At 53.8% G+C, this 115,343-nt stretch carries 89 protein-coding genes and 4 tRNA genes (2 of these 93 only partly in view); 39 read left to right on the top strand and 54 right to left on the bottom strand.

Annotated elements, in window-relative coordinates:
- The 3 genes in view from BUA44_RS08335 to BUA44_RS08325 are tightly spaced (each overlapping or abutting the next) and all read right to left on the bottom strand, a layout consistent with a single transcriptional unit that may run on beyond the window.
- On the bottom strand, positions 1 to 764 hold the 5' portion of the coding sequence (locus BUA44_RS08335) for a glycosyltransferase family 2 protein (protein WP_072810743.1). It extends 142 nt beyond the left edge of the window; the window shows 764 of its 906 coding nt (coding positions 1-764); its start codon is at positions 762 to 764; its stop codon lies beyond the left edge, outside the window.
- Positions 761 to 1,858: a glycosyltransferase WbsX family protein gene (locus BUA44_RS08330; RefSeq protein ID WP_072810741.1), complete on the bottom strand. Its 1,098-nt coding sequence runs from the start codon at positions 1,856 to 1,858 to the stop codon at positions 761 to 763. The genes BUA44_RS08335 and BUA44_RS08330 overlap by 4 nt, the downstream gene beginning before the upstream one ends.
- Positions 1,855 to 2,805, bottom strand: a complete 951-nt coding sequence (locus BUA44_RS08325; RefSeq protein WP_072810738.1) for a glycosyltransferase — start codon at positions 2,803 to 2,805, stop codon at positions 1,855 to 1,857. The genes BUA44_RS08330 and BUA44_RS08325 overlap by 4 nt, the downstream gene beginning before the upstream one ends.
- A gap of 90 nt (positions 2,806 to 2,895) precedes the next feature.
- Between BUA44_RS08325 and BUA44_RS08320 the strand changes: the two genes are divergently transcribed.
- Positions 2,896 to 4,056: a glycosyltransferase gene (locus BUA44_RS08320; protein ID WP_072810735.1), complete on the top strand. Its 1,161-nt coding sequence runs from the start codon at positions 2,896 to 2,898 to the stop codon at positions 4,054 to 4,056.
- Positions 4,057 to 4,078: 22 nt separating this feature from the next.
- On the opposite strand, the gene BUA44_RS08315 is transcribed toward BUA44_RS08320, so the two are convergent.
- Both BUA44_RS08315 and BUA44_RS08310 read right to left on the bottom strand, forming a co-directional pair.
- Positions 4,079 to 4,801, bottom strand: a complete 723-nt coding sequence (locus BUA44_RS08315) for a hypothetical protein (protein ID WP_072810733.1) — start codon at positions 4,799 to 4,801, stop codon at positions 4,079 to 4,081.
- Entirely contained in the window at positions 4,801 to 5,814 is a 1,014-nt protein-coding gene (locus tag BUA44_RS08310; RefSeq protein WP_072810731.1) for a PorV/PorQ family protein, read from the bottom strand. The genes BUA44_RS08315 and BUA44_RS08310 overlap by 1 nt, the downstream gene beginning before the upstream one ends.
- An 80-nt stretch (positions 5,815 to 5,894) precedes the next feature.
- On the opposite strand from BUA44_RS08310, the gene BUA44_RS08305 reads away from it, so the two are divergent.
- Positions 5,895 to 5,967, top strand: a tRNA-Lys gene (locus BUA44_RS08305).
- A gap of 70 nt (positions 5,968 to 6,037) precedes the next feature.
- On the opposite strand, the gene BUA44_RS08300 is transcribed toward BUA44_RS08305, so the two are convergent.
- The 4 genes from BUA44_RS08300 to BUA44_RS08285 form a co-directional block, all read right to left on the bottom strand.
- Positions 6,038 to 7,060, bottom strand: coding sequence for an agmatine deiminase family protein (locus BUA44_RS08300; RefSeq protein WP_072810729.1), 1,023 nt, complete (start codon positions 7,058 to 7,060; stop codon positions 6,038 to 6,040).
- A 12-nt stretch (positions 7,061 to 7,072) separates the two neighbouring features.
- A complete protein-coding gene (locus BUA44_RS08295) occupies positions 7,073 to 7,939 on the bottom strand; it encodes a carbon-nitrogen hydrolase (RefSeq protein WP_072810727.1) in 867 nt (288 codons plus the stop codon).
- 67 nt (positions 7,940 to 8,006) lie between these two features.
- Entirely contained in the window at positions 8,007 to 9,701 is a 1,695-nt protein-coding gene (locus BUA44_RS08290) for a proline--tRNA ligase (protein ID WP_072810724.1), read from the bottom strand.
- A 58-nt stretch (positions 9,702 to 9,759) separates the two neighbouring features.
- Positions 9,760 to 10,548, bottom strand: coding sequence for a polymorphic toxin type 50 domain-containing protein (locus tag BUA44_RS08285; protein WP_072810721.1), 789 nt, complete (start codon positions 10,546 to 10,548; stop codon positions 9,760 to 9,762).
- A 442-nt stretch (positions 10,549 to 10,990) separates the two neighbouring features.
- On the opposite strand from BUA44_RS08285, the gene BUA44_RS08280 reads away from it, so the two are divergent.
- Positions 10,991 to 12,700 carry a transglutaminase-like domain-containing protein gene (locus tag BUA44_RS08280; RefSeq protein WP_143151915.1) on the top strand — a complete coding sequence of 570 codons (1,710 nt, stop codon included), beginning with the start codon at positions 10,991 to 10,993 and terminating at the stop codon, positions 12,698 to 12,700.
- Positions 12,701 to 12,799: 99 nt separating this feature from the next.
- Here the strand turns inward: BUA44_RS08280 and BUA44_RS08275 are convergent, their stop codons facing one another.
- The gene (locus tag BUA44_RS08275; RefSeq protein WP_072810716.1) at positions 12,800 to 13,819 is read right to left on the bottom strand and encodes an Rpn family recombination-promoting nuclease/putative transposase; all 1,020 of its coding nucleotides are present in this window, start codon (positions 13,817 to 13,819) and stop codon (positions 12,800 to 12,802) included.
- A gap of 366 nt (positions 13,820 to 14,185) precedes the next feature.
- Between BUA44_RS08275 and lysS the strand changes: the two genes are divergently transcribed.
- From lysS to hisD, 9 genes are all read left to right on the top strand, one after another.
- Positions 14,186 to 15,691 carry a lysine--tRNA ligase gene (lysS, locus tag BUA44_RS08270; RefSeq protein ID WP_072810714.1) on the top strand — a complete coding sequence of 502 codons (1,506 nt, stop codon included), beginning with the start codon at positions 14,186 to 14,188 and terminating at the stop codon, positions 15,689 to 15,691.
- 6 nt (positions 15,692 to 15,697) lie between these two features.
- On the top strand, positions 15,698 to 16,942 hold the full coding sequence (locus tag BUA44_RS08265; RefSeq protein WP_072810712.1) for an FtsX-like permease family protein: 1,245 nt from the start codon (positions 15,698 to 15,700) through the stop codon (positions 16,940 to 16,942).
- Complete coding sequence (locus tag BUA44_RS08260; protein ID WP_072810710.1) at positions 16,935 to 17,615, top strand: ABC transporter ATP-binding protein; 681 nt, start codon at positions 16,935 to 16,937, stop codon at positions 17,613 to 17,615. Before BUA44_RS08265 ends, BUA44_RS08260 begins: the two co-directional genes overlap by 8 nt.
- 10 nt (positions 17,616 to 17,625) lie before the next feature.
- Complete coding sequence (locus BUA44_RS08255; RefSeq protein WP_072810708.1) at positions 17,626 to 20,136, top strand: ATP-dependent Clp protease ATP-binding subunit; 2,511 nt, start codon at positions 17,626 to 17,628, stop codon at positions 20,134 to 20,136.
- 97 nt (positions 20,137 to 20,233) lie between these two features.
- A complete protein-coding gene (locus BUA44_RS08250; RefSeq protein WP_083535519.1) occupies positions 20,234 to 20,887 on the top strand; it encodes an adenylate kinase family protein in 654 nt (217 codons plus the stop codon).
- Positions 20,888 to 21,126: 239 nt separating this feature from the next.
- Positions 21,127 to 21,969 (top strand): TIGR02147 family protein, encoded by an 843-nt coding sequence (locus BUA44_RS08245; protein ID WP_072811046.1) that lies wholly within the window; start codon positions 21,127 to 21,129, stop codon positions 21,967 to 21,969.
- Positions 21,962 to 24,334: a hypothetical protein gene (locus BUA44_RS08240; protein ID WP_143151914.1), complete on the top strand. Its 2,373-nt coding sequence runs from the start codon at positions 21,962 to 21,964 to the stop codon at positions 24,332 to 24,334. Before BUA44_RS08245 ends, BUA44_RS08240 begins: the two co-directional genes overlap by 8 nt.
- Positions 24,335 to 24,357: 23 nt before the next feature.
- On the top strand, positions 24,358 to 26,079 hold the full coding sequence (gene cimA, locus BUA44_RS08235; RefSeq protein ID WP_083579543.1) for a citramalate synthase: 1,722 nt from the start codon (positions 24,358 to 24,360) through the stop codon (positions 26,077 to 26,079).
- A 118-nt stretch (positions 26,080 to 26,197) separates the two neighbouring features.
- Entirely contained in the window at positions 26,198 to 27,487 is a 1,290-nt protein-coding gene (hisD, locus tag BUA44_RS08230; protein ID WP_072810704.1) for a histidinol dehydrogenase, read from the top strand.
- Between the two features lie 180 nt (positions 27,488 to 27,667).
- Here hisD and alr read toward each other — a convergent pair whose 3' ends face one another.
- A complete protein-coding gene (gene alr, locus BUA44_RS08225) occupies positions 27,668 to 28,891 on the bottom strand; it encodes an alanine racemase (protein WP_072810702.1) in 1,224 nt (407 codons plus the stop codon).
- A gap of 580 nt (positions 28,892 to 29,471) precedes the next feature.
- Between alr and BUA44_RS08220 the strand changes: the two genes are divergently transcribed.
- The 5 genes from BUA44_RS08220 (at position 29,472) to BUA44_RS08200 (ending at position 34,446) form a co-directional block, all read left to right on the top strand.
- The gene (locus tag BUA44_RS08220; protein WP_072810700.1) at positions 29,472 to 30,419 is read left to right on the top strand and encodes an AgmX/PglI C-terminal domain-containing protein; all 948 of its coding nucleotides are present in this window, start codon (positions 29,472 to 29,474) and stop codon (positions 30,417 to 30,419) included.
- Positions 30,420 to 30,567: 148 nt separating this feature from the next.
- Positions 30,568 to 32,127 (top strand): fibrobacter succinogenes major paralogous domain-containing protein, encoded by a 1,560-nt coding sequence (locus tag BUA44_RS08215; RefSeq protein ID WP_083579542.1) that lies wholly within the window; start codon positions 30,568 to 30,570, stop codon positions 32,125 to 32,127.
- 181 nt (positions 32,128 to 32,308) lie between these two features.
- Positions 32,309 to 32,491, top strand: a complete 183-nt coding sequence (locus BUA44_RS08210; RefSeq protein ID WP_143151913.1) for a hypothetical protein — start codon at positions 32,309 to 32,311, stop codon at positions 32,489 to 32,491.
- 94 nt (positions 32,492 to 32,585) lie between these two features.
- On the top strand, positions 32,586 to 33,704 hold the full coding sequence (locus BUA44_RS08205; RefSeq protein ID WP_072810695.1) for an aminopeptidase: 1,119 nt from the start codon (positions 32,586 to 32,588) through the stop codon (positions 33,702 to 33,704).
- Positions 33,705 to 33,756: 52 nt separating this feature from the next.
- A complete protein-coding gene (locus BUA44_RS08200; protein ID WP_178348773.1) occupies positions 33,757 to 34,446 on the top strand; it encodes an FISUMP domain-containing protein in 690 nt (229 codons plus the stop codon).
- Between the two features lie 97 nt (positions 34,447 to 34,543).
- Here BUA44_RS08200 and BUA44_RS08195 read toward each other — a convergent pair whose 3' ends face one another.
- Genes BUA44_RS08195 through BUA44_RS08185 form a run of 3 tightly spaced genes read right to left on the bottom strand, consistent with a single transcriptional unit; the run spans position 34,544 to position 37,027 of the window.
- Positions 34,544 to 35,566, bottom strand: a complete 1,023-nt coding sequence (locus BUA44_RS08195; protein ID WP_072810690.1) for an aspartate-semialdehyde dehydrogenase — start codon at positions 35,564 to 35,566, stop codon at positions 34,544 to 34,546.
- 9 nt (positions 35,567 to 35,575) lie between these two features.
- Positions 35,576 to 36,547, bottom strand: coding sequence for an NADH dehydrogenase subunit 6 (locus BUA44_RS08190; RefSeq protein ID WP_072810688.1), 972 nt, complete (start codon positions 36,545 to 36,547; stop codon positions 35,576 to 35,578).
- 12 nt (positions 36,548 to 36,559) lie between these two features.
- Positions 36,560 to 37,027 carry a single-stranded DNA-binding protein gene (locus BUA44_RS08185; protein ID WP_072810685.1) on the bottom strand — a complete coding sequence of 156 codons (468 nt, stop codon included), beginning with the start codon at positions 37,025 to 37,027 and terminating at the stop codon, positions 36,560 to 36,562.
- 175 nt (positions 37,028 to 37,202) lie between these two features.
- Here BUA44_RS08185 and BUA44_RS08180 point away from each other — a divergent pair, with 175 nt between their 5' ends.
- The 3 genes from BUA44_RS08180 to BUA44_RS08170 all read left to right on the top strand — a co-directional run bounded on the left by BUA44_RS08180 (position 37,203) and on the right by BUA44_RS08170 (position 39,722).
- Positions 37,203 to 38,300 carry an exo-beta-N-acetylmuramidase NamZ family protein gene (locus tag BUA44_RS08180; RefSeq protein ID WP_072810683.1) on the top strand — a complete coding sequence of 366 codons (1,098 nt, stop codon included), beginning with the start codon at positions 37,203 to 37,205 and terminating at the stop codon, positions 38,298 to 38,300.
- 102 nt (positions 38,301 to 38,402) lie between these two features.
- A complete protein-coding gene (locus BUA44_RS08175) occupies positions 38,403 to 39,002 on the top strand; it encodes a superoxide dismutase (protein ID WP_072810681.1) in 600 nt (199 codons plus the stop codon).
- Positions 39,003 to 39,089: 87 nt separating this feature from the next.
- Positions 39,090 to 39,722, top strand: coding sequence for a PH domain-containing protein (locus tag BUA44_RS08170; protein WP_072810678.1), 633 nt, complete (start codon positions 39,090 to 39,092; stop codon positions 39,720 to 39,722).
- Here BUA44_RS08170 and BUA44_RS15950 read toward each other — a convergent pair whose 3' ends face one another.
- The 5 genes from BUA44_RS15950 to BUA44_RS08145 form a co-directional block, all read right to left on the bottom strand.
- Positions 39,723 to 40,691: a hypothetical protein gene (locus BUA44_RS15950; protein WP_255370495.1), complete on the bottom strand. Its 969-nt coding sequence runs from the start codon at positions 40,689 to 40,691 to the stop codon at positions 39,723 to 39,725.
- A 4-nt stretch (positions 40,692 to 40,695) separates the two neighbouring features.
- Positions 40,696 to 41,136, bottom strand: a complete 441-nt coding sequence (locus BUA44_RS08160; protein WP_083579541.1) for a L,D-transpeptidase family protein — start codon at positions 41,134 to 41,136, stop codon at positions 40,696 to 40,698.
- A gap of 103 nt (positions 41,137 to 41,239) precedes the next feature.
- Positions 41,240 to 41,491 (bottom strand): prevent-host-death protein, encoded by a 252-nt coding sequence (locus BUA44_RS08155; protein WP_072810673.1) that lies wholly within the window; start codon positions 41,489 to 41,491, stop codon positions 41,240 to 41,242.
- 83 nt (positions 41,492 to 41,574) lie between these two features.
- Positions 41,575 to 41,697 carry a L,D-transpeptidase gene (locus BUA44_RS15335; protein ID WP_255370494.1) on the bottom strand — a complete coding sequence of 41 codons (123 nt, stop codon included), beginning with the start codon at positions 41,695 to 41,697 and terminating at the stop codon, positions 41,575 to 41,577.
- Positions 41,698 to 42,395: 698 nt separating this feature from the next.
- Positions 42,396 to 42,773 carry a 3-isopropylmalate dehydratase small subunit gene (locus BUA44_RS08145; protein WP_255370493.1) on the bottom strand — a complete coding sequence of 126 codons (378 nt, stop codon included), beginning with the start codon at positions 42,771 to 42,773 and terminating at the stop codon, positions 42,396 to 42,398.
- A 268-nt stretch (positions 42,774 to 43,041) separates the two neighbouring features.
- Here BUA44_RS08145 and BUA44_RS08140 point away from each other — a divergent pair, with 268 nt between their 5' ends.
- Positions 43,042 to 43,836, top strand: coding sequence for an Rpn family recombination-promoting nuclease/putative transposase (locus BUA44_RS08140; RefSeq protein WP_072810669.1), 795 nt, complete (start codon positions 43,042 to 43,044; stop codon positions 43,834 to 43,836).
- Between the two features lie 235 nt (positions 43,837 to 44,071).
- Here BUA44_RS08140 and BUA44_RS08135 read toward each other — a convergent pair whose 3' ends face one another.
- From BUA44_RS08135 to BUA44_RS08105, 7 genes are all read right to left on the bottom strand, one after another.
- Positions 44,072 to 44,641, bottom strand: a complete 570-nt coding sequence (locus BUA44_RS08135) for a hypothetical protein (protein ID WP_072810667.1) — start codon at positions 44,639 to 44,641, stop codon at positions 44,072 to 44,074.
- 236 nt (positions 44,642 to 44,877) lie between these two features.
- Complete coding sequence (locus BUA44_RS08130) at positions 44,878 to 45,480, bottom strand: 3-isopropylmalate dehydratase small subunit (protein ID WP_072810665.1); 603 nt, start codon at positions 45,478 to 45,480, stop codon at positions 44,878 to 44,880.
- 18 nt (positions 45,481 to 45,498) lie between these two features.
- Positions 45,499 to 46,908: a 3-isopropylmalate dehydratase large subunit gene (gene leuC / locus BUA44_RS08125; RefSeq protein WP_072810663.1), complete on the bottom strand. Its 1,410-nt coding sequence runs from the start codon at positions 46,906 to 46,908 to the stop codon at positions 45,499 to 45,501.
- Positions 46,909 to 47,061: 153 nt separating this feature from the next.
- Positions 47,062 to 49,416, bottom strand: coding sequence for a glycoside hydrolase family 5 protein (locus BUA44_RS08120; RefSeq protein ID WP_072810661.1), 2,355 nt, complete (start codon positions 49,414 to 49,416; stop codon positions 47,062 to 47,064).
- 626 nt (positions 49,417 to 50,042) lie between these two features.
- Positions 50,043 to 50,477: a hypothetical protein gene (locus BUA44_RS08115; RefSeq protein WP_072810659.1), complete on the bottom strand. Its 435-nt coding sequence runs from the start codon at positions 50,475 to 50,477 to the stop codon at positions 50,043 to 50,045.
- Between the two features lie 227 nt (positions 50,478 to 50,704).
- The gene (locus BUA44_RS08110; protein ID WP_072810657.1) at positions 50,705 to 52,216 is read right to left on the bottom strand and encodes a M23 family metallopeptidase; all 1,512 of its coding nucleotides are present in this window, start codon (positions 52,214 to 52,216) and stop codon (positions 50,705 to 50,707) included.
- 6 nt (positions 52,217 to 52,222) lie between these two features.
- Positions 52,223 to 52,642 (bottom strand): hypothetical protein, encoded by a 420-nt coding sequence (locus BUA44_RS08105; RefSeq protein WP_072810655.1) that lies wholly within the window; start codon positions 52,640 to 52,642, stop codon positions 52,223 to 52,225.
- A 398-nt stretch (positions 52,643 to 53,040) separates the two neighbouring features.
- Between BUA44_RS08105 and BUA44_RS08095 the strand changes: the two genes are divergently transcribed.
- The gene (locus tag BUA44_RS08095; RefSeq protein WP_255370492.1) at positions 53,041 to 60,384 is read left to right on the top strand and encodes a tandem-95 repeat protein; all 7,344 of its coding nucleotides are present in this window, start codon (positions 53,041 to 53,043) and stop codon (positions 60,382 to 60,384) included.
- Positions 60,385 to 60,565: 181 nt separating this feature from the next.
- Here the strand turns inward: BUA44_RS08095 and BUA44_RS08090 are convergent.
- From BUA44_RS08090 to BUA44_RS08075, 4 genes are all read right to left on the bottom strand, one after another.
- Positions 60,566 to 60,641 (bottom strand) — tRNA-Asp (locus BUA44_RS08090).
- A gap of 528 nt (positions 60,642 to 61,169) precedes the next feature.
- Positions 61,170 to 63,455 (bottom strand): HD family phosphohydrolase, encoded by a 2,286-nt coding sequence (locus tag BUA44_RS08085; RefSeq protein WP_072810649.1) that lies wholly within the window; start codon positions 63,453 to 63,455, stop codon positions 61,170 to 61,172.
- Entirely contained in the window at positions 63,452 to 64,366 is a 915-nt protein-coding gene (locus tag BUA44_RS08080; RefSeq protein ID WP_083579540.1) for a PhoH family protein, read from the bottom strand. Before BUA44_RS08080 ends, BUA44_RS08085 begins: the two co-directional genes overlap by 4 nt.
- Before the next feature lie 41 nt (positions 64,367 to 64,407).
- Positions 64,408 to 64,716 (bottom strand): hypothetical protein, encoded by a 309-nt coding sequence (locus BUA44_RS08075; protein ID WP_072810647.1) that lies wholly within the window; start codon positions 64,714 to 64,716, stop codon positions 64,408 to 64,410.
- A gap of 84 nt (positions 64,717 to 64,800) precedes the next feature.
- On the opposite strand from BUA44_RS08075, the gene BUA44_RS08070 reads away from it, so the two are divergent.
- The 4 genes from BUA44_RS08070 (at position 64,801) to BUA44_RS08055 (ending at position 73,099) form a co-directional block, all read left to right on the top strand.
- The gene (locus tag BUA44_RS08070) at positions 64,801 to 66,165 is read left to right on the top strand and encodes an aminopeptidase P family protein (protein ID WP_072810645.1); all 1,365 of its coding nucleotides are present in this window, start codon (positions 64,801 to 64,803) and stop codon (positions 66,163 to 66,165) included.
- 91 nt (positions 66,166 to 66,256) lie between these two features.
- On the top strand, positions 66,257 to 69,685 hold the full coding sequence (locus BUA44_RS08065; RefSeq protein WP_072810643.1) for an MFS transporter: 3,429 nt from the start codon (positions 66,257 to 66,259) through the stop codon (positions 69,683 to 69,685).
- A gap of 143 nt (positions 69,686 to 69,828) precedes the next feature.
- Positions 69,829 to 70,719, top strand: coding sequence for a hypothetical protein (locus tag BUA44_RS08060; RefSeq protein ID WP_072810641.1), 891 nt, complete (start codon positions 69,829 to 69,831; stop codon positions 70,717 to 70,719).
- A 136-nt stretch (positions 70,720 to 70,855) separates the two neighbouring features.
- A complete protein-coding gene (locus BUA44_RS08055) occupies positions 70,856 to 73,099 on the top strand; it encodes a DUF6055 domain-containing protein (RefSeq protein WP_255370491.1) in 2,244 nt (747 codons plus the stop codon).
- Between the two features lie 2 nt (positions 73,100 to 73,101).
- Here BUA44_RS08055 and BUA44_RS08050 read toward each other — a convergent pair whose 3' ends face one another.
- The 5 genes from BUA44_RS08050 to dnaA form a co-directional block, all read right to left on the bottom strand.
- Positions 73,102 to 73,812 (bottom strand): N-formylglutamate amidohydrolase, encoded by a 711-nt coding sequence (locus tag BUA44_RS08050; RefSeq protein ID WP_178348772.1) that lies wholly within the window; start codon positions 73,810 to 73,812, stop codon positions 73,102 to 73,104.
- Positions 73,809 to 75,041: a glutamate-cysteine ligase family protein gene (locus BUA44_RS08045; protein ID WP_072810639.1), complete on the bottom strand. Its 1,233-nt coding sequence runs from the start codon at positions 75,039 to 75,041 to the stop codon at positions 73,809 to 73,811. Before BUA44_RS08045 ends, BUA44_RS08050 begins: the two co-directional genes overlap by 4 nt.
- 109 nt (positions 75,042 to 75,150) lie before the next feature.
- A complete protein-coding gene (locus BUA44_RS08040; protein ID WP_072810637.1) occupies positions 75,151 to 76,656 on the bottom strand; it encodes a RimK family protein in 1,506 nt (501 codons plus the stop codon).
- Positions 76,657 to 76,660: 4 nt separating this feature from the next.
- Positions 76,661 to 77,359, bottom strand: coding sequence for a cysteine peptidase family C39 domain-containing protein (locus BUA44_RS08035; RefSeq protein ID WP_072810635.1), 699 nt, complete (start codon positions 77,357 to 77,359; stop codon positions 76,661 to 76,663).
- A gap of 104 nt (positions 77,360 to 77,463) precedes the next feature.
- Positions 77,464 to 78,789, bottom strand: coding sequence for a chromosomal replication initiator protein DnaA (gene dnaA / locus BUA44_RS08030; RefSeq protein WP_072810633.1), 1,326 nt, complete (start codon positions 78,787 to 78,789; stop codon positions 77,464 to 77,466).
- A 351-nt stretch (positions 78,790 to 79,140) separates the two neighbouring features.
- Here dnaA and BUA44_RS08025 point away from each other — a divergent pair, with 351 nt between their 5' ends.
- From BUA44_RS08025 to lspA, 3 genes are all read left to right on the top strand, one after another.
- Positions 79,141 to 79,719 (top strand): hypothetical protein, encoded by a 579-nt coding sequence (locus tag BUA44_RS08025; protein ID WP_072810631.1) that lies wholly within the window; start codon positions 79,141 to 79,143, stop codon positions 79,717 to 79,719.
- Positions 79,720 to 79,882: 163 nt separating this feature from the next.
- On the top strand, positions 79,883 to 81,007 hold the full coding sequence (locus tag BUA44_RS08020) for a squalene/phytoene synthase family protein (RefSeq protein ID WP_072810629.1): 1,125 nt from the start codon (positions 79,883 to 79,885) through the stop codon (positions 81,005 to 81,007).
- Between the two features lie 61 nt (positions 81,008 to 81,068).
- Positions 81,069 to 81,650: a signal peptidase II gene (lspA, locus tag BUA44_RS08015; RefSeq protein ID WP_072810627.1), complete on the top strand. Its 582-nt coding sequence runs from the start codon at positions 81,069 to 81,071 to the stop codon at positions 81,648 to 81,650.
- A gap of 23 nt (positions 81,651 to 81,673) precedes the next feature.
- Here the strand turns inward: lspA and BUA44_RS08010 are convergent, their stop codons facing one another.
- The 6 genes from BUA44_RS08010 to BUA44_RS07985 all read right to left on the bottom strand — a co-directional run bounded on the left by BUA44_RS08010 (position 81,674) and on the right by BUA44_RS07985 (position 85,957).
- Entirely contained in the window at positions 81,674 to 82,555 is an 882-nt protein-coding gene (locus BUA44_RS08010) for a DNA-methyltransferase (protein WP_072811036.1), read from the bottom strand.
- 21 nt (positions 82,556 to 82,576) lie between these two features.
- Entirely contained in the window at positions 82,577 to 83,158 is a 582-nt protein-coding gene (locus BUA44_RS08005; RefSeq protein WP_072810624.1) for a hypothetical protein, read from the bottom strand.
- Positions 83,155 to 84,018 (bottom strand): type II restriction endonuclease, encoded by an 864-nt coding sequence (locus tag BUA44_RS08000; protein ID WP_072810622.1) that lies wholly within the window; start codon positions 84,016 to 84,018, stop codon positions 83,155 to 83,157. The genes BUA44_RS08005 and BUA44_RS08000 overlap by 4 nt, the downstream gene beginning before the upstream one ends.
- Positions 84,011 to 84,922: a DNA adenine methylase gene (locus BUA44_RS07995; protein ID WP_072810619.1), complete on the bottom strand. Its 912-nt coding sequence runs from the start codon at positions 84,920 to 84,922 to the stop codon at positions 84,011 to 84,013. The genes BUA44_RS08000 and BUA44_RS07995 overlap by 8 nt, the downstream gene beginning before the upstream one ends.
- A 118-nt stretch (positions 84,923 to 85,040) precedes the next feature.
- Positions 85,041 to 85,562, bottom strand: coding sequence for a flavin reductase family protein (locus BUA44_RS07990; protein ID WP_072810617.1), 522 nt, complete (start codon positions 85,560 to 85,562; stop codon positions 85,041 to 85,043).
- On the bottom strand, positions 85,559 to 85,957 hold the full coding sequence (locus BUA44_RS07985; protein WP_072810615.1) for a hypothetical protein: 399 nt from the start codon (positions 85,955 to 85,957) through the stop codon (positions 85,559 to 85,561). Before BUA44_RS07985 ends, BUA44_RS07990 begins: the two co-directional genes overlap by 4 nt.
- Positions 85,958 to 86,014: 57 nt before the next feature.
- Here BUA44_RS07985 and BUA44_RS07980 point away from each other — a divergent pair, with 57 nt between their 5' ends.
- A complete protein-coding gene (locus tag BUA44_RS07980) occupies positions 86,015 to 86,227 on the top strand; it encodes a hypothetical protein (RefSeq protein ID WP_139258695.1) in 213 nt (70 codons plus the stop codon).
- A 19-nt stretch (positions 86,228 to 86,246) separates the two neighbouring features.
- Here BUA44_RS07980 and BUA44_RS07975 read toward each other — a convergent pair whose 3' ends face one another.
- The 5 genes from BUA44_RS07975 to BUA44_RS07955 all read right to left on the bottom strand — a co-directional run bounded on the left by BUA44_RS07975 (position 86,247) and on the right by BUA44_RS07955 (position 94,793).
- On the bottom strand, positions 86,247 to 86,747 hold the full coding sequence (locus BUA44_RS07975; protein ID WP_072810611.1) for a RidA family protein: 501 nt from the start codon (positions 86,745 to 86,747) through the stop codon (positions 86,247 to 86,249).
- A 153-nt stretch (positions 86,748 to 86,900) separates the two neighbouring features.
- Positions 86,901 to 88,595, bottom strand: a complete 1,695-nt coding sequence (locus tag BUA44_RS07970) for a sodium-dependent transporter (protein WP_072810608.1) — start codon at positions 88,593 to 88,595, stop codon at positions 86,901 to 86,903.
- 89 nt (positions 88,596 to 88,684) lie between these two features.
- On the bottom strand, positions 88,685 to 89,305 hold the full coding sequence (locus BUA44_RS07965; protein WP_072810607.1) for an FISUMP domain-containing protein: 621 nt from the start codon (positions 89,303 to 89,305) through the stop codon (positions 88,685 to 88,687).
- Positions 89,306 to 89,319: 14 nt separating this feature from the next.
- On the bottom strand, positions 89,320 to 91,593 hold the full coding sequence (locus tag BUA44_RS07960) for an aconitate hydratase (protein ID WP_072810605.1): 2,274 nt from the start codon (positions 91,591 to 91,593) through the stop codon (positions 89,320 to 89,322).
- Between the two features lie 47 nt (positions 91,594 to 91,640).
- Entirely contained in the window at positions 91,641 to 94,793 is a 3,153-nt protein-coding gene (locus BUA44_RS07955) for a cellulase family glycosylhydrolase (protein WP_218587600.1), read from the bottom strand.
- Positions 94,794 to 94,861: 68 nt separating this feature from the next.
- Between BUA44_RS07955 and BUA44_RS07950 the strand changes: the two genes are divergently transcribed.
- On the top strand, positions 94,862 to 96,142 hold the full coding sequence (locus tag BUA44_RS07950) for an RluA family pseudouridine synthase (RefSeq protein WP_072810603.1): 1,281 nt from the start codon (positions 94,862 to 94,864) through the stop codon (positions 96,140 to 96,142).
- Positions 96,143 to 96,280: 138 nt separating this feature from the next.
- A complete protein-coding gene (murC, locus tag BUA44_RS07945; RefSeq protein ID WP_072810601.1) occupies positions 96,281 to 97,708 on the top strand; it encodes a UDP-N-acetylmuramate--L-alanine ligase in 1,428 nt (475 codons plus the stop codon).
- Positions 97,709 to 97,721: 13 nt separating this feature from the next.
- On the opposite strand, the gene BUA44_RS07940 is transcribed toward murC, so the two are convergent.
- The gene (locus BUA44_RS07940; RefSeq protein ID WP_072810598.1) at positions 97,722 to 98,729 is read right to left on the bottom strand and encodes a GGDEF domain-containing protein; all 1,008 of its coding nucleotides are present in this window, start codon (positions 98,727 to 98,729) and stop codon (positions 97,722 to 97,724) included.
- Between the two features lie 132 nt (positions 98,730 to 98,861).
- Here BUA44_RS07940 and BUA44_RS07935 point away from each other — a divergent pair, with 132 nt between their 5' ends.
- A complete protein-coding gene (locus tag BUA44_RS07935) occupies positions 98,862 to 100,127 on the top strand; it encodes an amidohydrolase (protein ID WP_072810596.1) in 1,266 nt (421 codons plus the stop codon).
- Positions 100,128 to 100,158: 31 nt separating this feature from the next.
- Here the strand turns inward: BUA44_RS07935 and BUA44_RS07930 are convergent, their stop codons facing one another.
- The 3 genes from BUA44_RS07930 to nadB form a co-directional block, all read right to left on the bottom strand.
- A complete protein-coding gene (locus tag BUA44_RS07930; protein ID WP_072810594.1) occupies positions 100,159 to 100,917 on the bottom strand; it encodes a CvpA family protein in 759 nt (252 codons plus the stop codon).
- A gap of 9 nt (positions 100,918 to 100,926) precedes the next feature.
- Entirely contained in the window at positions 100,927 to 101,955 is a 1,029-nt protein-coding gene (locus BUA44_RS07925) for a serine/threonine protein kinase (RefSeq protein ID WP_072810592.1), read from the bottom strand.
- A 63-nt stretch (positions 101,956 to 102,018) separates the two neighbouring features.
- On the bottom strand, positions 102,019 to 103,605 hold the full coding sequence (nadB, locus tag BUA44_RS07920) for an L-aspartate oxidase (protein WP_072810590.1): 1,587 nt from the start codon (positions 103,603 to 103,605) through the stop codon (positions 102,019 to 102,021).
- 236 nt (positions 103,606 to 103,841) lie between these two features.
- Here nadB and BUA44_RS07915 point away from each other — a divergent pair, with 236 nt between their 5' ends.
- The 6 genes from BUA44_RS07915 (at position 103,842) to BUA44_RS07895 (ending at position 111,154) form a co-directional block, all read left to right on the top strand.
- Positions 103,842 to 104,678 (top strand): TIGR02147 family protein, encoded by an 837-nt coding sequence (locus BUA44_RS07915; RefSeq protein ID WP_072810588.1) that lies wholly within the window; start codon positions 103,842 to 103,844, stop codon positions 104,676 to 104,678.
- Complete coding sequence (locus BUA44_RS07910) at positions 104,665 to 106,218, top strand: FISUMP domain-containing protein (RefSeq protein WP_072810586.1); 1,554 nt, start codon at positions 104,665 to 104,667, stop codon at positions 106,216 to 106,218. The genes BUA44_RS07915 and BUA44_RS07910 overlap by 14 nt, the downstream gene beginning before the upstream one ends.
- 9 nt (positions 106,219 to 106,227) lie before the next feature.
- Complete coding sequence (locus BUA44_RS15330) at positions 106,228 to 106,584, top strand: hypothetical protein (protein ID WP_178348771.1); 357 nt, start codon at positions 106,228 to 106,230, stop codon at positions 106,582 to 106,584.
- A gap of 222 nt (positions 106,585 to 106,806) precedes the next feature.
- The gene (locus tag BUA44_RS16080; RefSeq protein WP_072810584.1) at positions 106,807 to 108,756 is read left to right on the top strand and encodes a peptidylprolyl isomerase; all 1,950 of its coding nucleotides are present in this window, start codon (positions 106,807 to 106,809) and stop codon (positions 108,754 to 108,756) included.
- Positions 108,757 to 108,829: 73 nt separating this feature from the next.
- Positions 108,830 to 108,902 (top strand) — tRNA-Glu (locus tag BUA44_RS07900).
- A gap of 194 nt (positions 108,903 to 109,096) precedes the next feature.
- Positions 109,097 to 111,154 carry an FISUMP domain-containing protein gene (locus BUA44_RS07895; RefSeq protein WP_072810582.1) on the top strand — a complete coding sequence of 686 codons (2,058 nt, stop codon included), beginning with the start codon at positions 109,097 to 109,099 and terminating at the stop codon, positions 111,152 to 111,154.
- A gap of 280 nt (positions 111,155 to 111,434) precedes the next feature.
- Here BUA44_RS07895 and ligA read toward each other — a convergent pair whose 3' ends face one another.
- From ligA to BUA44_RS07875, 4 genes are all read right to left on the bottom strand, one after another.
- Positions 111,435 to 113,645, bottom strand: a complete 2,211-nt coding sequence (ligA, locus tag BUA44_RS07890) for an NAD-dependent DNA ligase LigA (RefSeq protein WP_072810580.1) — start codon at positions 113,643 to 113,645, stop codon at positions 111,435 to 111,437.
- 68 nt (positions 113,646 to 113,713) lie between these two features.
- Positions 113,714 to 114,664, bottom strand: coding sequence for a geranylgeranylglycerol-phosphate geranylgeranyltransferase (locus BUA44_RS07885; protein ID WP_072810577.1), 951 nt, complete (start codon positions 114,662 to 114,664; stop codon positions 113,714 to 113,716).
- Positions 114,665 to 114,715: 51 nt separating this feature from the next.
- Positions 114,716 to 114,789, bottom strand: a tRNA-Met gene (locus BUA44_RS07880).
- A 131-nt stretch (positions 114,790 to 114,920) separates the two neighbouring features.
- A protein-coding gene (locus tag BUA44_RS07875; RefSeq protein WP_072810575.1) for a CDP-alcohol phosphatidyltransferase family protein crosses the window boundary here: on the bottom strand, positions 114,921 to 115,343 show its 3' end. It continues 732 nt past the right edge of the window; the window shows 423 of its 1,155 coding nt (coding positions 733-1,155); its start codon lies beyond the right edge, outside the window — the gene reads right to left on this strand; the stop codon is at positions 114,921 to 114,923.

The raw sequence follows: 115,343 nt of genomic DNA, 5'->3' as shown, positions 1-115,343 counted from the left end.
TGGAATTCGGGGAACATGTATTTGCGGGCAAAGAGGATGCGGTTCCTTATCATGAGGCAGTCGATGAAGAAGGGGACCTTGCCCTTGCCTTCTTCGCTGCCGGTAGAACTCCCGATATCGTGCCGTACGATGCTCCGGGTTGCCCATGCGATGTCGAACCCAGCGAGGCGCGCTCTGTAGCAGTAGTCGCTCTCTTCGAAATACAGGAAGTATTCTTCGGGAAGTTCTCCTGCCTTCTGCAGGCAGTCGGGCGATATCAGGAACGATGAGCCTTCGACGTAGTGGAACCCGCGTTCTTCGGGCGATGCGGCCCGGCGTACCGTCGCGTAGTTCGAGTTGACGAACCCGACTCCGCCTGCGAAATTCCCCTGCATGTCTACGATCTGCGAGCCGGTTATGCCCGCGTGCGTGTTTACGGCGACATTGAGAAGTTCCTTGAGGGCGTCCGGTTCGGGAAGCGTGTCGTTGTTCAATAGCCAGAGGAACCCTTCGAACCCGCTCTGTTTTGCGGCGCGGATGCCCTGGTTGCAGGCGGCGGCGAACCCGATATTGTTCTCGTTCCAGAAACATTCGATTTCGAATGATTCCGAGCGACCTTGCGGGAAGGCCTTCTTGAAGGTGCTGCGCGATTCCTCGGTCGAAGCGTTGTCGACAAGGTACACGCGTTCGGGCTTTACGCTCATGCGTGCGAGCGCGCGTATACAGGCGATGGTCTTTTCCATGTTCCTGTAGTTTACGAGGACTGTCCGTACCGGAAGGCTCATTTGCTTATACCTTCCTTGAAGGCTTTCAGGAATGCGTCGCCGTACTTGCGCTCCGGTTCAAGATGCGCGCTTTCTGCCCACTCGTTCCAGGCGTTCACGAACAGGAACTGGTTGCGTTCGGGGCGTTTGCGCACGATACTTGCGGCTTCGCTTACCCAGCGGGCGAAATCTTCCGGGTTGTCGTTCTGGATGACGGTTGCGGCCTTGCGCCTCGGGGAGTTGTCCCAGTTCGGGAAAACCGTCGGGTAGTGGTTCTGCCCCAGCGTGCCGTAAAGGGCGAGCGCATTGCGGGCGACATCGTTGTACTTGAGGCGCAGTACGGAATTGACCTGCGGGAGCCCCGCCTTCCTGGCAAGAGAGTTCCAGCAGCGCTGCAGGAAACGTACCCCCTTCCCGAACAGGGAACGGCGCGGGTATTCCGTGTTGTTGGGCTGGAAATCCACGATGTCTTCGATGCCGTAAGAATGCAGCGTGTTGTCGTCGACGTCGCAGGCGAAGTTCCTGACGGCGAAAACGCGCACTCCAGGAAAACCTTCGGAGCGGGCCGCCTCGTCTAATATTTGCACGAATCTTGCGGGGTCGTCCATCTTGCCCACGCGGTAGATGATGAATACCGGCTTGCCTTCCGATTTCAGGTAGCGGCTATCCTTGAAAATCTGCACGAGGTATTCTGCGTGTTTGCGGTCGTCCTCTTCGCTGTAGGCCTGCTGGATAAGGACTTCGCTCTCCTTGCCGTCCCAGGCGCGGGACCAGGTTTCATTTGCCCAGCAGAGGCAGAACGGCATGTCGCAGCCCTTGTCGTCGAGCATCTTGTTTAGCGGGGTCTCTAGCAGTTGTTTGCCGCCGAACCAGTAGTGGTAATAGCAGAACGCGTCGATGCCGGAACTTTTTGCAAGTTCGGCCTGTTCATGGCGGGTTTCGTCGCAGCGCAGGTCGTAGTACCCGAGCGCTCCCGGAACTTGCGGTTGCCTGTGCCCGCGGAACATCGGCCTTGCGGCGCTCACGTTGTGCCATTCGGTAAAGCCTGCACCCCACCAGAGGTTGTTCTCCGGTATCGGGTGGAATTGCGGCAGGTAGAAAGCGATAGTCTTCATTTGTCTTTTCCGAATAGCAGGTGGACTGCGGGTGCGCCCAGCATTGAAAATAGAACCTTTTTGAGCCTTCCGTCTTTTTGCGGGAACAGAAACTCTCTGTTGCGGGCAAGAAACGCTAGTGAGCAGGGGAGGAAGGGGTATTTTGCACGTTTTTTCCAGTAGAGGTGTAGTGCGCGGGCGAAGCGCTTTTCGTCGGGCGTGAGGCCGAGCGAATCGGACTTCTCGCAAATGAGGGCGCTCCACGCGATTTGCTTTTTGCAGGTCTCGTCGAAAGTGTAGCGGTTGCCTAGCCCGACGGCGTTGGAGTTGTGAAGCCTGTATTGTATGACAGGCGTATCGATGCAGGCGATGCCCCCGTTCTTTGCCGCAAGTAGCCCTATCCAGGCGTCATGAACGCCCACGGCCTCTGGAATGGGCAGAATCTTATCGAGAAGCGATGCGCGGAAAAGGGATAGGCACCCTGTCACGTTGTTCGTGCCCGCGATGCGCGTCTTGAACGGCTCGCTTGTCGCGATGTGGGCCACTTTCCGCCAGGAGGGGTAAATCAGCTTGCCTTCGCCGTCGATTACTTCGGCATCGCCCAGGATGAGCGATGGCTTGTTCGGGCTGTTCTCGATGGCGTTTTCGAGCAGGCGTAATTTCTGCGGAAGCCAAATGTCGTCCTGGTCGGCAAGCGCGATAAGGTCATCGGGGGAAAGTTCCTTCCGTGCAATTTCGAGTGCCGCGGAGAATGCTGCCCGGTGGCCCGTATTATGGGGTAGCGCTTCCAGGCAGATGGGCAGTTTGGAGGCGTAATTGCGCAATATTTCGGGAGTGGAATCGCTTGAACCGTCGTCGATGGCAAAGACGATGTCGGCCCTGCGCTCTTGCGAGACGAGGGAATCGAGCATCTGTGGGAGATACCGTGCGCCGTTGTATGTCGCGAGGACGATTGCGATTCTTGCCATATCGAGAATATAGCAATATGAGGCGCGAAAACATACTGGCGGTTGTTTTGCTTTGCAGGCAATGACAAAAAAAATCTATTTTTCGGGAATATGGCGCAGAAGCGCAAAATACTTTTTGTTTGTGACAAGAACGAACGCACGAGTTTTGGCCGTTTGACCATGAACTTGCTTGACGCCGTGCACGATTCGTTCGAAACGCATGTTCTCTGGCTTAAGACTCCGAAGTTTTTCGCAGGCGAGGCGGCAAGGATGTCTGCCTCGGAGCCGGTCGCGGATGCCCGTGGCTTCACGGCGCACGAAATTTGGGCGAAGTCGCTCTATACGGGATTTTTCGCCTTCCGGGCGCCATTGAAAAAGGCATTGCGAGAGATTGCTCCGGATATCGTGTTCTTTATTCGCCCCGAGCTCGGGTTCCTTGTGCCGGTCGCTAAGTCCGCATGCCCTTCGGCCCGCGAGGTAATGTTCGTGCACGATACGTTCGCCGAGACGCTCTACCCGCACAGCATAAAGTTCAAGCTTTTGAACATGTTCTTTGTACGCGGGACGCTCTGTGCGGACGGCTACGTTTACAATTCGAATTGGACGCGGGGCGAGGCGGCCAAGTATTTTGGCAAGAAGATGGCCGATGCGCCGGGGAAGGTGATTGGCTGCCCGATTGATTCAGCGTTGTTCAAGGCCCCGGAAACTCCCGTGACACAGGAGGAACGTGCCGCGTTCCGCAGGAAGCACGGTATGCGTAATTTTCAGGGCATGTGCCTGAATGTGAGCCTGGACGAGCCGCGCAAGAATATCGATACGTATTTCGAGATGGCGCGTCTGCGGCCCGATGTAGCATTTGTGCGCGTGGGCAAGTTCTCGGAGCGCTTGCGCGCGATAGTGAACGAGAAGAAACTCTGTAACGTGTTCCACTTCAATGAATTCAGCGCGCAGGAATTGCGGGAATTCTACCGCCACGCCGACCTGATGGTTTACCCGAGCTTTCTGGAAGGCTTCGGGCTTCCGCCTATCGAGGCGATAGCTTGCGGCACACCGGCGGTGTGCGCAAGGGCGTCGGCGGTCGCTGAAAACCTGGACGGAGTGTGTCCGCTGATAGCGCCCGCCGACGATGCGGAAGCCTATGCCCGCGTGCTGGACCGCGTACTTGCGGGCGAGAACGTCGTTAATGCAGATGCCGCCCGCAAGCTTCTGGATTACTGCTCCATGAAGGGCTTTGCGGAGCGCGTGCTCGAGTTCCTGGAAACTCCGGGTTGATAAGGCGCATTTCAAATCGCGCCTAGTACAGCTCCGCGATATCTTGCTTATTGAACTTGCTTAAAAGCGTCGCCTTGTCGCGCTTCTCGAAAAGTTCCTTGCGTTTTTTCCATATAAAGTAAATCGCCTTCGGGTTCCTTGCAAGGAAGCGGATGTTCTGCGGAATCCCGAATGATTTTACGAGCGCGTAGGCGAGGTCGTTCGCATGCCAGGCGACATCCGCCGGTTCCTGCGTGTTTGCAACCAGGTACGGCACGGAGAACATCTTCCCGCCGGCATGGAGCATGCGGAACGCATAGTCCGCCAGCTGGACGCTCGGGGCTAGCGCGTCGTCGAGCCTGCCGGTGCGTTGCACTATCCGGCGCGAGAATGCGGCAATATACGGGTGCGGGGCTGCGACAAATCGCATTTTGGCGTTCTCGTCAAGCATGGAGAGCCCTGCCTTCTTGTCGAGCGCGTAGCCCGAAAGGAACTTGCCCGATTGCACGTCATGGATGCGCGGGGCGAACGCGTCGACCATCGGGTAACCCGCGATGCATTCGGCGAGGTCGTTCAGGAACTGCCTGTCAATCGCGATGGACCTGTGCACGAAAACGAGCCATTCCGCCTCGCTATTTTCGACATTCGAGTTCAGGTCGTTGCCGTAGAACCAGCCGAGCGCCTTGTCGGTGAAAGGCGGCGTGAATGGTTCCGGACTATTTGCGGAATCATTTCCACCCCATACGAGAACGTCGAATTGGCGCATTAAAGACCTACGCGGAGCCCGATGCGGTGTTCAAACCCGAGCCCCTGTGCGAGGTACGAGAATGCGTAGTCTAGCGAGAACAGCTTGCTGTTGTAACCGAGGCCTGCGCTCAGCATGCGCGCAGTTTGTGCTTCGTCAGGGCGGCTATCGGCAGAAATGAGCTGCTTCATGTCGCGGGTGAGGTCGAGCCATGCACGCGTGAAGCCTGCGCGGATATAGAAACTCTGCCCGAGGGCGTATTCGCCGGCCAGGTTCAGTTTTGGCTCTGCGTAGCGCGGAAAGTCGCTTTCGGCCATGAGCGTGAGTCTCGGGGCGATAACCGGTCTGTAGTAGCCCGCGATGCCGAAGGTTTGCGACATCGGGTAGAACGCCTCTTCTCCGTCGTCGACGTAGTCGCGTAGCAGGCATCCGAAGTCGCGCGCAATGACGGCGAGTCCGAATATCTTGCTGGATGACTGCCACGAAATGCCCCAGTCGAAGGCTGCACCCCATGCAGTGCGGTCGGTTGCATCGTCGGCGAGGTGCTCGCTTGCGAATTTAGCCGTTACACCCACATGGATATGCTTCATCGGGAACGAAACGGTTGCCGTTGCCATCTGGCTTAGGGGGTTGTAGTCCTTGCCTGTTTCGTTGCCGTATTCGTCATAGCCCGTGAGCGAGCCGTAGTCGAGCCAGTTGTACGAAATCTGGTAAAGGAACCACTTGTAACTCGACGTGTACGATATGGAACCCTGGTTTTCGGCCATGTCGCCCGTTTGCCAGTGAATTTCGGCGATGCGCTTTGTCCCTTCCGGTAGTCGCAGTGCGGCCGGGTTCAGCTGCACGATGGTCGGGTCTGTCGAGGGGAGTGCCGATGCCGCTTTTTCGAGGGCGGCGTTACGCGGACTGTCGAAGGTGCTCAGGAACGAGAACACTTCTTCGCCCTGGTCATTCTGCGAAAAGTATGCGTTCGCGCCCGTCGGGAGTAGTAGGCTCCAGAAGGCGAGCAGTGCAACTTTTCTCTTTAAATCCATGCGCTAAATTTACAAAAAAAACAAAAATGAGACCTGTAACCTTTACAAAAATGCGATTTTTTCGTATATTTGGCTTGCTCGGGCTATTAGCTCAGTTGGTAGAGCAACGCCCTTTTAAGGCGTGGGTCGAAGGTTCGAGCCCTTCATAGCTCAGTGAAAATCCGGTTCCGAATTCTCGGGATCGGATTTTTCTTTTTGATTCATGGTATCGTGCGCGGAGTTCTTAGCGGCTCTCGTGCTTGCTCATGCAGTGCAGGCTGCCGCCTTCCTCGATTACGGTACGGCTGTCGATTCCTATCACGATTCGGTCGGGGAAAGCCTTCTCGAAGAACTTCTGCGCGACAGCATCGTTCTTGCACTTGTATTTCGGGTAAATTAACCCGCCGTTCACGAAAATGAAGTTCATGTAGCTTGCCGGGAGAATCTGCCCGTCGCTGAGCTTGCGCTGCGGTGGGAGCGGGAGAGTCTCAACGACGGCGTTCTTGGCGTAGAAGGCCTTGAGCCAGGTTTCGATGAGGTATTTTGCCTCGGAAAGTACCTGCGCGTTCTTCGATTTCATGCCCTTGTCCCAGGCGATGACGACCTTGTCCTTAGCGATGAATCGGGCCACGTTGTCGATGTGGCCGTCGGTGTGGTCGCCGTTGAGGCCGTGGGGGAGAATCAGCAGGCTCTTGAGGCCAAGCATCTCGCATATCGCCTTGATGATTTTCGACATGTCCTCGGGCTTGTTGCGGTTTTTGCCCACGAGGCAGTCTAGTGTCGTGATGCCGAGCCCGTCTCCGTTCACCTCGATTGCGCCGCCTTCAAAAATAAACGGGACGCTTGCACCTTTGCCGTAGCCGGTGGCCTTCATGATTCTTGCCGGAATCTGGTTGTCGTTTTTCCACGGCGGGAACTTTGCGCCCCAGGCGTTGAACTGCGTCTCGGAAACGATTGTTCTCTTGCCCTGCTTCACGAAGAACGGCCCGTAGTCGCGAATCCAGATGTCGTCGGTCTTGATGTTCAAAAGCGTGACGGGGAAACCCGGGCTCTGGAGCATTTCCATTTCTGCGTCGGTAAGGAATTTCTTGCTTGGCACGAGAAGGTTCACCGGCTGGAAGTCGCTGATGGTGCGGATGAGGTCGATGTAGAACTTGCGGATTTTTACACCGCGTTCACCGTACCAGTTCTGCTCGTTGTGCGGGAAGGCGAGCCATGTGGCCTTCTGGTCTTCCCATTCGGCGGGATATCGGACTGCTTTTGTCATAGTTTTATTCTTCTATTTTTCGCACCAGATCTTGAGAATGTCGCCATAGAGGTCGATGCGGCGGTCGCGGAAGTGCGGCCACCAGCGGCGGTTTTCCTCGGTTTCGGCGAGGTCGATTTCTACGGTAGAGACTCCGAGAAAATCGGGCGAGCATTTCTCGATGAAGTATCCATCGGGAGCGGCAACGAAGCTTGTGCCCCAGAACGTGAGGTGTCCTTCGGTGCCGATGCGGTTAGCCGCCACCACGAACGTGCGGTTGGCAATCGCGTGCCCGCGCATGACGGTTGTCCAGCTGTCCTGCTGGCGCGGGTAGATTTCCTCGGGCTCGCTATCCATCCAGCCAATGGCCGTGGGGTAGATGAGTACGTCTGCGCCCTTGAGGCTCATGATGCGGGCGGCTTCCGGGAACCACTGGTCCCAGCAGATGAGCACGCCGAGCGTACCTGCAGATGTCTTGATGGGCTCGAAACCCGTATCACCCGGGATGAAGTAGTATTTCTCGTAGAAGGCGGGATCGTCGGGAATGTGGCTCTTGCGGTAGAGGCCGGCGATGCTGCCGTCGCGTTCGAACACGAAGGCGGAATTGTGGTAGATGCCGCGGGCGCGCTTTTCGAAGAACGGGAACACCACCACGGCGTTCAGTTCTTTGGCGATGGACTGCCATTGGCCCACAATCGGGTGGTCCTTTTCGATAGCGAGGTCAAAGAAGTCCGCGTTTTCCTCGAAGGGGAAGTAGGGCGTGTGGAAGAGTTCCGGCAGAACCACCAGGTCGTAGCCCTTGCCCTTGAGGGCGCGGGCCTGTTCCACATACCAGGCGTTGTTGCTGTCGAAATCGCCTGTCCACTTGCCTTGCAAAGTTGCGACCTTAATCTTGCTCATAAGTCATCCTCGCGATTCTTGTTGTCATCCCCGCGTTTTTGTCATCCTCGCGCAGGCGAGGATCTACTTACTTTTCGAAATACTCCTTCGCCTTGGCGACAACGTCTTCCACCTTGACCATGGAGAATTCCTTCTCGTTGCGGAACTTCCATTCGACTTCGCCGTTGGCGAGGCCCTTCTTGCCGATGGCGATGCGCACCGGAGAACCCCACAAGTCGGCGTCCTTGAATTTGACGCCCGGGCGTTCGTCGCGGTCGTCCACGAGCACGTCGATGCCGGCGGCTTCGAGTTCCTTTTCGAACTTTTCAGCGAGTTCCAAGAGTTCAGCTTCCTTGCCGATGGGGACGATTTCCACCTGGAACGGGGCGATGGACTTGGGCCAAATCGGTCCGAAGTCATCGTGGCTGTTTTCCACGACGGATGCCATCAGGCGGCCTACGCCGATACCGTAGCAGCCCATGATGGCGGGAGCGGTGGTCTTTTCGGCGGTGAGGAACTTCGCGCCCATGGATTCGGAGAACTTGGTGCCGAGCTTGAAGATGTTGCCCATTTCGATACCGCGGGTCTCGGTGAGGAGTTCGCCGCAGCAGGGGCACTTGCAGACTTCGGAAGCTTCGGCAATGTCCGCCACTTCGAACTTCGGGAAGTCGCGCTTCGGGTTGCAATGCTTGAAGTGGAAGCCTTCTTCGTTGGCACCCGTCACGAGGTCGAAGGAATCGGCAATCGCTTCATCGACAATGATGCGAGTGTCGTGAGAATTAATCGGGGATGCAAAGCCCGGAACCATGCCGCAGGCTTTGATGAGGCTGTCTTCGGCAGGGTAAAGTTCTTTGGCCTTCAGCAAGTTGTGAAGCTTGATTTCGGAAACGTCGAGGTTGCCCGGAACAACCACCGTGATGAGCTTGCCTTCGAAGTCGAAGAACACGCACTTGGCGGTAGATTCGGCAGGCACGTTCAGGAACTTGGTGATTTCTTCGATGCTTTCGCTGTTCGGCGTGGCGACCTTTTCAAGCGTTGCGTTTTCATCGCCCTTGAACGGCACGCGCTGGAACTTCGCGATTTCGCGGTTTGCCTGGTAGCCGCACTTCTTACAAAGAATCAAGTAGTCTTCGCCGTTCGGAGTATCGAGCATGAATTCATGAGCGACCTTACCGCCCATAATGCCCGTATCGCTCTGCACCACCACCGGTTCAATGCCCACGCGACGGTAGATGCGCAGGTAGGCGTCGTATTCTTCCTGGTAGTGACGGTCGAGGTCTTCCTGGCTGGTATGGAAGCTGTAGGCATCCTTCATCAGGAATTCGCGGACGCGGATAAGGCCGCCGCGGGCACGGGCTTCGTCACGGTACTTGGTCTTGAACTGGTAGAGCATCACCGGGAGCTGCTTGTAGCTGTTGAGCACGTAGCGCACGAGGTCGGTCATGGCTTCTTCGTGGGTCATGGCGAGCACCATGTTGTGGTTGTTGCGGTCCTTGAAGCGCAGGAGTTCTTCGCCGATGGCCTGGTAACGGCCCGATTCGCTCCAGAGTTCAGCGGTCTGCACCACCGGCAGGTCCACTTCGATACCGCCAATCTTGTTCATTTCTTCGCGGATGATGTTCACGATCTTCTGGATCACGCGGAAGCCCATCGGCATCATGGAATAGATACCGGTAGAAACGGGCTTGATGTAGCCGCCGCGCATCAAGAAGATGTGGGAGGGCATGGTGGCGTCGCTCGGCGTTTCGCGGAGCGTCACATAGAAGTACTTCGAGAGTTTCATTTTTAGTCCTTTTTGGCGGGCCTGCCGCCGTATAATTTCGGAGGTAAATGTAGAAATTTTACGATGTTGTCTCGCTATCTTCCACGGACTGTGGGCTCTTTTTGCGTTTTTTGAGTTTTTTCAGGAGTATCTTGACTTTTCGGAGAAAAGATTGTATATTAGTGTAAAAGCATCGGAAAACACGCACCGGCTGGTGATGCCGGACTGCAGGAAGGTTACCGATGTTTTTTCTTTTTTGGTCGTTAATGAGTATTTCCCGTTTTTTTAGAAAATTAATAGTGTCTTTGTATTTTGACGGATGAACGGGAGTTGCGTGAATGCCTTTGTTTGCATACCGAATTGATAGAACATTTGTTCTTACGAATTTTTCGCTTCCCGCGTAGCCGATTTCTTTATCAAATTGAACTAATTCTTCTTTTACAAATTCAGCCTTGCTAAAAACAACCAAGCCTGTTCCGATAGATTGGTTTACAAGGCCATAAACATCAATGTCAGAATTGAAATATGCAGCACCGGCAAATCCTTTTTCTTTTGAACTTTTGTCGTAATTTTCAAATGTTTTTGTGCCCGTGATATGTTTTTTCTGACATTCAGAGTTGATACGCTTGGATGCTTTTTCTGTTAAAAACTTTGGCCATAGCACGTTAAGTTCATGATCGGTATATAGACCTCTAGCGCGGGCTCGTTCTATCCGGTTGTCTATTGCCATGAATTCTCCTATAAACAAAAAAGAGCCGGCCGAATTTACATAAAACCCGACGAATTTCTCGCCATCGGGAATCACATAATAATCGGTCGGCTCTTCGGGCAGGTTCTCTGCCGTTGGCGCGATGGGAGAAATATACAAAAATGTATTTTAACTTGGAGTATGGGTATCCCCTCTAAAAAAGAGTGATTTTCCGCAAAAAAGGACAGAAATAGGCCGTTCTTTGTAAATTTTTTGTACTCAACAGTATTTTTTATGTTATTTTTTTGAGTGAAATAGAGTTTTTGCTCTTGTCTTCTGTGTGAAATCTCGACAATTTCCTTAAGCGTAGACAAGGCGAACGCTCACGTAAATGCGTTTGTCAGACCGCTTTTTGCGGTTTGTTTTTGCGTATTTCGGCAAAACTGTGTTTTTACAGTATTGTCGCCCGTTTGGGGCGTGGGTCGTTTGCGTTTATCGCTTAAAGGCAGTCGAGAGCCCCACGCAGGTAAATGCAACGATCTGCGCCTTTTTTTGTTTTTCAAATGGCATGGCTTGTTGCCGACAGGGGCAAACTCCATAAGCTTAAACAATGGAGGCTGTCATGGCTGCGGAAAAACATTACTTCCAGTTCTTCAATAAACTCCTAGTTTTGATTGCGGTGGCTCTAAGCTTTTGTATGGTCGCCTGTTCGGGTGCCGATGGCAAGGATGGAATTGCTGGTGCCGACGGTCGCGATGGAAGAGACGGACTAGCAGGTACAAATGGTAAGGATGGAACACCGGGTGTTGATGGTAAAGATGGTGCCCCTGGTGCAAACGGAAAAGATGCTGTTGTGAATATTGATTCTCTCGCCGACGCAATTCGAAAAGAAATCTCTGGTTCTCTTTGGGACAGTGTGAAAACAGCTCCCAATATCGATACAGTCTACAAAAATCTTTTCGACCAGGCTTTCGGCGAGGCCTGGATGGATTCGACCCGACAGGCGATTATTGACAGCCTTTATGCTGAATCCTATATGGATTCGGTCAATGGCGACCTTTTTGGAAAGGCCTTTGGTAAAGAATGGATGGACTCTGTTCGCCAGACTCTCATTGACAGTCTTTATGCGGAATCTTATGTTGACTCGGTTTATAAAAATAGTTTTGACAGTGCGTTTAGCGAAGCATGGATTGATTCTGCGCGTCAGGCATTGATTGATAGCCTTAAAGAAGCGGACTATGATTCGCTTTATAATAAACTCTATGACAGTGTTTATAGTGATATTTACAGACAAAGTGTAATTAGGACTTTGTATGCTAAAGATGATGGCATGGATGAAATCTATGGTGCATACGCAAATCAGTATTCGCTAATGTATAAGGATTTTCCTATTGCTGATGAAAATGGTGACTCAATAATAATTCAATCACCATTTCCTATTTTCATCTATGATTCGTGTGATGTTTTATCAGAGAGTTGTAACCAAAAGAAAATAATGGTAAAGACATGGATTTCTGGTTATACTGATACGATAACTGCGACAGGTGTTGTTAAACCTCATTCTAGGCTAATTCTTTCTCCGTCGTTTAAATTTAATGATAATGCATTGTATGCTTTGTCTGCACCAAAACAGACTTTACGACATATAGAAGCTTATGCCCTTGAAAATAATTGTAAGATGCTGTTCTATACAGAGTCTAAGCCTGTGACTATACACCCGATGCAGATCTTTTCGACCAAAGCAATACCTGATAAAAGATTGTGGATAGGAGCTTGGGTAACTCCGATGGCGGATTCTATAACGAAGATTGTTGATGAAGTTGCAAAAAAACTACCCAATGGTGAACTCAAGGTTTATCAAAAATACGGACAAGATGAATCAATTGAGATGAGTACTTATCGTGTGGTTAAAGCTGTTTTTGAAGTCCTTCAGTCACGAAATATTAAGTATGTCGAAAATAATGGCGCAGCAAGTCTAGGTCAAAGAGTTAATTATCCTGTTGAAACGCTCCGAAAAAGACAAGGAATATGTATTGAAACCGCTGTGCTCTTTGCATCAGTATTAGAACGTCTGGGACTTCTTGCATATGTTATATTCATTCCTTCGCACGCTTTTGTTGGGTGGATTGAAAATCCTCTTGGTGATGATTTAAGTTTCGTTGAAACAACAATGATTGGTAATACAAGTTGGACATTTTATGATGCAGTTCAAGAAGGAATAAGGCATTATTACGATCCATTGGGGGATGAAAGTTATGAAATGGATTCAACTTTTAGCGTTCCCATTTATCGTCTTCGTGAATTAGGCTTGATGCCCAATAACATCCCATAAAAGAGTGTTGAATGGATAATCTAAGTCGCGCATGACAAGAAAAATCAAGGGACGGAGCATGTCTCCGTCCTTTTTGTATCTAATGCATTTTAAGCGAACTTATTTGGGTAATTCATTTTTCTTTGCCGAAAGCATGGCTTTGGCTTCGGCGATTTTTTCCGGAGGAACGCCCAGTTTTTCAAACACGCTGAGAGCGTCTGCGTGGCCTTCCGTTTTGCCTTCTGCCTTGCCTTCAGCAATGCCTTCAGCCAAGCCTTCGGCCTTGCCCTCCGCACGGGCGCGGACCTTCAGCGAGGCCAGATAGTCCAGTTCTTCTTCCGTCATCACCATGTTCTTTGCCTGTTCCTTCAGGAGTTTTTCCGATGCTGTTCCCACAAGGAGGCGCTTGATCGCTTTCGCGATAACACCGTCGTCGAAATCGGGGAGGTCGTCGGACGAACCTGCGTTCTTGAGCAGGTAGAGCCAGCGGTCCTCGGCGGTGTTGATTTCTTCGCGTTTCTTGCTGAACTGCGTCAGGTCGTACAAAATATACTTAACCTTTTCAGAAAGCGTCAAGCCCTGCTCGTTGCGGATTGCCCAGGTGCCGCGGTATCCGGACTGCTTTTCCAGGTAAAAATCGCAAATCCAGATGGCGAAGGTGGGCGGAATTTCGTACCGGGAGGCTTCGCGCAGAGCGCGCTCCTCGTCGGTGAGTTCCCTCGCGGGTTCCTTGAAGAATTCCTGGTCCCATTCGTGCTTGCTCTGGAGCATGAATGCGCTGTGCTGCAAAAGGATGCGTTCGATGAAGCGGCTGTGCTTCGCCTTCTGCATTTCCACATTGATGCTGAATCCGGTCGAAGTCGTGGCGCGAATGTCGAGCCTGAACGTCTTGACCTGCGGAAAGAGGATGTTCACTTCCGTATTCTTGATGGTGACGGCGGTGATACGGTTGTCGCCTTCCAGCTGGAACACTCCGTTCAAGAAACTGATAAGCGCCTGCTCGTCGCTCAGAAAAGCCTTGAATGCGGCGTCGTAGAGCGGGTCGAGATAGGTGCGCTTCTTGATTTCTTCGTAGGTCTGCTGGATCCAGATATCACGGGAAATCTGTGCGTAGTCGGGAACAAAGTCTTCCTGTTCCATAGGTATTCCTTTGCCGTATAGACGTTTACGGTACGCGAAAGGGACGCGTAAACATACGGCGGTTAAAGTGCTGTGTTTTTTTGGAAATGCACCCGCATTTTTGCGGGTGGAACTCTACGTTGCTCGCCATGGGGCCGGCTTCCCCACAGGGTTCCTGTCCTCGAGCCGCAGGCTAGTTGCACCATGCGGAGGGAGAACGGCGTCAAGCAGATAGTTAAACTTCCTGCCCGGATTGAATACGCTGTCAGCAGGATTAATGCAATCTACGGGGTATAATATACATAATTTGATGGGCCGCGTGCAAGCTTTTTTCTATCTTTACCACGTTCAAAATTTCAAGTGACTAGGTCACAGGATTAGATTAACATGGCAATGCAAGACATGAATGACCAGGTGCAGGCTCGTTTGGCGAAGCTTGCGAAGTTCAAGGAAATGGGCATCGAGGCCTATCCGCACAAGTTCAACCGCACGCACGATTCCAAGATGCTCAAGGAAAACAAGGAAGCCCTGATGGCATCGGGCGAGGAAGTCGCCTTCGCTGGTCGCGTGGTCCGTTTCAACCGCAAGGGAAAGATGTGCTTTATGCACCTGAAGGACCGCTATGGCCGCCTGCAGGTGGTTTGCGCCCGCGACGAGGTGGGCGAGGAGAACTACGAAGTCGTCAAGATGACCGACCTTGGTGACTTTATCGGCGTGAACGGCTTCATGTTCGAGACGCAGACGGGCGAGTACTCCGTGCACGTGAAGAAGGTGACGATGCTCAGTAAGGCAGTCCGCCCGCTTCCGGTCGCGAAGGAAAAGGTGGACGAGAACGGCAACAAGGTCGTGTTCAACGAATTTGCCGACGTGGATACCCGCTACCGCCAGCGTTACATCGACATGGCCTTGAACGACGACGTGAAGGACGTGTTCATCAAGCGCTTCAAGATTCTGCAGGCTATCCGCGAATACCTCATCGAGAAGGGCTTTATCGAGGTCGAGACCCCGACGCTCCAGCCGATTTACGGTGGCGCGAACGCCCGCCCGTTTACCACGCACCACAACGCCTGCGACATGACGCTCTACTTGCGCGTGGCCCCGGAACTCTACCTGAAGCGCTGCATCGTGGGCGGCATGGAAAAGGTTTTCGAGTTCAGCAAGAATTTCCGTAACGAAGGCATGGACCGCACGCACAGCCCGGAATTCACCGGCCTCGAGTTCTACGAAGCCTACGCCGACTACAACGACATGATGGTGCACTTCGAGAACATCTACGAACGCGCCTGCATTGCGGCGAACGGCACCACCAAGATTGACTACCAGGGGAAGGTTATCGACTTCAAGGCCCCGTGGCCTCGTTACAGCATGATCGAAGCTATCGAGAAGTTCGGCGGCCTGAAGGTCAATGAAATGAGCGACGACGAAATCAAGGCCAAGATGGAAGAGCTGGGCGGCCACCTGGACGGCGAATTCAGCCGCGGCCGCGGGATTCTCGAACTGTTCGAGCTCACCGTGGAAGACAAGCTCATCCAGCCGACCATCATCAAGGACATGCCGACCGAGAGCACCCCGCTCTGCAAGAAGCACCGTACCATCGATGGGCTCATCGAACAGTTCGAGCCGTACGCTAACGGATGGGAGCTGGGCAACGCCTATACCGAACTTAACGACCCCATCCGTCAGCGTGAGCTCCTGGAAGACCAGGTGCGCCGCGGCCGCGGTGGCGAAGGCGAAACGCACCCGATGGACGAGAACTTCATGCATGCCATCGAAAGTGGCCTGCCTCCTACGGGCGGCGTTGGCTTCGGTATCGACCGCATGGTCATGCTCCTCACGAACCAGCAGACCATCCGCGACGTTCAACTCTTCCCGCTGATGAAGCCGGAGACCTAATTATCGATGAATAAACTGGAATGGCTCATCGCCTGGCGTTACCTGGGGGCTCAGCGTAAGAGTCTCTTCGTTTCGCTTATCGGCATCTTCAGTATGCTCGGTGTGAGTATCGGCGTGTTCGCGCTGGTGGTCGCGCTTGCTGCGGTCAACGGCTTCGAGGAAGAGGTCACCGCCCAGATGATAGGGAAGGACGCCCACCTCGAAATCATGTCGTACAACGGCGAGCCTATCGAAAGTTACGACAGTCTTACCCGCGAGGCGAAGAACCGCGATTCGAACATCGTGGCCTCGTCGCCGTTCATCATCTACAAGGTGGGCATCAGCTCCAAGAAGGTGAACGACGGCATAGTGATTTACGGCATCGATGCCGAAAGCGCGAAGGGCGTGACCGACATCTACAAGTACATCAAGTGGGGCGAGTATTCCGTCGATAGCCTGGAAGACCTCACGGGCAAGATGCGCCCGGGAATCATCCTCGGTTCGGGACTTGCGAACCGCCTGCGCGTGGTCGTGGGCGACAAGCTCGTGCTGCAACTGTTCCAGAGCCCGGACGAGGCGCTCGGCTCGGGCCCCAAGATGATGATGTGCGTGGTAAGCGGCATCTTCGAGACGGGCACTTACGAGTACGACGGCAACCTTGCCTACATCGGGCTCAAGGAAATGCAGAAACTGCTCGGCATGGGTGACGCCGTGATGGGTATCCAGTTCCGCATCAAGGACCACTGGAAGGCAGGCGAGGCGGCCTACGACATGAGCCAGTGGCTTACCTACCCGTACTACTCGATGGACTGGAAGGCGAAGAACATCACGCTCCTCAAGTGGATGAACTATGAGAAGTTCATCGTGGCGGCGGTCATCTGCCTCATCATCCTCGTGGCGGCGTTCAACATCATCAGTTCCCTCATCATGGTCGTCATCGACAAGACGAAGGAAATCGGCATCCTCCGCAGCATGGGCTTCAGCAAGGCGGGCATCATGCGCGTGTTCATGCTCATGGGCAGCTTCATTGGCGTGGGCGGCACCATCGTGGGTGGTACCATCGGGCTTGTGCTCTGCAAGTTGCAGGAGGCCTACCACTTCATCACGCTCCCGGGCGATGTCTACGTGATTCCGTACTTCCCGATTTCTGTGCACCTGATTGACGTGGTCCTTATTTTCGTGATTGGCATTGCGCTTTGTGTACTTGCGACCTTGCTCCCGGCATGGAAGGCGAGCAGGCTTGACCCCGTAGGAGCGATTAGGCATGAGTAGTTTATTGCGGACAGTCGACCTCAGGCGCGTGTTCTCCGAGACGGGCGAACAGCTCGAAATCTTGAAGGGCGTGAACTTCTCGATGGAAGAGGGCGAACTCGTGGCGCTCACGGGTTCTTCCGGCTCGGGCAAGTCTACGTTCCTGAACCTCGTGGGCATGCTCGACACGCCGACCTCGGGCGAAATTCTTTTCAAGGGCAAGCCGCTCAGCAAGTTCAACAGCGACGAGCGCGACGCGTACCACCGCTTCAAGGTGGGGTTCGTGTTCCAGTTCCACCACCTGCTCAGCGAGTTTACCGCCATCGAGAACGTGTGCGTTCCGGGCCGCATTGTGGGCCAGTCCGAGAAGGAATGCCGCGAACGTGGCGAGATGCTGTTGGAAACGGTGGGCCTCAAGGACCGCCTCAGGCACTTGCCGCGCGAACTCAGTGGCGGCGAGCGCCAGCGTATTGCGATTGCGCGTGCGCTCATGAATCACCCGGACCTGGTGCTGGCCGACGAACCGAGCGGCAACCTGGACGAGGCGAACTCCGCGAAGCTGAACGAACTCTTTGGCGAACTCAACGAGACGTTCAAGCAGGCCTTCTTGATTGTGACGCACGACGAGAAGTTGGCGAGTTTTGCGAAGCGCCGTGTGGTGATGCATAACGGATTGATTCAGGATATCGGATAGGAGATTTGGTATGGCTGATAATAACGGTATTTTTTCTGCGAAGGCGAAGGCCGTGCTCCAGGCCGCCCGCATGGCGGCGCGCAACCTCGGGAGCGACTGCGTTTCGACCGAGCACCTGCTCCTGGGCCTCGTGCGCGAGGATTCGGGCTTTGCGGTAGAGACCCTCAAGGCGCTCCGGATTAACCTCGTGGACCTGAGCGAGGATATCCAGCGTTCGCTCTCCTCGAACGGCGGGCTCATGACCATCGGCGGCAACCCGCGCGATGGCCTGTTGCAGTTTACGGTTCGCGCGAAGGCGGTGCTTTTCAATGCTGCAAAAATCGCGAAGGAAGAAGGCGACCAGTATATCGGCCCCGAACACCTGATGCTCGCGATTCTCCAGCAGGTAGATTCCCCTGCGGTTGGAATCCTTTCCACATACAACATAACGTACGAAAATTTCCAGCAGACGCTCGACCAGCTCAAGCATAGCGGCGACGGCAACGCCCCGCAGGATATCCCCGAAGAGGGACCGCGCCAGCAGCAGGGCGGGCGCGAGATGCGCGGCGGTTCCAAGTCCAAGACCCCGATTCTCGACCACTTCGGGCGCGACCTCACCGCGATGGCGCGTGCGGGCAAGCTCGACCCGATTATCGGGCGCGAATCCGAAATCGAGCGCCTCATCCAGATTCTCTGCCGCCGCAAGAAGAACAACCCGGCGCTCATTGGCGAACCCGGCGTGGGCAAGACCGCGATTATCGAGGGCCTCGCGCAGAAGATTGTGCAGAAGAAGATTCCCGACCTGCTCGTGAACAAGCGCGTCGTGACGCTCGACGTGGCGGCGATGGTCGCCGGTACCAAGTACCGCGGCCAGTTCGAGGAACGCATGAAGGGCCTCATCATGGAACTCCAGCGCGTGAGCAACTCCGTGATTCTTTTCATCGACGAACTCCACACCATCGTGGGTGCAGGCGGTGCGGAAGGCAGCCTCGATGCGAGCAATATTTTCAAACCCGCGCTTGCGCGTGGTGAACTGCAGTGCATAGGTGCGACGACGATTGACGAATACCGCAAGTACATCGAGAAGGATGCTGCACTCGAGCGCCGCTTCCAGACGATTCTCGTGAATCCGCCTAATTCTGAAGATTCCATCCAGATTCTTGAGGGGCTGCGCCCGAAGTACGAGCAGCACCACAAGGTGCACTACACGCCCGAGGCCATCCGTGCCGCGGTGACGCTTGCCGAACGCTACATCAGCGAGCGTTTTTTGCCGGATAAGGCAATCGACGTGCTCGACGAGACGGGCGCGCGCGTGAAGCTCAATTCCATCAAGGTCCCGCAGGACCTGCTCGACATGGAATCTGAACTTGCCGAAGTCCTTTCGAAGAAGGAAGAGGCGGTCGCGAACCAGGATTACGAGAATGCGGCCAAGTGCCGTGCCCGCGAGGAGGAACTCCAGAGTTCCATCGCGGAACGCAGGAAGCAGCTGCAGGAAGAAGGGCAGGAGACCCCTGTCGTGGACGAGAGCGACATCCGCGACTGCATCAGCAAGATGACGGGCATTCCCGTGAGCCGCCTCGGCGGCGAAGAGACGCAGAAACTCCTGCACCTCGGCGAAGAAATCAAGCAGCGCATTATCGGGCAGGACGCCGCGGTCGATGCGATTGTCAAGTCCATCCGCCGTACGCGTGCGGGCATCCGCAGCAGCAAGCGCCCGATGGGCAGTTTCCTCTTCCTCGGGCCTACCGGCGTGGGCAAGACGGAACTTGCGAAGGTGCTGAGCCTCTCGCTGTTCGGGAGCGAGGAATCCATGATCCGCATCGACATGAGCGAGTACATGGAAAAGCACAGCGTTTCCCGCCTTATCGGTGCTCCTCCGGGATACGTGGGCTTCGAGGAAGGCGGCGGACAGCTCACCGAGAAGGTGCGCAAGAAACCCTATTCCGTGGTGCTCCTCGACGAAATCGAGAAGGCGCATCCGGATATCTACAACATCCTGCTCCAGATTCTCGACGACGGCATCCTTACCGACAGTTACGGCCGCAAGATCAACTTCAAGAACACCATCATCATTATGACGAGTAACGCGGGTGCGCGCGAAGTGCGCCACAGCGGCGGCATGGGGTTCACCAAGGAAGGGGAGACCGATGACTACGAGCGCATGGAAAACGCCATCCGCGAAGAGGTCAAGCGCGTGTTCTCTCCGGAATTCCTGAACCGCATCGACGAGCAGATAGTGTTCCGTGCCTTGAGCAAGAAGGACCTCGTCTCCGTCGTGGACATCCAGATGGGGTTCCTCCAGAAGAACATTTCCGATCGCGGAATCCTGCTGGAAATCAGCCAGGAGGCGAAGGAATTTATCGTGAACAACAATTACGATTCCACCCTGGGGGCGCGACCCATCCGCCGTTCCATCCAGAACCTCGTGGAAGACGCGATTGCCGAAGGGCTCCTGCTCGGTACCCTCACGGACTTCTCCACGATAAGCATCGGCGTCGAAAACGGCAAGCTCAGTTTCAAGTGCGAGAAGATTCAGTCATAATCATCTATAATTCTTTCGTCTTTCGTCTATCGTCTTTCGTCTAAAAAGCTATCTTTGACCGCGAAAAATTTCAACAATCAAACCCAAGAGGTTAACAATGGCTAAAATTCCTGCAGTTCTTATCTTCGGCGCACCGGGTTCCGGCAAGGGTACCGTCGGCGCGAAGCTCGCTGCTACCACTTCCCTCAAGCACATTTCCACGGGCGACATCTTCCGTGGCATTGCTCCTTCCAGCGAATCCGGCAAGCTCCTCGCTTCTTACTCCAGCAAGGGCCTCTTGGTTCCGGACGAAGCCACTGTCGAAATTTTCGGCCGCTTCATCGAAGGCCTCATCAATACGAACAAGGTAAACCCGGATAAGGATACCCTCCTCCTCGACGGTATTCCCCGCACGGTTGCCCAGGTCAAGCTCATCGAATCCGTCGTCGACGTGAAGCACATTTTTGTGCTCGACATCAAGGACGAGAAGACCATCGTGGCCCGCCTCCTGAACCGCGCCAAGATCGAAGGCCGCAAGGACGACGCCGACGAAGCCGTTATCAAGAACCGCCTCAAGGTGTACAAGGAATCCACCGCCAAGGTGCTCGGCAAGTACAGCAAGTCCATCATCAGCCGCATCAACGGCGACAACACCCCGGACGAAGTGTTCTGCGACACCCTCGCTGCCTACGTGAAGTTCTGCAAGGCTTCTGCCAAGAAGCCCGCTGCCAAGAAGTGCGGCTGCAAGAAGGCTTGCAAGAAAGCCAAGTAAGGCGAGCGTTGCAACGACGAGCATGCTTGGCGTTGCGAGTCCAGCCCGAAAGAATTGAAAAAAATGCCACGGCTATTGAGCCGGGGCATTTTTTTTTGTAAGCCTTTATGACATGGGTTGGGTCATATAGAAAAATAATTTTTAAAATTTAAATAAAAATTGTGTTTTTTATTTAAAAATTATAGATTTTGGGTCATTTGATATTGACATCATGTTTTTTTGAATATATATTTCAGGACATGAAACCGATTGTTGAGTATCAGGATTATCATCTCCTTATTAAGGATTTTTACAAAGAGCGCAAGCGCTGTTCTGCCTTTTCCTGGCGTGAATTCGCTCGAACCGCCGGTTTCTCGTCTTCCACTTATTTGAGATTGGTAAGTGAATCTAAGAGCAATTTGAGTCGTGTGACAATTGAGCGCGTAGCATCCGCGATGGGGCTTGCCGGTTATGAAGTTACGTATTTTCGCGCTCTTGTCAATTTCAATAATGCGAAGACCGATGCATCCAAATTGTATTTTCTGAAAGAGATGCAGTCGATTGCCACGGAGCACAAGGTGCGTATAGTAGACAAGGATGCCATCGAATTCTATGACGGGTGGAAAAATTCGGTGATTCGCGAACTTGCTCCATTGATGCCCGGTGCGACTCCGGGAAAAATAGCCTCGGCTTGCTGCAACAAGATCTCTGCGGCAGATGTGTTGCAATCTCTTTCGTTCCTAATGCGGTGTGACTTTCTAAAGAGAACGGATGTTGGAAATTATGTCCAAACGAAAACGTCAGTTTCTGCATCCAGGGAAGGTCTCGCGCTTGCAGTGCGTTCTATGCAGCGGGAGATGCTTGGGCTTGCCGCAGAATCTATTGACCGCTTTTCTCCGGAAGAACGAAGTATATCGGGCGTTACGCTGGGCGTAAACAGGGAATGTTATGAACGCATTGCTCAGGAAATTGATTTATGTCGCCGGAAGGTTATTGCGATTGCTGCGGAGTGTGAAGAAATTGACCAAATCTACCGGTTGAATTTACAGTTTTTTCCGTTGACGTGGAACTTGAAAAGATTAAAGGAGACCAAAGATGAATAAACTTCTAGCTTGTATAGCGTTTGTATGGACAATGTCCTTCTTTGCTTCGTGCTCTTCGGAGTCGGATAATGGCAGGATTTCGGGTTCCAGTGAAGAACCGAACATGTTCACCGCCGATGGTGATACGTCGGTCGGAGAGCCAACCCCGAGTGTCTTTTGTCGAAGATATGCTGCACAAGGCGCATTGCCTTCAGAGTACGAAGGTTGCTACTGGACTGGTGAAATGTGGAATCCTACTTCGGGATACCGCGTAAGGACCGGGTATGATAACGGGACAAATACGTCGGGTATATGGTACTGGTCAGTTGAACCGCATGACGACCGTGATGTTTATTTTAATTGGGGTGTTCCCGTCAATGAAGAATATGATTCACTTTCTCTTGCACCAGTCGTTGACCGGTGCAAGGGGAGCATGTGCGGTAATGTTATTTTTGAAGAATTCGAAGTTGACGCCGATTCGCTCGGCTTGCGTCCTTTTTACGTAGAATCGAGCCATGGCTACTTGGAATTTTCTTTTGCGGGAAAAAACGCTAATGGCGAATTCGAAAGTGTTGATGCGACTGACATGCAAGGCATTTGTATTGAGTACCTTGGCAGCCCGATGAGAATGGAACTTGATGCCGGGCAGCCTGAAGGGGAGCCCTTGTATGGGGTTCTTTTGACCAATGTTGATAATCAAGGCGCAGGCAATGGAAAAGGAGTATGTTACCCGTGGAATAAATTTTGGGCACGTTCGTCGTTCGACGAAAATTTAGTCCCTTCTATGTCGCTAGAGGATGTGCTAGCGCACCTGAAAGGTTTACGATTCTCGTTTGAGTCGAATTCGCGGAATTGGGACTCAAAGAACTTTAATATCGTTGCGTTGGGAAAAATATCCGGAAATGTCGCCGCGGCGCTGAATACGGTTGACGAAGACTGCAGGGCAGAATCGGTAAAGGAATACTATTGCGAATGTTCCTATACAGAAGAAAGAATCTCGCGTGAAGGACGTGTAAGTGCCGATCGCCTATTGTTCGAAAAGGCCAATTCTACGGAAGTGTATTCATCTGCGTCAAGAAAATGTTTTTCCAATGCGGCTGGCGCTCTTATGATGTTTATGAATCCCATTTCTTCATTGGAAGCGCCTTGTGATAATCCTGTTCCAAAGACGATTCTTTGCAGTGATGGCTCGGAAAAACTCTCTCGGGAATATGCCGAAACGCTTGAAACATTCGAGGCTAAGGTTGATTCTGTAAGCAATTACATAAGGGATTCCGTTTTTGCTCTTTGCGAAAATCTTCCAGATGTCCTTACAAATGGAGACACACTTCCGGATACCTGTGAAATAATGGAACGTATTGTGGATTTCGGAAGTATAACTCTTTTTTCCCTTCAGGACTCGAATTTTACAAACGGATCTGCTAAAGGTCGCAACGACTACAAGGACGTTATTGACTCGCTGTATGGTCTGGATACCTTGGACGAGATAACGAAAGGCTGCCTTAGGAATCAGTTGCCATATCAATCACGTCTTCAGAGTCGACGCTTTGCCATGCCGCCTACTCCCGTCATTATGACAAAATCCTATAGGTGCCAAAGTGGAACGCTGTATTATACGGAAGAATTTAAACAACTTTTGAAGGATAACGGGTTTGACGAGTATCCTGATTCCGCGGCCCTATATCAAAAAGGATATGAGTCTGGTGTACACATGGAAAAGAGTCAGTTAGAAATGTGTATAGACTATAAAAAAGGAGTGGACTTGGAGTGGGATGGTTCCATGACAAGGGTTATTACTCCTTTCGACAACGGAAGAGGTTCTGCGGGTCTCTGGTTCTTGCACACAGATTCTATTTATGGAGGACATTCCCGTTTTGCTTTGAACCGTGATGGTGACGAGTATAAGGTCGTGGACTGGGGCGCGCCAGATGCACTTGATAATTACCTCACTATGGAACGTCGTTTGTACGGGACAGCCTATTTTTCGGATGATACTCTCGAAAACGGATGGAAACCTTTTGTAGAACTCGGTTTTTGGCTGGCCGACGAGAACGAAAACGGTGAACATAAGGCCGTAGACCTTTCAGAGAGAGAGGGAATTTGTTTTGAACACGCAAGTTCAGATGCAATTTATATTGTCCTTGACATGGGTGATTCTCTTAAATCTGCACTTGATGATGATTTCTTCCAAGTTCATGCGATTCCGTCTTCTACGCTTATGAGTGATTGTTATTCATGGAATAAGTTTAAACAAGGTGGTTGGGGGGCCAAGATGGATCTTTCCGAAGCCTTAAAGCATGTCGTTGCAATAAAAATCTTATTTTACAAAGCGCACAAAGATGAAATATCTTATGATTTGCAGAGGGTATATTTCAAAAAGGAATAGCATTATTTTCTATCTTTGTGCGCATGAAAGTTTTTTTATACGATACAACCCTCCGCGACGGTAACCAAGACCGCAAGATAAGCCTTTCTCTCGCCGACAAGCTGCAGATTGCGCGAATTCTTGACCATTTCGGTTTTGACTACATTGAAGGGGGCTGGCCCAATCCGAGCAACCCGACCGACGAGGAATTCTTCCAGAAGATCAAGGAAGTCAAGCTGAAGCACGCGAAGATTGCCGCATTCGGTTCTACGCGCCGCCCGAAGGTGCTGCCCGAGAAGGACCCGCTGCTGCAGGCGCTCGTGAAGTCGGACGCCCCGGTCAAGACGATTTTTGGAAAGAGCTGGGATTTGCATGTCACGGACGTTATCCGCACGACGCTCGAGGAGAACCTCGACATGATCGAGTCTACCATCGACTACCTCAAGGACCATTCCGAGGAGGTGATTTACGATGCGGAACATTTCTTTGACGGCTACAAGGCGAACCCGCAGTATGCTCTCGAGACGTTGAAGGCTGCTGAGCGCGGCCGCGCGGACTGTATTGTACTTTGTGATACCAACGGTGGCACCATGCCGTGGGAAATCGAAGAGATTATCAAGGAAGTCAAGAAGAGCATATCGACTCCGATAGGAATCCATGTCCATGACGATTCTGGCCTGGGCGTGTGCAACAGCCTGTTTGCCGTGAAGAGCGGCGCTACGATGGTGCAGGGCGTGGTGAACGGTTACGGCGAGCGTTGCGGAAACGCGAACCTCACGACCATCGCTGCAGACCTCCATTTCAAGATGGGCGCGAAGTTCTTTGCCGCGAAAAAGATTGCAAGGCTGCGCCAGTTGAGCAGCAACGTGGACCAGATTGTGAACCTGCCGAGCGACGTGCACGCCCCGTACGTGGGCGATGCGGCGTTTGCGCACAAGGGCGGTGCCCACATTGACGGCGTGATGAAGGTGAGCCGCAGTTTCGAGCATATCGACCCGCATGCCGTGGGCAACGACCGCGTGTTCGTCACGAGCGACCAGGCGGGTGGTTCCCTCGTGGTGGAAAAGCTCAGGGCCATCAAGCCGGGCATCGACAAGAAGGACCCGGTGGTGGGCAAGCTGCTCACGCTCATCAAGGAACGCGAGAACGCGGGCTGGCATTTCGACAGCGCCGAGGCGAGCTTCAAGCTGCTCGTGTACCGCCACTTGGGCATGGTGCAGGAGCCGTTCAAGGTTCTGGGTTACCGCGTCATCGAAGACAAGACCACTCAGGGCGTTTCCGTTTCGCAGGCGACTGTCAAGCTCCAGATTGGCGACAAGATAAGCCATCAGGTGAGCGAGGGCGATGGCCCGGTGAACGCTCTCGACGCGGCTCTCCGCAAGGCCTTGCTCCCGTTCTTCCCGAACATGGCGAAGGTCAAACTCGACGACTACAAGGTGCGCGTGCTCGGGAGCAAGGTGGCATCTGACGCTACCGTGCGCGTGTGGACGACGTTTGGCGACGAGAAGGGCTACTGGAACGTGGTCGGCGTCTCGAGCAATATCATCGAGGCCTCCTGGATGGCGTTCGTGGACGGGCTCACGTACAAGATTCTCGTGGACAACAAGGTCATCGAGAGCGCGTACAAGCATATCGACGTGAAGTCGGTTGCGGTTGCGGGGCAGGCAAGCGCCGCGAAGGAAGAGGAACCCGCTCCGGCGAAGGCCAAGAAGTTGAGTGCCCGCAAGGTGAGGAACCTCGCCGATATCACGAGACGTAAAAGATGATTGAAGCGTCATCCTGAGCGACCCTGGAGCGTAGCGATAGGGGCGTCGAAGGATCTAGATTCTTCGACTACGAACCTTCGGTTCTTCGCTCAGAATGACACAGCAGGAAAGAAAGACTATGAAAATTGTAAAGGTTACACCAAAGTCTCAAGAAATTGAACGCATCTGCGGGCGCGAAGTCGCCCCGAGCAAGGAAATTCACGACAAGGTAATGCAGATCCTTGCCGACATCAAGAAGGGTGGCATCGCGAAGGCGACGGAATACGCCCAGAAGTTCGACGGCCTGAAGGGCAAGAACATCCGCGTGCCGGTTTCGGCCATCGCGAAGTCTGCCGCCAAGTGCCCGAAGGAACTGCAGAAGGCGCTGAAGCAGGCCATCAAGAACGTGCGCGACTTCCACAAGAACCAGATGGAAGAATCCTGGCTCATGCAGGGTGCCGACGGCGTCGTGCTCGGCCAGCGTATCCGCCCGATGAAGCGCGTGGGCCTCTATGTGCCGGGTGGTGCGGGCATCTACCCGAGCACCGTCATCATGAACGCGGTCCCGGCTCTCGTTGCCGGCGTGGAAGACATCGTGGTCGTCACTCCTATCAAGGGCGAAATCAACCGCGCAGTCGCATTCGTGCTGCAGGAACTCGGCATTACCGAAGTTTACCACATCGGCGGTGCTCAGGCGATTGGCCTGCTTGCCTATGGCGCGAAGGATGCGAAGGGCAAGACTGTCGTGGAACGTGTCGACAAGATTGTGGGCCCGGGCAACGTGTTTGCGGCAATCGCCAAGAAGGAAGTTTTTGGCGTCGTGGATATCGACATGGTGGCTGGCCCCAGCGAAGTGCTCGTGATGGCCGACAACACCTGCGATCCGGACTTCGTGGCTGCGGACTTGCTTAGCCAGGCGGAACACGGTTCCGGCTTCGAGGCGGCCATCTGCATTACTGACAACATGGAAACCGCCCAGATGATTAGCGCCTGCGTGGATATCCAGGTGGAAAATTCCCCGAAGCGCGAACTCCTCGAGAAGGTGCTCGGCAACTTCGGGCGCATCCTCGTGGTGAAGGACTGGTTCGACGGCGTGGAAATCGCAAACCGCATCGCTCCGGAACACTTGGAAGTCATGACCGCTGAAGCGGAATCCATGGCGGCGCAAATTGAAAATGCGGGTGCCGTGTTTATCGGCCCGTGGTCCAGCGAGCCGGTGGGCGACTACTTCGCGGGCCCGAACCACGTGCTGCCGACAAACGGCACGGGCCGCTTCTTCAGCCCGCTCGGCGTGTACGACTTCCTGAAGCGCATGAGCATCATCCGCTACAGCGAGAAGGCCATCAAGAAGAACGCGAAGGCCATTGCCGCCGTCGCTACCGAAGAAGGCTTTATCCACCACGCCGCCGCGGTGCTCAAGCGCCTCTAAGGTCCTGTTTTGCAAACAAATTAAAAGGCTCCCTCGGGAGCCTTTTTTATATGCGATAAACGCGAACTTAGCGCGAACGGTTATCGCTGTGAGCAACAAAGCCCTCGGGTGTTAACCGAGGGCGGTTGCGAGAGTGAGCGCATACCGGAGTAATTTAAAATCCGAGTGTAGCGCGAACGGTTATCGTAACGGGTACTCTTTATAATCCTGCACGCCGAATTCCTGCTTCAGGTAATCCCAGCGCACCAGGCGGTTCTTCCAGAAGTACTTGCGGTACAGGCGGCGCGCCACGCGGCTTGTTAGTTCGTACGGAATCGTGTGGTGGTCGTCGGCGACACTTTCCATCGAAATGCGGAAGTCGAGCTCGCCGTTTACCACGTCGACAGTTTCGCCGACCTGCACGTCGGGAATGTGGCTCACGTCGACCATCGTCGCGTCCATGCAGACGCGCCCGAGAATCGGGCACAGCTGCCCGCGGATAAAGACAAATCCCTTGTTGTATTCGCCGCGCAGGTAGCCGTCGCCGTAACCGATGGCGATGGTCGCGATGCGGGTGGGCTGCTGTGCCATCCAGTAGCCGCCGTAGCTCACCGTCTCGCCGGGCTTCACGTCGTGAATGTGGCGGATGGTGCTCTTGATTTTCATGACGGGCTTGATGGGCCACGGGGAGGGTGCTGCCCCCATGCAGTTGTAGCCGTAGAGCGCAAGGCCCGGGCGTACCATGTCGAAGTGGCTTTCGGGGCGCGTGAGCGTGCCTGCGGAACTGCTGCAGTGGCAGATTTCGGGGCGGAGTCCTTCGGCTTCCAGCACGTCCACGAGTCGCGTGAATCGCTGTATCTGGATATCCGTCTTCGGGTTCCCCGGCATGTCGGCCGTGGCGAGGTGCGTGAACATCCCCTCGAATTTCAGACTCTTGAGGCTCAGTGCCGCGCGGATGTTGTTGAAGTCCTCGGCATCGAAACCGTAGCGGTTCATGCCCGTATCGATGGCGAGGTGCGCCTTGCAGGTCGTACCCGTTTCGCTCAGGAACTGGTCGAACGCCATTGCGGTACGGATGTCCGTGATGGCAGCAGTAAGCTGGAACTCCACGAAGTAGGCGAAGTCTGCTGGAGTGCAGGGGCCGAGCACCAGGATAGGCAAGTCCATACCGTACTGGCGGAGCAGCATGCCCTCGCTGATGTGGGCGACGCCCAGGTAGTCCGCGCCGCCGAACTTTGCGGCAAACGAGCAGGCGAGGCTCCCGTGCCCGTAGGAGTCGGCCTTCACGGGCAACAGAATCTTCGTGTTTGCCGGAATCTGGCTGCGGATGAATTGAATGTTGTTGCAGAGTGCGTCAAGATTGATTTCAATCCAGTTCGGGCGCGCGATACGGTTCAAGTCGGGTGGGGTCGGTAAAAGCTTCATAGTGCGTAAAATATAACAAACGGCCATGCCTGCGGCCCGCGACAGGCCTGGTTGTGCGCTCTAGAGCCGTTTAAAACACTAGAACGTAAACAAAATATGCCTACAAGGTGGAATAAATCTGTTTGCAATAACTTTTTGTAAAGTTGCAGGACTTCACCGTATCAGCAAAAACGCGCACAGCCCTTGTACTTATTGGTACTGCCACTTTTTGTCGGAATTTACAATTCAAATGTTGAAAATTTGTTTACCCGTTCGGGTGAATCCGTTCCGATTTTTCTTTATAGTTTAAAATCAGAGAGAACAATTTGTCTTGAATCTGAGTGAAGGAACGGAGTTGAGACTGGTGTTGTGGATAAAGTAATTCCTTCGATGATTGTCGTCTAAATCCCCCGTACATCGTTACGTTGTGTGCAAGGCTTGACCGTTAAGCCCTGTTCACGAAAATTGCTTTTTTGCAAAATTGAAGCCTTGACCGCAAGGCGATAGGCCCCCTTTTACCTTGAAAAATTACCCCCAGAAAATCACCCCCAAAACAAAACGTAAACCATCAATTCCCTCGCAAGAGGGGGAGGATAAAATCATGAAACCGAAAAAACAGACCACGGAAGAATTCGTGGCTTCGCTCATGCCTGATTCCGACAAGCGGCTCGGACGCATCTCCGGCGTCTCGCTTCTTGTCGCGCTCGCTCTGAGTTTCTGGGCCACGACATACGAGGTTATTATCGACGATATGATGTTCGAGAAAACCTCCAGTTTGGAAATCGAAACGAAAATCGACATCGCCGATAAGAAAGAAGAAAAAAAGCAGGAAAAGAAACAGGATAAGAAACCGAAAGACATCGCAAAAAAGAACAACAGGCCCGGCGGTGGCAAGCCCAAGAATCAGGGGAAACCGAACGCGCCCAAGACAAGGGGCGTCCTCAAGGAACTCGCGTCAATGACCAAGAACGCGTCAGCTTCGGCATACAACCTCATGAACGACCAGAAGTTCGCGAGAGACATAGATAAAATCCTCAAGAACACGAACGGCTTGCAGACTACGGGAAAAACGCATATTGGCGTGAGGGCCGGAAAGGTCGATGGAGCCTTTAACGAGGCTGTCGCTTCTGGGGGTGGCGGCGGAATCGATGGGGCGCTCGGAAACCTGTTCGGCGGTTCGGGTGGTGGAATCAATACGAAGTCCATGAAGGGAAATATGAAGACCCCTTCCGTGCGCGATATCGACCTGGGTGCAGGGAACTCCTCGCGATCTGCCTCCGATATCATGAAGGTCGTTCGCACACGTACACCCGGACTACGCCATATCTACAATAAGTACCTGAAGAAAAAACCGGGCTTGGAAGGCAAGGTGACGCTCAAGTTCACGATTGCCCCGGGCGGCGAGGTGATCAGCATCGCGGTTGTCTCGTCCACTACGGGTATCGGCGAATTCGATGGCGAAATCAAGAATGCTGTCGGTCGCTGGACATTCAGCAAGGTCAAATCTGGAAACACCACGGTGACCATTCCGTTCACGTTCACCGAATAAGACTCTAAAATCCTGTAAATGATACCATTCCGGTGGCTGGCGGCTGCCGGAATTCCTTTTTTTCCTTGTGGAATAGGCCTCTGCATTTGTGGATGTCGAAAAATTATATAGATTATCTGAAACAAAACTATCTGGTAGAGGTTAGGTTATGCTAAAAGCGAAACATGGATTTTCTTTTGTTGCTGCGGCAGTTTCCGTTCTGCTGCTTGTCGCCTGCGGCGATGACGACAGCGATTTTGCGACTCGCCCGTCGGATGGTTCGTCATCTAGCGTCACACCGCAGTCGAGCGATAGCGAGACAAGTGTGTCTAGCAGCAGTGAAGCAAAATCGTCGTCATCCAGCGTCACACCGCAGTCGAGCGATAGCGAGACAAGTGTGTCCACCGGAACTATGACCGACTCCCGCGACGGCCAGACGTACAAGACTGTCACCATCGGCACGCAAACATGGATGGCCCAGAACCTCAACTACGAAACTGCGAACAGCTACTGCTACAAAGACAGTGCAAGCTACTGCACCAAGTACGGCCGCCTTTACACATGGGAGGCTGCGACGACGGCTTGCCCTGATGGCTGGCACCTGCCAACAAAAGCGGAATTCGAAACTTTGTTCACTGCAGTCGGCGGCCAATCAACCGCAGGCAAGGTGCTCAAGTCCACATCCGGATGGAGTGGCAATGGCTCGGATGCCTTCGCCTTCTCCGCGCTCCCTGCCGGCTTCAGGTACGGCGACGGGCTTTACTACCACGAGGGCTACTATGCGTACTTCTGGAGTTCTACAGAGTACTATAGCGATTCCGCGTATAATATGTACTTGTACCACAACTACGAGAGTGCGAACGTGATCAACGACAAGTACTACGGGTTTTCTGTCCGTTGCCTCAAGGACGAAGGCGAGACTGTACAATCCTCTTCTAGCGTCACACCGCAGTCGAGCGATAGCGAGACAAGTGTGTCCAGCAGCAGTGTAAAATCAAGTAGTTCTGTCGCGTTTAGCAGTTCGACAAAGTCGAGCAGTTCAGAAAAAGCAGAATCATCTTCTAGCAAGGTCACAGAGCCTGCCGAAGTGACATCTGGAACTATGACCGACTCCCGCGACGGTCAGACTTACAAGACGGTTACCATCGGCACTCAGACTTGGATGGCCCAGAACCTCAACTACACCTATACTGATGTTCCTTATAAAAATGGAGACTATACCTCTGATTCCACCAGTTGGTGCTACAATGACGACGCAAGCAACTGCTCCAAGTACGGCCGCCTTTATACATGGGCAGCCGCGATGGACAGCGTGGGCACATGGAGCACGAACGGCAAGGGTTGCGGCTATAATAAGACATGCTCTCCGACTTATCCTGTTCGCGGTGTTTGCCCAAAGGGCTGGCACTTGCCAACAGAAGAGGAATTCGAAACATTGTTCACAGCAGTCGGTGGTCAATCAACCGTAGGCAAGGTGCTCAAGTCCACATCCGGATGGAATAGTAGTGGCAATGGCACGGATGCCTTCGCCTTCTCCGCGCTCCCTGCCGGCTTCAGGGGCAGCAACGGGATTTACCTCTACGAGGGCTACGGCGCGTACTTCTGGAGTTCTACAGAGGACGGTAGCTATTACGCGTATAATATGGCCTTGCGCTACGGCAACGACGATGCGTACCTGGACGGCACCAACGCGCTCAAAGGGTTTTCTGTTCGTTGCCTCAAGGACTAGGGTCGGCGATAACATCGGTCGCCAAGTTTACTTGAGCGACCATTTCCGAGGCGAAAGACGAATACTGGGACGAATGGGCTCTCTACAGCAGGCACGCCATCAGGAACGGGATGGCGGTACCGCTTTCAAAGAAAAATAAGTATATTTTCCTTGCAAACTTTTGGAAGCACAGGAGCACGACATGACGACGAAAGAAGATTACGAATGCTGGGCTGCCGGAAAGGAACTTGCAGCAGAAGCTCGTGGTGAATCTAAAGGCGAAGCTAATGCTATCAGTGTATTCGAAAAACTGGGCGCATCTCCAGAAATGATTGCCCAGGCGAAGGCCATGCTCGCTGCAGAGGACTCTAATACGTTTAAATAGATTGAGGCTCGGCCTTTACGCAAGAAAATATTGACATTGCGTTTGTTTCTCCTTTTTGCTATATTCTCATGCGGAATAAAATGGAGAATTTAAAATGACTGATCCGCGCATTACAAAACTTGCCGAAAACTTGATTAACAACGCGCTTGCCCTCAAGGCGGGCGAGAATATCCTTATTGAAACCACCGACACGCCCGACGAAGTCTCTACCGAGCTCATTAAGGCTGTCGAGAAGGTGGGGGGCAACGCCTTCGTGCGCAACTCCAAGAGCCGCGTGCGCCGTCAGATGCTCCTTTCTGCAAGCGAAGCCCAGATGAAGGTCGAGGCGGAACTTGCCCTTGCCGAAATGAAGAAGATGCAGGCCTATATCGCCATCCGCGGGGCCGACAACTTTATGGAAAATTGCGACGTGAGCGACGAGAAGATGCTCATGTACCGCAAGATGACTAAGGAAACGCTCGACTACCGCGTGAACAAGACGCGCTGGTGCGTACTCCGCTGGCCGAACGCCTCCATGGCGCAGGGCGCGAAGATGAGTACCGAGGCGTTCGAGGACTTCTACTTCCAGGCATGCCTCGCGGACTACCCGCGCATGGGCCGCGCCGCGCAGAATCTCGTGAACCTCATGAACAAGACGGACAAGGTGCGCCTCGTGGCAAACGGCACCGATATCACGTTCAGCATCAAGGATATCCCCGCGATTCCGTGCTGCGGCAACATGAACATCCCGGACGGCGAAGTCTATACCGCACCGGTGCGTAACAGCATCAACGGCGTAATCCACTACAATACGCCCACGCTCTACGAGGGCAAGCAGTTCAGCAACATCCGCCTGGAATTCAAGGACGGGAAGATTGTGGACGCCACCTGCGAAACGGGCGACAACGCGCAACTCAACGCCATCCTCGATACCGACGAGGGCGCACGCTACGTGGGCGAGTTCGCCATCGGTTTCAACCCGTTCGTGAACGCGCCGATGTGCGACATCCTCTTCGACGAGAAGATTGCGGGCAGCATCCACTTTACGCCCGGCATGTGCTACGAGGAAGCCCCGAACGGCAACAATTCCGCCATCCACTGGGACCTGGTGCTCATCATGCGCCCGGAATATGGCGGCGGCGAAATCTGGTTCGATGACAAGCTCATCCGCAAGGACGGCCTGTTCGTGGTCGATGAACTTAAGTGCTTGAATCCCGACCAGCTGGAGAAATAGCGCTATGAAAAACCTGAGGACATTTTTTTCTGGCTTGCCGCTGGGAAAAATCATGCCTTTGTTTGTTGCGGGCCTGTTTCTTGCGGCTTGCGGGGATGATTCTTCCGGCCCGTATCTTACGATGGACGAAAGTTCGTCTAGCATTCAATCTTCTGGCAGTGTTGCGTCTAGTTCGTCCGTGCGCTTGCAGCCTTGCAGGACAGAGACGGAGGACAATTGTGAGTATGGAACCATCACTGACGAACGCGATGGGAAGACTTACAAGACGGTCAAGATCGGGAACTGGATATGGATGGCGGAAAACTTGAACTACGATGCGGGTGAGGGCAGCTACTGCTACGACGACAAGGAAGAAAACTGCGAAAAGTACGGACGTCTATATACGTTTGATGTCGCGAATACCGTTTGTCCCAAGGATTTCTATCTGGCGAGCAGCTATCAGTACAGGATTCTCTTCGATCAAGTGGGTGCGGACAGTTCTGCTGTTGCCCTTAAGTCAGATCATGGTTGGAAAGAAGACGGGAATGGTCTGGACCAGTTCGGTTTTTCGGCTCTTCCCGGAGGGTCCCGCTACTATGAAGGTTCCTACCTGAGTGAGGGGGAAGTAGCGAAGTTCATGACTTGCGACAAAGACATTATGGGCGAGGTTACTGTGGGACTTGCCTATAATCAGGTTAAAGGCAATATGCAGGGCGGTTACGCGGGCCGTGCGGCCTATGTCCGCTGTTATAGATTGCCTTAGCCTCTTGCTTTATTGCATGCAAAAAAGTCGCCCCGTAGGGCGACTTTTCTAATAGTCATTCTGGAGGTCCCCGCCTTCGCGGGGATGACATCTTTAATTACACACCCTTGGCCAAGATCTCGCCAATCTGCACGGCGTTGAGAGCAGCGCCCTTGCGGATCTGGTCACCGGTGAGCCACAGCGTGTTGCTGTTCTCGTCGGCGAGGTCCTTGCGGATACGGCCAACGAACACGTTGTCCTTGCCGGCGCTTTCGAGCGGCATCGGGTAGACGTAGTTCTGCGGGTCGTCCTTGAGGGTCACGCCCGGGGCATTCTTGAGGGCGTTGCGGATTTCTTCGACAGAAACCGGACGCTCGGTCTCGAACCACACGGATTCGGAGTGAGAACGCAGCGAGCTCACGCGCACGCAGGTAGCGCTCGTACGCACGTCGGAGTGCATGATCTTGCGCGTTTCGTTGAACATCTTCATTTCTTCCTTCGTGTAGTCGTTTTCCGTCATCTTGTCGATCTGCGGAATCACGTTGTACGCGAGCTGGAACGGGAACTTGTTGATGTGCGTGGTGGTGCCCGTCTCGATGATGTCCTTGTACTGCTGCTTGAGTTCTTCCATGGCGATGGCACCTGCGCCGCTCGCGCTCTGGTAAGAGGAAATGTGAATCTTCTTGATGTGAGAAATCTTCTCGATCGGGTTCAAGACCACAACCATCATGATGGTCGTGCAGTTCGGGTTCGCGATGATGCCCTTACCACCGAGTTCGGCCTTGTAGAGCTTGATGTCTTCGGGGTTCACTTCGGGCACGACCAGCGGGACCTTCGGGTCCATGCGGAAGAAGCTGGTGTTGTCCACCACCACGGCGCCGTTCTCGACGGCGATGGGGGCGAATTCCTGGGAAATCGCGGCACCGGCGGAGCTGAGCACCAGGTCAATACCCTTGAAGGAATCCTTGTTCAGGACTTCGCACTTGAGGGTTTCGCCCTTGAACTTGAATTCCTTGCCCGCGCTGCGCTCGGAGGCGAGGAGCTTGAGGCTCTGCAGCGGGAAGTTGCGTTCCTCGAGGATGGAGAGGATTTCTTGGCCCACGGCGCCGGTTGCGCCCATGATGGCAACGTTGCGAATCATAATTAACCTTTAGTTATCTTCTTGTTGAGGTTGGTTGTTTGATTTTAAGTTCTGTATGTCGATCCAGAAACGCTCCAGGGAAGCCCTGGCCTGCGCAATCTGGTTGCGGCATTGCCTGTACTGGTTCGCCTGCTCTTCTGCGTTTTCTTGCAGGGCGTAGGTGTACAGCGAATAGGCGGCAAGGCGAACGCTTTCGCTCGCCTGTATAATTTCGGAATGCGCCTCGCTTGATTCGTGCGGGTGGAAAAGCCCGAGAGTCTTCTTGTTGAGCGCGGTCGCGTTGTTGTTGATGGCGAGCGCCTGCTGGCTCTTCTTTTCGCGTTCGGATTCGCTCACGTTTGCAGGGAGCGTGCCGAAGTTCTCGATGCTCGCCATGATGGCGTTCATGCGGTCAATGACCTTCGTACATTCAGTGATGTACTTCTCGAGCCTGGAGAGCGAAGCCTCGGACATCTGCGTTTTTTGCGCCGGAGAGTTCGCTTGGGCGTTGGCTCCACCGTTCCTTGCGGCAGGTGCCTTCGGGGCCTCTTGCCACTTGCCGCCTTCACCGTTCTGGAACGATGCGATGTAGTCCTGGTACTTCGCGTTCTGCGCGGCGAGTTCTGCCGGCGTATATTCCGAAGTGACCAGGAGCGTCGGGCGTTCCCAGTAAGCGATGCCGACAAATGCGGCGAGCATGAATGCGGTAAAGAGCCCGTTCGCGAATTTCGCGGGCATATCTTCGCTGCGTACCGTGTAGAGCACGCCGAAGAGCATGAGGCTTGCGAATGCAAGGAGAAGCCCTCCATCGGCATTGTAGCTGATGAAGGAATTCTTCGAGAAATAGAACAGGCAGTCCATCACGACGATGAACAGCGAGAGGATTGCCCCTATAATCTTGTGCGTATTGCGTTCGGCAGCCGCTGACTGGAGTATGGTAATAAACGTCACTCCGAGCGGGAGCACGAACATCAATGCAATATTGGCTACGTCCTGGTTCATAGGACTGCGCTACTAGAACGGCAGGTCGTCGCCGTCGCCATCCATCGGGGCGTCGTACGCGGGAGCCGAGTTCTGGGCGGGGGAGTAGCTGTTCTGCTGGTTGTACGAACTTGCGGGTGCGGCACCGGGAGCGCCACCCTGGCCACGGGGTCCGAGAAGCTGGAAGGTGTCCATGTTCACTTCGGTCACGTAGCGCTTCTGGCCGTTCTGGTCGGTCCAGCTGCGGTTGGTGAGGGTGCCTTCCACGTAGAGGCTCATGCCCTTGTGGATGCCGAGCTGCTCGACGATGTCGGCGATCTTGCCCCAGCCCACGATGTTGTGCCAGTCCGTCTGTTCCTTCTGTTCACCGTTGTTGTCGCGGTAGCGGCGGCTGGTGGCGAGCGAGAACGAGACGCGCTTGCGTCCGCCGTTCTGGCCCATACGAATTTCAGGGTCCTTACCGATATTGCCAATGAGCATCACTTTGTTCAGATATGCCATAATACTATCCTGTTTGTTTTTGTTTCTGTCCCAAAAATAAAAAATTCATTTTGTCATTTTGTGCCATTTTTGAAAAAATTTTTCGTTTTGGAATAATGTTTGGCAAAATATTTATATTTTCGTTAATAACTAACAACTAACTCCTAATTCCTAACTCCGAATTCCGAATTAAAAAATGGTTTCTCTCGCACTTACACGTTTTGAAAAGGCTTTCCCCGCTAACCTCAAGGGCAAGCGCCTCGGCGCCGTCCTCCACCCGGCTTCGGTACTCCCGGACCTGCACTACACCCTCGACCTCCTGAAGGAATACGACGGCAAGCTGTTCAAGCTTTCGGCGCTCTTTGGCCCGCAGCACGGCATCAAGGGCCACACACAAGACAACATGATCGAATGGGAGGGCTACACCGACCCCGAACTGGGCTTTCCCGTCTATAGCCTGTACGGCGAACACCGCGAACCCACGCCCGAGATGCTCAGCCACGTGGACATGATGCTTGTAGACCTGCAGGACGTTGGCGCCCGCTACTACACGTTCATCTGGACGCTGTTCCTTTGTATGAAAGCCTGCGAGAAGGCGGGAATCCCCGTGATTGTTGTCGACCGCCCGAATCCCATCAACTGTATCGATGAAGAAGGCCCGGTGCTGGACCTCGACTACACGAGTTTCGTGGGCCTGCACAGCATCCGCACGCGCCACGCGAAGACCATTGGCGAATTGGCCGTCCAGTTTAAGGAAGAACGCTTCCTCAAGTGTGAACTCTACGTGCTGGGCATGGAAGGCTACGACAAAAAGATGTGGTACGACCAGACGGGGCTCCCGTGGATTTTACCGAGCCCGAACATGCCTACCCTCGATACCGCAATCGTTTACCCCGGCATGTGCCTGTTCGAGGCGACCAACGTGAGCGAAGGCCGCGGTACCACGCGCCCGTTCGAGATTTTCGGTGCGCCGTTTATCGATGCGGTCAAACTTTGCAAGTACATGAACGGATTGAAATTGCCCGGCGTGTATTTCCGCGAGAACTACTTCCAGCCCACGTTCCACAAGGGCGCAGGCCAGATTTGCGGGGGCGCGCAGATTCACGTGCTCGACCGCGACAAGTTCCGCAGTTTCGATATGGCGGTGAAGCTCTTGCAGTACATCTTCAACGAGTACCCGAACGATTTCGCCTGGAAGCTGCCGCCCTACGAATATGAATTCAAGAAGTTGCCCATCGACATTTTGCTCGGCAACGGCACTTTTAGACGAGACTATATAGAGACAAGCATTTAATTGATGTGTAATGTGGAGTGTGTAATGTGAAATTAAAATTACTCACTACACATCTCACATTTCACACCTCACACCGCGGCGTAGCCGCGAAAAGGAGACACAATGACAGAACAGAAAAACGGAAAATTTGAAATGCCCGCCCTCCCGTATGCGGCGGCGGACCTGGCCCCGGCCCTCAGCGCCGAAACCATCGAGTTCCACTACGGCAAGCACCTGCAGACCTACCTGAACAACCTGAACGCGGCGCTTCCGGGCAGCGCCTTCGAAGGCAAGTCCCTCGAAGACATCGTGAAAACCTCCGAAGGCGGCGTTTTCAACAACGCGGGCCAGTTCCTGAACCACTCCATGTATTTTATGCAGTTTGCCGCCCCGAAGGCCGGCAACGCCCCCTCGGGCAAGATCGCGGAAGCCATCGCCCGCGATTTCGGCTCCTTCGAAAAATTCCAGGAAGAATTCCAGGCGAAGGGCGCAGGCCTCTTTGGTTCCGGCTGGGTCTGGCTCTCTGCCGATGCAAGCGGCAAGCTCGTGATTACGCAGGAAGGCAACGCCCAGAACCCGCTCACCAAGGGGCTCAAGCCGCTCCTCACCTTCGACGTGTGGGAACATGCCTACTACATCGACTACCGCAATCGCCGTCCGGATTACCTCAAGGCGCTCTGGAGCATCGTCAACTGGGACGAAGTCAACAAGCGCCTCGGGTAAGAAATTCAAATTTTATGATAGAAGGTCGCCTATTTGGGCGACCTTTGTTTATATTAATGGAGAGTGATTTTTTGAGGAGCGAAAATTATGGACAACGAACTTTCACTTTTGATCGGGAAAGATGAAAAAATTCTCTATGCCGGCAAGCCCGACAAGAGGTGCTTCGTTTTTGAATGCATTTTCAATCCGATGCTCCCGTTCGCGCTCGTCTGGGGATTTTTCGACATGTTTTTTATCGGGACTGCCTTTTCTTCGGACCAGTCGGACCAAGTGGCCTACTTTATTGTCCCCTTCATGGCTCTCCACCTGATGCCCGTATGGATTTACCTGGGCGGGGCGCTGCTCTCGTTCAGGCGGTATCGCAATACGGCCTATATCGTCACGGACAAGGCCATCTATGCTTCCGGCGGAATCTTCGCAAGAACATACAAGTCAAAACCCTTCGCGGAACTTTCGCACGTAGATTTGCACCGCGGCATTTTTGACCAGTGGTTTGGCGTGGGCGATATCATCACGACCTCGGCCCAGGCGAACCCCGCGACGCTGAACGGGCGAAGAAGGTCGACTAACGCAGGCATTTCCATCGACAGCATCGCCAATTACGCTGAAGTGTACAAGCTCGTGAAGCAACTGCAGGAGGACATCTACACCGACGTGATGTACCCGAACGACTTGCGCCCCAAGGAAAATCACGGGTATAAATCAAGGTATCGCGGGTAATCAATCCAGCTTGTCGAAGAAAATCTCGCCGTTTTGCTGGACGATAGTGATGGTGTGCGAGCCTATGTTGCCCATGTCGTTGTAATGGACAAGGTATTTGCCATCGCCAAGAGGTTCGATTTTCTCGACTTCCTGGATGTCTGAGCCATCCTGAGCGTTGCTGCGGAACTTCCAGACGGCGTAGCCGCCACCATCGCTGAATTCGTTGTCGTAATCGTCGCGGAGTTTTTGGGCAAGTTCCTTTGTGCAATACTTCGCGATGACAGAATCGCTTGCGAACTCGTTTCCGAAAATATGCCTACTGTAAAACGTCTGGATTTTTTCAATGGCTTTGGAGTCTGTGTCGATGCTTGTGTTCTTTTTGGGATTTTCTGGTAAAAAGTCATGTGTCTGGAAAATATTGAGGATCTTGGCGTAACGTTCGTCATTATGCTTGCCGGGAGTAATGGAAAATCGATTCAGTCGTTTTTCATCTGAAACTTCGATGGATAAGTTTGAACAAAGGTAGGCAATATTATAAATTTCTAAATAAACACCTAGGGGCTTTGTTTCGATGGACTTTAAATCAAAAATGTCCAATTCGATAAATTCATTGTAAATGTTTTTTGCTTCTTGTTGTTCCGTGCTTTTTACTGTTTTATGAATGTTATTTCCATCATCTTCATAAATGGTCTTGGTGCATTTAGAAAAATCGGCTGTTTTGCATGTAAATTCTCGAACGAGTCCGCCCATATCATCGTTGGAAAACGCATATCGTAAAGAGAAAAAGTTGCCTGCTGAAATAGGCTCTAAATCGTATTTGCTTAAAATGTCTTTTAGGTTTTGTTTGTCATCTGCGTTGAATTCGTGAAAATCATCAATGCGAAAAACATCAGCGTCGTCTAATTTATGGATGATATCTTGATGAAAGTATATCAGCGCAATTACACATGTTGCCACAGCAATCCAAATAAACTTTTTCTTTGACATAATTCTAAGGCTTGATGGTTATCGGCGTTCCGTCTTTTACCGCATCGTAAATTTCTTCGATTTCGTCGTTTGTGACGGCGATGCATCCGGCAGTCCAGTCTTTCCACCTGTGCCAGAATTTAAAGAGGAAAGCGGGAACTTTATTCGGATAGCCGTGAATCATGATGTCGCCGCCGGTCTCGTAGTTGCCAACTTTTGCAGCCTCGATTTGCTCCGCGTTCGGGTACGAAATTCGGAGCGATAAATGGAACTTGCTTTTGGGGTTGTGAAGTACGATGGTGTAGTCGCCTTCGGGCGTCTTGTTGTCGCCGGACTTGACCTTCGCTCCCACAGGATTCTTGCCCAGCGAAATTCTGTACGTCTTGAAGATAATCTCGCCGCTTCGCAAGTGCATCTGACGTTTCGCCTTTTCTACGAGAATATTGTCGATGGGTGAGGTGAGCATGGGTTTCTGAATCCTATCCGCCCTAAAACTTGGAGTAATCCCGACTGACCTTTTTTTTTGTAGATGTCGTTATCGAATTAATGAAATGATATTGGCTAATGAGTTAATGTCGGAAATTTAGGATTTCTTCTGAAGTATATCTTTTGGTGGATTCCTGTGCTTGCAGTTCGGCCTCGTGCAACTTGGCGTAGATTTCATTTTCAATTTGAAAATGGGCGAACGCTTCCATGCTCATAAGAACCATGTCGCCATAGCCGTCTTTAGTCAAGAACACAGGCTGTCCAGATTCGTGGACGGTCTTGGAAATGTCTTCGAGACAATCTTGCAAGTCTGACACGGGTCTTATGGCATTCATATAAACCTCACCGGTATAAGCATAATATATAAAATTTTGCGAGAAAGGGTAGGGGGAAGTCTCCCCCTCGCTACGGCCCCGCCTTAAAACCCAACATTCTTGCCCAAAGAAATTCTGTAGGTCTTGACAACGTTCTCTCCGTTGCACAACTGCATCTGACGTTTCGCTTTTTCTACGAGAATGTTGTCGATGGGTGAGGTGAGCATGAGTTGAAATGTAGTGATAAAGGTCTTTCTTTATTGGATTTGATTTATTCTAATTTGTTCGGCAACGATTTGTTTTTAAAAGGCCAGTCGAAAAGTAGGTCTTGCAGGTTTTTTGACTTTTTCCATCGCCGAAATGATTTTATGCATAAAAGAGTAAATGCTCCAATTGTAAACCAACTTAATAAAACGCTTATAGAAAGTATTTTGGTATCAATGTCGGGTTTTGCGATGCTGATTATACAATGAAAGAATAGCGCTATTTGGAATATAATAATACTCCAAAAAAGAGAGTCTTCTTCAGGCTTGTCTATTCCACGAAAACGAAAGGGCTTTGTAATTATAAGTGGATTGTCTTTTATTGATTTTGATTTCAGAATCGCAAACGTAAGCCAAGAAAAGGGAACGATGCTGATCAGCAGAAAAATTACCACCCATTTATCGCCCATGTATATTAAATCGACAATAATCGTTTCAATGAAGACGATTATGCTAGCCACTGTAAACAAAAATCTTTTTTTTATATCGCTAGTCATCAAAAATGCCTTGTGAATTATGGGTAATTATAAAAAGAATATAAAAAAAACGCCCAGGCTTTTAAACCGGACGCTTTTTTCTTTAGACGAAAGAACGCTTCGCTTTAGACGATAGACGAAAGATCTTTGAGAAAAATCTATCGTCTTTCGTCTTTAGTCTTTAGTCTATTTAAGGAACTGCATATACGGCAGCTTGCTTGCGAGTTCCTGCACCTTGTCGGCGTTGGCCATGAGGGCGGAACGTGCGTGCCAGGAGCCGTCGAGGAACTGACCGCGGGGGCCGTCGGCAAGCGTGAGCTCGATGGTTTCGTCACCCATCTTGAGCGTGCGGCTTTCGGTGCTGGTGACGAGTTCTTCGCTCGGGTGTGCTTCGATCCAGGCGAGAATCTTGTCAGCCACTTCGTGGCTCACCTTGTAGCAGGGAACGCCGATAGCCACGCAGTTACCGAAGAAGATTTCGGAGTAGCTTTCGGCGATGATGGCGCGGATACCCCAGCGCTTCAGGGCCTGCGGAGCGTGTTCGCGGCTGGAGATAGAATTCATTTTCAATTATGGGAGAGGGGAAAGCCTTCCCCTGGTTCACACTTCGTAGCTCACCACCCCTTCTAGTGGGCGCTCAATCGCCGCGCCCGCAACGCCCGGGCTTCCCCCACCCACCCGCCCATTATTGTGTCAATTAAAATAGTTCTCGAAAAAAACGACAAATGTCATCTTTTGACATTCGAGTGATTGTATATTTGTCTTGCTCACATGAGCGAAGAAAAACAACCTAAGCCCCGCCTTTTTTGCATGTAGGTGGGAGGAGTGAAAAATGAATACGAACCATGTTCCGTTTGAACAGTTGCCCATCACGAACCGTTTCATGTTCGCGCTGGTGTTCAGCCATAAGCACATCGCAAAGCCCTTTCTGGAGGCTCTTCTCGGTGTCAAAATTTTTGACTTGCATGAACCGGAGCCGGAGAAAGCGACCGAAAGCAGCCCCTTTAACAAGGGGGTCCGCTACGATGTATTTGTAAAGGAGCAGGGACCCAAGGGCGAAATCCTCCGCACCTTTGACATCGAGATGCAGATCGAGGACACCCACGAACTGCCGAAGCGCGCCCGTTACTACCAGGCGCTGTGTGACTCAGAAGCATTGAACAAGGGAGAATCCTACCGCAACCTCAAGGAACAGTATATCATGTTCATTTGCCCCGACGACATTTTCGGGTGGGGTAGGGCTGTTTACAAGTTCATGAACTTGGAAAAAGAGCACCCTGAGCATGAATTGGGAGACCTATGCTTCAAAAATTTTTATATATTCAATAAATACAGGGATGTTGCCGAGCAGTCAATCAAGGAGTATCTTGAATATTTCGCGACCAACAAGGCCACATCCCAGGAAACAAAGGACATCGAACGCCAGCGGCAATGGTATCTGTCGGACAACGAAACAAGGAAACGCTATATGACTTGGCAACAGGAAATCGATGATGCAGTGTATGTGGAGCGTGAACGCGCCAATGCGGCGGAACGCCGTGCTGATGAAGAGAAATCTCGCGCCGATGAGGCGGAATCCCGTGCTGACAGGTACGAGAAAATGCTCAAGGAACACGGACTTCTTTAACCAGGGCCTTGGCACGCATTTTTTAGTCAAAAACCGGTCCGCAGGGGCTGGTTTTTGCAAATAGAGTCTTAATGGCCGTCCCTTGGTGGGAACTTTAATAGAAGATTTGCGAAGCGGGCCGCAAAGCTCAAGGCCGAAATGGTGTAGGGTGGGGTTGCGTGCTAAAAGCATCTGCTCATAAAGAGTCCCTATAAGACTGTGACACAGTTTAGTTTACAGCTTCGAAACACCCTCGTCAATCCCAATAAGGTGTTCCTCTCATAGCCTTTAAGGGAATACCCTTGTTTTCGGCACACGAGCGCAACTTTTCTATAAAATCCTTTTCACAGCGAAATTCGTCACAAAAAGGATCTACTGCAAAAGGTTTTCCTTTTTCTAAATATAAATCGAAACCTTCTATTTGGCGGAATATCAACATTCCCGGCTCTTCAACTTCTTTCTCCACCCTTGATGCAGCATCATCCCGTACTTCTTTGGGTCCCAAGAACAATTCCAAAGAGTCGTTTAAAGATTTACCAACATCCGAAACATAAATATGGAGGGTGTCGTTTAACGATAAAGGATTTACCGCCCGTACCACATGTTTTTTCCCATAATAAATACACGAAACCAATTCATCATAAAAGGCCCTGTTCAATGCATAGAGCGAATCCCATTCGCCATCGGCATCCTCATAAGGGATAACTTCGGGAGTCGGCAACCTTGTTACATCATTATTTTGCCGGACACGCAAATTATCTTCTTGTTTAGCACATCCACAAATCAGCAAAATAACCGGCAAATACATCGCAAACCTTTTTACCATTTAAAATACCCCTTATGTTTTATCTCTGCTCATAAAGAGTCCCTATAAGACCTATTTTTGAATATACCTTTATTTATGCAGGTTCACAAGCGTTTTGTCGCTGAAAAAAACAGAAATTTTAGATAAAAGAACTGTAGCTTTGGGTGTTTTTGCTCGTAATACAAAAAAATGCCCAGGCTTTTAACCTGGACGTTTTGTAAGGGAGATCCCCGCCTTCGCGGGGATGACATCCTGAATTACTTCAGAAAGTTCATATACGGCAGCTTGCTGGCGAGTTCCTGCACCTTGTCGGCGTTGGCCATGAGGGCGGAGCGTGCGTGCCAGGAGCCGTCGAGGAACTGGCCGCGGGGGCCGTCGGCGAGCGTGAGCTCGATGGTTTCGTCACCCATCTTGAGCGTGCGGCTTTCGGTGCTCGTGACGAGTTCTTCGCTCGGGTGTGCTTCGATCCAAGCGAGAATCTTGTCGGCCACTTCGTGGCTCACCTTGTAGCAAGGCACGCCAATGGCCACGCAGTTACCGAAGAAGATTTCGGAGTAGCTTTCGGCGATGATGGCGCGGATGCCCCAGCGCTTCAGAGCCTGCGGAGCGTGTTCGCGGCTGGAACCGCAACCGAAGTTCTGGTTCGAGACGAGAATGGAGCCGTTCTTGTAGGCCGGATCGCGGAACGGGTGAACCTTGCCCTGAGCGGCGAGGCCTGCGATATCGTCGGCAAAGGCGTTGTCGCCGAGGCCTTCGAACGTGACGCACTTGAGGAAGCGTGCCGGGATGATACGGTCAGTGTCGATGTCGTTGCCGCGTACAGGAACGCCGGAACCTTTAACAATGTCGATAGAATTCATTTTTTAAATCTCCTTGCGTTACTTGATGTACTTGCGGACGTCGGTGACACAGCCTTCGATGGCGGCGGCGGCCACCATGGCGGGGCTCATGAGGATGGTGCGGCCCGTGGGGCTGCCCTGACGGCCCTTGAAGTTACGGTTACTGGAGGAGGCACTCACCTGGCGGCCCTTGAGCTTGTCCGGGTTCATGGCGAGGCAGAGCGAGCAGCCCGCTTCGCGCCATTCGGCACCGGCTTCCTTGAAAATCTTGTCGAGACCAAGAGCTTCGGCTTCCACCTTGATCTTCATGGAGCCAGGCACCACCCACATCTTGACGGTCGGGGCGACCTTGTGGCCCTTGATGATTTCGGCGGCGGCCTGCAAGTCGCTGAGGCGGCCGTTGGTGCAGCTACCCACGAAGGCGATGTCGATGGGGCGGCCAATCATCTTGGAACCTTCTTCCCAGCCCATGTATTCGTAGGCTTCGGAGATGACCTTCTTTTCGCTGCCGGTAAATTCGTCGATCTTCGGCATGTTGCCGTTCAGCGGAATGGCCTGGGCCGGAGTGATACCCCAGGTAACCATCGGTTCGAGGTTGTCGCAGTTGATTTCGACTTCGTCGTCAAACTGAGCGTCGGCGTCGGTAGCCACGGACTTCCAGTAAGCGACGGCTTCGTCCCACTTGTCGGCCTTCGGGGCGTACGGACGGCCCTTGAGGTATTCGAAAGTCTTTTCGTCGGGGTTGCAGTAACCGACGCGGGCGCCGCCTTCGATAGCCATGTTGCAGACCGTCATACGGCCTTCCATGCCCATTTCTTCGATGACCGGACCGGCAAATTCGTAAGCGTAGCCAACGCCACCGTTCACGCCGAGCTTCGCGATGTAGGCAAGAGCCACGTCCTTGGCGGTCACACCCGGCTTGAGCTTGCCGGTGAACTTGATGCGGCGAGTCTTGAGCGGGCTCATGGCGAGCGTCTGGGTGGCGAGAACGTCTGCCACCTGGCTCGTGCCGATACCGAATGCGATAGCGCCGAAGGCACCGTGCGTTGCCGTGTGAGAGTCGCCGCAGGCAACGGTCATGCCCGGCTGGGTCACGCCTTCTTCGGGGCCCACGATGTGGATAACGCCCTGTTCGGCGGTAGCGGGGCCAAAGAACTTGATGCCGTTGTTCTTGGTGTTGTTTTCGATATGGGAGAACATCTCTTCGGAAATGCCGTCCTTGAGCGGGCGGTTACGTTCCGGGAACGTGGTCGGAATGATGTGGTCCACCGTGGCGAAAGTGCGTTCCGGGAATAGCACCTTCTGGCCTTCTTCGCGGAGCTGCGCAAAAGCCTGCGGGCTCGTGACTTCGTGGCAGAGGTGGAGCCCGATAAAGAGCTGGCACTGGCCGCTCGGGAGCTTAGCTACCGTGTGGCTTTCAAAAATCTTCTGATAGAGTGATTTTCCCATGATTTTGTCTCTTTTTATTCCCGCTGTCATTCTGGAGGGCCGAAGGCCCGATAGAATCCATCAGGATTGTTTTTGGCGTTTTATTGCGGGCACAAATATAGAAAAAAGGGGCTGCGCTGTCTTGCGCCGCCCCCGTCAATCCAAGGAGAAATCCTAGAGGTACTTCTTGAACACGTTCAGGAGGTTGCTGTTCCAGCTTCCCGAGTAGGCTTCGAAGCCGCCCACGCCCGTGAGTCCCCAGTAATGCCAGGACATGTCGTAGCTTTCTGCTGCCTTGATGGCAGCGTCGGTCCACTTTGCACGTTCTTCGCTCGTGGGGCCGTTGCCGCTGCATGTCGATACACCGAATTCACCCATGTTCATCGGGATGTGCCCGCCGTTAATGTCGGGGTAGTGCACGAGGGCGGAATCCACGTATGCCTTGAACTGGTTCGGCATCTTGGAAATGTCGCTATCCTTCAGCCTCGTTCCGCAGTCGTAACCATGACCCTGATGCGTGAAGGAGAACGGTTCGTAGTAGTGGCCCGTGAAGATGATGTTGCCGTCGGCAGGGAGCTGCACGTTGGAAATCTGTGCGAACTTGGAATATCCGTTGCCTTCGAACATAATGGTCTTGCCCGGGGCGTTCTTGCGGATGACCTCGTAGGCGGACATCATCAGGTCGTCAACCTGCTTGTTCTTCATGTCGTGCGGTTCGTTCAAGATTTCGAGAACCACCTGGTCGTCGGCATAGGCGTTCATTGCCTTCGCCACCTGTTCCCACATGCCGAGGAAGCGCTTCTTCTCGTTTTCGTAGCCGCTCGGGTTCCTGTCGTAGTTGACGGCGTAGTTGTTCAGTTCTTCGTAATGGTGGAAGTTCACGATGACGACGAGGCCTTGGGCAAGAGCGAGGTCGATATCGGCCTTCACTCCAGAGAGTCGCCCGTTATCCAGCGTGTAGGGTGAGTTCTGTTCGGCATCGTAGTTCCAGCGCACCGGGAGGCGTACAGACTGGAAACCGGCATCCTTGATAATCTTGAAATATTCGTCCTTGATGCAGTTGCCCCAGCCGCAGTCGGCGCTAGAGCCCTTCTGGCCCTTGGATTCCCAGGCGTTACCGAGGTTGATGCCTGCACCGAGCTTCTTGTTCATGGCGCGGCCCTTGGAGTAGTCAACCGGAGTGGCGTTCAGTTTTTTCCAAGTGGAATTCTGGCATAGGGCATATCCGGATTCGTGCTTGACAATGCTTCCGTTGTTTGCGCTTGTGCACGCTCCGTTCGCCGCTGTAACGGCGATGTCCAGGAGTTCCGCGTCGCTTGCGTATTTCCAGCTGGATTTCTTGCAGATAAACTTCTTTCCGTCCGCTTCCTTGACGGTACCTTCGAGTGCGTCGGTGCATTCGCCAAAGAGTGCGGTGCCTTCGCGGTTCTGGAGGGCAGATGCGGAAGCTATGCGCCAGGTGGTGTCGGCACATACAAATGTATTGCCGTGGTATGCGCTAAGCTGGTTGCTGTTCTCGACAAGCTTCCCCTGGATGGTGGAGTCGCAAACGCCCAGACCGAATTCCTGGAACCAGAAGGTACGGAATTTCTGGTCGAAGCTCGGGAGGGCAGGGGAGATGTTCTCGAGGTAGTAGGAGAGTTCGTCCATCTTCTGCAGGTAGGCCCAGTCGGCAATCTTCGCGCGGATGGTGGCGTCGTCCCAGGAGCCGTCCTTCTCGATGTCGGCGGCGACGTAATCGAGAACGGTCTGCATTTCGGCGGAGGCGTACTCGGACTGGAGCAGGAGAGACATGGCGAGTAGGTTTCCGTCTGCCTCGGTGGCGCCGAGCACGGAGAGGTTACGTGCAGAGACCGTGAAGTTCTTCATGTGGAAGGCCTTCAGCACTTCGCTTTCGGCCTTGCCCTGTGCTTCGGCGTAGCTCATGCCGTTTTCCTTCATGAGGTAGGCGATGCGCGGGGCCTCGAGGTGGGTCATCACGTTCACGTTGGCGGTCTCGCCGTCAATGGCGCGAATCAGGGACTTGAGTGTAATCGATGCGCTTGCATCGCCCATGATGTCGTTGAGGAATGCGCCCGTAGCCTCGAGCATGGCGTACGATGTCATTCCGGTGTATTGCAAGGTGTATTTCCCGTAATCGTCTGCGACCTTGGCGGAGACGCTCTTGCCTGTGGGGGAGAGAGCGTCGTCAAGGAAGGTGAGTTTCACGTCGGAACCCGCCTTGAGGGGCCCTTTTTCGCAAACGCCCGTGAGCGTTCCCGTGTAGCCGCCTTCGGGGGCGGGTTCATCGGGAGCGAGGAACGTGGTATCCTTGGCTTCGGGCACTTCGATAATCTGGCCGTCGCCAATATCGGGGTTGCTGGGAATAACGGTGCCGTCGTCGATGTCGGGGTTGCCGGGGATATCGCCGATGGGTTCGTTGACGGCGCTCGAATTGCTGGAGTCGTCGGAACAGGCAACAAGCGCGCTCATCGGGAGCAGTGCTGCAGAAAGGATTGCCGCGGGGAGTGAAAATTTGCGAATATTCATTGATACCTCACTTACATTCAGAAAAATAGATTCAGAACCGTGCGAAAGGTGATTTTTAAGGGGATAAAACGTTTACTGCTGTTACCAATGTGTCGCGGCTCACACATAATACCGCACGTTCATCGTCTGGGGTATTTAAACCTGCGTTTTTTCACGCGCTCTCGCCTCCGATGGCTCGTCAATACGAGCCACCTACGTCTCACGATACGCCCGCGCGCTCATCGTCTGGGGTATTGAAACCTGCGTTTTAACCCCCAATTTCCCCTAAAAACGCATTTTTGCGCGTGCTTAAACCGCGAGCGGCTTGCAGTGGGGTGAGTGCTCGGTCTACCGTGAGCAACAAAGCCCCTGTTCTTAAACAGGAGCGGTTGCGACCTTTGGACACTTGCGCTTTTATACGATACTTGGTGCTTTAGCACCTTAGTAGAGTTATCCTCTTTGGGGAAGCGCTTAGTGTACATGGCCACCTTTAGGTGGGAGTGAGTGCATACCGGAGAAATTTAAACCCCGGGTGTAGCGCGAGCGGTCTTCATGTGAACGGAAAAGGCCCGTATCAACGGGCCTTTGCAGTGAGAGCGAGTGAGTAACCGGAGGTCTCGACTCCCGAAACGTCGAACGAGCGGTATCTAATTCGTTTGGAACTTATACGCTTCGCGGTAGTATGCCATCATCTCGTTGGTGCTACCGAAAGCCCTGCGGGCCGCATTGCCGACTTCACGGTCCTTTCTCAAGAGTTCGGTGATTTTCGTGTTCACGTCCTTGAAGAACAGGTCGTTGCTTGCCATGTCGACATGGTTCTGTGTGTAGTTCATGTGGTAGCGGCGTTCCAGCATCTGGAAAAGTTCCGTCTGGCAGGCGTTAATGGGAGGATCCCTCTTGATGACGGGCATGTAGCAGGCCTGGATGTAATCCTGCTTCATTTCGACAATCATCTGGTCGATTGCAGGGATGTCGTGACGTGCGTCGTGACTTGCAAGATCTGCCTTAGGGGTTTTGATGCCAGAGCAGCCGGCCAACAGTGCTGCTGCGAGAATGAGAGAGGCCACATATCCATACTTCATTTTTAATGTTTCTCCGTGTTGTTTTTCACGTACATTCCCATTTCCCTAAACCATGGGTAAAGTTATTTAATTGTTGATTAGTTGGCGATAGTGAATTTGTAATTATTTCCTTACCAACGCCCCAAAACAGCAAAATAAAAGTTTCGTTGTGACACGTGTCACTCCGATTTTCGGAACGATTTGTGACGGTGCGCACAAATTGCTTTTTGGGGGTGCTGAAACGCCTTTTAGGGGTTGTTCGGCTTGAACTTGTAGTACCACGCGATGGGGTCGATTACTTTGTACTTAACGTTGCCGATGCGGTTGTTCCCGCGCCTGTCAATCACGCCTGTAACCACGTGTGCGTGCGGCCCGGTGGTGTGTCCGGTCATGCCGACTGTCGCAATCGGGTCGCCCTGCATAACCTCTTGCCCGTCAAGATAAAGTAACTGGTCGCAGTGCATAAAGAGCATTACGTCCTTTTCGCGTACAAGCCCGATAACTACGCCGCCGCGCTCGTCCCTGCTGGTGTATGCCTTCGCGGAGAACGGGGCCAGAATGCGTGCGCCCTTGCGTGATGCGAGGTCGATGCCGTTGTGCTTTCGCCCGCCGATTCCCCTCTCGTTGTAGAACTCGGTTATGTAGGCGATGCTATCGGAGAGAATGGAGGTCCAGTATTTCCATGCGGCGCCTATGGAATCGGCTGCGGTCTTGCCCAGGTTGTCGGGGCGCGAGAACTTGATGACCGTCCCTTGCGGCGGCACGGCGAGCGCGTTAGATTCCCAGCCCTGGCCCTTGTAGCCGTTTTCGCTTATCGTTTCTTCCAGGTACTGGCGAATCATCTTGTCGTCCGAAATCACTGCGTTGAATCGCCCGATGGCGTAGCGTGCGATGCGCCTCAGGTTTTCCTTGCCGTCGAACGTGTAGTCGAACGAGGGGGCGACCGAGAGCTTGTTCCTTTCGGGAATGCGGTCGCGCATGTTGGAATGCGTGGTCTCGATGCTCGTGGGGTAGATGAACGGCACGAGGAGCGCCACCAGCAGGAACAGCGGGAAGAGGTTGCGGAACAGCCTCGAGAGCCCTTCCATCGGGTTCTTCTTGAGGATTTCTTCCTTCAAGATCCACTGCACGCATTCGGCGAGCGCTTCGGCCGCACCTTCGATGCCGCCCTTGACCTTCTTGCGGATATCCTTGCTCGATCCCTTCCTGATGGCCTTTACGCACTTGGGGAAGCGCTTCTTTTCGGGCATTTTTTCGAGGAGCCACAGAATGTTCATCTTGCGAAGTGGCGCGCAGTCCTCGATAAACGCCGCCGCCTCGTCGGTACTGTTGCCGCCCACGAGCACTATTTTGGCGATGTCGAGAATCTTTTCGTCGAGGGCGGTGGGGTCGTCGCCCGGGAGGATTCCGACCGTGTGCGGCACCATCTTCTTGATGAGCTGCAGGTTGTGGTAGAACGTGCGGAAGTGTTCTTCGGTTATGTCGAGCGTGCCGAAGCCCGCGAACACGAGCCCCGCCTGCTTTGCGCCTTCGAGCGATTGCAGCTCGTCGTTGTTTAGAATTCGCGTGAAGAGGTCCTTCAGCGGGATTCCCGTATTGCCCTCGCGTTTTTGCGAGAAGTCGAATACTACAAAAGACGCGCCAGCGTTAAGTGCCAGCGCGAATTTTTCTAAGGCCTCGCAGGGTGCCGGGCTTCCTGGGAAAACCGCGAACACCAGTTCGCCTTGAGCATACAGGTAGTCAAGAACCTGACGCTGCATGCGCGATTAGACCTTGGCTGCTCCTCTCGGGCCCCTCGGGTAAGAGAATCCGGAAGGGGGAGCGGGGACGAACTTGTCTACCTGCATGTAGAGTTCTTCGGGGCTTGCGGAGGGGTTGAAGTAGATTTCCTGGTTCCTGTTCTGGCTACGGCCCTTGAGGGGTTCGCCGCGACGGCCGCGGGAAACGACGCCGAGCGGGAGCACTTCGAGCATCGGGAGCAGGCCGAAGTAGCGGAAAAGGCTGAAGTTCTTCTGCCAGGTGGCGCGTTCGGCGAGGATGGCGAAGGTGCCTTCCATGACGGACTTGGACTGCAGCAGGTCATCGGAGGTCATGGTGACGAGTTCGTGGTTCGTCGGGAAGTTGTTGACGAAGTTGACGAGGTCGCCCTTGAGGTAGTTGGCGTCGCAGAGGAATACGAATTTCATAGTTTGTCCTGGATTGATTTATTTGTTTTTTACAAAAATAATTTTTTGGTCCTTTTCTGTCACGTTCAAAAAGGCACGAATTGTGAATTTTCGGAACTTTTTGTTCCGTTTCCGTGTAAACTTTTTGTAAAAACACGAAGTTTGCGTTTTTCTGTCATTTTTCTGCGTTTTGCCGTTTATTCCAACTTGGAACATTCCATGTGTTTTTTGCGCTAAGTCGTTGACAGTCAACGACTTACGTGTTATTTTAGCCGCAAACCCTTTGGAAATTGCCGTTTTTTTGCGAAAAAAGGCGTTTTTTTGTGAAATAAATACATTATATTTGGACACCGAGATCATGTTATGATTTACAAGCGTCATTTGGAGATGCTTGTGGTATGTTTAATGGGAGATAGTAAATGAAGAAAAGAATGAATTGGCCTGTAACTGCGCTTTTGGCATCGGCTGGAGTGTTAGCCTCTGTCGTTATCGCGCAGGAAAATTCTGATAGTGCACCGGCGGTAGAAAACAATGCCCCGTCGGTAAACGGGATTCCTGGCGAATCGATTAACGAGGGTGGCAAGTTTGCGCCGATCAAGCTCGACAACTACGTGTCCGACGATATGGATAAGCCCGCGCAGCTCAAGTGGTCTGTTTCGGGCAACAAGAGCATCAAGGTGACTATTTCTGCCGACCGCGTGGCGAACCTGCAGGTGCCCGACCAGTACTGGAACGGTTCCGAAGACATCACCTTCGAGGCGAAGGACACGAAGGGTGCGGTTGGTTCCGAGACGGTGAATTTCTCTGTCGAGTCCGTGAACAATCCGCCGGTGATGAAGGATATCCCGGAACAGACGATTGACGAAGGCAAGCAGTTCGCGAAGATTAAGCTCGACGACTTCGTGACCGACCCCGACCACCCGAAGGACCAGATTCTTTGGGAATTCGACATTCAACCGGCAGGTAAGGATCAAGCCGACGGCGACTTGAATGTCGAAATTGACCCGAAGCGCGTGGCGACCATCATTATCCCCGATACCAACTGGTACGGTGCTGCAAAGATTACGTTTACGGCGACTGACGGCGAGTATGCGAGCGACAAGAAGACGGCCCTCTTTACGGTGAAGGCCATCAACGACGCCCCGATAATCCAGAAGATTCCTGACCAGACCATCGACGAGAAGAACGAGTTTGAGTCCATCTCCCTGACCGATTTCGTTTCCGATGTCGATGATGACGTGTCGAAACTCAAGTGGACCATCGCAGGCAACAAGGACCTCAAGTTCGATATCGACAAGTACGGTACTGCGAACATTAAGATTCCGAACGAATTCTGGAACGGTTCCGAAACAGTGACCTTCACGGCGACCGACCCCGCTGGTGCGGCCGTTAGCACGAAGGCCACCTTCACGGTGAAGTCCATCAACGACCCTCCGGAGTTCACGAAGGACGTGCCTGAACAGACGATTGAAGAAAAGCAGGAATTCAAGCCGGTTGAACTTTCGCAGCTCGTGAAGGACCCGGACCACAAGATGGAGCAGCTCAAGTGGGAAGTCTCCGGCAACAAGGACCTGAAGGTGAAGATTGCCGGTGGCGTTGCAACCATCAGTATTCCGAACAAGTTCTGGAACGGTTCCGAGACGCTCAAGTTCAAGGTGTGCGACCCGGCGAATGCCTGTGCCGAATCTGAGGCTAGCTTCACGGTGAACTCCGTGAACGACAAGCCTGAATTTGCAAAGCAGATTCCGAACCAGACTATTGACGAGAAGAAGCAGTTCCAGAAGATCAAGCTGGACGAATTCGTGAAGGATGCCGACCACAAGAATTCCGAACTCTCCTGGGATGTGGACGTGAAGCACCAGGGCAAGGAACCGGAATCCGGCACGCTCAACGTGAATATCGACGAGAGCCGCGTTGCCTCCATCGAGATTCCGGACCAGTACTGGAACGGTACCGCAATCGCGACCTTCACCTGCACCGACCCGGAAGGCGCTTCTATCAAGCAGGCTGTTACCCTCACTGTTACTTCTATAAACGACAAGCCGGTGTTCACGAAGATTCCGGACCAGGAAGTCGAAGAGAAGTCCGAACTTTCTTCCATCGTGCTTGACGAGTTCCTCTCTGACCCGGACCACGACATCTCGAAGCTGAAGGTCGAGGTTTCCGGCAACAAGGATATCAAGGTCAACATCAACCAGAAGACCCGCGAGGTCACGTTCAAGACCCCGAACGAACTCTGGAACGGTTCCGAGACCGTGACGTTCACGGCGACCGACCCGGATGGGGGAGTCGCGAAGACCTCGATGAAGCTTTCCGTGAAGTCCATCAACGACCCGCCGGTCATGAAGGATATCCCGGAACAGACCGTGAAGGAAAAGCAGCAGTTCAAGCCTGTTGAACTCGACAAGTATGTCGATGACCTCGACCACGGTAAGGATAAACTCAAGTGGACCATCACGGGCAACCGCGAACTCAAGGTTTCTGTCGATGGCAACCGCGTGATGAAGGTGACGCCGCCGAGCCCGCAGTGGAACGGCTCCGAGACGCTCACCATCAAGGTGACTGACCCGGAAGGCGCAACCGACGAGCGCTCCATCGCCTACACGGTTGAATCCGTGAACGACGTTCCTGAATTTGTAAAGCAGGTGCAGCCGCAGACCATCAAGGAAAAGGAACAGTTCCAGCCCATCAAGCTTGGCGAAATGGTGCGAGACCTCGACAACAAGTCTTCTGAACTTACCTGGGCGTTCGAAATCAAGCCCGCTGCCGGTTCCAAGAAGAAGGAAACTGGCCTGAACGTTGAAATTGACGCCCAGATGGTGGCGAAGATTTCTATCCCGGACAAGTACTGGAACGGTGCCGAAGAAATCACGTTTACCGTGTCTGACCCGGAAGGCGCGAAGGCTTCTTCGAAGGCCGTGTTCACCGTGACCTCCGTGAACGACGTGCCGACTCTCAAGAAGATTCCGGACCAGATGATTGAAGAAAAGCAGCAGTTCAATTCCGTGAACCTTGCTGAACTTGTAAGTGACGCTGACCACGATTTCAAGGACCTGAAGTGGACGGTCGCTGGCAACAAGCAGTTGAAGATTGATATCGACAAGAACGGTACGGCGACCATCAAGACTCCGGATGCCAAGTGGAACGGCTCCGAGAAGGTGACCTTTACCGTGACTGACCCGGAAGGCGCTTCTGCCAAGAGCGACGCCGTGTTCACCGTGAAGTCCATCAACGACGTGCCGGTGATGAAGGATATCCCGAGCCAGAAGATCAAGGAGAAGGAACAGTTCAAGACCATCGCCCTCGACGACTTCGTGAAGGACGAGGACCACGACAACTCCAAGCTCAAGTGGACGTTCTCCGGCAACAAGGATTTGAAGGTCCAGATGGATAGCAAGCGCGTGGTAACCGTTACCGCCCCGAACAAGTTCTGGCATGGCGAAGAGACGGTCAAGTTCACCGTGACCGACCCGGAAGGCGCTGCTGACAGCCGCTCCGTGAAGTTCACCGTGGAATCCGTGAACGACCTGCCGGTGTTCGCGAAGCCCATCAAGGACCAGACCATTCCCGAAAAGCGCGAGTTTGCGATTATCAACCTCGCGGACATCGTGAGCGACCCGGACCACAAGCCCGAACAGCTCACCTGGAGCTTTGACGTGAAGGGTGCAAAGGGTGCTGCTAAGGGCTATACCCCGAAGCTCTCCGTGAAGGTCGAGAACCGCATGGCGCGCATCGTGATTCCGGACAAGAACTGGAACGGTGCGGAAGAGATTACGTTCAAGGTGGAAGATCCGGAAGGCGGCAAGGCTACCTGCACGGCCCTCTTTACCGTGACCTCCGTGAACGACGCCCCGACCATCGGCAAGATTGACGACCAGACCATCGAAGAAAAGCAGGAATTCGCTCCGATTGACCTCGCTTCCATCATCAAGGACCCGGACCATCCGTTCGAGAAGCTGAAGATTGAAGTGACCGGCACCAAGGAACTGAAGATTGATATCAGCAAGGATGGCAAGGCTACCGTCAAGACCCCGAACAAGATGTGGAACGGTACCGAGAAGGTGACGTTCGCCGTGACCGACCCGGAAGGCGCTTCTGCCAAGACTCAGGTGGCCTTTACCGTGAAGTCCATCAACGACGTGCCGGTGATGAAGGATATCGCCGACCAGACCATCAAGGAAAAGGGCCAGTTCAAGCCTATCGAACTTGACAACTTTGTGGAAGACCTCGACCACCCGAAGAACAAGCTCAAGTGGAAGATCGAAGGCGCCAAGGAACTCAAGGTGCAGATGGACGGCAGCCACAAGGTGACCGTCACCCAGCCGAACCCGAACTGGCACGGTTCCGAGAAGGTCAAGTTCACTGTGACTGACCCGGAAGGCGCAACCGACAGCCGTACCGTTACCTTCACCGTGGAATCCGTGAACGACGCTCCTGAATTTGTGCGCGAACTCAAGGACCAGACCATTGACGAGAAGAAGCAGTTCCAGCCCATCAAGCTGGCTGACCTCGTGAAGGACCCGGACCACAAGGCTTCCGAAATCAAGTGGAGCTTCGACGTGAAGCCTGCGAAGGCTGGCGCCGCTGAACCCGCGAAGAAGGGCAAGAAGGGCGCGAAGGAAGAAGAAAAGGTGCCTGCAGGCGATATGCTGAAGGTGAAGATTGATGCCCAGCAGGTGGCCACCATCGAAATCCCGAACAAGTACTGGAACGGTGCGGCAAACATCACGTTCACCGCTACCGACCCGGAAGGTGCGAAGGTTTCGAAGACCGCCCGCTTCGAGGTGCGTTCTATCAACGACTCTCCGAAGATTTCGGACAAGGCCCCGCAGGGTGAAACTATCCGCGAGGGTGGCCGCTTCAAGACCATCGACCTTTCTAACCTCGCTCATGACCCGGACCACGCCGCATCCAAGCTCAAGTGGACTGTTTCCGGCAACAAGCAGCTGAAGGTCGATATGCGTAAGGATAACACCGTGATTGTGTCCGTGCCTGACCCGCAGTGGTCTGGCCGCGAGATGCTCACCTTCACGGTGACCGACCCGGAAGGTGCATCTGCCAACCACAAGATGACCTTCGAGGTGACCCGCGTGAACGACCCGCCGACGCTCGCGAAGAAGATTCCTGACCAGAAGATCAAGGAAAAGGAACAGTTCAAGCAGATCAAGCTCGACGAATACGTGAAGGACCCGGACAACAAGCCGAACGAACTCGTGTGGAAGGTTACGGGCAACAAGCAGCTCAAGGCTGAAATTTCCCCGAGCCGCATCCTTACCGTTTCTGCTCCGGATAAGTACTTCTGGTGCGCACCCGAGACGATGGTGCTTATCGTGAAGGACCCGGACGGCGCAGAAACGTCGCAGACGGTGACCTTCGAGATTACCTCCGTGAACGACTCTCCCGAAATGAAGGACATTCCGGACCAGAAAATCAAGGAGAAGGGCCAGTTCAAGGATATCGACCTGAACAAGTTCGTGCGTGACCCGGACCACAAGCCCGAACAGCTTACTTGGACCGCTACGGTCGCGAAGGTTGGTGGTGCTGCTCCGGCCCCGAAGAAGCAGGAGAAGAAGAAGCATGCGAAGAAGGGCAAGAAGGGCGCCAAGGAAGAGAAGGAAGAAGAAGCCGCTCCGGCACCCGCCCCGGCTGATGACTTCCAGGTAGAAATCGACAACAGGAACATCGCCCACATCAAGATTGCCGACAAGTACTGGCATGGTGAACGCAACGTGACCTTCACGGTCACCGACCCGGAAGGCGCTAAGGCCTCGAAGACTGCGAACTTCCTCGTGGAATCCGTGAACGACGCTCCGGTCATCAAGTCGATTCCTATCCAGTCTATCCAGGAGAAGGAACACTTCAAGCCCATTGAACTCTCGCAGTATGTTTCTGACCCGGACCATGCGTTTGGCGCCCTCAAGTTTGAGGTGGGTTCTACCCGCTCGCTGAAGACATCCGTGAACAGCAAGAAGGAACTTGTGGTCACGACTCCGGACAAGTTCTGGAGCGGTACCGAGAAGGTGAAGGTCGATGTGATTGACCCGGAAGGCGCGAAGGCATCCGTGCAGATTACCTTCGAGGTGACTCCGGTGAACGACCCGCCGGTCGTGCATGCCATCCCGAGCCAGAAAATCAAGGAAAAGGAAAAGTTCGATCCGGTCGACCTCTCGAAGGCCGCTACCGACCCGGACAACAAGCCTGCCGAACTCCGCTGGTCTGTTTCGGGCAACAAGGACCTGAAGGTTGATATCAAGGGCAGCCGCGCCATGGTGGTGACCCCGAACCCGAACTGGTTCGGCAAGGAAACCCTCACGTTCACCGTGAAGGACCCGTCTGGTGCTAGCGCTTCCAAGACCGCCACCTTCGAGGTGACTCCGGTCAACGACCCGCCGACCCTCAAGCCGGTGCAGCCGTTCGTCATCGAAGAAAAGAAGCAGTTCCAGCCGTTCGACTTCAGCAAGGTGGTGAACGACCCGGATAACAAGCTCAGCGAACTCAAGTGGACGCTCGATAACGACAAGCCGGGTGCAAAGGAAGCCCCTGCCAAGAAGGGCAAGAAGGGCAAGCATGCCGAACCCGAGGCCGCTCCTGTGAAGCATGAACTCATCTTCAACATCAGCGACAAGGGCGTGTTGACCTGCGAAACCCCGAACAAGTACTGGTACGGTACTGAAACCGTGACGGTGAACGTGTTCGACCCGTCGGGCGAGAAGGCCTCCGTGAACGTGAAGTACACGGTGAAGCCGGTGAACGACCCGCCGGTCGTGAAGGAAATCCCCGACCAGGAAACGCTCGAAGGCAAGTCCTTCAAGGCTATTAAGCTTGACCAGTACGTGACTGACCCCGACCACAAGCCGCACGAAATCAAGTGGAAGGTGACGGGTGCCAAGATGCTCGACGTGATGATTTCCGGTGGCCGTGAAGCCGTCGTGAAGCCCAAGAAGCAGGATTGGTTCGGCGAAGAAACGCTCGTGTTCATGGCTCAGGACCCGGCCGGCGGCATGGACAAGACTGTGGTGAAGTTCGTGGTGAAGCACGTGAACGCCGCTCCGGTGATGCGCGATATGCCCGACTACACTATCAAGGAAGACGACAACCACGGCGTGCTCGCGGTTATCAAGACCGATCAGTATGCCCGCGACAAGGACCACAGGCCTGAAGAACTCAAGTGGAGCTGGACCGGCAACAAGTTCCTTGACGTGAAGCACGACAGGTTCAAGAGGACGATTACGGTTGCCCAGCCGCACGAAAACTGGAACGGCAAGCCGGAACGCATTACCTTCACGGTCACTGACCCCGAAGGCGCGAAGGCCTCGAAGACCGCCACCTTCACGGTGATTGCCGTGAACGACCCGCCGGTTGCGAAGTCCCAGACGTACATGACCCAGGAAGGCGAAGTGCTCAAGGTGCCTGCTTCTGAAGGCCTGTTCGCCGGTGTGCTTGATCCGGATGGCGAAAAGCCCGTGTCTGCCCAGCTGGTGCAGCGCCCGCGCAACGGTAAGATTGACCTGAACGAACGTGACGGTAGCTTCACCTACACGCCGAACAAGGGATTCTCCGGCCTCGACGAGTTCACCTTCAAGGTGAAGGACCCGGGTGGAGTCTACTCGAAGGTCGAAACTGCCGAAATCAACGTGACCTTCAAGATGAAGGACCTGCGCGGAAATGCTCCGAAGCCGGCTCCGAAGGTTGAAGAGCCGAAGGAAGAGGAAAAGCCCGCCAAGGCCGACAAGAAGGGCAAGAAGAAAAAGAAAAAAAGGTAGCCTCTAGGCAGTAATTCAAATTTGAAACCCGCGCCATAAGCGCGGGTTTTTCTGTATTTTGCCAGCGTTCCTGAAGTGCTTGCAGAGCGTGCACGGATCGTATAGCGTAGGATTATGTGTGGGGGAGATGACGGGAATGGGGAATAAACGAAAAACCCTCTCTTTCGAGAGGGTTTTATCGCGGGATAGACGAGGCTTGAACTCGCAACCTCCGGCGTGACAGGCCGGTGCTCTAACCAAAATTGAGCTACCACCCCAGAGTGGTTTTGACCGATAAATCAGTCAACGAGCCAAATATACAAATGATATTGCTTCTTGTCAAGTGGATTTTTGTCTTTTTCTAAAAAATAAATGGAATTTTGGCTAATGTGCCATTGGGATATCCAAAATAGTACGTAACCCGTGCCGATACTGGGCTTTGGCAATAATCTTTAAAAATGGGTACCAAATGGGGGTGTTTTGTTCGTTTTGGTACCCATTTTTTAGAACAAAGTAATTGTTTAGGAACGCAGAGAAGGGTAAAATGTGTGCAAAATGGCTCCGGATGGGTACTAAAATGTGTTTTTTGTCTGTTTTGGTACCCACTTGCGGTCGAATTATGCTCAAATGCAATTGAATATCGTATGACGGGTTGTGTATAAACTAAAATTTTGGGTACCAAATGGTTCGATTAGAGGTAATTTGGTACCCATTTTGGACTGATTTCTGTTTTTTTTGGTCTGGATCCTTCGCCCTGTCGTCCTAATGGTCTCCAGGGTTCAGGATGACACAGCCTAACGACTGTGTCACTTCTGGCCGGGGTACTTGACACGCGTATGGAACGTGCCGTCCAGGCTGTGCAGGAATTCCTTTTCGAGCTTGAAGAGTTCCCTGATGGAGAGGTCGCACTCGCTGAACTGCCCCTCGTCGAACCTGCCGTGGATGGTCTTGTGGATCATGTCGGCAATGGCCTCGGGGCTCTGGTCGGTCATGGAGCGGCTTGTCGCCTCGATGATGTCGGCGAGCATGAGGATTGCCGTTTCCTTGGTCTGCGGCTTGGGCCCGTTGTAGCGGAACTTGGATTCGTCGACGGTCTTGCCTTCGGCCTTGGCCTGTTCGACAGCCTTGTAGTAGAAGTACTGTATGAGCGTTGTACCGTGGTGTTCGCGGATGCCCGCGGTAACGATATCGGGCAGTTTGTATTCCTTCGCGAGCATCGCGCCGTTCTCCACGTGCCCGACGATGATGGAGGCTGAGTATTCCGGCCTGTTGTCGTCGTGCGGGTTGATTCCCTGCTTCTGGTTTTCGGTAAAGTACTCGGGGCGCGTCGTCTTGCCTATATCGTGGTAGAGCGCCATGACGCGCACTAGGAGCGCGTCGGCGCCGATGCTTTCGGCAACCTTCTCGGCGAGGTTAGAAACCTGGATGCTGTGGTGGAACGTGCCCGGCGCAAGTTCGGAGATGCGCTTGAGCGCAGGCCTGTTGAAGTCGGACATTTCCATGAGCGTGAGGACGGTGGTGATGCCGAAGATGCGCTCGATGAGGTGGATAAAGAACACCGAGGCGATTGCCGTGCAAATCATGATGTTCACGGAGCCCGCGATAAGCGTCTGGTAGAAGGGGATGAGACCCATGCGGTTACGCAGCAGGAACATGACGCATATTGCGCCTGCAAGCCCCACGATACCCGCGATGATGGACCAGATGAACTGGATGCGGTAACGGATGCGTATGAGCGGGGCGGTGAGGATGGAAAGCACGCAGAACACGGCGACCGTCGCGGCGAGGTCGTAGCCGTTCAGGATGCCGAAGATGATGGACGAGAAAGCACTGAAGGCGATACCCACGCGCTGTTCGTAAAGCACCATCGCTATAACGGGCGTGAGGGCGAACGGGTACATCCACATGAAGTCAATGCCCTCGGGGAGCGGCATCATTTCGAGCTTGTTGAGGTTGCCCGAGAAGTTGTGCATGAGCCAGTAGACGGCGAGCTGGAGGGCGATGAGCGCCATAAGGCTCCAGAGTTGGCGCGGGGTGCGCAGCGACTTGGTGGCCGTGGAGAACGCGAAGAAGCAGAACAGCACGGTAATGATGATGAAGAATACGAGCATCTGGCCATAGGGGGCCGTAAGCGTGCGTGCGTTTTCTTCTTTCTGCTGGGCCTGCTGGAACGCCTCGAGCTTTTCGAGGACTTCCTTGGTGACGGGGGTACCCTGCGTGACGATTTCAACTCCGCGCGGGACCATGCCCTTGATGAGCGTGACCTTGTTGCGGGCCTCCTGTTTGCGGGCGAGCGTCTCCTTTTCGAGGTAGAACACGTTGGGGAGCGTAAACACGTACAAGACTTCGTAGAATGCGCTCTGCAGGCCCTGTTCGGTGGGGAAGGCGCGTTGCAGCTGGCTGAACGCCTCTTCGATGCGGCGCTGGATGGGCTGGATTTCGCTCACTTCGAGCGTGTTCTCTTCGCTGTCCTTGATGAGCGATACCGTGGGCTTGTTGTAGATGAGCGCCTTGGTGTTCTGCAGGTTGTAGTTGTTGCTGAAAAGCTGGACTTCGGTTTCGGTCTTTGCGATGAGCGTGTTGGAAACGCCCTTTTCGAGCATGCGGTTGAAAATGGCGAGGAGCGAGTCGCGCGCCTTCGCGTTCTGGCTGAGCGGGCGGATCGCGGTGACGGACACGCGCTGCTTGAGGGTTTCGTAGATGCGGCTAGCCTGCTGCACCTTCCTCTGCAGGGAGTCTCCGTTCTCGCTGTTTGCGCCGTTCGCGCTAATCTGGGCCTGCAGGTTGCCGTACTGGGCGAGCTTCTGCAGGTACTGCTTGAGGTCTTCGCTGATGCGGTTCGTCTCGTCGGTGTTGTACCCGAAGATGGCGCTCACCTTCTCTTCGGCGCGCTGGCGCTCGGCTTCGATTTCCTGCTTGGACTTGGGAATGTCGAACTTGAGCGTCGAGACGATGGTGCGCGTGCTCAGCTGGCCGAGGTGCGGGTGTTCTGCCTGCAGGGCGATGTTCTTGTCGGGGAAAAGGAAGATGGCGAGCGCCGTTATGAGCACCCACCCGATAACGAGGTGTAACCTTTTCTGCTTCTTTTTCATTTTCTCTTTTCCTTTTGTTCGTAGGCGAGGAGAATGTCTTTCACGAGCGGGTGGCGCAGCACGTCGGTCGCGCCAAAGGTAATCTGCGCGATTCCGTGTATGCCCGAAAGTATGCGCATGGCGTGCTTGAGGCCGGATTCTTCGCCCTTCGCGAGGTCGACCTGCGAGGTGTCGCCCGTTATGATTGCCTTGCTGTGCGGCCCGAGGCGTGTGAGGAACATCTTCATCTGCGCGACGGTCGTGTTCTGCGCCTCGTCGAGGATGATGAATGCCCGCTTGAGCGTGCGCCCGCGCATGTAGGCGAGCGGGGCCACTTCAATTGCGCCAGATTCCTCGTAGCGGCGGAGTTTTTCTGCCGGCAGGAGTTCGGAGAGGCTGTCCTGGATGGGGCGGAGGTAGGGGGCAATCTTTTCCTTGAGGTCGCCGGGCAGGAACCCGAGAGTCTCGCCCGCCTCGACTGCCGGGCGGACCAGGCAGATGCGTTCGGCTTCGCGGTTCTCGAGGCTTGCGACAGCGAGCGCCACCGCAAGGAACGTCTTGCCGGTACCGGCGGGCCCCTTCGCGAAGATGACGTCGTTTTTCGCGACCGCCTTCACCAGTTCGACCTGCGAGCGGGTCTTGGGCGCAATCGCGACACCGAACCGGTTGCGGATGATGGGTTCGGTCGGGATGCCGTCCAGTTCGTGCACGTTCTGGGGCTGGGGGCCGCCTAAGAGGCGCTCCACCTCGGCTGCGGTATGGATATCTCCGTTGCGTGCGCTCACCTTGAGCTGGTCGAGAACGGCAAATAGGCCCTGGATATCGGCATCCTTGCCCCCGACAACGGTGAGTCCGGGAAGCCTGCTCTGTATTTCAACGCAAAAACGGCTCTCCAGTAACCGGAAAACCGCTTCGTTTTCACCTGAAATCATTCGCTTCAGGTTATCTGATATGGAATAATGTTCCAAGTTGCCTACTCGGCGTCGGGACGTTCCACAGGAATACCGAGCTTGTTCTTGGCGTCGAAGATTTCCTTGCGGAGCTTATGGTTTTCTTCGGTAGCGGCCATGGCTTCGTCTTCGGTCTTCTTCAGCTTGTTTTCGTCAATGACTTCCTTGGGGGCTGCAGCCTTCTTGCTGCTGCTGCCGCCTTCGACTGCGGCGGCATCGTCACCGTCATCGTAGCTGCTATCGTCGCTACCACCGGAAGAACCGGCACAGGCGGTCAAGAGTGCAAAAGAAAGAGAGGCAAGGATAAGTTTCCATTTTTTTGTAAGAGACATTTGTTCAGGCTCCATTCTAGTCTGTGATGCCTAAAATGTATATAATTTATGGAGAAAAAAGTGTAAAAAAGGTAAATTTTATACATGCAAACGCTCAAAAACCTCAAAAAAACTTATTCCCAGGTGTTTATTTCGTCGCCGGACTATGATTCCAGGGCCGTTTATGCCCGCAGGCGGCAGTTTATGCTCAAAAATCTCGATTCCTTCTGCATTTTTGCGGGTATGCCCCGCGATCCGGGGAGCGAGGAGGCTTTTACCGAGACATGGACCCGCTTTGTGCAGGAACCTTCGTTCCTCTACCTTACGGGTATAAACCAGGCGGGCTGTTACCTGGTGCTGGACCCGAAAAGCAAGTCGGAAACCCTGTTTGTGCCGCGCAAGGACCCGTTCAAGGAATTCTGGGTGGGCAAGCGCCTCGGATACTTGGAAAAGGACAGCGATGTCGCGAGGTTGACGGGAATCAGGGACGTGCGGCCGGTCGAGGAATTCGATGCCGTACTCGAGAAACTGTGCAAGAAGTATGCGAAGACGGGCTTTGCCTACGCGCTCTATTTCGATACGCTCCAGGGCGACCATAATGACAGGTTCTACCGCAAGTACAGGCGTTTCATGTCGAGGTTTTCGATGAAGTTGCGGTCCGTTGCCGAACTGCACTGGAAAGACAGGCTCGTGCTCGGGCCGGAACGCATCGCGGATGCCCGCGTGGCGCAGGTGGCGACGGATGCTGCCTTCCGGGCGGTACTCCCGAAGGTAAAACGCATGCAGAACGAACGGGAACTGTACCTGACGCTCAACTACGAGATGCAGATGCGCGGTGACGGTGACCTTGCCTTCCCGACGATATGTGCGGGTGGCGCGAACGCCTGTTGCTTGCATTACGTGAAGAACGACGAACAAATTAACAGGAACGACCTGATTCTCCTGGATTTCGGCGTGCGGTACGGTACCCTCCATAGCGATATATCCCGCACGATTCCTGCATCGGGCAGGTTTGACCCGCTGCAGGCGATGCTCTACCAGATTGTGCTCGATTCCGCCCGCGAGTACCAGAAGGCGGTACGGCCCGGCGTAAGCCTGCGGGAAATCGGCGGAATCCCGTGGGAATACATTATGCGCGAACTTGATACCCGCCTGGTGAAGGGAGCCAGGGGCAAGTTCAAGCTGCTCTACGACAAGCGCCCGCATGGAGTGAGCCACTTTATTGGCGAGCAGATTCACGAGGGGGCTCCGGGGTCGCGTTCGCTGGATAGCGTCCTCGAGCCGGGCATGCTCATTTCGTGCGAGCCGGGGCTTTATGGCGAATTCGAGGCTACGATAGGCGGGAAGCGCTATCGCGAGAAGATTGGCATCCGCATCGAGGACGACCTGCTCATCACGAAGAACGGCTTCGAGAACATCTCTACCGCGATTCCCAGGGAAATCAAGGAAATTGAACGTTTGATGAAGTGAGCAGGGGGGGGCTTTCCCGCGATGTCGGTACCCCATTTTTCTAGATTTGGGGCAGTCTTAATTAATAAGGCTGACATACAGGGAATTAAAAATGTGGAAAGCTAAAGGCTCCGTCCGTTATTTTTTATCAATTCTAGCAACGGCGTTTGTGCAGATGGGCGTGTTCATCTATGCCCAGAAAATCCTCTCGGGTTCATTTTCCAATGTGGAGAGCGGCCAGACCTGGCAGACGTTCATGCTCCAGATATTCTTCGTTGCGCCCTTCGTGCTGATGATCTGGCCGGCGGGGTTCTTCACGAGCCGGTTCTCCAAGAACAAGGTGCTTGCGTGGTCATCGCTCCTTATGACCCTGTTTGTGACGGCGCAGGCGGTGCTTGTGACCTGCGACTGCCCGCGTGTCGCCTTCTGGCTTGCCATTGGCCTGTCTTCGGGTTTTGCCGTCCACAGTGCCGCTAAGTACGCCATTATCCGCGAGATGTTCGGCGTCCATAACCTGAGTTACGCGAACGCTTTCCTGCAGATTTTCTCCCTGATTGGCATAATCGCCTCGAGCTGGCTTGCCATCGTTGGCGTGAACCTTATCGACCTTCAGGCGCTTGTGCGCTACGAGGCTGTCGGGGTCATTATTTCGAAGTCTGTCGTGATTCCCTGGATTCTCGTTACGGTGAGCGTGCTCGGTACGGTCGCTAGTTTCCTTATCCCGAAGGTCAAGTACAACGACAAGAACATCAAGTTCTCCGTTGCCCGCCGCCGCCTGAGCTTTGGCTGGCGTCACCGCACGCTCCGTGCCTCCATTATCGCTCTCTCGATGTTCTGGGCTCTTGCCCAGGTGTTCCTGCTTGTGTTCCAGGATGTTTCGGGTTCGCAGACGGTCAACACCATGCAGAACTACCTCGCGTTTGCCGTCGTGGGCCTCGTGGTGGGGTCCATCATTGCGGCGCATAACTCGAAGGATTTTATCGAGACGGGCTTTGTGCCGCTCGGCATGATTGGCGCATCGCTCTGTATGTTCCTTATCCCGTTCTTCGTGCATCCGGTGGCGCTCTCTATCCTCTACACGGCAATCGGTATCTTCGGCGGCATGTTCCTCGTTCCGGTGAATGCGCTCTTGCAGTACAACACCCGCCCCAACAATTCGGGCTGGGTCATTGCGCTCGCGAACATGATACAGGCCCTTGTGCTCGTGGTGTTCCTGTTCATCTATTCCTCGCTGGTCCGCTACACGTCTCTTGAACCGCCGTATTACTTTATCGGCCTCGCGCTCATTTCGGTGGGCGTGTTCTACTGGTCCATTCTGAACCTTCCGCAGGCGCTTGTCCGCTCGCTGTTGCGCCTGGTGTTTAGCCGTTACAAGATTCGCGTGCTCAACGTGGGCAATATCCCGAACGACGGTCCGGTGCTCCTGGTCGGTAACCACCACAGCTTTATTGACTGGGCTATGGTGCAGATGGCCTGCCCGCGCCCGCTGTGCATCGCTAGCAACAAGGACCATTTCGAGAAGTGGTACCTGCGCTCCATGCTCAAGCGCTTGGGGAGCATCCGTATCGATAACCGCCACCCCGAAGACGCCATGAAGAAGATTCACGAGAAGCTCATGGCGGGCCACGCGGTGGTGATTTTCCCGACGGGCGAGGTGGCCCGTTCCCCGCACGTTGAACCGTTCAGCATCGACTACTCGAAGGCGGTAGAGGGCACCGACGCTCAGGTCGTGCCGTTCTACATCCAGGGCCTGTGGGGCTCCAACTACAGTTATAGCGGTTCCGACATGTACGGCGCTTCTGCGGAACGTACCGTGACCGTCGCATTTGGCGAGTCCATTCCCGCAACTACACCGGCAAACGAGGTCCGCACCATCATCCGCAACATTTCCATAAGCGCCTGGAACTATGCGGTCTCGTTCGTGAAGCCTATCGGCGACAGCTGGATTCGCACCTACAAGAAGTACGTGAAGCACGGCCCTGCCATATACAATCCCGATGGAGGGCACTTCTCCGGCTTCAAGCTGATGGGCGCGGTTATCGCGTTCAGCAGGCACCTGAAGAAGATTCTTGGCCCCGACGAGAAGAACGTGGGCATCATGTTGCCGCCTTCTCCGGCAGGCGTCATCGTGAACCTCGCTCTCTGGCTCCTGGGCAAGACGAACGTGAACCTGAACTACACCTCCTCTGTGGACAACGTAAAGTTCTGCGCCGCCCGCGCCGACGTGAAGACGGTGATTACGAGCAGGCAGTTCGTGGAAAAGCTCAAGATGCGCGGTAACGACTACTCGCAGATTGCAAGCGACAAGCTCCGCATTTTCTATGCGGAAGACTTCATGAAGGTTATCCCGAAGGCGAAGATTGCGTTCTACCTGGTCTTCTGCATTATTGCACCGTGCTGGCTTATCAAGTTCTGCTTCCGCAAGCGCATGAAGCTCGACGATATCGCCGCTATCATGTTCAGCTCGGGTTCCGAGGGAACCCCGAAGGGAGTGATGCTGAGCCACAGGAACCTCATGGGTAACATCCAGCAACTTGCGTGCATTTTCAATGTGACCCGCGCCGACGTGATGCTTTCGGAACTCCCGCTGTTCCATAGCTTTGGCCTTACGGTGACAACGCTCTTGAACCTCACGGAAGGCTGCCCGATTGTAACCGTGGCCGACCCGACCGACGTGAAGACGATGGCGCGAGTTTGTGCGGAATTCCGCGTGACTGCGTTTGTTGCAACCCCGACGTTCTTGCGTGCATTTACGATTAGCCGCTACGTGCACCCGATGGCGCTCAAGTACGTGCGCCTGATTATCGCGGGTGCCGAAGCCCTGCGCCCCGAACTTGCGACCGCGTTCCGCCTCAAGTTCGGTAAGGAAATCTACGAGGGCTACGGCTGTACCGAGACCGCCCCGGTGGCAAGTATCAATACCGAGAACAACCTGCATAGCGACTACATGACCATGCAGGTGAACAACAAGCCCGGTACGGTGGGCATGGCGCTCCCGGGCTCGCAGTTCCTGATTGTGGACCCCGATACGAACGAGCCCTTGCCTACGGGCGAGGCGGGTATGATCCTTATCGGTGGCTGCCAGGTGATGGTGGGCTACCTCAAGGACGAGGAACGCACCAAGAGCGTGATTACGATGATTAACGGCAAGCGCTACTACCGTACGGGCGACAAGGGCTACCTCGACGAAGATGGCTTCCTCACGATTGTGGACCGCTACAGCCGATTTGCCAAGCTCGGTGGCGAGATGGTGAGCCTCGGTGCAGTGGAAAAGAAAATCCAGGATACGCCGGTGCTCGAGGGGTGCGACTACGTGGTGACCTCCATTCCGGATTCCGCGAAGGGCGAGAAGATTGTGCTCCTTTACCAGGGTGATAAGGACCCGAAGGACGTGCTTTCGGAACTGCGCGCAAGCGGATTCCCCCCGATTATGCTGCCTGCGGTGGCGTATGCGGTGGAGAAGGTTCCGAAGCTCGGTACCGGAAAGGCTGACTTTACCACAGCTAAGAAACTCGCGAAAGAACTGGCGGGAGCAAAGTGACCAATGTGTAGTGTGTAATGAGGAATGACTAATTACTAATTACACACCTCACACTCCACACTCCACACTCCACACTCCACACCTCACACCTCACACCTCACACCTCACACCTCACACCTCACACCTCACACAAGTAATAGCCTATGACTGAAGGACAGAAAAATACGGGTTTGACTCCGGTACGGACGGCGCGGCTTATTGCCTGCGTGATTGCGCTTGTGGGCATGGTGTTCCTCTTTTTGGAACGCCTGCTTTCGGCAGTCCTCGTGATGGCTTCTGACGGAGTGAAACTGGGACTTGCCCGCTACAACAATTTTACGGGCCGGTTCGCCTCGCAGAACTTTGCGGAAGATCGCCAGTTGCTCAAGCTCCTCAAGGAGGTCCAGGACCTTCTGCCGAATGCCGAAAGCGCCCTGGCCGTATTCATGGTGATAGCGATTGTCCTGCTTGTAATCGCGGCGCTGGGGCTTGCCCTGCCCAAGCAGTTCGTGCATGTCCTTGTGGCGCTCAGGCTGCTCAAGTGGGAAACGGGCGAGGCCGCCCCGGAAGAGTCGGGCGAATCCCTGCGCGAAGTCATTGCGAAGGTGGGGAATGTCCCGCTCAAGAAGATTGCCCTGCCGGTTGCTGTCGTGGTGGCGGTTGTGGTTGCCTTTTTTGCAGTGCGTAGTTGCCACGAGACGGTGAAGGCCGCGTCGGTTTCCGATTCTATCGCGGAAATGCAGCAGAAGGCTGTCGAGTACATGGAAGCCCAGAAGGCGTTTTACGCGAAGAGCAAGGCGGTTGGCAATGCGGCGGCCCTGCAGATTCCCGACTCGCTATCGACAAGCGCATTTGACTACAAGGTAACGGGCGGTCGCTTTACTGCGGTTTCGAAGGTCCTGCTGGAAAATTGCCCCGCGGGGAGCAAGTGGAGCGTGAGCGCCTCTACGAAGGGGTTCTTCGAGAAGGAACTCGTGCTGTACCGCAGCGCCCCGAAGGACAGCGCCTGCGCGAAACTCACGCCCGACTTCAAGAAACTGGGGCGCAACCAGTAGTTTCTGCACGGATTTTACACGCTTTTGGGCCCGGAATATTCCGGAGCCCTTCTTTTTTTGCGCAAAAAAGGATAAATTCAGTATTAACCGGCGCGGGTGTGTCGGAATTTTTGTGCGGTATTAATTGGAGTACGCAATGAAATTGAACAGGATGTTGGTTGGGTTTGCCGTGGCAGGGTTGGTTTCGAACGCCGCGGCCATCGAGTGGGTAAACCAGTGCGCAAGCAACGGCTTTACGTTGATTGCCGAATCGGAGCATTTTGAGGTCTGCAAGAAGCCCAAGACGGATGACGGGCAGGCGAACAACGTGTCTATCCCTACGGCGGATGCGCAGGGCGTGCTTCAGTCGCTCGAGAAGGTTTTCTCGTTCTACATCGATTCGCTCGGATGGATGCTCCCGTTCCCGAGTAGCCCCGATAGGAAGCTCAAGAGCAACATCTACGTATTCGACAACTCCGTGATGGCGGCGCTCTACGGCGGGCAGGACTACGTGAAGGGCCTGAATGGCGAATACGGGCCCGGTATGTGGATTGGCGTGGGATCCCTCAAGGATTACTGGGGTACATCGCACGAGTTTGCGCACGGCCTGCAGGGAGTGGCGGGCTGGATGGGCAACAACAGCCATTCGGGCTGGTTTGCGGAATGCCATGCGAACTGGATGGCGCACCAGTACAACCCGAATGACGCCCACTGCGCGGAATACCTTATCAACTACCCGTTCCTCTACTACGGCTCTACGCGTGACCGTTACTGCAACTGGCAGTTCTTCGAACACCTCAAGGAGGAATTCGGCGGCGGCAATAAGGGCGCGCACGAGGTGAACCGTATATGGATGGAATCCATCCGCGATGGGGAAACCGGCCGCATGGAACAGACTCCGTTTACGGCCATGATGAAGGTTTACGGCTGGTCGCTCGATAGTTTGAACCAGCAGTTCGGCAAGTTCGCGATGAAGAACGCGACGCTCGAATATGCGCCCGCGAAAAAGGCGTTGTACAAGAAGTCCTGGGGCGATTACGAATTTGCGACGAGGCGCGAGGCTTCGGGCTGGGGCGACAATTACCGCAGGCACCCGCGCGTGACCATGCTGAACAAGATGGAATGTGCGGCGGGCGAGGCTGCTGGCGGGAATGCTGGCGAGGCGTGCGCGGACCGTTACATTTCGCCAAGCTATTGGGCTCCGCAGCGTTGGGGCTACAACCTGGTGCGCATCTACCCCGAAAAGGCGGGAAAGGTGACGGTCAAGTTCCGCGGAATCGTGCAGGACAAGCCGACCGTGAACGGTTACACCTGTTTTGGCGACAATACGGATTACTACATGGGCAAGACGTACAGGTGGTGCAACTACGCGCCGGATAAGCTGCCGGATCCGGCTTCGGGCTGGACGGTAGGCCTTGTGGCGGAAGGCAGCGATGGCACGCCGCGCTATAGCGAGATGAAGCATGGCACGGGATTCAATCTGGAAATCGAGACGAAGGCAAACGACAAGGCCTTATGGCTGGCCGTAACTGCAACGCCGACCGAGATGCAGACGATTCTCTGGGACCAGTTCTACTACAGTATTTACCGCTACCCGTACATGATCGAAGTCGTAAACGGCGCTCCCGAGGGTTACAACAAGGATTTCTGGAAGCCTTCGAATGCGAACGGCTACAAGCAGCATAGTAACGGCGGCGGCCTCGTGAGCAGCAAGGCGAAGGTCGATGCGAGCGTGTACGTGGGCCCCGACGCGGTCGTTAACGGCGGGACGATTAGTGGAAACGCGCGAATCGAGGATTTCGCGGTCGTTAACGGCGGGACAATTAGCGGGAATGCGACTGTCCGCGGGCGTGCGCTCGTAACCGCAGGTACAATTTCCGACGATGCCGTGCTCGAAGAAGATGCCTGGCTCGTGAGCGGTACCATCAGCGGGCACGCAAAGGTGGGGGCGATTTCGATTATCGTGAACACCACCGTGACGGACTACGCGCAGGTCTATGGCGTGATGTGGGCGGTAAACGGCAAGAAACTTTCCGGCACGGCACAGCTGCGCGGCGACCTCGAGAACAACTTCACGAAAGAACTTACGAAGGGCGTGTTCTACGGCATGGTCGACGACGGCATGCTGAACAATGCGAACTACGGCGCGAACCTCACGACGCCCCCGACCGACGCGACCGCAAGTATCGAGAATGCGCAGTGGTACACCGTAGCCGACGATTCTACGTCGGTAGGCCCCGGGGACGATTCGACGACGGTTAACCCGGTTCTTACGGGCAAGCGTGCTGTGGATTCGCAGAAACCGCGACTCTACTTCGATTCGAAGGAACAGTCCCTGTTTGTCCGCGTCAAGAAAAACGGACGCGAATACCGCTACCGCGTGAGCGGCAGCAAGCGGTAGGATTACAGGAAAAACTTCTGGTTGATTTCAATTTCAAGGCCTGCGTATTGCGGGCCGAATTTTTTGCGCAGCGTGGTGGTGAGCCCGTCGGAGGTGCCCTTGTACGGGTAGTTGAAACGCACCTTCATCTGCGGGTAAAGTCGCTTGATTTCGTCCTTGATGATTCGCGCGAGCTTGCATTCTGCGGGGCGGCTCGGGTCGTACAGGATTCCGATATCGGCATTGCGGGTCTTGCCGTTCAGTACGGGCGTAAAGCTGTGGATGCCGAGGTGAACGATGGCCGCTTCAGGTCGCTGAGCCTGTCGAAGCGACCCTATGTTTTTAGAGACAAACTTTTCGATGTTCTCGCGGTATTCCGTCCAGTAGGCGGTGGCTTGGGCCTTCATTTTTGCGGCGGTCGCGGGGTCGCGTTTTTCGAGTTGTTTATAGTAATCGCTGAATGCGCTCTTGTTCGTGATGGTGCGGTTCAGGTCGACGAACAGACGCGAAAATTTCCCTTCGCAGTGGAATTCGGGCTTTGCGAACTTCACCAGCTTGCTGAATACTGCGCACGCTCCGATGTCGTAGGCGCGGTGCGTTTCCAGGACTTTTGCGGGAACAGCTTTCTTGAACGCTGCGGGCAACTTGTTGCTGGCATGCTCGCAAGTGAGGATCAGAACGGACTTGGACGCGATTTTCTTTCGTCTTTCGTCTTTCGTCTTTCGTCTAATCACTCTTCCACTCCGTACAGTCTGTTCTCCGCAAGGCAGTGGGCGAGGCGGCCGTATTCGTACACGAAGTCGTCCCGGTCGGGGTCTGCACCGACGTTCTTCACGAGGGCGCTGGCGAGCGTTCCGCGTTTGAGCATGCTGGCGAGCAGTGCCTGCGAGTGGTCGGAAATCTTGCTGCGGACTTTCTCCGTGATGCGTTGTACGAGTTCGCCTGCGGTGATTTCGCTCGCGTCAATGTTCCAGACATTCAGGAAATCACGGTCGTTTATTACCGTCTTTTCGGCAAAACGCGTGGTGGCGAGCAGAATTTTCGCGAGGGCGTCCGTATCGAGTGCGCGGATTTGCGACTCATTCGCAAATTTGCCTTCCACAAGACCTTTCAATACGGCGACTTCCCATTCGGCAATCGCGATGTCTGCATCGGGGCATTCCTGGATGTCGACCAGGCGGATTTCTATGGCCCCGCGGTCAAAGCGCGCGATGGCTCCGCGGCTATTCAAGAAGAAGTGGTTCAGCAGGTGGTCGGGATCGTACGGTGCGATATCCGCCTTTACTTTGTTAAAAATCTGTTCCTCGTAATCCTTGTAGGTAAAGACCGCTTCGGGAATCACTTTGCCCGTGATGCTCGGGATTTTCTCCTGGTTGTGGCGGTAGGTCTCGATTCTCCCGTCCAGGTAACCGCAGTATTTGCTGTCCAAAAACGGGCTAGAGGCCGCTACGGCGGGAATCAGCGGGAGCAATGCGCGGATGGCTGCGTGCAATTTGCCGAATTCCTCATCGCCGTGGAAAGAGAGGTTGATGTGGGTGGATTGCAGGTTCGCCCAGCCGTGCCCCTTGCAGTTGAAAATGCGGTCGTATGCCTGGTAGATGTCGAGGCAGTCGTAGGGCCAGAGCTGCATTACGGCGGGGTCCATGAAGGGGTGCGCTGCCGTGGGCAAAAGCATCGCGTTGATGCTCTTGAGCGTTTCGTTCGCCTTCACGATTTCGTGATGGAAGGTCTTGCCCAAATGCTTGAGGCTGTCGACAGGTTCTGCGCACTTGAATTCCAGCACGTGGCTCACGAGTTCGTTTGAAAGCCCGATGGGGCCGTGTTCCACGTCAGAGAGCTGCTCGCCGTTCTTGTCTTTTCCGAGGGCCACGTCGGCACGCGGGAGCACGTCGAGCGTGTTTCTGTCCACGATCATGTACTCCATCTCGATGCCGTAACGTTGCCAAAGTTTGTAATTAGTCATTAGTCATTAGTTGTTAGTTAAAGTTAGGCGGCGAAGCCGCGATTATAAAAAGCCAATGACCATTGACTAATGACTATTGACCTTTTATATGATTTTTTTATCCGGAATTTTAGAACCATTCCTTCTCGTGCATTTGCAGTTTGTGTTGTGCGGCGTTCATGCGTTCCTCGATGCGGTGACGCAGCGACCTCATGACGGCAAGGTAAACTTTGCTCTTGCCTACGCCATCTTCGATGCCCGCGTCGATACTCGGGTTGTCGTTCACTTCAATCACAATCGGGTGGCCGTGCCATTCCTTCAGGTCGACACCATAGAGCCCGTTGCCAATCAGGCTGCAAATCTTGAGGGCGGTCTTCACGATTCCGTGCGGCACCATCTCTATAGGGATGCTTTCGCACTTACCCGAAAATTCTTCGCTTTGCTTGTCATTGCTTTCCCAGTTGTAGATTTGCCAGTGGCCCTTCGCCATGTGGTACTTGCAGGCGTAAAGCGGCTTGCCGTCGAGCACTCCCACGCGCCAGTCGAATTCCGTCGGGGTGAACTCCTGCGCAATAAGCAGGTCGCTGTGCTCGAACATCTCGTCGAGAATCTGCTCGAGTTCTTCCTTGTTGGTCGCCTTCTTCACGCCCATCGAAAAACTCGAATCCGGCGACTTGATGACCATCGGGAACCCGATTTCCTTGGCGAGCGTGTGGCGGTTTTCGGCGTGCGCGATAATCGTCTTGGGTGAGTGTATTTTTGCCGCCTGCATCAGTTCTTGCAGGTACACCTTGTTGGAGCAGCGCAATATGCTGTCCGGGTCGTCGATGACGGCGATGCCCAGCGACTGTGCACGGCGTGCAAAACTGTAGGTGTAGTGGTTCACGTTTGTCGTCTCGCGGATAAACAGCGCGTCGAATTCGCCCACTCGCGGGTAATCCTTGCGGGTAATCATCTCCACGCGGAATCCCGTATCTTCCGCCGCCTTCACAAAGTGCTGTATGGCTTCCGCGTTGCTCGGCGGCTCCACTTCATCCGGGTTCGTGAGGATGGCGAGGTCGTACAGGTAATCCTCTTCCTTGCTGGAGGCATAGCGGGTTTTTTCGAAGTATTCCTGCGCAAACTTGTCCACGAATTCCATGTGCGATTCGGGAATCTCGTCCACGCAAATCGGGCGGATGCTCTGGATGAACCACTTCTGCTTGAACACGAATTTCGCGCGAAGCAGCGGCGCCTGGAACAGGCGGTAGAGTTCCTGCGAAAGTTCCAGGTATTGCGGGCTCACGTTCTGCCCAAAGTAAATCGAGAGCACGAATTCTGTGCCGGTAAGCTTGTGCAGGCTCTTCTGAATCAGGTTATCGATTTCGTCGGAGATGTGCTTGATTACGGCCGGGGCCTTGAAGTCGCGCATGTTCTTGACGCCCGGGATAACCTTGTGCCCGCGGGCCTCGGCCAAAAGCGACACGTAGTAGCCCTTGCTCTGGTAACTGTAATCGCGGCAGAGGTTGAATACGCGCAGGTTGCGCTCGTTCGTGTACTTGCTCGAAATCAGGTAGTCCTGCGCCGAGATGATGTCTATGCCCGGAACGTGTAACTTCCAGTGCTTGGGATTGTTTACAACGATTAACTTTTTCATGATCCTATTTCTTATTCTCTATAACAAGCACGTTGCCGTCGTAGGTCATGACGCCGAGCAGTATGCTGTGGAGCAGGCGGAACTTGTCCACCTTGTAGTAAGGCGTCTTGTGCAACGGATTGGTGCCGTCGGGGTCGGCCACCATGAACTGTTTCTTTTCGTCGATGCCGTACACCACGACGAAATGCCCCATGGGCTCGCCGTGAATGTCGTCGAATACGGACTTGTCGTCTTTGCCGGTGAACTCGCGCATGCTGCGGTACAGGTAGGTGGCCGAAAGCCCGCAGAGCACGGGTACGCCCTTCTTGAAGTATTTTTCGAACATGGCGACGCGCAGGTCGGAAAAAGCAACGGTTCCGCCCAAATCGATAAAGCGGATGTACGCCTCGATGGCCTTGCGGAGCTTGGGAGCGTGTTTTGCCTTGTGCAAAAGTTCCAGCTTCGCCTTCAGTTCCGGCATGCTGAGAGTGCTCCACGTGGGGTCCAGGAGCGTGAGGTTGTACGAATGTAGCGTGACCTTGAACCCGCGCTTCAGGGCATCGATGCCGAGGAACACGCCGAGCGTTCCGCCGTCTTCCAAAAATTCAATTTCAGAAATGAGCTGCTTTAAAGAAATCTTGTAGCCGAGGTGGTTGTAGACCGCCTGGAGGCTTGTTGGCCCGCATGTCACATCGTCGGGCTGCTGCAGAATCTTGATGTCCATCGTATTGCCTTTTTATGCCTTTTAAGCCGGAGGTTTATCCGTTCTCGTCTAGCGGCTGTCGGGATGTTTTCCCGGGTCGTCAATGGGTATGTCAAATATAAAAATTAGTCGTGGATGGCGTTCTTGAGGCCTTCGATAAGGCGTGCGAATGCGGCGTCCGTCTCCATTTCCTTCTTGACGCTCTTGATGGCGTGAACCACGGTGGAGTGGTCCTTGCCGCCGAAGCGAGAGCCGATGCTCTGCAGGCTGATGGAGGAACATTCGCGCATGAGGTACATCGCGACTTGGCGGGCCTTGGAAATTTCCTTGGTGCCGCGGCCGGGTTCTGTGAGTTTGGCCTCGGGAACCTCGTAGTGCTGCGATACCGTGTGGAGAACGGCATCGAGGCTTACGCGGCGGCGGAGAGTCGGGGCGATTTCTGCTGCGACCTTCTGCGCGATGCTCATGTCGATATCGTGGTTCATCAGGCTCGACTGCAGCGTGAGCTTGATGATGGCGCTTTCGAGGCAGCGCACGTTGCTTGCAATCTTTTCGGCGAGGAAGTGCAGCACCTCGTCGCTAATCTCGAGGTGGCGTTCTTCGGCCTTCTTGTGGAGAATGGCTTCGCGGGTTTCCACGTCGGGCGGCTGGATGTCCACAGTAAGGCCCCAGGAGAAGCGGCTCACGAGGCGGTCGGAGAGGTTCTTCACTTCGCCCGCGGGCGCATCGGAGGTAAGCACGATCTGCTTGCCGGCCTGGTGCAGCGCGTTGAATATGAGGAAGAACTCGTTCTGCGTCTCGTATTTGCCGGTCCAGTTCTGGATATCGTCGATGAGGAGGATGTCGACTTCGTTACGGTAGAAGTCGCTCATCTCGGTCACGCGACCGTCGCGCAGGCACTTCATGTACTGCTGCGAAAAGTCTTCGCTGGTAAGGTAGCACACACGCTTGTTCGGGTCTTCTTCGAGCACGTAGTTGCCGATGGCCTGCAGCAGGTGAGTCTTGCCGAGGCCCGAGGAACCGTAGATGAACAGCGGGTTGTACTGCGTGCCGTCGGGATTCTTTGCGACAGCGATTGCCGCATTGAACGCGAGCTGCGCCTTGTCGCCGGGCACAAAATTCTCGAAGCGGAAACTGGGGGAGAGAGGCACGCTCGGCTTGAGGAAATCCCTGAAGCTGTTGTCGGTCTCGGTATTTGCCTTCGGGGCAACTTCCTGCGGCTGGAACTCGAATTCCATGGGGGTCTCGCTGTGCGTGGCCTCTTTCCAGCCGAGCTTGATGAGTTCCTTGTAGGCGGCATAGACCTTAGTATCCAGTCCGGGCTGCACCGAAATGACGGCGTGACCGGTGGTCTGGTTTACCATCTTGGTCTGGGCGAAATAAGTCTTATAGACGGAATCGGAGAGCATTCCGCGCAGGTAGTTCAGACATCTTTCCCATTCGACTTGCATAACGCGTTCTATCCCTTGTCCGGCAGTTTCCGGGACACGAAAATCTATCAACAGTTGGACTCTAAATTTATAAAAAATATGCTTTGATGTTGATAAGTCTAGCGAGGTGACCCTGAAAAAGGCCTTTTTCGAGGTCGAACCGGCACCGTAAGTCCTTGATACACCGTAAGTTATGAATTCCGGCGTGCGGTGGGCTGCTCAACCCACCTTCCGGGCCTGGAAGCTCCCCGAAAGACGGTATTTTGTACAAACTAACAGGCTGCTTTGGCACGCGCCGGCGGTTTTGGCCCGGTTCTCTGCCAGCCTGTTTTGGGCCTTGTTTTTTGCCGAAATTTCTATATTTGAGCCCGTATGGAATACCTTGATAAACTTGATTACGTGATATGGCTGCCCCTTTTGCTGTGGGTGGCTCTCTATTTTTGGTTCTGGCGTTTCTCGTACCCGCTTTTTATGCATAAGATGGTCAAGAAGGGGCAAAGATGGGCGTATGTCTCGGGCTCGTCCGCCGAAATCCATTCCCGTAAGGCGAAACTTCGCCTGCTGAATTTCGTGTTCTCGCTCGTTGCCTCGGTCGCGCTCTCGGTGAGCGTATGCTGGCTGTTCCGCAGGTTCGGCATTTGCGAGCCGGTCTACGGCCTTGTGGCGATTGCCCCGGCGATGATTCTGGCCGCAGTGCTCTACAGTATTGCGATGGGCAGGATTGCCGCGATGTTCACCTCCGCATATTTCTTGGAATACCGCAAGGTGCGCTACGAGACGGAAAGCAAGGGCACGTTCATGAGCGAGCCCGATATCCACAACCGTACTATCTGGAGTTACAACAAGAAGCTCCGCCACGCGCAGGAACACAGGCGTTTTTGGAAGTACGTGAGGGCGATGGCGAAGACGAAGAAGATTCCGCCCGATGTCTACGCCGAGACGATGTACTAGTTTTGGCGCGAATGTCGAAGGGTGACGGACAAAAGGGTGATTAGGATTTTATAACTTTATGTACAAGGTCATTAGTCAATGGTCATTAGTTTTTTTTTGCGGTAATGCCGCCTGACTTCAACTAATAACTAATGACTAACAACTAATAACTAGTAACTAGAAAATGGCGAATATACTTGATTCACTTGGAATGGGCGAGGATGTGCTCGAAGGCAAGAAGGCGTGGCTTTACGCCGAGGAAATCCTGCTGCACGTTTCGCGTACGTTCGCGCTCAATATCAATGTGCTCAAGGGACGGCTCCACAGGAGCATCCTGCTTGCGTACCTGTACCTGCGCATAGCCGATACGGTGGAAGACGACCCCGACATGAAGGCCTCCGAGAAGGAGGTGCTGCTCGGGAAATTCGCCGACATTTTTAGGACCGCCGATTTGCCCGATGGGGCGATTGCCGCGTTCGAGGATGCCCTGCCCGAAAACTGGCGCAAGTCCGATCACCCGTACATGAACCTGTGCCTGCATACGCACGTGGTAGTGCCGCTCCTGAAGGAACTGCCCGAGGTCTATGCCGCCCCGGTGCGCGCCGTGACTATCGAGATGTGCCATGGCATGGCGAAGTTTGCGCTTAGGCAGGAGGCCGCGCTCTCTTCCGGCTGGTTTACGCTCGAGAGTATCGCCGACCTGGACGAGTACTGCTATTACGTTGCGGGCATTGTCGGGAAGCTGCTCACGAATCTGTTTGCGGCCGATACCTGCCTGATTGGCGATGCGCGCAAGGCCGAGATGCAAAAACTTGACGTGAGTTTCGGGCTTGCGCTCCAGGTGGCGAACATCGTGAAGGACTGCATGGAGGATTCGACCCGCAGGGTGTGCTTTGTGCCCGAGGAAATCTGCCGCCGCCACGGCTTCGAGCATTCCTACGACATGTTCAACCTGCCGGTAGGGGTAGCGGACGAGGTGCGGGCCGATTTCGAGGCACGCCGTGCCGCCGTGATGGAAGAACTCGTGAAGAAGGCGTGGGGGCACCTGGACGATGCCATCGCGTACACGAAGCTCGTGCCGAACGTGAAGATGCGTACCCGACTCTTCTGCCTGTGGCCGCTCTTTATGGCAGCAGAGAACATGAAGCTTATCGGCGACGGCTCGGGCCTGTTTGCCGCCGACAAGAAGATGAAGATTACCCGCGATACGGTGAAGCGCATCGTGAAGTCCACGTCGATGCATTTCTATTCCGACCGCTGGATTGAGAAAACCTATTTGCAATTGAAAAAAGGGGTGATGTCATCCTGAGCGGAGTGCGTAGCACGAAGTCGAAGGATCTCCCTGTGAAATTAAGAGTATAAGGCAACGTATGAAGTTCTACAACAAATGGCCGTTCCATATTGCCGTAATCGTTTTTAGCATTGTGGCAGACCAGCTCACGAAACTGTGGGCGCTTGCCCGGTTCACGAACGAGACCGGCGCGCCGAACCATGACGTGATAAACATCCTCGGCGAATTCCTGCGCTTTCAGCTGGTGTTCAACAAGGGTGCCGCGTTCAGCAGCCGCCCGCAAGACCTGATGCCGTTCCTTTCGCCGACCGTATTCTTTATATTGATATCGCTTGTCGCCGTCGTAGTGATGGGCTGGTTCTACAAAAATATCGACAAGCGCGACTGGATGAGCCGCCTTGGCGTGGTGATGATTCTCGGCGGTGCGATTGGCAACTTCATTGACCGCATGCGCCTCCAGATGGTCGTGGACTTTATCGACTGCGACTTGCCCGACTTTATCATGACGCGCTTCCCGACGTTCAACGTCGCGGATTCCTTCGTCACGGTAGGTGTCGCCATCGTGATTCTTTCACCGTTTATCCTGAAAGAGATTCACAAACAAATTAAGGAAGAAAAGGAACAGGCTAAGGAAAAAACCTCCGGAGAGCAGGAGGGATAGCGCTTATTTTCATTTCTTTTGTGTTATTTTAAGGGCAAATCGACCCCGTAATAGAGCGTATTTTCGTGCAGTTCTAAAATTTGTTGTAGCTCTGCATTTGCTGCTTTACAAATGCGTTCGCGAAAGTTTGTACGAATAACGGCGTTGTCTATCTCTTTGCGGCGTTTTTTTGACATATTAAGGAATTGTAATTCTTGGTCTATACCTAGAAAACGTCTATTTAAAAGATTTGCTGCAATTCCTGTAGTAGAGCTTCCGCAGAACGGGTCAAGAATCCACGCATTTTCTTTTGTAGATGCTTGTATTATGCGGGCCAAAAGCGGCAAAGGCTTTTGCGTAGGGTGTTTACCACAAGTTTTTTCCCAGCGTCCAATGGCTGGCATCTGCCATACATCGCGCATTTGCGTCCCGCCATTAATTTGCTTCATTAACTCGTAATTATAGTAGTGCGGAGTCTTCTTGTTTTTTCTTGCCCACAGAATGAATTCGGTAGAATGAGTGAAGAACTTGCAACTTAGATTAGGTGGCGGATTAGTCTTTGCCCAAGTGATGCAGTTGAGAATTCTAAAATTTAATTCATTTAACATCTGGGCGACAGAGAAAATATTATGATATGTGCCGGAGATCCAGATTGTTCCGTTTTCTTTTAAATGTTCTCGGCATGCTGATAGCCACCGGCGATTAAATTCGTTATCTTTTTCAAATCCTTGTGATTTATCCCAATCCCCTTTATTCACACTGACTTGCTTTCCACTTTGAACAGAGATTCCTCCATTAGATAGAAAATAAGGTGGATCTGCAAAAATCATATCAAATTGGAAATCAAGTTCAGAAAGAACCTTGATGCAATCCCCCTTAACAAGATTGAAATCATGCTTTTTTGATTTATAGAAGGCCTTAAGCATTGTTACGAACAAATTTATTACTTACCGATTTAATGGCATTGAAGCTTTTATCACGTTCATATAATCCGCAGTTCCGTCAACATAATCTTTTAGTATATGCAAAATATTTCTAAACATATATGCACCTTCGTTTCGCTTCTCGCATAAACAGAATAATTCAATAACAAGCGCGATATAATCCATCGGCAAAGTGTGAAAAGCATTCAAATTACCAAATTTTTCCATTATATAAGATAACGATTGCGGTTCATATGCATTTCGTTCTTCAACTGTATCAAAAGGTCTGCATTTGTCATAAAAATCAATATAATAGTTAAGAACCTCTTTAATTTCATTTGGGTAAATGTGCGATTTAATCATTAAATCAACTACCCAATATGTGTGAATTGGTGGTTCCGGTCTTTGATCTTTGCCTTTGCGAAGTATTTTTACGACAAAATCTAATTCAGGATGCGCGCCACGATTTCCTTGAAACATTGCTACAATTATGCCATTAGACAAAACAAATGTCTTTATAGCTTTTTTTGCTGGTCTTAACTGAAAGAGAGATCCGTCATGATAATAATTTGTATTATAAGCATTGTCCATAGTTGAGGTTGTCATCTAAAAATCTCCTTCATTATTCCATTTTCTATATCATGAATGCAGTAGATATGCTCCAGTACATCAAAAGTTTCTTCCAAATTATTTTTTGCGGAACCCCAGCCTAGACCGTCTGTAAACCAAACAAATTCAAAATTTGGAATCGTCTTGGCTTCGTTCGCAATCGTCTTATAGCTTCTTGCGGTCTCATTTAATTTAGAACCACTGCTGCCATAGAAATTTGTTTCAATGGCGTAAATCTTTTCCCCTGTCTTTACTACGAAATCGAACCGCTTTTCCATTTTTCCTTGGTTTGATATGGCGGATAAATTTATATTCCATTTCTTCGAAATGTCTGAAATATACATCTCTTTAAAATAGTTCTTATCCTTTATAAATCCCGCTCTCCTAATGAATACTTCTACAAGGTCCTCCATTAAATGACCGCCACGATTTTTGCGACCATTAGAATCTAAACCAGTTTCAACTCCTGTTACATAATCAACTAGATTGCCAATCAAATGATTTTGCATTAAATCGAATAATCCGGATTTTTCCATAAATTCTGAATAAGCAGCAATGTCATATATCATGCCGCCAAATTCATAAACAAACATTCCGTTTTCATCGCTTATAGGGATTTCTGTACTACGGACTGCCAAAAGAATGGGAATGCATTTAATTACTTCTGGATATTTAGCAAGAATCGACTCAAAATCCTGCTTGATGTTTTTTGAGCCAATTAATGAATTCAAAATGTTTAGCTCAATTTTTATTGAGTCTACATTTCGGAATACTTTGTTGAAATCAACATAGTATGAATAAGTTGCAATACTTTCACGAAAAGTCTCCAACCATTTAGTGAAATTTCGTTTAACCATAGACACTCCTAGAACATTCTGCTACATTACTAATTAGTAGCTCGTTTATTGCTCCACGTTTTTTTGCGTTAGAATTAATCATTCTAGATGCTGAAACTCGCTTGATTGTGAATTTTTTATAGAGGTTGTCAAAAAATGTATCTTCTTCACAAATGTTTTTTGGGTCGGAATTACTTGTAACAACGATAGCTTTTCTATTCGAAATCTCTTCAATGAATTTGGCTAGTTTGATTTGTTCTTTATCACCAAAAGCGTTTTCATTGTATGATGTAAATGCCGCAGTTTGTGTTAAAGGCCTATATGGAGGATCTAAATATACGAATGTTTTATTATCTATAAAATCGTTGCATTGACTATAACTGCCAACAGTCATTTTAACATTTTTTAGAAGTGTTGAACAGGCCTTCAGGTTTTCTTCATCACAAAGAAGAGGTCTCTTCGCATTATTGAACGGAACGTTGAATAATCCTTTTGAATTAACGCGGAATAAACCGTTGAAGCATGTTTTGTTAAGAAATATAAAAAGTACTGCTTTTTCAAGATTCTCTTTTTTATTTCCATTAACTTTTAGTGTGTTAAAGCGGTCTCTCTTCTCGAAATAAAGGGATTTATTGTCTTCAGGGGAGGAACTCCAATATTTCTCTTGCATTTTTGCTAGTTCATCAATCATCCCTGAACAATTTTCTTTTATCTGCTTGTATGTGTTAATGAGTTCTGCATTAATGTCATTAATTAACACTTCATTCGGAAGAGCCTTAGATAGTACGTCGAAAAGAACTGCACCACCACCCACGAATGGTTCACAGTATTTTTCTATATGCGATGGGTAATATTTGCGGATTTCCTCCAAAAGTTGAGTTTTCCCGCCCACCCACTTAATAAAAGGTTTGGCATCTTGCTTCATATTTGGGAAAATAGTAAAATAAAATGGCAGAAAATGTCAAAAATGGAAAAAAGTGATTACGCACATCAAATAACTATATATCACTAAGAATTCTTTCGCTTGGTGGCTTGCAGAGAATCTATTCCAGAATATATGCTTTTGTGATTTCTGCGGTATATGCCATGTGGATGTCTCGTTTACCATTGCTACTCTTCGGGTAGAATTTCTCAAGATCATCGGGAAAGATTGCCTTTTCGTCCTGTAACTGTTTGTAGACCACCTTGCATTCAAGTACGAGCGGATATTCCTTGACGGCAGGAACGCTCACTGTTTCTCCGTCTACATAGCTGAAACCGAACTCCTTTGCCTTGTCTATGTCGCGACCGCTGTTGGACCCGCACTGGGCGATGAGTTTTTTTGGGGAGCTTTCTCGCGGAATACTTATGGTAAATTCACCGTTTTTTTCGAGGAATTCAAAAGTATAACGGCTCGTTCGCACGAATGTTGTAAAGAGGACTCGGTTCCATTCGATGCCGACCGAGCCCCACGAGATGCTCATCGTGTTTGCTTTACCGTCGGCGGATGCCGTCAATAGTACTCCACTCTTAACGGCGTTGATAATTTCGTTTGTGTACTCGAGAACGTTGATTTCTTTTTTCATAGCAGATCTTCGATCTTATACCCGAATTTCACGATTGCTCCGGATTCCCTGATCCGGAGATTTTTTTTGTGGGCGAGGCCTTCGAGAATGGCGTCGTCGATGCGCCCCTGTATCTGGTCGGGTGAGCCTTCGAAGGAAATTTCTGCGGGTTCCTGTGCGCCGTCGGGCAGCCACTCGCGGGCGGGGATTCCGGCTGCTTCCTTGATGATGGCTGCAACCCGGTAGTCGGGGTCGATTTCGAAGATTTGCTCGTAGATAAAGGTGTCGTCGTCGGGAGTGTTCGCCTTGCAGGTAAATGCGGGTTCAGTCGAAAGCCTGAGCGCCTTCGGATCGCAAACCGATATGGAGCCCTTGTAGCCTTGAGCGTTAAACCATTCCCAGACCTTGTTAATCATAATACCTTTTTCCGCAGATTGTTCTTCTTGTCCCATATTTATAATTAAATTTTGGACATGACAAGGTTAAATGTTATTTTATTGGCAATTATCGCGACCTTTTTGTGTTTCGCCTGCTCTAATCCCGAAGTGGAGAACGAAATCCGCCTGCTCGAATCGAAGAAAGTAGAACTTGAGGGCCAGATACAGGCTCTGCAGGTCCAGGTCGATTCTCTCCAGAAAGAAAACAAGAAAATGCAGGATAAGCTATCCGCGCTCGACATGAACTAGGCGCGGATAGCGGGCAAGCCTAGCCAATCCAGTTCATGCGCCCGGTAAAGCGAACCTCTTCGGGGACGACCTCGAATGTGCAGCTGATTTCGACAGCGGCGTTTTTCGGGAGTGCGCTCACGCCGACGGCGGTACGGGCGTGCTTCCCGTTTTCACCGAGAATCTGGACTGCGAGTTCGCTTGCGCCGTTGAGGATAGCGGGCTGCTCGTGGAAGTCCGCGGCGGACTGCACAAAGCCCTGCATCTGCACGAGCTTGAGGGTTTCGCCGTGTTCGAGTTTTGTCATGGCGGCGGCGATGTTGTTCAGGAGGCAGATGCGGGCGGCTTCGGTAGCCTTTTCAATGGAAAGTTCGTTCGGGACTGTGCCGCAATAGGCAGAAAAATCCCCCTTCACGGAAGGGAGCTGGCCCGATACTGCAATCACGTTGCCGAAGCGCGTCGCGGGTACGTATGCGGCAAGCGGTGCGGGGCATTCGGGTAGGGTGAGCGCCAGTTCTTCGACTTTCTTCTTGATATCCATAAAGTTCTCCTGTTATTCGTGTACAAGATAACAAAAAATATTGCCTACTTGTTCTTGAACACCTTGACAAAGCAGAATACGCATAGTCCGATAATTGCCGCCCAGGACGAGAGCATAAAAACGAGTCCGCTGGTGGTGAATTCTGCATCCATGTTATGCCTCCTTCTGTGTTTCGGTTTCGTCGGAATTGCCCATGGGCATCTTCTGTATGTCCGCGTTACGGCCCTGTTCTGCGGTGCCGCCCTTGCGCCATGCGTATGCGATGGCGACGTTCAGGAGCACGATGACGAGCAGCAGGAACCCGCGGAACGCCCAGGTGAAGCCCTTCTGCGGGAATTCCATACCGAGGAAGGTGACCTTCGCCGTGTCGGCGATGTTGCTGAGCGTGATAATCGGGAGGCCGTCTGTAAACGTGAACGAGATGAGCAGGATGATGAGGTATGCCGGGCAAACGTACTGGATGATGGGCCTGAAGAAGCGGGGGAGCTTTAGCTTTGCACCCACGTTCATGAGACCGAAGGCGACGTTCTCGTTCGGGTCGCCGATGGTGTCTTCGCCCTGGTAGAACGATTCGTTCGAGATGACCGCCTTGCGGCGCCCGAGCACGAAACTGAACATGATGGCCTGGATGGCCCCGAACACCACGAGCAGGAAGGTGCCGCCCCAGAAGTCGAGTTCGTCGACCGTACCTGCGGCAAGCCCGAAGATGGCGGTGAGGCTACCGATAAACGTGATGGTGCTGATGGTCGCCACGGACTTTTTGCGGGAGAACTTGAGGTCGTCTTCGCAGAAGCTGATGAGCGGCTGGATGATTGAAATCGCACTCGTGATGCCCGCAAAGAATAGCATCGCGAACCAGATGGTCTGCAACAGGCCCCCGAGCGGGAGCGTGCCGAACACGTAGGGCATGGTCTGGAAGCCGAGGCCGAAGGTGCCGAGCTTTGCGCACTGCTCGATGTTCGCGCCCGCGATAAGCACGGCTATCGGGATGACGACCGTACCGCCGATGATGATTTCGGCAAAACCGTTCGTGGCGCTAGCGGTAAGCGAAGAAAGCGTGAGGTCTTCCTTGGGCTTGAGGTAGCTTGCGTAGCAGAAGATGATGCCCATGCCGAGGCTCATGGTGAAGAACACCTGGCCTGCTGCCGCCATCCACACCTTGGGGCTGGCGAGTTCGGAAAGGTTCGGGTTCCACATGAAGGCGAGACCCTTGCCGATACCGTCGAGTGTGAGCACACGTGCTACGAGAATAAGGCCCATGATAAGGAGGATCGGCATGCATATCTTGTTCGCGCGCTCGATGCCCTTGCGCACGCCGAACGAGAGCACTCCCATGTTGCAGGCGAACGTGATGAGGAAGAATATGAGGGCTACGGGAACGGGGCCCACGCAGGTCTTGAGCATGATGAAGTCGCTGAAGAACTGGGTGACCGCCTCGGGCCCGAGGGCGACCTTCTCCATGAGGGTGCCGTTGAGCGAATAGAATGCGAACGCGAGAATCCACGACTGGATGAACACGTAGTAGAACACGATGAAGATGGGCGGCAAAAGCCCGATGGACCCGAGATGCTTGGCCCAACCCTTCTTCTTGTGGAAAATGATGTGGAACGTGCTCGGGGCGGTGCCGTAGTTGTGGCTGCCCGCATAGCGCCCGAGGCTCCATTCCATCCACGCGAGGGGAATCCCGAGAAACACGAAAGCGATGAGGTAGGGGATGATAAAGGCGCCGCCACCGTTGGTGGCCGCCTGCACCGGGAAGCGCAAGAAGTTGCCAAGCCCGACGGCGGAACCTGCGACAGCGAGGATTACGCCCAGCTTGGAACCCCAGTTTTCACGATTGCCTTGCATTGCGATACACTCCGTTTAGTAATCAAGACAAATTTAATTATTTGTCACGGAGTTGCAACTGCGTTGCAAGTTATTTTATCTGAGCGCGCTTAGCGGTCCTTTACCAGACGGAGCGCGAGGGCCTGCGCCTTGTACGTCCTGAAACCGGTGAAGTCTTCGCCTGCATACGTGCCGCCCCAGCGGATGGCGTAAACCTTGTCGACTTCGGTAGATGTCCAGAAGTGCGCGCCCTTGCCGCCGTAGAGGTATTCCCCGTTGGGCATGTGGCGGCCCGACGGGAGGGCGTTGAACCCGACCTCGTCGGCACCTGCGGGGCAGCCGTCCGGGTCCTTTTTCCAGCCCTTCCTGGACTTGAGCGCGGTCCCGAATTCGGTATCGGCGATGCTATCGACATACGCCTTGAGTTCCTTCCATTCGGCATCGCTCGGAATGTGCCAGCCCTCGGGTGCGATGCCCCTGTAGGTGGCATTGCGTTCCTCGTCGGTTGTGAAAGCGACATTGTCGTTCATCTTGCCGTCGAACCCCATCAGTTCCGCCCAGGTGTATAGCCTGCCGTACCGAGTCTCGTTTTCGGTCTTGTTCTCGTAAACGACACTGCCCGGGCAGTCATAGTCGAAGTTCTCGGCGAACCATTCCTGGTTGCCAATCTTTACAGTACGGTACGTGCGGCCGTCCCTGGGGTCTGTAAAGGTGCTGAATTCCGGCTCCATAGGCGTGCCCTTGCTTACTTGTTGTTCGCGCGGATCAGGTTGAGGGCCGAACCTGCCTTGAACCATGCCCACTGCTGTTCGTTGTAGGTGTGGCTGAGGGCGATGTTATCGACGGAGCCATCCTTGTGGTGGGCGACGAGGGTGAACTCGGAACCCGGGGCGAACTTGGTGAGGCCCACGATGTCAAACACGTCTTGTTCCTGGATCTTGTCGTAGTCGGCGGCGTTCTTGAAGGTGAGGGCGAGCATGCCCTGCTTCTTGAGGTTCGTCTCGTGGATGCGGGCGAAGCTCTTCACGATTACGGCCTTCACGCCGAGGAAGCGCGGTTCCATGGCGGCGTGTTCGCGGCTGGAGCCTTCGCCGTAGTTTTCGTCACCGATGACGATGGAGCCCGTGCCCTTGGCCTTGTAAATCTTGGCGAGTTCGGGGACTTCCTTGTACTGCCCGCACTGGCAGAGGACCTTGTTCGTTTCGCCGTTGAAGGCGTTCACGGCGCCGATGAGCATGTTGTTCGAAATGTTTTCGAGGTGACCGCGGTAGTTGAGCCACGGACCGGCCATGGAGATGTGGTCGGTGGTGCACTTGCCCTTGGCCTTGATGAGGAGCGGGGCACCGGCGATGTCCTTGCCGTCCCAGGCGGCGAACGGGGCGAGGGCCTGGAGGCGCTTGCTTTCGGGGTTGATGGAAACGGTAATCATGGAACCGTCTTCGGCAGGAGCCTGGTAGCCGGCGTCCTTGACTTCGAAGCCCTTCGGCGGGAGTTCGCACTGCTCTGGCGGGTCGAGCTTCACGGCCTTGCCTTCGTTGTTCACGAGGGTGTCGGTCATCGGGTTGAAGCGGATGTCGCCGCTGAGGGCTGCAATCACGGCCATGAGCGGGGAGGCGACGAAGGCGTGCGTGTTCGGGTTGCCGTCGGCGCGTTTCGCGAAGTTGCGGTTGAAACTGTGGACGATGGTGTTGAGTTCCTTCTTGTCGGCACCGGCGCGGTCCCAGCGGCCAATGCAAGGACCGCAGGCGTTCGTCATGATTGTGGCGCCGAACTGCTTGAACAGGTCGATGAGACCGTCGCGTTCGGCGGTGTAGCGCACCTGTTCGGAACCCGGGTTGATGAGGAGCGGGCACTTCGGGCTGAGACCCTTCGCGAGGGCCTGCTTGATCATGTTCGCTGCCATGAACAAATCTTCGTAGCTGGAGTTCGTGCAGCTGCCGATGAGTGCGGCGCTTACGACCGGCGTAGATTCCGGCTTGGTTTCGGTGGCCTTGAGGCTTTCTGCCATGTCGGTCACGGCGTAGGCGCGGTCCGGGCTGAACGGGCCGTTGAAGTGCGGCACGAGCGTGTTCAAGTCGATTTCGACGACGCGGTCAAAGTACTTTTCTGGATTTGCTTCGACTTCGGGGTCGGCCTTGAGGTGTTCTGCAATCTTGTCGGCGGCGGCGGCAACGTCGGCACGGCCTGTAGCGCGGAGGTAGCGGCTCATGGAGTCGTCGTAGCTGAAGGTGGAGCAGGTAGCGCCCACTTCGGCACCCATGTTCGCAATCGTTGCCTTGCCTGTGGCGGAGAGGCTACGAGCGCCTTCGCCGAAGTATTCGATAATGGCGTTGGTGCCGCCCTTCACGGTCAGGATGCCAGCGAGCTTCAGGATGATGTCTTTGGCGGTTGCGAAGCCCTGGAGTTTGCCGGTGAGCTTCACGCCAATCATCTTCGGGTACTTGAGTTCCCACGGGAGGCCCACCATGGCATCCACGGCGTCTGCACCGCCCACGCCAATGGCGAGCATGCCGAGGCCGCCAGCGTTCACGGTGTGGGAGTCGGTACCGATCATCATTCCACCCGGGAAGGCGTAGTTTTCGAGCACCACCTGGTGGATGATGCCTGCACCCGGGAGCCAGCAGTCAATGCCGTACTTGGCAGACACGGACTGGAGAAAATCGTAAACTTCCTTGCTTTCTTCCTTCGCGCGGGGGAGGTCCTTTTCGACACCTTCGCGGGCGATAATCAGGTGGTCGCAGTGCACGGAGCTCGGCACTGCCACGCGGGCCTTGCCGGCGGTGGTGAACTGCAAAAGGGCCATCTGGGCGGTTGCATCCTGCATGGCCACGCGGTCGGGGTGGAATTCGGCAAAATCCTTGCCGCGCTCGTAAGTCCTGTTCTCGGCGCCATCGATCAGGTGGCTGTAGATAATCTTTTCGGCGAGGGTGAGCGGACGGCCCAACTGCTTGCGGGCAGCTTCAACGCGGGCGGGAATGCGGGCATACACGCCCTGGATCATGTCGAAATTGAAAAGCATAGTCTCTTTGGGTTATAGGTTGAATTTTCGGGCGTAAAGATAGAAAATTATCGGGTCACAATGCGGTGGGCGATGTTGTTCCACAGGTTGTCGATGTGGCCTTCGCCGAGCCGCAAGCGTTGCGGGAGCGTTGGCGTGCGGTCGTAGAGCATCTGGATGTATTCGTCCTTCTGCCCGCCAAAATCAAGAATCTCGACGGTATAGACGCTTGGGATGCGCGGGCTTCGTGTATTGCGGATGGCAACGACAGTTCCCGTAACCTGCAAGGTGTACATCTTCTTCGATATGGTGAGGCTGATGGGCTCGCCTAGGTTCAGGATGTTCAGTTCGTCGGTAAAGATGTCCACTCCGTGTTCCGTCAACTTCGTGGTAATGCCCTCGATTTCGTGTCCGTCCTGCTTTTTCACCATCACGTTCTCGGCGGCAAGGACCTTCACGGGTTCGCTGTCGGAGTCGCGGCCCATCCCGAGGAATAAGCACATGGTGAGGTAGTAGGCGTTGCGGAAAAGCCAGAAGAGAACGGCGAGAATTTCGATGTATCCGAGTGCGATAATCATGTAGCCCATGTGGACGATACCCGCGAGAGTGAGTACGAGCAATACGGCAAACGGGGCGATAGTCTTCCCGTCGGCCTGCGGTCGGACTGCGCGCTTGTCTTTCTGGGTCACCTTGAACTTGGAAAGCGTCATACCCAGAGTCTCTTTGACGATGGGCAAAAGCAGGAACGGCATGACGGATGTCTCGTAGATGCCGCTCCAGCGGGCGCTGATCTTCCCGTGGCTTGTGAAGCGGAGGGCCCACATCGACATCAGGTGCATCGGGAGCCAGAAGAGGGCGAGGTCGATAAGTGTACACTTGAAAATCGGGATGCAGAATACGGCGAACATCAGGGGCGAAAGCAGGTAGATCAGGTTCTTGACAGGGGAGAACCAGTAAAGTACGGAACTCAGGTAACTCAGTTTTTGCGAGATGTTCAACTTGCGGTTGAACATAAACTTGAGCTGCTTTGTGGTCGCAATGACGCCGCGTCCCCAGCGGGTGCGCTGCTGGATGTGTTCCTTGAATGTCGAGGGCGCAATGCCCGATGCGAGCGGTTGCGAAAGACCGAGGCTCACAAAGCCTGCCGATTCGATCAGCATGCCTGTCGCAAAGTCTTCCGTGATGGATTTCGTGTAGAATCCGCCGATGGCGTCAAGTGCCTTGCGCGAAATAATCGTGTTCGACCCGCCGTAAATCACGCTGTTTGTTGATGTCTTTGCCGCCTCGATGACGCAGTAGAAGTAGTCCTGCTCATTAGGGACCTTCGTTTCGGCGTAGAGGTTGTGCTGGAACACGTCGGGCGTGTAGAAACTTTGCGGTGTCTGGATAAACCCGAGCGGGCGGCGCGTTTCTTCGGGGAGGCTTTCGTTGATGCGTTCGGCGTCTACAAAATAGGGGATAGTCTTGAGCAGGAACTTCCTCTGCGGAATCATGTCCGCGTCAAAAGTCACCACGTAGGGCGAACTCGTGCGGGCGAGTGCCGCGTTCAGGTTACCCGCCTTCGCGCCCTCGTTATTCGGGCGGTCGAAGTAGTTTATCTCCAGTTCCTCGGCGAGTTTGCGCATTTCGCTACGGCGGTTGTCGTCGCACAGGTAGATATGCACCTTCGACCTGTCGGGGTAATCCATGTGCTTGCAGCCGATAATCGTCTTGCGCAAAAGTTCGGGCGGTTCGTTATAAGTCGAAATGAAAACATCCACGTCGGGGTAATCCGCGTCGGCAATTTCGGGCAGGGGATGTTCCCGTAGCTTGAGCATTCCGCCGTAGTGTATGAGCGATTCGATAAAGCCGAGGACTTCTATGGCGAGCAGGATGCAGCTTCCGATGATGGCAATCCAGCCGTAGGCATACGGAATGGAACATGTAAAACGCCAGCATAGATAAATTAACGTGAAGAAAGTGCTCAGGAAGAGAAACAGGTCGCCGAGTAATTGCTTTGCTGGCCTGGAGTTGAATTTTTTCGCGCTTTCGTTCTTGCTGAATTTAAGCAGGTCGTCGTACGTGCGAACCTTGCTGTAGCGGAAACGCTTCCTGATTTTCTGGATAAGGAAAGCGACAAGGATTACGATAAAGACGGGAATGGCGAAAATCCCCCACACAATATAGGGCTTCGTGCGGGCGAGAATCTTGAAACTCGATACGGGCTCATAGATGAGCGGAATCTTGTTCAGGTCCTTGCCCTGGAAAAGAGCCCGCGCATAGAGGCCCGAAAGGCTCAGGTCGCTTTCGGCAAGGGAATCCACTGCACGTGAATCGGCACGCACCATGGCGGATTCCTCTTCCTTGTTGGACATGCTCCAGATGGTGTAGCTCAGGTGCAGGGAATCTAGGGTGGCGTACCACTGCTTGACGCTTTCCAGATCAATCTTTCCGTCGCCGCTCGCTTCGCAGAGTCCGCTTTCGGTAATGAAGATGGGGGTGCCGCCGCCTACGACTTCCTTGAGGAGTGCAAGCGATTCGCCCTTGTGGGAAGTGGCGTAGAAGTGAAACGAATACATCACGTTGTCGAAGGCCACCGGGTCCTTTGCCGGCTCCTGGATTTCGCGGTCGTAATTCGGGGTGCCGATGAGAATCAGGGCGTCGGGCTTGTGCCTGCGGATAACGGGAATGATGATGTTCGCGTATTCCTTGATGTCTTCCCAGGTGCAGTCTCCGTTGGGTTCGTTGCAGATTTCGAAAATCACGTTTGGGACGTTCGCGTATTCCTTTGCCATCATGTTGAAGAAATTGATGGCTTCGGCAAGGTTCTCGTTCGGGTTGTTGTCGATGAGAATATGCCAGTCCACCATCACGTACATGTCGTTCTCGATGGCGTACTGCACGCCCTTCCGCAGAATCTCGAGGTTCTTTTCGCGGTCGCCGTGCACGTAGTCGTACGAATACATGGCTAGGCGAATCAGGTTTGTGTTCCATTCCCTGCTGAGTTGGCGGAAAAGGTTGGTGTTTACGTATTGCGGGAACCAGGTGAGCCCGTGGGTACTCGCGCCCTTGATGACAACCTGGTTGCCATGTTCGTCGAAGAGGTTCGTGCCTTCTACATGGAGCTTCCCGTTTATGGAGGGGCGGGCATTTATGACGCTGGTTGTGTCGGCGCTGGCCATTGCGGCAAGGAACAGCGTGCAGATGGCGAATATGCGAATAATTCTCTGGAATGAAGTCATGCTAGAAAGATACGAAAAAAAGAAGGGCAGTCCACGCGGGCATACTTTTTTTTTGTAAGTTTGGCAACATGAATTTTCCTGTAAAAGATGAACACTCCGGTGAACGCATCGACAAGTTCCTTGTCGGCGCGATGGAGAACGTGTCCCGCACTGACGTACAGAAACTTATAGTTGCAGGCGAAGTGAAGGTGGGCGGTGTTGCCGTTTCCAAGAATTTTCGCGTGGAGAGCGGTATGGTCGTGGTGGTGGAGAAGGTCCCCGAGAAGCAGGCGAGTACGCTTGAACCCGAGGAAATCCCGCTCGACATCGTGTACGAGGACGATGACATTGTCGTATTGAACAAGCCGCGCAACCTGGTGGTGCATCCGGGTAACGGCGTGCAGAACGGAACGCTGGCGGCAGGCCTGCTGCACCATTTCAAGGAAAATCTCTCAACTGTAAATGGTCCGCTTCGCCCGGGTATCGTGCACCGCCTGGACAAGGATACGCCGGGTCTCATGGTGGTGGCGAAAAACGATGCGGCGCACAGGCATTTGGCGCACCAGCTGGAAACCCGCACATTGCACCGCACCTACAATGCGCTCGTGTGGGGCTGCCCGCGCGATTTGGAGGGCTGCATCGATGCCCCCATCGGCCGTAACCCCAAGAACCGCCTAAAGATGGCGGTGGTGAAGGGCGGGAAGGAAAGCCGCACGCACTTTGTGGCGAAGGAATTCTTCGCGATTGCGACCTTGCTCGAACTGCAACTGGAATCGGGCCGTACGCACCAGATTCGCGTACATACCCGCTATACGGGCCACCCGGTGGTGGGCGACCCGCTGTACGATGGCCGCGAAGAGAGCTTGAACCGCGTGCCGCCTCTGATGAAGGAGATTGCGGAGAAGGTGCTCGAGATTGCCCCGGCGCAACTTTTGCAGGCGGTGAAGATTGAACTCATCCACCCGCGCACGGGCAAGAAGATGAAGTTCAAGGTCCCGCTGGAAGAACCGTTCGCGAAGGTGCTGAAACTCCTGAAGAAGGAATGCCCGGCAGACGCCCCGGTGTTCGACGAGGAAGAAGGCTTCCGCGACTTTGATGCCGACATTCGTTTTGACGAAGGCTTCGACGAGGACTTCGAAGGCGATATGCCCGAAGAAGAGCAGGAATGCGTGTTCCCGGAACTGAAGGAGCGTAAGACCCGTGCCCAGCGCCATGCCGAGAAGGCGGCTACGGCTGCGCACCGCAAGGCGAAAGCGGCCGAACGCAAGCTTATCAAGCAGATGAAGGCGGCGCGCAAGAAGGGTGTCGCGACCGAGGACTTCGTGGAACCCGGTTACGAACCGACTATCGATCCAGATTTGCTAGATTAGAAAATGTCATCCTGGAGGGAGCCAAAGGCGACCGATAGGATCCATAAAAAATTGCATGGACTCTATCGCATCTTCGATGCTCCAGAGTGACAGTTCCTGATGTATGACCAATAACTATTGACTAATAACTAATGACCAATGACTGAATCTTACTTCTTTATCGGTGTTGCGGGCGTGGGCATGAGTGCTATCGCCCAGTACCTGGCGGGCAAGGGCGTCGCGGTGAGCGGGTCCGACCGTCAGTTCGGTGAATTCCTTGCGGGCAAGTGCGAAAAGCCGCTCGTGATGGGCCAGCTCGAAGATTGCGGAATCAAGTGCTTTGCGCAGGATGGCTCGGGCATTGTCGCGGGCCTCTCTGCCGTGGTGGTGAGTACCGCCATCGAGGATACGAACCCCGATTTGAAGCGCGCGAAGGAACTCGGCGTTCCCGTGATGCACCGTAGTGAAATGCTCGCGAAGATTTCGAAGGAAGCCCGCACGATTGCGGTGAGCGGTACAAGCGGCAAAAGCACCGTGACCGCGATGATTTACCACATCCTGGAATACGCCGGACTCCAGCCCTCCGTGATGACGGGGGCCGGCCTCGTGAACCTGCAGAAGCAGGGTAAGATTGGTAACGCGGTGAGCGGTAAGGGCGAATGGCTCGTTGTCGAAGCCGACGAGAGCGATGGAACCCTCGTGCGCTACGAACCGGAAATTGGGCTCATCCTCAATGTGGACAAGGACCACAAGGAGATGGACGAACTGCAGGAAATCTTCCTCAAGTTCAGTCACAACATTTTGGACAACGGCAAGATCCTCATCGTGAACGATGCGCACCCGCTGGCAAAGAAGTTCAGCGCGGGCCGCGAATTCGATTTCGGGTTCGAGAACTACGTGGGCGTGCAGGGTACGGACTTCAAGACCGCGGGTACGCATATCAAGTTCCGCGTGCGCCATAAGGCGGAACTCGTGAATTTCGAGGTGCCGCTCCCGGGCAAGCACAACATGGAAAATGCGCTTGCGGCGACTGCGGCGGCGCTCTTTGCGGGCGTTTCGCTCCATACGTGTGCCGACGCGCTGGCAACTTTCCCGGGCGTGTTCCGCCGCCATCAGATTTTGGGAACGTTCAATGGCGTCACCCTCGTGGACGATTTTGCGCATAACCCGGCAAAGATTGCGGCAAGCATCAGGAGTGTGCAGGACTTTACCGAGGGCCGCGTGATTGCCTGGTTCCAACCGCATGGCTTTGGGCCCACGCGTTTTTTGCGGCATGACCTCGTGGAATTCATCGCGAAGACGCTCCGCCCGAAGGACTTCGACGACGATCGCGACAACGACATGATGTTCTTCAGCGAAATCTACTATGCGGGCGGTACCGTCACGCGCGATATAAGTGCGGGCGACCTTGCCGACGACCTCCTGCTGAAGGGCTGCGAGGCCATCTACATCGAGAACCGCGACGAGTGCGCGAAAAAGATGGTGGAATGCGCCCAGCCCGGCGATACCATCTTGCTGATGGGCGCGCGAGACCCGAGTTTGGAAGGCTTTGCACGTTCAGTGAAAAGCCTTCTGGAGGCGAAGTAGAGCGGTCGCTTTACTACGTGCCGGTTTTTAGCAACTGCATTTTGCCGTCGCCCAGGTTCTGGCAGACACGGTTTCTCCCGTTCTGCTTGGCGTGGTAGAGAGCCTTGTCTGCGCGGTCGATGAGCGATGCGACAGTATCGTTGTCGACACGTTCCGCAAACCCGATGCTCACGGTAACCTGGATGATGTTGCCGTCCGGGAGCGAAATGCTCATGTTCTCCATGTCGCGGCGGATGCGTTCTGCAATAATCTTTGCGTTCTTGGTCGAAGTCCCGGGCAGGAACACCGTGAACTCCTCGCCGCCGTAACGCACCGGCATGTCAGAAGGCCTTAGGCTGCGTGTAAGCGTCTGCGCCACGGAAATAAGCACCTGGTCACCTGCGAGGTGGCCGTAGGTGTCGTTCACGTTCTTGAAGTGGTCGATGTCGAGCATGAATGCCGTGAGCATAATGTTTCCCTTGTTGCTCCGGGCCATCTCGCGCGTGTACATTTCTTCGAGCCAGCGGCGGTTGTGGAGCCCTGTCATCGCGTCCACCTTCGCGTATTCTTCCATGCGGCGGATATGGTACTGCTCCTCGCACACAATCTTGTTGTTGTTGCGGATGCGCTGGCTCAGGATGAGCAGGAAGTTCAGGCTCAGTTCGTGCGAAGCGGAAATCATCGCCCGTGCGATATCGGAGGGGATAAGCAGCACCTTGCTGTTTTCCTTTGCAGATACCGTCGCGCTTGGGGGAATGCTGTCGAATATCGACATCTCTCCGGCGCAGTGCCCTTGTTCGATGGTGCTTGTAAACGTTCCTCCCTCGGATTCGAGCTTCACTTCGAGGCTGCCGCGCAACACGATGACCAGGTCAATGTTCGGATTGTCGGGGCTAATGAGCGTTGTACCCTGTTCGACCTCTTTTGTCTTGCAGGGTAGCAGGAATCCCGCCAATTTTTCGAATTGGATATTCTTGAAAATTTCCAGTTCGGCGAATTCGTTCCTGGATATCGGGAGAGTCTCTTTTTCGTCGTAGTTCATAATTCTATTATATAATTTTCGGTGCGCTCGGGTTACCTTGTGTGCCTTTTTTTTCAGAAATAAGAATTTTTTATCATATTTTAGCCCTCCAAAACTGAAAAATGCTATCTTGCAAGGGGTAAGGGTATCGTTATGCACAAGATTTTACTGAAGTCGGTGGTGTTGCCCGGTCAGGGCGGCGACAGGGTTGTGGACGTGCTTATCGCGGGGAATCGCTTTGCACGCATAGGGGTGGTTCCCCCCGAGGAGTCGCTTGGCGCTGAGGTCGTGGACTGCTCGCGCTTCGCCATTTTCCCGGCGTTCTACAACGGGCATACGCATGCGGCGATGACGCTCTTGCGCGGGTATGCCGACGATATGCCGCTCCAGAAGTGGCTGCAGGAATACATCTGGCCGTTCGAGGCCAAACTTACGGGTGACGATATCGACGTGGCTTGTCGACTTGCCCTTCTCGAGATGATTAAGTCGGGTACGGTTTTCTTTGCCGACATGTACTGGCATCGCGAACGTACCATCAAGGTTGTCGGGGAGATGGGCATACGTGCTGCAGTGGGCGTGACGTTTGCGGAATCTCTCATGTCGCCAGAAGCGATTGAGGGCAATTTCAAGTTCCTTGCCGCGCATACCGGTGAATCGGAACGCGTGCGCCTTGCGGTTGCCCCGCATTCCGTATACACAGTGGGCGAGGCGCTGCTGAAGCGCTGTGCCGACTTTGCCCGCTCCGAAAATTTCATGGTCCATACGCACCTCTCCGAAACGAAAAAGGAACTGGAAGATTGCGAAAGGCAGTACGGGTGCAGTCCGGTCCGCCTGCTGGAACGTGCGGGAATGCTCGGTTCGAACCTCGCTGCGGCGCATTGCGTTCATCTCTCGGATGATGACATGAAGGCATTCGTGGATTTGGGCGCGACGGCGGTATTGAACCCGAATTCGAACTTGAAACTCGCTAGCGGTATCCCGCCGATTGACCGCCTGTTGCGTTCCGGTGCAAATGTTGCCCTCGGTACGGATGGCGATTCCTCGAACAACAACCTTGACATGCACGAGGAGATGAAGCTTGCGGCTTTGCTTGCGAAGGTGCAGGGCGGTGCGGAGACGTTGCCTGCGCACGAAGCGCTGAAGATGGCGACTGTCCATGTGGCGCGTGCCTACGGGCTAATGGATGCCGGCGAAATCAAGGAAGGCTACCTCGCGGATTGCCTGCTGGTCGACCTGAAGAACGAACGCATGGTGCCCGGCCACAACCTGGTAAGTAACTGGGTGTACGCTGCCGACAGCAGTTGCATCGATTCGGTTATCTGTAACGGAAAGTTCGTAATGCGTGGCCGCCACGTGGATGGCGAAGAAGAAATTGTCCGCAATGCCGAAACCTGCGCAAAAAGGCTTGCGGCCGTTTAAGTTCGGTAAGCTAAGCTTTGTCGATTGAGTTCTACTTCTTTTCCACGGAGTAGGTGTTCGGGGCCTTCTCGTTGCTTACCTTGTAAGTCGTTCCGGCTTTTTCCTTGACCTTTTCCTTGACGGCCGAAACGGCTGAGTCAGTCTTCGCGTCGACTTTCTTGACTAGCGAATCCTTCGCATCTGTTGCTGCCTTCACGGCGGCGTCCTTGGCCTGCTCGGCGGCCTGCGTCGTCGTCTCCTTGACCTTCTCGACGGCCTTGTCCGTAATTTCCTTGCTGAGTTCTGTAGCCTTCTTTTCGGCTATGCCAATCAGATCGGGCTCTTCGGAAGAGAACCCGAGCAGTTCCAGGTTGAACTTGTAGAAGCTGTATGCGGTAGCGTCGTTACGCGTGTCCTTGAGCCCGCCGGATACCGGGATGATGTGCAGGATGGAGAGGAAAATGAAGCAGATTATCCAGCCCTTGCATGCACCGAGAATCCCGCCGAGAATCCTGTTGACCTTGCCTACGGGGGTATCGGCAACAGCCTTCTGCACAAAGTGCCCAATCATGAACAACGTAATGAACGGCACGAGGAACCCGATGCAGATACACAGAAGCTTTACGGTAAACCCGGTTATCTCGAGGTTTGTCGCGAGCGTGTCGGCGAGGAGGTCGGTTGCAAAGTATGCGCCCGCGAGCGCTGCGGCCCAGGCGACAAGCCGGAACAGGTCCTTCAGGAACCCGCGCCACACACCGATGAGCGTGAGGATAAGTACGCAGACAAGGCAGAATATGTCTATCCAGTTCATTGGTTCCCTTTAGAAATTCGATAAGAGCATGTATACGCCGGTTGTTGCGGCTACAGTGAATATAACCGTAAGTGCGATTGTCATTTTGTTCCTGCTCGGGTAGGTCTTGGGTTCAATGGCGGTCTTTTCGCCCCTCATTGTGGCGCTCACCCATTCGGCGAGGTAGGGCGTGAGGTCGCGCGGGTAGGCGCGCATCAGCCGGCTGAGTTCGTCGGCGACATCTGCGGCGGAAAGCGGGCGCTTGGAGGGCTTCTTTTCGAGAAGCTTCATCACGAGTTTTATAAGCCCCTTCGGAGTGCCGGCGGGGAAGGCCTTTTTGCCGATTTTCAGGCGGCGGATGTTCTGGAACGTCTGGTTCAGCGATTCCCCGCGGAACACGTTTTCGCCAAGGAGCATCTCGCTTGCGATAATGCCCATGCTGAACAGGTCCGATGCCGGGGTGGCTTCGTTGCCCATGGTCTGTTCGGGGCTCATGTACGCGCCGGTACCGATTTGCGAACCCGCCATGGTGAGCGTCATGTCGTCGCCGTTACGCCTGTCCACGTGGGCAACACCGAAATCGAGCAGGCGGATTCGCCCGTCCTTGTCGACCATCATGTTCGCGGGTTTCAAGTCGCGGTGCACGATGCCCGCGCGGTGCACGACGCTCAATGCAAGGAACATCTCGTGGAGGATAGCCATCACGACCCATACGGGAGGCTGCTTGCAGGTGTCCAGAATTTCGCGGAGGTTCTTGCCCATCACGAATTCCATCGAGAGCGAAAGCTGGCCGTCGGGCTCCTTCCAGAGGGCGTAGGGCACGACGATTGCCGGGTGGTTCAGGTGGGCGAGGATTGTCGCCTCCTGCTGGAACCGGAGGATAAAGGAGTCCTGGTCCAAAAGCTTCGGGACCATCTGCTTCACGATGACCATGCGGTCGAGCGACTCGTCATGGCACAGCCACACGTTGCCCATGGCTCCGTGCCCGAGCATCTGCGTCGGCTTGTAACCGCCGATTTTCTTCGGCAAGGCTTCCTTTGTCTTCTTCGCTACAGTCATTCTTTTCGTTCCTGCTGTCATCCTGGAGGCCGAAGGCCGATAGGATCCAGTGCTTCTCCTCTGTTACTTGGAACCCTTTTCCAGATATATCGTGTGGTGCTTGGTCTTGGGGTCCAGATTCGGGTAGTCGAGAATGTAGTGTAGCCCGCGCGATTCCTTGCGGTGGAGCGCCGCGGTGAGAATCATCTTGGAAACCTGCAGGGCGTTCAGGAACTCGAGGAAGTGGATGTTCTCGGTTTCCTTGTTCTTGATGGCAGCATCCACGTCGGCCTCGAGGGTGGCGATTTCCTTGAGGCCCTGGTTCAGGCCCGCGGTCGTGCGCACGATGCCGCAGTAGGCCCACATCGTGTCCTGCAGGGCCTTTTTGCGCTTGCGCCAGTAGGCGGCCTTCGTGAACGAGACCTTTTCTTTCTTGGTCGATTTCTTCACGTCGAGTTTCGCCTTCAGGAGCCCGCTATCGCAGATATTGTCCACCGCGCGGATTGCAAAGACGATGCTCTCCAGCAGGGAGTTCGATGCCAGGCGGTTCGCTCCGTGGACGCCCGTCGCGGCGACTTCGCCGCAGGCGTACAGGCCCTTGATTTCGGTACGTGACCACGTGTCGACCAGTACGCCTCCGCACATGTAGTGTGCGGCGGGCACCACGGGAATCCATTCCTTCGTGATGTCGATGCCTGCGTCGAGGCACTTCGCGTAGATGTTCGGGAAGTGGCTCTTGATGTCCTTCGGGGTGCGGCCCGAGAGGTCGATAAACATGTTGGGCTTGCCCAGACGCTGCATTTCGCTGTGTATGGCGCGCGCCACGATGTCGCGGGGCGCGAGCGAATGGAGCGGGTGAACCTGGTTCATGAATTCTTCGCCCTTGTAGTTTTTCAGAATGCCGCCGAACCCGCGCACCGCTTCCGAAATCAGGAAGGGCTTCTTGAGCTGCGGGGCGTAGAGGCTTGTCGGGTGGAACTGCATGAACTCGATATCCTGCAGGGCGGCGCCTGCACGGGCCGCAATCGCCATGCCGTCGCCACAGCTGTCGGGCGGGCAAACGGTGTATTGCCAGATACGGCCAGCACCGCCGGTAGAAAGGATGGAGGCCTTTGCGTAGAGGTCTTCGACAATGCCTGTCTTCTGGTGGATAATCTTTGCTCCCACGCAACGCTTGTTCTTGCCTTCGCCCTTGCAGATGAGGTCCTTGATGTAGCAGTTCTCGATGTAGTGGATGTTCTTGTGCTTGTGGCGTTCGCACAGGAGCGCGCGCATGATTTCCTTGCCGGTGAGGTCCGCCGCGTGCAAGATGCGGTGATGGCTGTGGCCGCCTTCCAGGTGCAGGTCGAACTGCGTCTTGTCTGCGGGCGAGGGGGTGAACTGCACGCCCCACTTCACAAGCTGCTTGATGGTCGCGGGCCCGCTCTTGGTGAGGATGTTCACGGGTTCCTTCTTGCAGAGGCCAGCCCCCGCCTCGAGCGTGTCGTCGATGTGGAACTTGAACTTGTCCGTCTTCTCGGTGACGGTCGCGATGCCGCCCTGCGCGTAGTTGGAAGAACCGTCCGGTTTTGCGCCTTTCGTGAGGATAACGACCGAAAGGCCCTTTTCTGCCGCATGCAGGGCAGCGGAGAGGCCGGAAATACCTGCTCCCAGGACTAGAATATCGTACATGACCAAACTCCGTTGGTAAGTTTTATGCTCCATAGATAGAAATTTACTTGCATTCGTGATTATTGCTTTCTGTCGTGACTTGAGTTCCTGGAAAAAATCCTATATGCAATGTTTCATTGCATATACGCAAATGTAATAGAAAATTTACTATAAAAATGCGAAAATTTTTAAAATTTCTTTAATTTTGTTGACTAAAATGCTTGTTTTCTAAAAATCGCGATTGTATATTTCTTGGTATGAAGCCGATTACCGAATACACAGACTACCGCAAGTTCATGCTGGATTATTACGAAGACAGAAAGGCACATTCCGTTTTCTCGTGGCGCGAGTTTTCTAACCTTGCAGGATTTTCTTCCTGTTCGTACATGAAGGTCGTTTGTGACGGTAAGAGCAAGCTGAGTAAGCAGGGCGTGGAACGTACTGCACAGGCGATGGGGCTCGTGGGTTTTGATGTAGAGTATTTCCGTGCGATGGTTACCTTTTGCCAGTCTAGATCGGACGCAAAGAAGAAAGAGGCGTTCGAGCGGATGTGTGCCATCGCGAAGAACCACAAGGTACGTGTTCTCGAAGAAAGGCTTTTTGATTACTACGAGTCGTGGAAGAACCCGACCTTGCGTGAACTTGCGCCGTTGATGCCGGGGGCGACTCCCGGTGAACTAGCGAAGAAGTGTTACCCGCCAGTAACGGCTTGGGAGGTTCAGGAAACCTTAAAGTTCCTTACCGATTCTGGACTGTTGCTCAAGGCCAAGGATGGAACGTATTCTCAATCAGAAAGTTCCATTACGGGGTCGAGCGAGGCGACTCGCCTTGCAATCCGGACGGCGCACCGCCAGATGTCGCAACTCGCGGCGAATTCCCTTGACCTGCCTACGACGGAGCGCAACATCACCGGTGTCACTATGGGCATTTCTGATGAAACCTACGACAGGATTGTTCATGAACTTGAGACGTTCCGCCAGAAGATTATATCCATTGCCGTTGCAGACAAGAATATTAACCAGGTCTACAGACTCAACCTGCAGTTTTTCCCGCTGACCCGAAAGGTGAAGGAGGTTCCCCATGAAAACGACTAACCTGAGATTTGTAATTTCTATTGCTGCGCTGGGCCTTGCCTCCACATGGCTTTCGTCTTGCAATGATTCAAGATCTGTGGCAGGAACATCGGACGACCCGAACCAGATTACAGCAAGCATCGAGGGCGTTGTTGAGAAGGGGCCGTTCGTGAAAGGTACGACTGTTACCTTGTACGAACTGAATTCCCAAACTTTTGCGCAGACGGGCAAGTCTTTCACGGGTACCGTTGACGGCGACGACGGTTCGTTCTCGCTGGGCAAGGTAGAGCTGGATTCCCGCTATGTTCTGCTAGATGCGAATGGTTACTATTGGAACGAACTCTATGGCTTGAAGACGACAAACCCGCTCTCGTTAAAGGCTGTCGCCAAAGTCGGGAATGATGGCAAGATAAATATCAATGTGGGTACGCACATTACGCACAAGCGAATTCTTTCGCTCGTGGAAAATGGTATGGATTTCGATAAGGCAAAATCGCAGGCAGAAAGGGAAGTTGCGGAAGCCTTCTTCGGTGATCAATCGGAGCAAGCATTCGAAAATGCGAGCATTATTGACAATGAAAAACTTCTTGCTCTTTCCGTAATTATGTTGTTGACTGGCCCAGAACCCGATGTGACCGAAATGATTGCAAGCCTTACGGCAGGCCTTACCGACGACCTACTTGTCAAGCTTGCCGACAAGGCTGCGTTGCGCTACAACGAGTATGCGTATGCTCGCAGGTTTATGGGGCAGCATTTCCCTGATGCCTCGATTGGGTATTTTGAACACTACATCATTGCGTTCTGGCAAAAGGTTTACGGATTGGGCGAGTGCAACAGGGACAAATCTGGCGTGCTGGATACCGTTCGTGCAGAAAAGTCGGAGAATGCGGGCAAGGTTCTGATATGCAAGGAATTTGAACCGGAATCTGGTGTGTATCTGTGGTTAAGTGCGAGTGGCGTGGAACAGAATACGTTTGGGCTGGAGCCGGTTGAAGACGGTCATCTGGTAATGTCTGAAACGGATTCGACTGTGGCGTATGTGTATGATAATGGTAAGTGGCGTGAAGCGAATGCAAGCGAAATTTTTGTTGGGATGGGTTGCGTCAAGTCACTTGATGGTACACTCGTACAGAAAGATGGCGATGGCAGTAAGTGCAACTGGACTTACTGTATTGAGGCTGTCAATGGGTTCAGGTCGGATGGTTCGTATGTTATGCCTGATAGTCAAAGTTTTATATGCAATCTGGGACATCAACCTACTTGGGTTGCGGCAACAATTTTTGATTACACTAAGGATGCGTTCTTTAACCCTGATGTTGAATATGGTTCCGTGACGGATGAGCGCGATGGCCGAACCTACCGTACGGTCAACATTGCGGGGATGACGTGGATGGCTGAGAATCTTACTTATGCAACAAATGGTGCTGATTGTAAGGATTCGCTTTCCATAGGTTGTGTTTATGAATGGTATATGGTAATGAATGTTGCAAAAAATGATTCTGTTGTAGAAAATACACGCGGAATATGCATGGAAGGCTGGCACGTTCCTGATACTACTTAATGGAGAGCCTTGCTAAATGAATATTCGCTTGCAGATCTAAAATCTTCAGTGAAATGGCGTGATGGGTCAAATAAAAGTGGTTTTTCTGTTGTGCCTTTTGACTCTTATGTAAATCATGGCCTTGTTACGATTAATAGCATTTGGCTCCCGTATGCAGATTTTTTTGCTGCAAATTACGATGTGGGTACTCATTTTATGGGTGGGGATAGATTTACTTATGGTTATGGGACTTCTTTTGAAAATACCGAAGCGGTAATTACAAGTATGGTGCAGAAAGAAAAGAGCGTTTCGCGGTATACGAAAGGATTGCTCCGTTGCGTGAAGGATTATAACTTACTTGAACAATCAACCAATATAGGAGAATAAAATGAGTTACGGAACATATTACGTTGATGATTATTCTGGAACCGATTATGCCACTTTACTGGCGGGTTACTTTGCAATAGAGTGGAACTTTGGCTGATTGGCGGTATTATCCGTATGATACAGGGATTTGGGCTAATTTGTGCCTAATTCCCTTTTTTTATACGAAAGCGTCGTTTTCTTTTGTTATATTTTGCCCCGACAAATTTTAATGGAGTCTACTCTATGTTAACGTGGATTAATGAAAAGGCCAAGTGGGTTATCGTCATTTTCGCGGCAGGTATTGTCGTGGGCCTGTTGGCTATGGACCGTGTTCCGAATAGTGCACAGAGCTACCCTGTCGGAGTGGTGAACGACCACAAGATCAGCTATGCCGAATTTGATGCCCGCATCAAGATGCTGCAGCAGAACCAGTTCCAGAACCAGCACCTCGAGGACGAGCAGTACGCGCAGCTCCGTAGCGACGTGTTCCGCTCCTTCGTTCGCCAGATTCTCCTGGACGGGCAGTTCGAGAAGGCCGGACTGGCAGCCTCGGTCGCCGAACTCAAGTCTGAATTCAAGACCAATTCTAATGCCGTTCGCCAGCGCCTGGTGCAGGAAGCTCAGTATCGTCTCTTTGCGATTCAGCAGCAGGCAACCTCTCAGGAAGACCTGATGCAGCGCAGTCAGGCTTACATCGCTTCGCTCCCGAAGTTCCTGACCGATTCTACCGCAAGTGCCGCAGACTACGAGGCCTGGCTCGAGACTCCGGAGGCCTTCAAGTGGAACTCCATGCTCCAGCTCGAAGAAGAAATGAAGAACACGAACATTCCTGTGCGCCAACTTCAAACGCTGGTCAGCGCTGGAATCCACCCGACGTCGCTCGAGGCCAAGTGGGCTGTTGAACGCCGCATGACTGATTTCGATATCGATGTCGCGTTCGCTTCTGCAAGCGATTTCGCCGTTGCCGACGACGCGGTCGATACGGCGATGGTGAAGGGTTACTTCAATGCCCACCAGGACAGCTTCTTCGTGGAAAAGGATGCCGTGAAGTTTGATTACGTGACTATCCCGGTCGCAGCCACTGCCGCTGACGACGAGCGTGTGCGTGAATACGCGATGACGATTTACTTCCAGCTCGCCGATACGTCTTCTACCGCTTCGTTCGAGGAAATGGCCCGTATTTCTTCCGAAGACCAGGGCAGTGCCGAGAAGGGTGGCATGCTTGACCAGCCTGCTGGCCTTGGCGTATATGTTCCTGAATTCGAGAAGGCCGCCCTCGCGCTTGATTCCGGCGCCGTCTCAGAACCGGTCAAGACCCAGTTCGGCTACCACATCATCAAGAGCTTCGGCAAGTCCACCGATTCCACCGGCAAGGTTACCGCCAACGTCGGCCATATCCTGCTTGTCGTGAACGCATCTTCTGAAACCATCGACAGCCTCGAGAAGATTCTTACGGGCGTGAGGAACGAAGTGAACGCCGGTACCAAGGACTTTGCCGCCGCCGTCAAGGAACGCGGTCTCGAAGTCAAGCACTCCGGCTGGGTGGGCAGGAACGAGAACGTGGACGACCTAGGTTACTTGAAGGGCGTTACTACGTTTGCATGGCCCAATGAACACCTCCCCGAAGAGGAAGGTATCGTGTCGCAGGTGCTCCGCAACAACAAGTTTGTCGCCATCTTCAAGAAGGACAAGGAACTCAAGGCCGGTGAACGCAGCATCGACCTGCACTTCGATGCCATCAAGAATAGCCTCAAGGCCCGCAAGTCCGAGAACGCTGCCGGCGCTTACCTGAACTCTGTCGCCGCGAAGGTGAAGGAATGGAAGGCAGCCGACCCGGCTGATTCCGCCGCCGCTGCAGCAAGTGCCATCGAGAAGGTGAATGTCCAGAACTACAAGGCTTCTGCAGAAGGCTACATCCCGGGCTTCGGCTACGGCAATGCTGCCCTCTACAAGGTGCTGAACGGCCAGAAGCAGGGTGAATGGGGCCCGGTCATCGAAACTGAGCTCGGTGCCGTGATGGTCCGTGTGAACGGCAAGACCGCTCCCGAAGATTCTGCCGTGACGAGCGCCGTGAAGCAGGAAGTCGAAAATGCCTCCCGCTTTACCTCCATGACGCTGTTCAATGAATTTGTCAGCAATATGGAAAAGGGCACTCCGGTCGAAAGCAACCTCGACCTGTTCTACAAGGAATAGCTGAATTTCGTTGACGGGATTTTCCCGTTGACGGTTTCACCTTCTTTTGTTATATTTGTGCCGCTTAACTGATGCCCCCATCGTCTAGTGGCCCAGGACTCGGGATTCTCATTCCCGCAACAGCGGTTCGAGTCCGCTTGGGGGTACGAAAAGAAACTCACCGGAAGGTGGGTTTCTTTTTTTTGTGATAAAACGGGTTTTATCAACCATGACAATACAAGTATGGCTGCGGGGTTATGAAAGGTATGCTGCTTTTGTTAGGACGCTTTTTATGCGCTTTTGGGTGCTTTTTTGGGGTAGGGTTTGTACGTTTTAGGAAAAATGGATTTATTTTATTTGTATGATGCGTTACTTGACTCTTTTTCTGATGATGGCAGTCTCTACGGCGTTCGCGGGCATGATTGTCCCGATGCCGAACCTGGTGGACCCGCGCGACAAGCAGGTCTATAAGACGGTACAGATTGGCGACCAGCGCTGGATGGCCGAAAACCTGCGGTTCAAGTTGAAGGGTACGTTCTGCTACAACAAGAACGATTCGTACTGCAACGAGTACGGAAGGCTTTATACGTGGGCGGCCTCCATGAGGCTTGTGGACTATTTCAACCATACCGTCGCGAAGGATGCCGTAAAGAAGGTGCACGACGTGTGTCCCAAAGGCTGGCGCGTGCCGACGAACAAGGACTGGAAGAAGCTCAACTATTACGTAACCAAGATGGGGATAAGCGACGGTGCGGGGATAAGCCTCAAATCGAAGGAGGGCTGGGATCGCGAACTTCGCTTGCCTGCTGGTTCCGACGAGTTCGGGTTCAACGCCTTGCCTGCGGGTGAGTTCCACTACGTGGGTGAATTTATGGACAAGGGCGCCTCCACGCAGTTTTGGGCGTCGAACGAGTACGATGCGTACGGCGCGTACTTCTGGCGCATTACATACGATTCGAGAACGTTCGAGAAGGTCTACGACGCGAAGGATAACGCCGTGTCGGTGCGTTGCGTCGAGGAGAAGTACTACAAGCCGGTCGAACCGCCTCCGCCGCCCAACTTCGTGAAGGTCGAGGTGGTGACGGTGCAGAACAAGGAAATCCTCACCATTCACGTGGGCGACCAGGTATGGATGGCGAAGAACCTGGACGTAGATGTGCCGGGAAGCTTCTGTTATGGGGGAAAGGAAGAAAACTGCAAGAAGTTCGGGCGCCTCTACACGTGGTCTGCAGCAATGAAGCTCCCTCAGGAATATGGCGAGAAGATTGCCCGCGATTCGGTGAAGCGGACTCACCGCGGTTTGTGCCCTTACGGCTGGCATATCCCGAGCATATATGATTTCGACAGGCTTAACGCCTACCTCAAGGATATCGACGAGGCGGTAGGCGTGGGTGCGAACCTGAAGGCCCGCGACATCTGGCCGGAGTCGGACAACTCCCTGCCTGGCGAGAACGGTTTCGGGTTCAACGCGCTTCCTTCGGGCATATTGCCGGCGAATTTGCCGTTTAGCGGGCTTGATTCCGTGACGGGTTTCTGGAGCACCGCCGAGACGGATTCCGTTACGGCGCTGTTCTGGTCGCTGCGGTATGATAGCGACGACCTGGTGCGAGACAGTGCGGGCAAGGCGGGGGCGTTCCCGGTGCGTTGCCTGATGGACCCGCCTGGCGTGGACGAGATTTACGATAGCACTGCACTGTATGATTCCCGCGACGAGAACCGCTACAAGACCGTAGAAATCGGCGGTACACGCTGGATGGCGGAGAACCTGCGGTTTGCTGCCCCCGGGAGCTTCTGCTACGAGGACAAGGATATCCGTTGCAGGAGTTACGGGAGGCTTTACCCGTGGCATGTGGCGATGCGCCTGCCTGCAGACTTCATCACGAATCCGGTGGAAGGCGCGATTACCGTCGAGCACCAGGGCATTTGCCCTGCGGGTTGGCACGTGCCCTCGCAGAAGGAATGGAGTGACATGATGCTCGGTGTCGCCAAGATGAAGAAGGGGAGCATTGCGGCCGCGCTCAAGATGCGCGAGGGTTGGGTGCGAGGCGGTGCGCCGATTAGCGAGGCTTCGGGCTTCAATGCCATACCTGCGGGTGCACGTTACAACGATGGCGAGTTTATGGAACTCGGCACGAGTGCGTACTTCTGGGAGGCAAGTGGCGGCGGCGATACGGGTGCTGCCTACTGGAACCTCATCAACAGCAAGGACGATGTGATGCGCGCGGAAGACTTCGAGAATACTGCGTTCTCGCTGCGCTGCGTGAAGAATGCGCCTGCTGTGGCGGATAGCACGAAGGCTGCTCCGGCTGGGAATTCTGCTCCGGCGGGGGATAGTGCCGCGGCTGCTGGGGATGCTGCTGCGCAGGGGAATGCTGCTGCGCAGGGGAATGCTGCTGCGGGTGCCTTGCAGCAGAAATAGTGCTTTTTTGCAATAAAATAGGACTAAATGCTAATTTTTGTAGCGTTTAGTCCTATTTTTGTTAATTTATGTGTATTGTTTTTGGGGGCAATTGCCCCTTTTTTGAAAAAAATGAGCGGAAACGAGGGAAAATGTGTGGCTTTTGAGCGGCGTATGAACAACCTTTGCTGAAAATCTGTTACTTTGTATGAAAAATATAGGACTAAATGCACAGTTTTTGGGCGTTTAGTCCTATTTTTCTCCCTATAGCGCTGCGGGCCCAACTATTGCGCCCGGCACCTTAGAACAAACTAAGTTGTCCGTTTGCATCGCCGGCTTTGTTGCCCGAAATGCCGCTGTTGTCGCTGGCAGGTAATGCCGCGGGCTTCTCGTTACCTGCGTCGGAATCTGCTGCGGCAATCTGCGCTAAAAGCCATGCTTCGTCGTGCACGGGAATGCCGAGCTCGTTCGCTTTCGTGAGTTTGCTTCCGGCCGCCTCGCCGGCGAGGACCCAGCTCGTCTTCTTACTCACGGAACTCGATACCTTCCCGCCGTTCTCTTCGATGAGCTTGCGGGCCTCATCGCGGTCCATGCTCGGGAGCGTTCCGGTAATGACTGCGGTCTGCCCCTGGAATAGCGTCTTCACGACGCCCTTGAATTCGGTGGGGCACCCGAGGGCCACGAGTTCGTCGATTTCGTTCGTGTAGAGCGGCGTGTGGAAGAAGTCGTAGACGGATTTCCCGATGCGTTCGCCCACGTCGGTCACGTTCTGCAGGTCTTCGACGGTGGCTGTGCGGATTTTTTCCAGCGTGCGGAAGTGCTTCGCGAGGTTCCTGGCACTTGTGCGGCCCACGAATCGGATGCCGAGCCCGTGCAGAAGGTTCTCGAGGCTACGTTCCTTCGAGGCGGCGATGGCGTCGTAGACGTTCTTCGCGCTCTTCTTGGCCATACGCTCCTGCGATTCCAAATCCTCGATGGTGAGACGGTACAGGTCCGGGATGCGCTTGATTTTGCCTGTAGCAATCAGGCTTGCGATGAGGGCGGGGCCGAGGTTCTCGATGTTCATGGCCTCGCGGCTCACGAAATGCTCGAACAGGCATTGCACCTGCGCCGCACAGTGCATGTTTTCGCACCGGAGAATGACTTCGCCATCCACGTGCGTCAAAGGCTCGCCACAAACCGGGCATTTTTCGGGGGCGACGACGGGGGAGGCTCCGGCGGGGCGGAGTTCCTTCTTGACGTCGGTAATTTTCGGGATGATTTCGCCGCCCTTCTCGACGCCGACGGTGTCTCCGTAATGCAGGTCCAGGCGCGAGACTTCGTCGAAGTTGTGGAGGGTGGCGCGCTTGACGGTGGTGCCCGCGAGGCGCACGGGTGCAAGGTTCGCTACGGGCGTGACCGCACCGGTGCGGCCCACCTGGAATTCCACGGAAAGGAGCGGCGTGTAGGCGCGCTCGGCCTTGAACTTGTAGGCGATGGCCCAGCGCGGGCTCTTGCTCGTGGTTCCGAGGGCGCGCTGCATGGCAAGGTCGTTCAGCTTCACGACCATGCCATCGATTTCGAAGGGGAGGCTGTCGCGGCTCGCGCCAATCTGCTCCGAAATCTTCATGATTTCGTCGGTGGTGTCCGCTGTCCAGTAGTCGTTCGTGTGGAACCCGAGGCGCTTGAGCTGTAGCAGGTTTTCTTCGTGTGTCTTGTTGTTGCTTTGCGGTATGTGGTAGGCGAAGAATCGCATCGGGCGAGTCTTGCATTCGGCCACGCTCTTGAGCTTGAGCGAACCCGAGACGGTATTGCGCGGGTTCTGGAAAATCTTCTTGCCTTCCAATATGAACTGCTCGTTCAGGCGCTCGAAGGCTTCGCGCTCCATGTAGACTTCGCCGCGCACCTCGAAAGTGCCCTGCGGGATTTCGCTCGGGTCAATCTTCAGTTTCTTCGCGTCAAAGTATTCGGGAATGTCCGCAATCGTGAGTGCGTTCAGGGTCACGTCGTCGCCCTGGGCGCCGTCGCCGCGGGTGGCCGCCTGCTTCAAGCGTCCGTTCTCGTACACGATGGAAAGCGAAACGCCGTCGATTTTCCGCTCGCAAATCCATTTTTTAGACGAAAGATCGCTTCGCTGGTAGACGATAGACGATAGAGATTCTGGGTTGTTCTCGCCTCTTTCGTCTTTCGTCTTTCGTCTTTCGTCTAGATCGGCAATTCCGTCTTCTGCGGCCCTTACAAACTCTGCCATTTCCTCGGCGCTGTACACGTTCGCGATGCTGAGCATGGGCACGGCGTGCGCGACCTTCGCAAAGTCATTCGTCAGGTCACTGCCGACCCGCTGCGTGAGCGAACCCTGACCGCGCAGTTCCGGGTACTTCGCCTCGAGCGCTTCCATCTCCTTGAGCCCGAAGTCGAAATCCTGGTCGCTCATGGGGGAAACGCCTTCCTTGTAGTAGAGACGGCTCGCTTCTTCCAGTTGCTTCTTCAGTTCAAAATAGCGGGTAAAGTCGAAGTCTTTCTGTTCGGTCATGGCCTTAATATAGCAAGTTTTGCGCATTTTTTTTGCGCAGTCTTTGGCTCGATTCGTTACTTGTGGAATTAAAAAATTGTGCAGACGATAAGCGCGATGAGGCCTGCGAACATTGCCACCTTCGTGAGCGACTGTGCCCGGCGGTAGTTCTTGCGGTGGGCGCTGAATAGGATTACCGCGAATGTCGGCGTGAGCGCAATGCCTGTGATAATCAGGAACAGCGGCGGGTAGTTGTGCCCGAACACCTTGTCCATGTAGAATACTGGGAGCGGGAGCGAAATCCAGGTGAAGAGGATGATGGCGCCGGCGAGCCTCCTGGCGGTTGCCGAGCCCGCGATGAGCGGGAACGTCATGATGCCTGCCTTCAGGTCGCCTGTCTCGTCTTCCAGGTCCTTGTAGATTTCACGCGCAGTCGTGAGCAAAAACGCGAACGGGATTGCCGGGATTATGGCCCAGATGTGTTCTTGTGCGTATTTGTTTCCAGGTAGGATGAGATTGGACAGTATGAGATAACCCATCAGGGCGTAGAACAGGGGAGTCGTGCAGAGGAAGGCTACCGTCATATTCTTTAACAGGGGAATATGCTTGAGCCACTTGTTGTAGGCTATCAGGAGAGCCCCGAGTAAAAAGAAGAAGCCGAGCGGAAGGTATTCAAACGGAGAGGATGAGTTAGAATCTCCGAGTCCGCAGAGGAGCATCAGCACGAATAGGGCAATCCAGGTTATGCGTGCGGCCTTTACCGAAACTTTCCCGGTTACGAGCGGCCTTTCGGGGCGGTTCATCTTGTCGCTTTCCAGGTCCAAAATGTCGTTCTGGATGTTCGCAAACCCGATGGCGAATGCGAACCCGAACGCTTCCACTATAACGGTAGACCAGCCAATCCAATCAAAGTCAGAATGGCAGTCGTCGGGCAAGAAAAGCGAATTGGGAAACCCGAGCAGCATATACCCGACCACGAGCGTGATTATGGCAATCACGATGTTTTTGGGGCGGGTCATCTTGAGGAGTTCGACAAACATCGGCTACAAATATAAAAAAGAAAAAATCCGGCTTTGAACCGGATTTTTTAGTAGCGGGGGCAGGACTTGAACGCTGCGACCTTCGGGTTATGAGCCCGACGAGCTACCAACTGCTCCACCCCGCGTCGAGGTTGTTGCCATATATAGAAAATTTTTATGGTTATGTCAAGGGTAGAACCGCTTTTTCTGCGAAAATAAGCGAAAAAACGCAATTTTCCAAAAGATGCTCGCCTACGCGAGCATGACGAAGTGTGCGCTACACGAACTTCTTGAGGATGTGCTTGCTCGAAACGAAGTAGTCGATACCGCTGATGATGGTGATGGCGGTAATGATGCCCATGACGATTGTCGGGAATATGTGCCAGATGTCACCCAGGCCGGGGACGAGCGCACGCACGGGTTCAATCGCCCCGAGGAGGATTGCCACGATGCCGATTCCCTGGAGGGCTGTCTTCCACTTGCCGCTCTTGCGTGCAGGCATGATAAGCCCCTCGCTGGCGGCGAGCGTGCGGAGAGTCTCCACGCTGGATTCACGGAAGTAGATGAGCGCCACCATCCACACGGGCGCATAGTTCGTGGCGATGAAGCACATGAAAATCGTCATGTTCGAAATCTTGTCGCTGAACGGGTCGAGGTACTTGCCGAGCGTGCTCACTTCGCCCATGGCGCGGGCGAGTTT

The organism is Fibrobacter sp. UWR3, assembly GCF_900143055.1.
GTDB lineage: Bacteria > Fibrobacterota > Fibrobacteria > Fibrobacterales > Fibrobacteraceae > Fibrobacter.
The sequence above is the reverse complement of the archived record's forward strand: the minus strand, read 5'-3'. Positions and strand labels throughout refer to the sequence as shown.

Coding starts and splice junctions, on each gene's coding strand:
- BUA44_RS08190 (WP_072810688.1), bottom strand. CDS start 36,547: ATGAACCAGGACGTAGCCAATATTGCATTGATGTTCGTGCTCCCGCTC.
- lspA (WP_072810627.1), top strand. CDS start 81,069: ATGAAGTTCTACAACAAATGGCCGTTCCATATTGCCGTAATCGTTTTT.
- BUA44_RS08255 (WP_072810708.1), top strand. CDS start 17,626: ATGGCTGATAATAACGGTATTTTTTCTGCGAAGGCGAAGGCCGTGCTC.
- BUA44_RS07950 (WP_072810603.1), top strand. CDS start 94,862: ATGAATTTTCCTGTAAAAGATGAACACTCCGGTGAACGCATCGACAAG.
- BUA44_RS07995 (WP_072810619.1), bottom strand. CDS start 84,922: ATGAAGCAAGATGCCAAACCTTTTATTAAGTGGGTGGGCGGGAAAACT.
- BUA44_RS07885 (WP_072810577.1), bottom strand. CDS start 114,664: ATGTTTGTCGAACTCCTCAAGATGACCCGCCCCAAAAACATCGTGATT.
- BUA44_RS07935 (WP_072810596.1), top strand. CDS start 98,862: ATGCACAAGATTTTACTGAAGTCGGTGGTGTTGCCCGGTCAGGGCGGC.
- BUA44_RS15335 (WP_255370494.1), bottom strand. CDS start 41,697: ATGCTCACCTCACCCATCGACAACATTCTCGTAGAAAAAGCGAAACGT.
- BUA44_RS08135 (WP_072810667.1), bottom strand. CDS start 44,641: ATGGTAAAAAGGTTTGCGATGTATTTGCCGGTTATTTTGCTGATTTGT.
- BUA44_RS07940 (WP_072810598.1), bottom strand. CDS start 98,729: ATGAACTACGACGAAAAAGAGACTCTCCCGATATCCAGGAACGAATTC.
- BUA44_RS07990 (WP_072810617.1), bottom strand. CDS start 85,562: ATGAAAAAAGAAATCAACGTTCTCGAGTACACAAACGAAATTATCAAC.
- BUA44_RS08065 (WP_072810643.1), top strand. CDS start 66,257: ATGTGGAAAGCTAAAGGCTCCGTCCGTTATTTTTTATCAATTCTAGCA.
- BUA44_RS08245 (WP_072811046.1), top strand. CDS start 21,127: ATGAAACCGATTGTTGAGTATCAGGATTATCATCTCCTTATTAAGGAT.
- lysS (WP_072810714.1), top strand. CDS start 14,186: ATGGCAATGCAAGACATGAATGACCAGGTGCAGGCTCGTTTGGCGAAG.
- BUA44_RS08195 (WP_072810690.1), bottom strand. CDS start 35,566: ATGATTCGCAACGTTGCCATCATGGGCGCAACCGGCGCCGTGGGCCAA.
- BUA44_RS08250 (WP_083535519.1), top strand. CDS start 20,234: ATGGCTAAAATTCCTGCAGTTCTTATCTTCGGCGCACCGGGTTCCGGC.
- BUA44_RS08140 (WP_072810669.1), top strand. CDS start 43,042: ATGAATACGAACCATGTTCCGTTTGAACAGTTGCCCATCACGAACCGT.
- BUA44_RS07895 (WP_072810582.1), top strand. CDS start 109,097: ATGATGCGTTACTTGACTCTTTTTCTGATGATGGCAGTCTCTACGGCG.
- BUA44_RS07970 (WP_072810608.1), bottom strand. CDS start 88,595: ATGCAAGGCAATCGTGAAAACTGGGGTTCCAAGCTGGGCGTAATCCTC.
- BUA44_RS08300 (WP_072810729.1), bottom strand. CDS start 7,060: ATGACAAAAGCAGTCCGATATCCCGCCGAATGGGAAGACCAGAAGGCC.
- BUA44_RS08045 (WP_072810639.1), bottom strand. CDS start 75,041: ATGACTAATTACAAACTTTGGCAACGTTACGGCATCGAGATGGAGTAC.
- BUA44_RS08075 (WP_072810647.1), bottom strand. CDS start 64,716: ATGTCTCTTACAAAAAAATGGAAACTTATCCTTGCCTCTCTTTCTTTT.
- BUA44_RS07960 (WP_072810605.1), bottom strand. CDS start 91,593: ATGCTTTTCAATTTCGACATGATCCAGGGCGTGTATGCCCGCATTCCC.
- hisD (WP_072810704.1), top strand. CDS start 26,198: ATGAAAATTGTAAAGGTTACACCAAAGTCTCAAGAAATTGAACGCATC.
- BUA44_RS07925 (WP_072810592.1), bottom strand. CDS start 101,955: ATGACTGTAGCGAAGAAGACAAAGGAAGCCTTGCCGAAGAAAATCGGC.
- BUA44_RS08220 (WP_072810700.1), top strand. CDS start 29,472: ATGAAACCGAAAAAACAGACCACGGAAGAATTCGTGGCTTCGCTCATG.
- cimA (WP_083579543.1), top strand. CDS start 24,358: ATGAAAGTTTTTTTATACGATACAACCCTCCGCGACGGTAACCAAGAC.
- BUA44_RS08260 (WP_072810710.1), top strand. CDS start 16,935: ATGAGTAGTTTATTGCGGACAGTCGACCTCAGGCGCGTGTTCTCCGAG.
- BUA44_RS08130 (WP_072810665.1), bottom strand. CDS start 45,480: ATGAATTCTATCGACATTGTTAAAGGTTCCGGCGTTCCTGTACGCGGC.
- ligA (WP_072810580.1), bottom strand. CDS start 113,645: ATGACCGAACAGAAAGACTTCGACTTTACCCGCTATTTTGAACTGAAG.
- BUA44_RS08265 (WP_072810712.1), top strand. CDS start 15,698: ATGAATAAACTGGAATGGCTCATCGCCTGGCGTTACCTGGGGGCTCAG.
- leuC (WP_072810663.1), bottom strand. CDS start 46,908: ATGGGAAAATCACTCTATCAGAAGATTTTTGAAAGCCACACGGTAGCT.
- BUA44_RS08010 (WP_072811036.1), bottom strand. CDS start 82,555: ATGCTTAAGGCCTTCTATAAATCAAAAAAGCATGATTTCAATCTTGTT.
- alr (WP_072810702.1), bottom strand. CDS start 28,891: ATGAAGCTTTTACCGACCCCACCCGACTTGAACCGTATCGCGCGCCCG.
- murC (WP_072810601.1), top strand. CDS start 96,281: ATGACTGAATCTTACTTCTTTATCGGTGTTGCGGGCGTGGGCATGAGT.
- BUA44_RS08145 (WP_255370493.1), bottom strand. CDS start 42,773: ATGAATTCTATCTCCAGCCGCGAACACGCTCCGCAGGCCCTGAAGCGC.
- BUA44_RS08210 (WP_143151913.1), top strand. CDS start 32,309: ATGACGACGAAAGAAGATTACGAATGCTGGGCTGCCGGAAAGGAACTT.
- BUA44_RS08205 (WP_072810695.1), top strand. CDS start 32,586: ATGACTGATCCGCGCATTACAAAACTTGCCGAAAACTTGATTAACAAC.
- BUA44_RS08040 (WP_072810637.1), bottom strand. CDS start 76,656: ATGAAAAAGTTAATCGTTGTAAACAATCCCAAGCACTGGAAGTTACAC.
- BUA44_RS08095 (WP_255370492.1), top strand. CDS start 53,041: ATGAAGAAAAGAATGAATTGGCCTGTAACTGCGCTTTTGGCATCGGCT.
- BUA44_RS08000 (WP_072810622.1), bottom strand. CDS start 84,018: ATGGTTAAACGAAATTTCACTAAATGGTTGGAGACTTTTCGTGAAAGT.
- BUA44_RS08080 (WP_083579540.1), bottom strand. CDS start 64,366: ATGATTTCAGGTGAAAACGAAGCGGTTTTCCGGTTACTGGAGAGCCGT.
- BUA44_RS07930 (WP_072810594.1), bottom strand. CDS start 100,917: ATGAACTGGATAGACATATTCTGCCTTGTCTGCGTACTTATCCTCACG.
- BUA44_RS08120 (WP_072810661.1), bottom strand. CDS start 49,416: ATGAATATTCGCAAATTTTCACTCCCCGCGGCAATCCTTTCTGCAGCA.
- BUA44_RS08295 (WP_072810727.1), bottom strand. CDS start 7,939: ATGAGCAAGATTAAGGTCGCAACTTTGCAAGGCAAGTGGACAGGCGAT.
- BUA44_RS08070 (WP_072810645.1), top strand. CDS start 64,801: ATGCAAACGCTCAAAAACCTCAAAAAAACTTATTCCCAGGTGTTTATT.
- BUA44_RS08155 (WP_072810673.1), bottom strand. CDS start 41,491: ATGAATGCCATAAGACCCGTGTCAGACTTGCAAGATTGTCTCGAAGAC.
- BUA44_RS08290 (WP_072810724.1), bottom strand. CDS start 9,701: ATGAAACTCTCGAAGTACTTCTATGTGACGCTCCGCGAAACGCCGAGC.
- BUA44_RS08320 (WP_072810735.1), top strand. CDS start 2,896: ATGGCGCAGAAGCGCAAAATACTTTTTGTTTGTGACAAGAACGAACGC.
- BUA44_RS08185 (WP_072810685.1), bottom strand. CDS start 37,027: ATGGCATATCTGAACAAAGTGATGCTCATTGGCAATATCGGTAAGGAC.
- BUA44_RS08175 (WP_072810681.1), top strand. CDS start 38,403: ATGACAGAACAGAAAAACGGAAAATTTGAAATGCCCGCCCTCCCGTAT.
- BUA44_RS08060 (WP_072810641.1), top strand. CDS start 69,829: ATGACTGAAGGACAGAAAAATACGGGTTTGACTCCGGTACGGACGGCG.
- BUA44_RS07985 (WP_072810615.1), bottom strand. CDS start 85,957: ATGATTAACAAGGTCTGGGAATGGTTTAACGCTCAAGGCTACAAGGGC.
- BUA44_RS07980 (WP_139258695.1), top strand. CDS start 86,015: ATGACAAGGTTAAATGTTATTTTATTGGCAATTATCGCGACCTTTTTG.
- BUA44_RS07965 (WP_072810607.1), bottom strand. CDS start 89,305: ATGGAGCCGGAATTCAGCACCTTTACAGACCCCAGGGACGGCCGCACG.
- BUA44_RS08035 (WP_072810635.1), bottom strand. CDS start 77,359: ATGGACATCAAGATTCTGCAGCAGCCCGACGATGTGACATGCGGGCCA.
- nadB (WP_072810590.1), bottom strand. CDS start 103,605: ATGTACGATATTCTAGTCCTGGGAGCAGGTATTTCCGGCCTCTCCGCT.
- BUA44_RS08275 (WP_072810716.1), bottom strand. CDS start 13,819: ATGGAACAGGAAGACTTTGTTCCCGACTACGCACAGATTTCCCGTGAT.
- BUA44_RS08240 (WP_143151914.1), top strand. CDS start 21,962: ATGAATAAACTTCTAGCTTGTATAGCGTTTGTATGGACAATGTCCTTC.
- BUA44_RS08180 (WP_072810683.1), top strand. CDS start 37,203: ATGGTTTCTCTCGCACTTACACGTTTTGAAAAGGCTTTCCCCGCTAAC.
- BUA44_RS16080 (WP_072810584.1), top strand. CDS start 106,807: ATGTTAACGTGGATTAATGAAAAGGCCAAGTGGGTTATCGTCATTTTC.
- BUA44_RS08330 (WP_072810741.1), bottom strand. CDS start 1,858: ATGAAGACTATCGCTTTCTACCTGCCGCAATTCCACCCGATACCGGAG.
- BUA44_RS08085 (WP_072810649.1), bottom strand. CDS start 63,455: ATGAAAAAGAAGCAGAAAAGGTTACACCTCGTTATCGGGTGGGTGCTC.
- BUA44_RS08020 (WP_072810629.1), top strand. CDS start 79,883: ATGGCGAATATACTTGATTCACTTGGAATGGGCGAGGATGTGCTCGAA.
- BUA44_RS07975 (WP_072810611.1), bottom strand. CDS start 86,747: ATGGATATCAAGAAGAAAGTCGAAGAACTGGCGCTCACCCTACCCGAA.
- BUA44_RS15950 (WP_255370495.1), bottom strand. CDS start 40,691: ATGTCAAAGAAAAAGTTTATTTGGATTGCTGTGGCAACATGTGTAATT.
- BUA44_RS08215 (WP_083579542.1), top strand. CDS start 30,568: ATGCTAAAAGCGAAACATGGATTTTCTTTTGTTGCTGCGGCAGTTTCC.
- BUA44_RS08115 (WP_072810659.1), bottom strand. CDS start 50,477: ATGAAGTATGGATATGTGGCCTCTCTCATTCTCGCAGCAGCACTGTTG.
- dnaA (WP_072810633.1), bottom strand. CDS start 78,789: ATGCAAGTCGAATGGGAAAGATGTCTGAACTACCTGCGCGGAATGCTC.
- BUA44_RS08025 (WP_072810631.1), top strand. CDS start 79,141: ATGGAATACCTTGATAAACTTGATTACGTGATATGGCTGCCCCTTTTG.
- BUA44_RS08110 (WP_072810657.1), bottom strand. CDS start 52,216: ATGCAGCGTCAGGTTCTTGACTACCTGTATGCTCAAGGCGAACTGGTG.
- BUA44_RS08200 (WP_178348773.1), top strand. CDS start 33,757: ATGCCTTTGTTTGTTGCGGGCCTGTTTCTTGCGGCTTGCGGGGATGAT.
- BUA44_RS08170 (WP_072810678.1), top strand. CDS start 39,090: ATGGACAACGAACTTTCACTTTTGATCGGGAAAGATGAAAAAATTCTC.
- BUA44_RS08280 (WP_143151915.1), top strand. CDS start 10,991: ATGGCTGCGGAAAAACATTACTTCCAGTTCTTCAATAAACTCCTAGTT.
- BUA44_RS08315 (WP_072810733.1), bottom strand. CDS start 4,801: ATGCGCCAATTCGACGTTCTCGTATGGGGTGGAAATGATTCCGCAAAT.
- BUA44_RS08160 (WP_083579541.1), bottom strand. CDS start 41,136: ATGCTCACCTCACCCATCGACAATATTCTCGTAGAAAAGGCGAAACGT.
- BUA44_RS08325 (WP_072810738.1), bottom strand. CDS start 2,805: ATGGCAAGAATCGCAATCGTCCTCGCGACATACAACGGCGCACGGTAT.
- BUA44_RS07910 (WP_072810586.1), top strand. CDS start 104,665: ATGAAAACGACTAACCTGAGATTTGTAATTTCTATTGCTGCGCTGGGC.
- BUA44_RS08055 (WP_255370491.1), top strand. CDS start 70,856: ATGAAATTGAACAGGATGTTGGTTGGGTTTGCCGTGGCAGGGTTGGTT.
- BUA44_RS08105 (WP_072810655.1), bottom strand. CDS start 52,642: ATGAAATTCGTATTCCTCTGCGACGCCAACTACCTCAAGGGCGACCTC.
- BUA44_RS07915 (WP_072810588.1), top strand. CDS start 103,842: ATGAAGCCGATTACCGAATACACAGACTACCGCAAGTTCATGCTGGAT.
- BUA44_RS07955 (WP_218587600.1), bottom strand. CDS start 94,793: ATGACTTCATTCCAGAGAATTATTCGCATATTCGCCATCTGCACGCTG.
- BUA44_RS08005 (WP_072810624.1), bottom strand. CDS start 83,158: ATGACAACCTCAACTATGGACAATGCTTATAATACAAATTATTATCAT.
- BUA44_RS08310 (WP_072810731.1), bottom strand. CDS start 5,814: ATGGATTTAAAGAGAAAAGTTGCACTGCTCGCCTTCTGGAGCCTACTA.